At 62.0% G+C, this 98,953-nt stretch carries 83 protein-coding genes and 5 pseudogenes; 44 read left to right on the top strand and 44 right to left on the bottom strand.

Annotation, left to right across the window (positions count from 1 at the left end; genetic code table 11):
• The first annotated feature begins 436 nt into the window (after window positions 1–436).
• The 7 genes from QCE79_RS04675 (at window position 437) to QCE79_RS04645 (ending at window position 6,921) form a co-directional block, all read left to right on the top strand.
• Window positions 437–1,291, top strand: coding sequence for a hypothetical protein (locus tag QCE79_RS04675; protein ID WP_309842225.1), 855 nt, complete (start codon window positions 437–439; stop codon window positions 1,289–1,291).
• 47 nt (window positions 1,292–1,338) lie between these two features.
• Window positions 1,339–2,784, top strand: coding sequence for a hypothetical protein (locus tag QCE79_RS04670; RefSeq protein ID WP_309842222.1), 1,446 nt, complete (start codon window positions 1,339–1,341; stop codon window positions 2,782–2,784).
• Between the two features lie 100 nt (window positions 2,785–2,884).
• The gene (locus tag QCE79_RS04665) at window positions 2,885–3,043 is read left to right on the top strand and encodes a hypothetical protein (protein ID WP_309842218.1); all 159 of its coding nucleotides are present in this window, start codon (window positions 2,885–2,887) and stop codon (window positions 3,041–3,043) included.
• A gap of 170 nt (window positions 3,044–3,213) precedes the next feature.
• Entirely contained in the window at window positions 3,214–3,840 is a 627-nt protein-coding gene (locus QCE79_RS04660) for a hypothetical protein (protein ID WP_309842215.1), read from the top strand.
• Window positions 3,841–4,324: 484 nt separating this feature from the next.
• A complete protein-coding gene (locus QCE79_RS04655; protein WP_309842212.1) occupies window positions 4,325–4,852 on the top strand; it encodes a hypothetical protein in 528 nt (175 codons plus the stop codon).
• A gap of 181 nt (window positions 4,853–5,033) precedes the next feature.
• Window positions 5,034–5,573: a class I SAM-dependent methyltransferase gene (locus QCE79_RS04650; protein WP_309845187.1), complete on the top strand. Its 540-nt coding sequence runs from the start codon at window positions 5,034–5,036 to the stop codon at window positions 5,571–5,573.
• Window positions 5,574–5,859: 286 nt separating this feature from the next.
• Window positions 5,860–6,921 (top strand): site-specific integrase, encoded by a 1,062-nt coding sequence (locus QCE79_RS04645; protein WP_309842209.1) that lies wholly within the window; start codon window positions 5,860–5,862, stop codon window positions 6,919–6,921.
• 55 nt (window positions 6,922–6,976) lie between these two features.
• Here the strand turns inward: QCE79_RS04645 and msbA are convergent, their stop codons facing one another.
• Window positions 6,977–8,695: a lipid A export permease/ATP-binding protein MsbA gene (gene msbA, locus QCE79_RS04640; protein ID WP_370652127.1), complete on the bottom strand. Its 1,719-nt coding sequence runs from the start codon at window positions 8,693–8,695 to the stop codon at window positions 6,977–6,979.
• 172 nt (window positions 8,696–8,867) lie between these two features.
• Complete coding sequence (locus QCE79_RS04635) at window positions 8,868–10,145, bottom strand: O-antigen ligase (RefSeq protein ID WP_244827528.1); 1,278 nt, start codon at window positions 10,143–10,145, stop codon at window positions 8,868–8,870.
• Between the two features lie 159 nt (window positions 10,146–10,304).
• On the opposite strand from QCE79_RS04635, the gene QCE79_RS04630 reads away from it, so the two are divergent.
• Entirely contained in the window at window positions 10,305–11,300 is a 996-nt protein-coding gene (locus QCE79_RS04630) for a glycosyltransferase (protein WP_309842205.1), read from the top strand.
• A 54-nt stretch (window positions 11,301–11,354) separates the two neighbouring features.
• Window positions 11,355–12,116 carry a glycosyltransferase family 2 protein gene (locus QCE79_RS04625; RefSeq protein WP_309842203.1) on the top strand — a complete coding sequence of 254 codons (762 nt, stop codon included), beginning with the start codon at window positions 11,355–11,357 and terminating at the stop codon, window positions 12,114–12,116.
• A 24-nt stretch (window positions 12,117–12,140) separates the two neighbouring features.
• On the opposite strand, the gene QCE79_RS04620 is transcribed toward QCE79_RS04625, so the two are convergent.
• A complete protein-coding gene (locus QCE79_RS04620; protein WP_250492102.1) occupies window positions 12,141–13,202 on the bottom strand; it encodes a glycosyltransferase family 4 protein in 1,062 nt (353 codons plus the stop codon).
• Window positions 13,202–16,732 carry a DNA polymerase III subunit alpha gene (gene dnaE, locus QCE79_RS04615; RefSeq protein ID WP_404989029.1) on the bottom strand — a complete coding sequence of 1,177 codons (3,531 nt, stop codon included), beginning with the start codon at window positions 16,730–16,732 and terminating at the stop codon, window positions 13,202–13,204. The genes QCE79_RS04620 and dnaE overlap by 1 nt, the downstream gene beginning before the upstream one ends.
• A gap of 213 nt (window positions 16,733–16,945) precedes the next feature.
• Between dnaE and QCE79_RS04610 the strand changes: the two genes are divergently transcribed.
• Both QCE79_RS04610 and gluQRS read left to right on the top strand, forming a co-directional pair.
• The gene (locus tag QCE79_RS04610; protein ID WP_309842200.1) at window positions 16,946–17,800 is read left to right on the top strand and encodes a sulfurtransferase; all 855 of its coding nucleotides are present in this window, start codon (window positions 16,946–16,948) and stop codon (window positions 17,798–17,800) included.
• Window positions 17,801–17,819: 19 nt separating this feature from the next.
• A complete protein-coding gene (gene gluQRS / locus QCE79_RS04605; protein ID WP_309842198.1) occupies window positions 17,820–18,695 on the top strand; it encodes a tRNA glutamyl-Q(34) synthetase GluQRS in 876 nt (291 codons plus the stop codon).
• A gap of 241 nt (window positions 18,696–18,936) precedes the next feature.
• Here gluQRS and QCE79_RS04600 read toward each other — a convergent pair whose 3' ends face one another.
• From QCE79_RS04600 to purT, 4 genes are all read right to left on the bottom strand, one after another.
• Window positions 18,937–20,406, bottom strand: coding sequence for a DEAD/DEAH box helicase (locus QCE79_RS04600; protein WP_244827521.1), 1,470 nt, complete (start codon window positions 20,404–20,406; stop codon window positions 18,937–18,939).
• A 421-nt stretch (window positions 20,407–20,827) separates the two neighbouring features.
• Entirely contained in the window at window positions 20,828–21,160 is a 333-nt protein-coding gene (locus QCE79_RS04595; protein ID WP_404989027.1) for an MliC family protein, read from the bottom strand.
• A gap of 94 nt (window positions 21,161–21,254) precedes the next feature.
• Window positions 21,255–21,410 (bottom strand): DUF6726 family protein, encoded by a 156-nt coding sequence (locus QCE79_RS04590; RefSeq protein WP_309845184.1) that lies wholly within the window; start codon window positions 21,408–21,410, stop codon window positions 21,255–21,257.
• 45 nt (window positions 21,411–21,455) lie between these two features.
• A complete protein-coding gene (gene purT / locus QCE79_RS04585; protein ID WP_309842195.1) occupies window positions 21,456–22,724 on the bottom strand; it encodes a formate-dependent phosphoribosylglycinamide formyltransferase in 1,269 nt (422 codons plus the stop codon).
• 296 nt (window positions 22,725–23,020) lie between these two features.
• Here purT and QCE79_RS04580 point away from each other — a divergent pair, with 296 nt between their 5' ends.
• Both QCE79_RS04580 and QCE79_RS04575 read left to right on the top strand, forming a co-directional pair.
• Window positions 23,021–23,593 (top strand): META domain-containing protein, encoded by a 573-nt coding sequence (locus QCE79_RS04580; protein WP_250525611.1) that lies wholly within the window; start codon window positions 23,021–23,023, stop codon window positions 23,591–23,593.
• A 214-nt stretch (window positions 23,594–23,807) separates the two neighbouring features.
• A complete protein-coding gene (locus tag QCE79_RS04575) occupies window positions 23,808–27,410 on the top strand; it encodes a DNA translocase FtsK (protein ID WP_404989024.1) in 3,603 nt (1,200 codons plus the stop codon).
• 6 nt (window positions 27,411–27,416) lie between these two features.
• Here the strand turns inward: QCE79_RS04575 and QCE79_RS04570 are convergent, their stop codons facing one another.
• Window positions 27,417–28,484 (bottom strand): transporter, encoded by a 1,068-nt coding sequence (locus QCE79_RS04570; protein ID WP_244827518.1) that lies wholly within the window; start codon window positions 28,482–28,484, stop codon window positions 27,417–27,419.
• Between the two features lie 275 nt (window positions 28,485–28,759).
• On the bottom strand, window positions 28,760–30,103 hold the full coding sequence (locus tag QCE79_RS04565; protein ID WP_309842188.1) for a lactonase family protein: 1,344 nt from the start codon (window positions 30,101–30,103) through the stop codon (window positions 28,760–28,762).
• A 170-nt stretch (window positions 30,104–30,273) separates the two neighbouring features.
• Between QCE79_RS04565 and QCE79_RS04560 the strand changes: the two genes are divergently transcribed.
• A complete protein-coding gene (locus QCE79_RS04560; RefSeq protein ID WP_244827516.1) occupies window positions 30,274–30,426 on the top strand; it encodes a DUF3096 domain-containing protein in 153 nt (50 codons plus the stop codon).
• 65 nt (window positions 30,427–30,491) lie between these two features.
• Here QCE79_RS04560 and QCE79_RS04555 read toward each other — a convergent pair whose 3' ends face one another.
• Window positions 30,492–30,740 carry a hypothetical protein gene (locus tag QCE79_RS04555; RefSeq protein WP_309842186.1) on the bottom strand — a complete coding sequence of 83 codons (249 nt, stop codon included), beginning with the start codon at window positions 30,738–30,740 and terminating at the stop codon, window positions 30,492–30,494.
• A 396-nt stretch (window positions 30,741–31,136) separates the two neighbouring features.
• Between QCE79_RS04555 and QCE79_RS04550 the strand changes: the two genes are divergently transcribed.
• Complete coding sequence (locus tag QCE79_RS04550; protein ID WP_309842184.1) at window positions 31,137–33,011, top strand: glycoside hydrolase family 15 protein; 1,875 nt, start codon at window positions 31,137–31,139, stop codon at window positions 33,009–33,011.
• A gap of 347 nt (window positions 33,012–33,358) precedes the next feature.
• On the top strand, window positions 33,359–34,630 hold the full coding sequence (locus QCE79_RS04545) for a polyhydroxyalkanoate depolymerase (RefSeq protein ID WP_309842181.1): 1,272 nt from the start codon (window positions 33,359–33,361) through the stop codon (window positions 34,628–34,630).
• Window positions 34,631–34,742: 112 nt separating this feature from the next.
• Here the strand turns inward: QCE79_RS04545 and QCE79_RS04540 are convergent, their stop codons facing one another.
• On the bottom strand, window positions 34,743–35,375 hold the full coding sequence (locus QCE79_RS04540; RefSeq protein WP_244828000.1) for a TetR family transcriptional regulator: 633 nt from the start codon (window positions 35,373–35,375) through the stop codon (window positions 34,743–34,745).
• Window positions 35,376–35,636: 261 nt separating this feature from the next.
• Between QCE79_RS04540 and rsxB the strand changes: the two genes are divergently transcribed.
• From rsxB to QCE79_RS04525, 3 genes are all read left to right on the top strand, one after another.
• The gene (gene rsxB / locus QCE79_RS04535) at window positions 35,637–36,557 is read left to right on the top strand and encodes an electron transport complex subunit RsxB (RefSeq protein ID WP_404989022.1); all 921 of its coding nucleotides are present in this window, start codon (window positions 35,637–35,639) and stop codon (window positions 36,555–36,557) included.
• Entirely contained in the window at window positions 36,554–37,198 is a 645-nt protein-coding gene (gene nth / locus QCE79_RS04530; protein WP_244827511.1) for an endonuclease III, read from the top strand. The genes rsxB and nth overlap by 4 nt, the downstream gene beginning before the upstream one ends.
• Window positions 37,199–37,299: 101 nt before the next feature.
• Window positions 37,300–37,731 (top strand): DUF1841 family protein, encoded by a 432-nt coding sequence (locus tag QCE79_RS04525; RefSeq protein ID WP_250464171.1) that lies wholly within the window; start codon window positions 37,300–37,302, stop codon window positions 37,729–37,731.
• A 96-nt stretch (window positions 37,732–37,827) separates the two neighbouring features.
• Here QCE79_RS04525 and QCE79_RS04520 read toward each other — a convergent pair whose 3' ends face one another.
• Both QCE79_RS04520 and QCE79_RS04515 read right to left on the bottom strand, forming a co-directional pair.
• A complete protein-coding gene (locus QCE79_RS04520) occupies window positions 37,828–38,208 on the bottom strand; it encodes a c-type cytochrome (protein WP_244827509.1) in 381 nt (126 codons plus the stop codon).
• Between the two features lie 96 nt (window positions 38,209–38,304).
• Complete coding sequence (locus QCE79_RS04515; protein WP_061121774.1) at window positions 38,305–38,670, bottom strand: c-type cytochrome; 366 nt, start codon at window positions 38,668–38,670, stop codon at window positions 38,305–38,307.
• Between the two features lie 397 nt (window positions 38,671–39,067).
• Here QCE79_RS04515 and QCE79_RS04510 point away from each other — a divergent pair, with 397 nt between their 5' ends.
• The 7 genes from QCE79_RS04510 to QCE79_RS04480 all read left to right on the top strand — a co-directional run bounded on the left by QCE79_RS04510 (window position 39,068) and on the right by QCE79_RS04480 (window position 45,045).
• Window positions 39,068–39,910, top strand: a complete 843-nt coding sequence (locus tag QCE79_RS04510) for a MoxR family ATPase (protein WP_244827508.1) — start codon at window positions 39,068–39,070, stop codon at window positions 39,908–39,910.
• A gap of 22 nt (window positions 39,911–39,932) precedes the next feature.
• The gene (locus QCE79_RS04505) at window positions 39,933–40,523 is read left to right on the top strand and encodes a GNAT family protein (RefSeq protein WP_309842171.1); all 591 of its coding nucleotides are present in this window, start codon (window positions 39,933–39,935) and stop codon (window positions 40,521–40,523) included.
• Between the two features lie 25 nt (window positions 40,524–40,548).
• Entirely contained in the window at window positions 40,549–41,724 is a 1,176-nt protein-coding gene (locus QCE79_RS04500; RefSeq protein WP_244827506.1) for a VWA domain-containing protein, read from the top strand.
• Window positions 41,725–41,737: 13 nt separating this feature from the next.
• The gene (locus QCE79_RS04495; RefSeq protein ID WP_250508804.1) at window positions 41,738–42,940 is read left to right on the top strand and encodes a benzoate/H(+) symporter BenE family transporter; all 1,203 of its coding nucleotides are present in this window, start codon (window positions 41,738–41,740) and stop codon (window positions 42,938–42,940) included.
• Window position 42,941: 1 nt separating this feature from the next.
• A complete protein-coding gene (locus tag QCE79_RS04490; protein WP_250464169.1) occupies window positions 42,942–43,247 on the top strand; it encodes an energy transducer TonB in 306 nt (101 codons plus the stop codon).
• Between the two features lie 210 nt (window positions 43,248–43,457).
• A complete protein-coding gene (gene tal, locus QCE79_RS04485; RefSeq protein ID WP_244827503.1) occupies window positions 43,458–44,411 on the top strand; it encodes a transaldolase in 954 nt (317 codons plus the stop codon).
• A gap of 199 nt (window positions 44,412–44,610) precedes the next feature.
• Window positions 44,611–45,045 carry a VOC family protein gene (locus QCE79_RS04480; RefSeq protein ID WP_309842166.1) on the top strand — a complete coding sequence of 145 codons (435 nt, stop codon included), beginning with the start codon at window positions 44,611–44,613 and terminating at the stop codon, window positions 45,043–45,045.
• A gap of 34 nt (window positions 45,046–45,079) precedes the next feature.
• On the opposite strand, the gene QCE79_RS04475 is transcribed toward QCE79_RS04480, so the two are convergent.
• The 6 genes from QCE79_RS04475 to QCE79_RS04450 all read right to left on the bottom strand — a co-directional run bounded on the left by QCE79_RS04475 (window position 45,080) and on the right by QCE79_RS04450 (window position 50,350).
• On the bottom strand, window positions 45,080–46,168 hold the full coding sequence (locus QCE79_RS04475; RefSeq protein WP_250492088.1) for an FUSC family protein: 1,089 nt from the start codon (window positions 46,166–46,168) through the stop codon (window positions 45,080–45,082).
• Between the two features lie 89 nt (window positions 46,169–46,257).
• The gene (gene mctP / locus QCE79_RS04470) at window positions 46,258–47,808 is read right to left on the bottom strand and encodes a monocarboxylate uptake permease MctP (RefSeq protein WP_244827999.1); all 1,551 of its coding nucleotides are present in this window, start codon (window positions 47,806–47,808) and stop codon (window positions 46,258–46,260) included.
• A complete protein-coding gene (locus QCE79_RS04465; protein ID WP_244827500.1) occupies window positions 47,808–48,065 on the bottom strand; it encodes a DUF3311 domain-containing protein in 258 nt (85 codons plus the stop codon). The genes mctP and QCE79_RS04465 overlap by 1 nt, the downstream gene beginning before the upstream one ends.
• 259 nt (window positions 48,066–48,324) lie before the next feature.
• Window positions 48,325–49,227 (bottom strand): spermidine synthase, encoded by a 903-nt coding sequence (locus QCE79_RS04460; RefSeq protein ID WP_309842161.1) that lies wholly within the window; start codon window positions 49,225–49,227, stop codon window positions 48,325–48,327.
• Window positions 49,224–49,706 (bottom strand): DNA-deoxyinosine glycosylase, encoded by a 483-nt coding sequence (locus QCE79_RS04455; protein WP_309842158.1) that lies wholly within the window; start codon window positions 49,704–49,706, stop codon window positions 49,224–49,226. The genes QCE79_RS04460 and QCE79_RS04455 overlap by 4 nt, the downstream gene beginning before the upstream one ends.
• The gene (locus tag QCE79_RS04450) at window positions 49,703–50,350 is read right to left on the bottom strand and encodes a chorismate lyase (protein WP_309842154.1); all 648 of its coding nucleotides are present in this window, start codon (window positions 50,348–50,350) and stop codon (window positions 49,703–49,705) included. The genes QCE79_RS04455 and QCE79_RS04450 overlap by 4 nt, the downstream gene beginning before the upstream one ends.
• Before the next feature lie 124 nt (window positions 50,351–50,474).
• On the opposite strand from QCE79_RS04450, the gene QCE79_RS04445 reads away from it, so the two are divergent.
• Window positions 50,475–50,726 (top strand): hypothetical protein, encoded by a 252-nt coding sequence (locus QCE79_RS04445; protein WP_250492084.1) that lies wholly within the window; start codon window positions 50,475–50,477, stop codon window positions 50,724–50,726.
• Between the two features lie 180 nt (window positions 50,727–50,906).
• On the opposite strand, the gene htpG is transcribed toward QCE79_RS04445, so the two are convergent.
• The gene (gene htpG, locus QCE79_RS04440) at window positions 50,907–52,811 is read right to left on the bottom strand and encodes a molecular chaperone HtpG (protein WP_309842151.1); all 1,905 of its coding nucleotides are present in this window, start codon (window positions 52,809–52,811) and stop codon (window positions 50,907–50,909) included.
• A gap of 187 nt (window positions 52,812–52,998) precedes the next feature.
• Between htpG and QCE79_RS04435 the strand changes: the two genes are divergently transcribed.
• Window positions 52,999–53,571, top strand: a complete 573-nt coding sequence (locus tag QCE79_RS04435) for a Rhs element Vgr protein (protein ID WP_309842149.1) — start codon at window positions 52,999–53,001, stop codon at window positions 53,569–53,571.
• A 53-nt stretch (window positions 53,572–53,624) separates the two neighbouring features.
• Here QCE79_RS04435 and QCE79_RS04430 read toward each other — a convergent pair whose 3' ends face one another.
• Window positions 53,625–55,064, bottom strand: coding sequence for a PLP-dependent aminotransferase family protein (locus QCE79_RS04430; RefSeq protein WP_250464154.1), 1,440 nt, complete (start codon window positions 55,062–55,064; stop codon window positions 53,625–53,627).
• A 225-nt stretch (window positions 55,065–55,289) separates the two neighbouring features.
• On the opposite strand from QCE79_RS04430, the pseudogene QCE79_RS04425 reads away from it, so the two are divergent.
• The 5 genes and pseudogenes from QCE79_RS04425 to QCE79_RS04405 all read left to right on the top strand — a co-directional run.
• Window positions 55,290–55,952 (top strand): annotated as a pseudogene (locus QCE79_RS04425) (VOC family protein); the annotation flags it as partial.
• Between the two features lie 304 nt (window positions 55,953–56,256).
• Window positions 56,257–57,183, top strand: coding sequence for a DMT family transporter (locus tag QCE79_RS04420; protein WP_309842146.1), 927 nt, complete (start codon window positions 56,257–56,259; stop codon window positions 57,181–57,183).
• A 146-nt stretch (window positions 57,184–57,329) separates the two neighbouring features.
• A complete protein-coding gene (locus QCE79_RS04415; RefSeq protein WP_250464150.1) occupies window positions 57,330–58,526 on the top strand; it encodes a PLP-dependent aminotransferase family protein in 1,197 nt (398 codons plus the stop codon).
• 54 nt (window positions 58,527–58,580) lie between these two features.
• A complete protein-coding gene (locus tag QCE79_RS04410) occupies window positions 58,581–59,042 on the top strand; it encodes a RidA family protein (protein WP_244827491.1) in 462 nt (153 codons plus the stop codon).
• A gap of 659 nt (window positions 59,043–59,701) precedes the next feature.
• A complete protein-coding gene (locus tag QCE79_RS04405) occupies window positions 59,702–62,194 on the top strand; it encodes an EAL domain-containing protein (RefSeq protein WP_309842142.1) in 2,493 nt (830 codons plus the stop codon).
• Window positions 62,195–62,197: 3 nt separating this feature from the next.
• Here the strand turns inward: QCE79_RS04405 and QCE79_RS04400 are convergent, their stop codons facing one another.
• Window positions 62,198–62,656 (bottom strand): CopD family protein, encoded by a 459-nt coding sequence (locus QCE79_RS04400; RefSeq protein WP_244827489.1) that lies wholly within the window; start codon window positions 62,654–62,656, stop codon window positions 62,198–62,200.
• Between the two features lie 137 nt (window positions 62,657–62,793).
• Between QCE79_RS04400 and QCE79_RS04395 the strand changes: the two genes are divergently transcribed.
• Together QCE79_RS04395 and QCE79_RS04390 are read left to right on the top strand one after the other, a co-directional pair.
• Window positions 62,794–63,261 (top strand): helix-turn-helix domain-containing protein, encoded by a 468-nt coding sequence (locus QCE79_RS04395; protein WP_309845180.1) that lies wholly within the window; start codon window positions 62,794–62,796, stop codon window positions 63,259–63,261.
• Window positions 63,258–63,835 (top strand): annotated as a pseudogene (locus QCE79_RS04390) (PIN domain-containing protein). The gene QCE79_RS04395 and the pseudogene QCE79_RS04390 overlap by 4 nt, the downstream one beginning before the upstream one ends.
• A 49-nt stretch (window positions 63,836–63,884) precedes the next feature.
• Here QCE79_RS04390 and parC read toward each other — a convergent pair.
• The 11 genes from parC to QCE79_RS04335 all read right to left on the bottom strand — a co-directional run bounded on the left by parC (window position 63,885) and on the right by QCE79_RS04335 (window position 80,840).
• Window positions 63,885–66,203, bottom strand: a complete 2,319-nt coding sequence (gene parC / locus QCE79_RS04385; RefSeq protein WP_244827488.1) for a DNA topoisomerase IV subunit A — start codon at window positions 66,201–66,203, stop codon at window positions 63,885–63,887.
• Window positions 66,204–66,268: 65 nt separating this feature from the next.
• Window positions 66,269–68,248: a DNA topoisomerase IV subunit B gene (locus QCE79_RS04380; RefSeq protein ID WP_244827487.1), complete on the bottom strand. Its 1,980-nt coding sequence runs from the start codon at window positions 68,246–68,248 to the stop codon at window positions 66,269–66,271.
• A 335-nt stretch (window positions 68,249–68,583) separates the two neighbouring features.
• Complete coding sequence (locus tag QCE79_RS04375; RefSeq protein ID WP_250464141.1) at window positions 68,584–70,518, bottom strand: ATP-binding cassette domain-containing protein; 1,935 nt, start codon at window positions 70,516–70,518, stop codon at window positions 68,584–68,586.
• Window positions 70,519–70,830: 312 nt separating this feature from the next.
• A complete protein-coding gene (locus tag QCE79_RS04370) occupies window positions 70,831–71,190 on the bottom strand; it encodes a DUF4399 domain-containing protein (RefSeq protein ID WP_244827998.1) in 360 nt (119 codons plus the stop codon).
• Window positions 71,191–71,377: 187 nt separating this feature from the next.
• Window positions 71,378–72,112, bottom strand: coding sequence for a class I SAM-dependent methyltransferase (locus tag QCE79_RS04365; protein ID WP_309842136.1), 735 nt, complete (start codon window positions 72,110–72,112; stop codon window positions 71,378–71,380).
• Between the two features lie 116 nt (window positions 72,113–72,228).
• Window positions 72,229–73,029, bottom strand: a complete 801-nt coding sequence (locus QCE79_RS04360; RefSeq protein WP_309842132.1) for a hypothetical protein — start codon at window positions 73,027–73,029, stop codon at window positions 72,229–72,231.
• A 129-nt stretch (window positions 73,030–73,158) separates the two neighbouring features.
• Window positions 73,159–74,127 (bottom strand): transporter, encoded by a 969-nt coding sequence (locus QCE79_RS04355; protein ID WP_250525592.1) that lies wholly within the window; start codon window positions 74,125–74,127, stop codon window positions 73,159–73,161.
• Between the two features lie 79 nt (window positions 74,128–74,206).
• Entirely contained in the window at window positions 74,207–76,786 is a 2,580-nt protein-coding gene (locus tag QCE79_RS04350) for a fused MFS/spermidine synthase (protein ID WP_309842129.1), read from the bottom strand.
• 18 nt (window positions 76,787–76,804) lie between these two features.
• Entirely contained in the window at window positions 76,805–78,469 is a 1,665-nt protein-coding gene (locus QCE79_RS04345) for an arylsulfatase (protein WP_309842125.1), read from the bottom strand.
• Window positions 78,470–78,512: 43 nt separating this feature from the next.
• A complete protein-coding gene (locus QCE79_RS04340) occupies window positions 78,513–79,586 on the bottom strand; it encodes an HAD family hydrolase (RefSeq protein WP_309842123.1) in 1,074 nt (357 codons plus the stop codon).
• Window positions 79,587–79,631: 45 nt separating this feature from the next.
• Entirely contained in the window at window positions 79,632–80,840 is a 1,209-nt protein-coding gene (locus tag QCE79_RS04335) for a formylglycine-generating enzyme family protein (protein WP_370652093.1), read from the bottom strand.
• Between the two features lie 240 nt (window positions 80,841–81,080).
• Here QCE79_RS04335 and QCE79_RS04330 point away from each other — a divergent pair, with 240 nt between their 5' ends.
• The 6 genes from QCE79_RS04330 to QCE79_RS04305 are packed head-to-tail and all read left to right on the top strand — an operon-like array spanning window position 81,081 to window position 87,458.
• Window positions 81,081–82,040, top strand: a complete 960-nt coding sequence (locus QCE79_RS04330; RefSeq protein WP_250464128.1) for a MoxR family ATPase — start codon at window positions 81,081–81,083, stop codon at window positions 82,038–82,040.
• 18 nt (window positions 82,041–82,058) lie between these two features.
• Window positions 82,059–83,042, top strand: coding sequence for a DUF58 domain-containing protein (locus QCE79_RS04325; protein WP_250492068.1), 984 nt, complete (start codon window positions 82,059–82,061; stop codon window positions 83,040–83,042).
• Window positions 83,039–83,554: a DUF4381 domain-containing protein gene (locus QCE79_RS04320; protein ID WP_309842117.1), complete on the top strand. Its 516-nt coding sequence runs from the start codon at window positions 83,039–83,041 to the stop codon at window positions 83,552–83,554. The genes QCE79_RS04325 and QCE79_RS04320 overlap by 4 nt, the downstream gene beginning before the upstream one ends.
• Window positions 83,541–84,554 carry a VWA domain-containing protein gene (locus QCE79_RS04315; protein ID WP_309842114.1) on the top strand — a complete coding sequence of 338 codons (1,014 nt, stop codon included), beginning with the start codon at window positions 83,541–83,543 and terminating at the stop codon, window positions 84,552–84,554. The genes QCE79_RS04320 and QCE79_RS04315 overlap by 14 nt, the downstream gene beginning before the upstream one ends.
• Window position 84,555: 1 nt before the next feature.
• Window positions 84,556–86,136 carry a VWA domain-containing protein gene (locus QCE79_RS04310; RefSeq protein ID WP_309842112.1) on the top strand — a complete coding sequence of 527 codons (1,581 nt, stop codon included), beginning with the start codon at window positions 84,556–84,558 and terminating at the stop codon, window positions 86,134–86,136.
• On the top strand, window positions 86,136–87,458 hold the full coding sequence (locus QCE79_RS04305) for a hypothetical protein (RefSeq protein WP_309845175.1): 1,323 nt from the start codon (window positions 86,136–86,138) through the stop codon (window positions 87,456–87,458). The genes QCE79_RS04310 and QCE79_RS04305 overlap by 1 nt, the downstream gene beginning before the upstream one ends.
• 9 nt (window positions 87,459–87,467) lie before the next feature.
• On the opposite strand, the gene QCE79_RS04300 is transcribed toward QCE79_RS04305, so the two are convergent.
• Window positions 87,468–90,632, bottom strand: coding sequence for a PAS domain S-box protein (locus QCE79_RS04300; RefSeq protein ID WP_309842109.1), 3,165 nt, complete (start codon window positions 90,630–90,632; stop codon window positions 87,468–87,470).
• A 765-nt stretch (window positions 90,633–91,397) separates the two neighbouring features.
• Between QCE79_RS04300 and QCE79_RS04295 the strand changes: the two genes are divergently transcribed.
• Window positions 91,398–92,408 carry a site-specific integrase gene (locus QCE79_RS04295; protein WP_309842106.1) on the top strand — a complete coding sequence of 337 codons (1,011 nt, stop codon included), beginning with the start codon at window positions 91,398–91,400 and terminating at the stop codon, window positions 92,406–92,408.
• Between the two features lie 143 nt (window positions 92,409–92,551).
• Window positions 92,552–92,680 (top strand): hypothetical protein, encoded by a 129-nt coding sequence (locus QCE79_RS04290; RefSeq protein ID WP_309842102.1) that lies wholly within the window; start codon window positions 92,552–92,554, stop codon window positions 92,678–92,680.
• 33 nt (window positions 92,681–92,713) lie between these two features.
• Here QCE79_RS04290 and QCE79_RS04285 read toward each other — a convergent pair.
• Window positions 92,714–93,180: pseudogene (locus QCE79_RS04285) on the bottom strand (ABC transporter permease); the annotation flags it as partial.
• Window positions 93,181–93,468: 288 nt separating this feature from the next.
• Here QCE79_RS04285 and QCE79_RS04280 point away from each other — a divergent pair.
• On the top strand, window positions 93,469–93,699 hold the full coding sequence (locus QCE79_RS04280) for a hypothetical protein (protein WP_309842099.1): 231 nt from the start codon (window positions 93,469–93,471) through the stop codon (window positions 93,697–93,699).
• Between the two features lie 379 nt (window positions 93,700–94,078).
• On the opposite strand, the gene QCE79_RS04275 is transcribed toward QCE79_RS04280, so the two are convergent.
• From QCE79_RS04275 to QCE79_RS04245, 8 genes and pseudogenes are all read right to left on the bottom strand, one after another.
• Complete coding sequence (locus QCE79_RS04275; protein ID WP_309842097.1) at window positions 94,079–94,939, bottom strand: hypothetical protein; 861 nt, start codon at window positions 94,937–94,939, stop codon at window positions 94,079–94,081.
• Between the two features lie 30 nt (window positions 94,940–94,969).
• Window positions 94,970–95,179 (bottom strand): annotated as a pseudogene (locus tag QCE79_RS39295) (RHS repeat-associated core domain-containing protein); the annotation flags it as partial.
• Window positions 95,180–95,583: 404 nt separating this feature from the next.
• Window positions 95,584–96,444: a hypothetical protein gene (locus QCE79_RS04270; RefSeq protein ID WP_309845338.1), complete on the bottom strand. Its 861-nt coding sequence runs from the start codon at window positions 96,442–96,444 to the stop codon at window positions 95,584–95,586.
• Window positions 96,445–96,474: 30 nt separating this feature from the next.
• A pseudogene (locus QCE79_RS04265) lies at window positions 96,475–96,702 on the bottom strand (RHS repeat-associated core domain-containing protein); the annotation flags it as partial.
• A gap of 264 nt (window positions 96,703–96,966) precedes the next feature.
• Window positions 96,967–97,551 carry a lysis system i-spanin subunit Rz gene (locus QCE79_RS04260; RefSeq protein WP_309842095.1) on the bottom strand — a complete coding sequence of 195 codons (585 nt, stop codon included), beginning with the start codon at window positions 97,549–97,551 and terminating at the stop codon, window positions 96,967–96,969.
• Complete coding sequence (locus QCE79_RS04255; RefSeq protein ID WP_309842093.1) at window positions 97,548–98,045, bottom strand: lysozyme; 498 nt, start codon at window positions 98,043–98,045, stop codon at window positions 97,548–97,550. The genes QCE79_RS04260 and QCE79_RS04255 overlap by 4 nt, the downstream gene beginning before the upstream one ends.
• Before the next feature lie 71 nt (window positions 98,046–98,116).
• The gene (locus QCE79_RS04250; protein ID WP_309842091.1) at window positions 98,117–98,317 is read right to left on the bottom strand and encodes a hypothetical protein; all 201 of its coding nucleotides are present in this window, start codon (window positions 98,315–98,317) and stop codon (window positions 98,117–98,119) included.
• A gap of 308 nt (window positions 98,318–98,625) precedes the next feature.
• The coding region (locus QCE79_RS04245; protein WP_309842089.1) for a pentapeptide repeat-containing protein at window positions 98,626–98,953 on the bottom strand (328 nt) is incomplete at its 5' end.

Genomic DNA, 98,953 nt, shown 5'->3' with positions numbered 1-98,953 from the left:
ACCTCAGAGCACTTAATCCTGACTGGCCAACGCGGATTATCGAAGTGCATAACAACGCCACAATCTGTGGCGTCGTGAAGTCAAAAGTGGTCCGCTACTGAGAAAGCGCCCGCAGCGGAGCATTGCCCCCCTTCCTACTCGCCGCACACCCTCGGATCCCGCGCCCGCTCCTTACCGCGCAATGCGAAAGGCTATGCGCAAACTAAAATTTACCCTAGGGTATTGCGCCGATCAATTCCCTTGAGGTATTCTCTGGTCGTGTTAGCTTTCCTTTGTACGCAAAAACTTTTACGGCGCTGGCACGCACGCGTCGGAATGCAGGTTCGTCTGGCATCTCCGCGTGGCAGCGGCCGCTGGAGCACTCTTGAGGTCGAGGCGTGAATAACCTCTCGAACGCATCAAACTTCGAATTACGTTGTCCTAATCGGAGCAATTAATGATCGAAACACTCGTCCCTGCGCCGCAGTTTTTGAAGCGACCCAGCGCCCGCGTCGGACTTGCATTCAGACCGGTCCCGCCGCAGGAACGCCCCAAGGGCAAGTCGCTGGTTCTCCGCGCCTGCCGAGAAGACATGTCATCCGGAAATGGCTTCAAATGGCCGTGGGCAGGCGCGATGGTTGAAGCGCCCGATCGGCAACCGACGCATCGTTGTGGCTCAGGTCTGCACGGATGGCTTCATGGCCACGGAGATCATGCGATCGGCGGCTACATCGAACCGACAGCAAATTGGCTCGTCATCGAGGTGGCTACGGACGACATTATCGAGTTAGATGGCTTCTGCAAGTTTCCACGCGGCAAAGTCGTTTTCGTCGGCACGAGCAAGAGCGCTGCCGACTATCTGCTTGCTAATGATCCATGCGCCCGTGAGCTTCCTGTCATCGGCGCCCATCGCGCGGTCGGCGATCACCGTGCTGTATTTGTTGGCGCCTTGGGCTTCGCTATAGCAGGAAACTGCGGCACAGCCATGGCGGGATATCGAGGAGTTGCAACTGTGGGATTTGGCGGAATGGCGACAACGGGCTTTCGTGGCGAATCCACCGCAGGTGTTCGCGGGACAGCCATTGCGGGTGATGGCGGAACTGCACGAGCCGGCAATCATGGGACGGCTATGGTGGGATTCAGCGGAAAGGCAAGCGCTGGCGAGAAAGGACAGATCAGCATCTGGTACTGGGACTTCTATGAGATGCGATACCGAATGAAGGTTGGTTACATCGGCGGGGAGGGTTTGGAGCCATTCACGCTTTATACGCTCGACGATCTGCTGCGCTTCGTCAAAGTGCCGACGCAGTAAGCGAAGCGTATCGTTTTTTCTCAAAAATTTAACTTTGGAATCAAGTTATGTCGACGCGTAAAACATCTTTCGTATTGAGGACCTGCCATGAGGACATGTCTTCGAGTAAAGGTTTTGTATGGCCTGGTTTGTACGAGGTGGCGCAAGCTCCGGATTGGGATCCTAATCCACGCTGCGGCGGGGGGTTGCATGGCTGGCTTTATGGTCACGGCAATTATGAAATCGATCATGCAGAGTACCGACCACTCGCTCCAAGCGCGAAGTGGGTTGTTGTCGAAGTTGAAACAAACCAAATCGTCGATCTAAACGGAAAGTGCAAATTCCCGCGCGGCATGGTGTGTTTCGTGGGCAGCAAAGGGGACGCAACGGATTACCTTATCCTTCGCGAGCCCAGGGCGAGTAACGATGCGGTAATTGGCGCGCAGCTTGTAAAGGGTGATGAGGGCGATGCCAAAGTTGGCGCACTAGGCGTAGCCGTCGCGGGCATCCGCGGCAAGGCTACCTCGGGTGATTACGGCGTCTCTATCGCGGGCGCCGATGGAATTGCATCGGCCGGTCGAGAAGGATCTGCGACAGCCGGAGAGCGTGGCGAGGCTAAGACGGGAGATTTCGGCACGGCGGCCGCAGGCGGTCGTGGAAAGGCGTTCGCCGGAAGAGCGGGCATGGCGTCTGTGCGCTATGACGGAGTGGCTACGGCAGGTGAACTCGGTTTAGCTATTGCCGGTAACAACAGCACTGTCAATGCAGGCAATGCAGGTACGGCGGTGGCTGGCAGCTCAGGTAAGGCTAGCGTGGGAGAGCAAGGTACCGCGACAACGGGTTCTTATGGAAGGTCTAAAGCGGGCGTGGGCGGAACCGCTATAGCCGGCGATAAGGGAATTGCTATGGCTGGCCATGGCGGGACGGCCGTCAGTGGTCACGATGGTACGGCGACCACAGGTATGGACGGCATAGCGACCGCCCGGGAATCTGGACAAGCTTTTGCGGGTGCTTCTTCGACCGCAATAGCTGGAAGTGACGGCCTAGCAAATGCTGGTGATCGATCGATCGCCATAACTCGCGACGGAGGCAAAGCCAATGTGGGCGAACAAGGCATTGCAATTGCAGGCCATAGTGCGACGGCAGGAAACAGCGGTATCGCGATTGCGGACACCGAAGCGAGGTCAGGTACCAAAGGTATTGCTATAACCGGTGGCGGACGATGCATGGTCGGTGCCTTCGGAACCGCCCTAACGCGATCCGGCAAGGCGGAGGCTGGCGCGAACGGCTTGGCGGTTACCGTCACTGGTGGGATAGCCTCAGTTGGCGACAATGGCACCGCCTCAGTTGGTGTCGGGGGCGCTGCGAGTGCAGGCAATCACGGAGCAATTCTAATTCGTTACGAGGATCAGGAAAATCGAGTGCGCACGAAAGTTGGTTATATCGGCGAAGAGGGTCTGGAACCGAACACGCTGTACACCCTCGACGATAATCACCGCTTCATCAAGGTGTAATCACACATCACGGTTTGGTAGGGCCGCCGCTTTATTCCTTTTACGTCGCGTTGGCCTCTTCGCATGTAGTTGTACTTATTAGGAAGCCGAGGATGCGATCATGCCGCGCAAGGCGATGACAAGTGAGCAACGCACTGCAAAAAAGGCAGCAAAAGCTGAAGCCCTGAAAGCGAAGCGCGAAGCCCTGAAGTGCGAGGCTCGGGCCGAAATTCACTTTTTGGCAAGCCAAATCCCGGCTCATATCGCTCAGGGGGGGTGAATACAGTTCGCTGTTGGAAGGAGGCTTTGGATGCTGCTACGTCCTCCGCCCAGCGGCCACGGATATCTGTCGACAGACTTCGATGCTCGCTCAATGTGCTCCGCAGGCATGTTGAATTGGTCGATGCGCAGCCTTAACGAATAATGACGCCTGGTGATCTAGTGAGAACGATGAAAGAACGCCCGCTCGCATTCAGCGCGCCGATGGTGCACGCCATCCTTGACGGACGCAAGACGCAGACGCGGCGCGTCGTGAAGTTGCCGCATGCCAACTCGCTTGGACAGTGGGAGCCGACAACCATCGGCGGCCGGAATGGTGGCTGCACGAAGGACGGTCAGGCTATCCCCGAACAAGGGGCAATTTGGCATACGCGCACAGCCGACACCCTCGTGTGCCCCTACGGTCAGCCTGGCGACCGGCTGTGGGTGCGCGAGACGTGGGCACAGCCTGCCGCGCTCGACCCGGGTCCGACCGTGTACCGCGCCGACTATCCGGCGTGTGTTCCTTCGGGCTTCGAGAACGTGCCGCTTGACGATGAGATCACTTGGAAGCCGTCGATTCACATGCCCCGCGCGCTTTCCCGCATCACGCTTGAAATCACCGGCGTGCGGGTCGAGCGCTTGCAGGCTGTCTCTCGTGGTGATGCCATGGACGAAGGCTGCCCGTTCCCGAACATCGCGGATGGTGACGATCCGCGTAAGTGGTTCTTCGAACTGTGGTCCCAGATCAACGGTGACGAGTCGTGGGACGCTAATCCGTTCGTGTGGGTGATTGAGTTTCGACGGATACAACTGTGAAGATCTGCCCTACTTGCCGAACTGAAAAAGCGAGTGACGCTTTTTACTCAGATAAACGCACGCGCGACGGTCTCAAATCGCAATGCAAGACATGCCATATGGCTGGAAATTTGCGAACGCGTGATCTTGATAAAAAGCGATCGGCTAACGCTATACACATGGCTCGCGCACGGAGCCTAAATCCCGAAAGATTTTCTGAACGCGATCAAATAGCGAGTCGTAATCTAGTTCAAGATGAGCGCGTGACCGCACGGCAGATCCTGAACAACGCCGTAAAACGTGGCGAAATCGTGCGCCCTGACTATTGCGAAGCATGTGGAAGGAAAGACTCCCTGCACGGACACCACGACGATTGCACAAAGCCTCTTGATGTCAGGTGGCTCTGCCACGCCTGCCATGGCAAAGAGCCCCGTATCAAGGCAACCGGAGAGAAAGCATGAGCGAGAAGATCATTCCAATCGACGCGCCCGACCTGGCGCGCAGCGTGACGGTCACCGGTTTTGTTTCCACCGATGGCCGCTTCTACGGCGACGACGAGCACTTGGCGCGCTGGGCCAGTTGCACGCATGTGCGCTGCGCGTGCGGCGCTTTGGCCCGGAAGAGTTGGACGGCCTGTGACGAATGCCGGGAGCGCAACGACATCGCTCGCTATGCGGCGCTTCCGAAAGTCGAATGGGATGGCAAGTCGTTCATCTACTCGGACGCTGCCGATCGCTACTTCAGCGACTACGACGAAATGGTCGACTTCATCCGCGACCGGCTTGACGAAAACCACGCCCTGAAACCGGACGATCTGCGCCTGATGATATGTGAGCCGAACATGCCCGGCGAAATCGACCCTGACGACTACTTCGCAGACGACCTTCCGGAGGACGGCGAAGTGCCCGACGAGTTACGCGAGGCCGTCGAAGCGCTCAACGCAGTTATTCGCAAGTCGCCTCCGCTTTCATGGACTCCCGGCAAGAAGGCTGCGATCGTGACCATCGATCCCGCCGATCTTAGCAAAGCGTGATCCGCCACCTCCACCCCTTCCGCGCGCTGCTCGACTCCCTCGAAACCCTCGGCCGCGCGAAGGAACCGACGACCGCCCTGCTTCATCGAGCGTGCGCTGCGTTTGTTGCGATGGTGGCGCAGATAAGCGGAAAGCGATGCGCCATTGTTATTGCGCAGACTGTTATTGCACAAAGATCGAAATGAGCGATACAAAAACAATCCTAGACCCTTGTTGCGGCACGCGCATGTTCTGGTTTGATCCGAGCAACAAAGCAGTCTTGTTCGGCGATGCGCGATCCGAGACGGTAACAGTCGTCGATCGCTCTCACGGCAAGCAAGACGGTGAGCGAGTTCTCAATGTGTCTCCCGATATCGTCATGGACTTCCGCGCGATGGAATTCGCCGACGCCTCGTTCAAGCTTGTCGTGTTCGACCCGCCGCACCTCGTACGCGCGGGCAGCAAAAGCTGGCTCGCGGCGAAGTACGGGAAGTTGTCGTGCGACTGGCGCGATGACCTCCGGCGCGGTTTCGCCGAATGCTTCCGCGTGCTCGGACCCGAAGGCATTTTGATCTTCAAGTGGAACGAGGTTCAGATAAAAGTCGCGGAGATTTTGACGCTCACCGATCAGCGACCGCTGTTTGGTCATAAGTCCGGCAAGCGCGCAGACACGCATTGGATCTGCTTCATGAAGGCCGCCGCCTGTTCGCCAGTCACTGAAAAGGCATCGGGAATCAAATGAAACTACCACAAGAACCCGAGCAACCCGAACGCGCAAAGACTGACATTTGCCCGCTGCGGAAGTATGCAATTCAATGAATTAGATACGTAATGCCTGAAAAAGCCCTCACCCTCACGAAGGTGGCCGAGCTGCTCGACGTCTCCTATTCCACGGTCTACGCCCGAAAGGAAAAAATGGGATTTTTCCAGATCGGAAACCGGTGGCGCATCTGGCCCGACAAGTTGAAATCTGCAACCGAGTACAATCTGAACCGACCGGCGCGGACGGATCACTGGAGAAGTAAGAAATGTCCATCCGAAAACGCGGCGGAGTCTATTTCATTGACATCCGCACACCAGACGGCGCGAGAGTTAGACGCTCTGCTGGCACGGGCGACCGCAAGGAAGCCCAGGAGTATCACGACCGGTTGAAGTCCGAGTTCTGGCGATCTCAGAAACTCGGAGAACGCCCGGCAAAAACGTTCGAAGAAGCAGCTTTAAGATATTTGCAACAAGAAGCGGCGAAACGTGATTATGCGAATAAGGTGCGACATATACGGCACTTTCGCGAGAGGTTTTCGGGTCGGCGGATTGACTCTATAACAGCAGCGGAGATTATGGATGCGTTGCCACAAGTGCTGTATCGTGGAGATGGGAAAACGCCGTCATCAACCGCAACTCGCAATCGCTACCTTGCGACGATTCGAGGGATGCTCAATGACGCGGCTACTCGTTGGGAATGGATTGACAAAGCTCCGAAGTTCCGCCAAATGCGAGAAGTCAATAGGCGGGTAAGGTGGATAAGTCGAGAAGATGCTCAGCGATTGCTTGCGTCGTTCTCTAAAGACTGGTTGCGAGATGTCACCGCATTCGGATTTTCGACCGGGTTACGGCAAGGCAATATAACCGGATTAGAGTGGTCGCAAGTCGATCTGGTACGTAGGCGGGCGTGGATCCATCCAGATCAAGCGAAAGCAGGCAAGCCGATCGGTGTGCCTTTGAATAGTGAAGCAATCGAGGTGATTCGACGCCAAATTGGCAACCACACTCGATTTGTATTCACGCGGAACAACAAGCAAATTGTGTCTTGGGATCGAGAGCAATGGCTGTTCGCGTGCAAGCGAGCCGGGATCGAAAATTTCAGATTCCACGATGTAAGGCACACGTGGGCGAGTTGGCACGTTCAGAATGGCACGCCGCTGGAGCGACTCAAACAGATGGGCGGATGGTCCGACTACTCAATGGTCCTCAGGTATGCCCACCTTGCGCCCGATCATTTGGTCGAGCACGCGGAGTCAGTCACAATCTGGGCGCAGTCTACTGCTGATTCAAAGGCGCAGGAAGAGCTTGAAACGCTGCGAGGAGGCTGAGAAGCCTCATCGGCAATGCATTTGAGGTTTTTTGCCGAGTAAGTCTTAACGCGCCTCAAGCCGGCTGCTGCTGATACTGAATCCGGTGCAGATGCGCATACAGTCCTTCCTTGCGCAACAGTTCGGCATGGCTGCCCTGCTCCGCAATTCGCCCGCCTTCCATGACGAGGATGCGGTCCGCGCGCTCGATGGTCGACAAGCGATGCGCGATCACGAGCGTCGTGCGTCCCTTCATCAGCGTTTCGAGCGCGGCCTGCACGTAGCGTTCCGATTCGGAATCCAGCGCCGATGTCGCCTCGTCCAGGATCAGGATCGGCGCGTCCTTGTAGATCGCGCGGGCAATCGCCAAACGCTGCCGCTGTCCACCGGACAAGCGCATTCCGTTGCCGCCGATCAAGGTATCCATGCCATCAGGCAGCGCCTGCACCATATCGATGAGATTCGCCGCCATCAGCGCCGAGAACACGCGGTCGCGATCGGGCTTCTGCCCATAAGCAACGTTCGCCGCAATGGAGTCGTTGAACAGCACGACATCCTGGCTCACCATCGCCATCTGGCCGCGCAGGTCGTGCAGGTCGTAGTCGGTGATCGGCACGCCATCGACGAGCACCTGCCCGCCGCGTGGATCGAAGAAGCGCGGCAGCAGATTCACGAGCGTGGTCTTGCCACTGCCTGACGGCCCCGCGAGCGCGACCATCTCGCCGGGCGCAACCTTGAACGACACGCGGTCGAGAATCATGCGGTCCAGCGAACCGTAGCTGAAAGTGACATCGCGAAACTCGACTTCGCCTTGCGCGCGTTCCAGACGCCGCCCGCCGCCCTTCGGCTCCTCGGGTTCGTCGATCAGGCCGAAGATCAGCTCCGCCGCCGTCATGCCACGCTGCATCGGCTGATTGATGTCAATCAGATGCTTGAGCGGCGAGATAACGAGCAACATGGACGTGACGAAGGCAACGAAGCCGCCTACCGTGGTCTGATCGTTGGTGGACTGCACGACCGCAATCGTGATGACCACCGCGAGCGCGATCGACGCAAGAAACTGCGTGAGCGGCTGCGCGAGGCCGCCGGAAACCTGCATGCGCATCGAGTAGCCGCGCAGGCGCTGGCTCATCTCCGTGAAGCGGTCCATTTCGTACGGTTCGCCGTTATGCACCTTGACGACCTTGTAGCCCGCGACGGTTTCCTCGACGACATAGGACAACTCGTTGGTCAGCGTCTGATGTTCGCGATTGAGCCGCCGCAATCGTCGGTTGATCTTGCTCACGAGCCAGCCGATCACCGGCAGGATGACCGCGACGATCAGCGTGAGCCGCCAGTTGAGGATGAACAGATAGCCGAGCAGAAAGACGACCGTGAGCGAATCGCGCACAAGCGTGACGACGACGCTCGATAGCACGCTCAGAATCTGGTTGACCTCGAACACGACTGCATTGATGACCGTGCTGGCCGTCTCGCGCTGAAAGAAGCCGGCGCTCGTGTGGATCATGCGCTCGAACATCTGCAGGCGAAGTTGCAGCAGGATCTTGTTCGACACGTACGACAGAAAATAGCCCGACGCATACTGCGCCGCGCCGCGCACGAGCGCGAGTCCGATCACCGCGGCCGGCACGAGCCATTTCGCGTGATCGCTGCTTTTGGAGCCAAAACCGTGGTCGAGCAACGGTTTGAGCAGCATCGGGATGCCGGCTTCGGTTGCGGCGACGATACCCATCGTGCCGAGCCCGAGCAACACCATGCCCATGAGCGGGCGGATGTAGGGCCACAGGCGCCGCATGACCGCGGTCGGCGACGAACTTTCCGCGCCGCCAATCGGCTTGCGCAAACTACCTTCTCGTTTCAAGAGCGTATCTCCACTTCGCCCGGCGCTTTCCAGCTCTTCCCGCGGCGCTCGTTGGTTACTTTTGTGATTTCTCGTCAGCCGGAGAATGAAACCGGCCGGCCCGAATTCAGCCGATCGGTCCGCGCCCCGGCTTGCCAAGCGGCTCGCGCGCGTCGTGCGTGATGACCGCAAGCAGCACGGCCCAGAAGAGCGCGATGAGCGACGTGCTCATCACGACCGTGAATACATCGATACTCAGTCCGAAGATGATAACCGACCCCGAGACCGCGATCCCGCAATACGCCGCCGTCGACACATCGGGATGCGGCGACTTCCGGTAGCGCAGGAAATACACGAGCGGCCCGAAATACAGCAACGCAAGACAGACCACGCCCGACGCGCCCAATTCCGCGATCGTCGAGAAAAACTCGCTGTGCGCGCGTTGATTGACGACGAGCGGCGATACCTCGCCGGCATCGGCCATGCCCTTGAGCGAATTCTTCAGATGTCCCTTGCCGACGCCGAACACCGGATTCGCCTCGAACAGATGAATCGACGCGGTCCACAACTGCAGCCGCGCGCCGAGCGAACTGTCCGCCGCCGCGCCGTGCGACAGGCGCGCGATGTCGGAGCGCGTCGCCTGCACACGTTCGCGGCCGATCGGCGAGGCGAGCAAGAGCGCCATCGCCAGAACGGCGACGCCGAGCGCGGTCAGCCAGTGACGAGGGTGTTTGATCCAGCCGAAGTTGAGCAGGCACAGTACGAGAAAGAGCGGAATGGCAAGCCAGCCGCCGCGCGTGCCCGACAGATACGACGCGTAAATGCCGCCCACCAGTCCGAGCAGCTTCAGTGCAATGCCGAGGCGCTTCGCCAGCGCGTTCGGATAACGATCCCAGCGGATCGACATCACCGAAAGAAAGCCGAGCAGGAGCGCGGTATTTCCGTAGGGAATCGGATTGGTGAAATCGTTGCCGAGGCGATCGAGTTCCGTCACCGTCATGTGGATGGCGCTGTCCACGGCCCAGAAACCCGCGCCGATGGCACCGAGCGCGCAGCCCCAGCCGAGCGCCTTCAGTTGCCGAATCGGCACGTTGACGAGCAGCAGGAAAATCGGCAACGCGAGTGCGAAGCGCGACATGCCGTCGAATTCGCGCGGCAGATAATAACCTTCGATGGCTTGCTGCAACGGCAGATAAACCATGAAGCACAGCATGGCCACCGTATAGAGCGGGAACGCATTGACGAGCAGACCGAGCCTCAGACGAAACGGCTTGCTGAACCCCGCGAAGAGCGCGATGGCAAGCAACACGAAGAAGCAGTAGCCCGTCCCTCCTCGCACGACGAGTGTGCTCGCGGGCGCCAGCAAGACCATGCTGGCGATCATGTAGCGCAGAGTTTTTTCCAAATCGATGAACCTTAAGCGGGATTGACCGGCCGGCCCGGTCGCCTATCCCCAAATCGCGGGTTATTATAGCCGCTGCCGTCTGGCATGAGATTCGCTCTCCGCGAGCGCGCAACGCCGTGGCCAAGACGCGCCGGGCCTCCGAAGCACTCAGAATCGTACATGTCAGGAATATCACAGCCAGAGCAGAACACGCCGCGCGCGAGTCTCTTGCTCATTACCTTCAATCAGCAGGAAACCGTTGCCGACGCGATTGCCGGGGCGCTCGCGCAAACCTGGTCGCCGCTGGAAATCCTCATTTCCGACGATGCCTCCTCCGACGCCACTTACGCCGTCGCCGAGCGCTGCGTGCGCGAATATCGCGGGCCGCATACGGTGCGGCTGTATCGAAACGAGAAGAACACGGGTATCAGCGCGCATCTCAGTGCGCTCGCGGCGCGCGCATCGGGCGAGATGCTTTTTATCGCGGCGGGCGACGATATCTCGCGACCGGAACGCGTCACGCGCGTCATGGAAGTGTGGCTCGCAAGCGGCAAGCGCCACGACCTCATCGCGACCGACCTGCAAGACCTCGATGCCGAAGGCAATACGCACGACATCCTGCGCGTAACGGACCTCGACGACTATCGCAGCTTCGACGACTGGATGGAACGGCGGCCTCATCTGGTCGGCGCGGCGCATGCGTGGGCGCGGCGTCTCTTCGAGGAGTTCGGGCCGATCGCGCCCGGCATCTACGGCGAAGACCAGATCATGGCGTTTCGCGCGATCATGAGTCACGGCGCGCATACGCTGCACGAACCGCTCGTGCTGTACCGGCGCGGCGGGCTGTCGAGCAAGCGCAAATGGCGCACGCCGGCGGAATTCGTCGCGCGTATCAAGCTTGCGAATATCAACGGATCGGGCGAGACGCGTCAGTTCGAAAGCGACGCGGACAAGGTCGGCGTCGGCGCTAGGATGCGCGCAATGCTGGCGCGAAAGTCGGCGCGCGAGCGCTACGTGAGCGCCGTGTTCGGCGACGCGTCGTTGGCGCGCAAGGTCGCGTTGCTGGCTGGATCGAATGAAGTCAGTCCGGGATTTCGCATCAAGATGTTCGTGTATGCGACGTGCCCGTGGCTGCTTTCGCCGTTCTTCTTCGTGAAATGGCATTTGCGCGGCTAGGCTTTTCCAATCGAACGTGACCACGACAAGAATCAGAGGCCGGACTCGGGCAACATGAAATCGCCAACGCTTGGCATCGCCATCATCACCTACAACGCGGCCGCGCGGCTCGCGCAATGTCTCGACTCGGTTTCGTTCGCGGATGACATCGTCATCGTCGATGGCGGCAGCACCGACGCCACCGTGGGTATCGCCCAGGCGCATCGCGCGCGCGTGATCGAAGCGCGCGACTGGCCCGGCTTCGGGCCGCAGAAGAATCGCGCGCTGGATGCGCTCGCCACCGACTGGGTCTTGTCTATCGATGCCGACGAAGTCGTGACGCCCGAACTCGCCGCATCGATTCGAGCCGCCATCGCTCGCCCGCAAGCGGATGTCTATTCGGTCGACCGGTTATCGAGTTTTTGCGGAACGTGGGTGAGACACAGCGGCTGGTATCCGGACTGGATTCCCCGGCTGTTCAAGCGGGGCGCGGCGCGCTTCTCGTCGGATCTCGTGCACGAGCGTCTGGTGCTTTCCACGAACGAGCCCGCGATCAGGCTCAATGGCCGGCTGATGCACTACTCCTACGAAGACTTCGAGACCGTGCTGCGCAAGCTGGACGCTTATTCGACCGCGGGCGCCGTGCAGCGTCATGCGGCAGGCAAGCGCGGCGGTTTCGGGGTTGCGCTAACACGCGGCACGTGGGCTTTTTTGCGAACGTATTTTCTGCGCCGCGGTTTTCTGGATGGGCGCACGGGCTTCATGATCGCGCTTTTCAATGCGCAGACGGTGTATTACCGGTTCTTGAAGCTCGAGCATCTGAACGAGAGACGATAGGCGCCACGGCTTGGCTCAGCGGCTTCAACGACCGCCGCTGATTTCTTCCGCCAGCGCCAGCAGCGCATTCACATGCGACGCGACGCTCGCGTCATAACGAACGGCATTGCCGGATACGCGGCGTCGTGAAGCAATTGCCGCAGCGACGACGCGCCGCAGGTCGTCCGCATCGCCAGATTTGAAAACGTGCTTGGCGCTTTCGTCGATGGCATCGCCACAGCCGATGCAGGCCGGAAAGATCACCGGCGTGCCGCACATGACCGATTCGATGCCCACGAGCCCAAACGGCTCGTAGCTCGACGCGAGAATGGTGAAGTCCGCCGCGCGATAAGCGTCCTCGATATTTTTAGCGTAGCCGATATAGCGCACGTTCGGCGCGCTCTTCTCGGGCGCGCGCCCGGCGACGGCGATCACGATCGGCAAGCCCGCGCCGCCGAGCGCCTTCTCGATCAGCGGCAAACCCTTGCGCTCGTGACTGCTCGAAGGAAAGAGCAGCACGATTTCGTCTTCCTTGAAACCGAACCGTTCGCGCAGACGGGCGCGCGAGGTTTCATCGGCTAAGGCGAAACGCGCGCCATCCACGGGCGGATAAAGCACGCGAATCTTCCGTTCGTCGATGCCGTAAAGCCCGCGAAGCTCGTTGCGCATCATGTCCGAGTGCGCGACGATCACGCGCGCGTCCCGATACTGCCTGCGTTCGAGCGCGATCTGCCGCGTATCCGACCGCTTTTCGCGACGCCCGGTTGCGCGCAGAAAGCCGATATGCGTGCCTCCGCAGATGGCAATCTCCGAGCCTTCCACGCGATTGCAGCCGATCAGCACGTCGACCCTGGCCTTATTGCGCGCGCGCTTGAGCGCCCACGAAAAATACACGTCGCGCAGCTTGCCCGGCAGAAACGACACCTTGATGCGATGCGCCTCGACGAGCTTGCTCTCCGGCAACGACGAGTCGATCTTGCGGGCAAAGAACGCAGGCTTTTGGCGGCCCTCGAAGCCGGCGGCGGCAAGACCGCGCACCAGGTCCATGGCGTAGCGTTCGAGCCCGCCGCTCAGTTTGAGCGCGTTCGCCGAGATGCCGATGCGCATCAGTAGACGATTTCGATTGCGCTGCCCGCGAACTCGCCGCGCAGCGCGGTGATGAGTTCGTCGGTGGGCTTGACGCGCCAGGCATCGCCGAGCCGCACTTCGCCTTCCGCATGCTCGCTGCGATAAACGATGCTCACGTTCAAGCCGTTCGGGATGGGTGCGGACTGGCGCTGCCTGCCGTTTTCGCGCGCGGGCGGCGCCACGGCCGCCGGCGCTTCCGCACCCGCCGCATGCGCTTCGAGCACGCGGCGCAGACGCAAGGAATCCGCGTTGCCGTTCATCTCGACCTTTACCGACTGCGCGTAGCGGCTGCGCGCGCGTTCGAGGTCCATCGCGGTATCGACGGTAAAGCGAATGCCGCCGGTGAAGGCGTCGTTACGCGCCTGACCTTGCACCACGAGCAACTCGTCTTCCTTGAACAGCGCCTTGTTGGCTTCGAACTGCTCGTTGAACACGGTGACTTCGCACTGGCCGGTGCCGTCGTCGAGATTGACGATCAGCATCTTGCCGCGCTGGGTCATTTGCGTGCGCGTGGTCGAGATCACGCCCGCGACGAGCTTGTCGCGCCCTTCCTTCAGTTCGCCGATTTTTTGACGCACGAAGCGGCGCACTTCACCTTTGTAGGCGTCGAAAAGATGGCCCGACAGATAGAAACCGAGCGCGGTTTTCTCTTCCTGCAAGCGCTTCTTGTCGGACCACATGGGTTCATCGACGAGCTGATGCTTTTCGAGCGGCGCGTCGCCCATGTCGAAGAGACCGCCTTGCATGGCGTTGGCGGCGGCCTGATCGGCAGCTTCCATGGCGAGCGGCACGGAGGCCAGCAGTTGCGCGCGGTTCTCGTGCAGGCAGTCGAACGCGCCCGCGCGGATCAGCGCTTCGACCGTGCGGCGATTCACGACGCGCCGGTCGATCCGCTCGCAGAAGTCGAAGAGATCCGCAAACGGCCCGTCTTCACGCGCACGCAGGATTTCCTCGATTGCGTTCTGGCCGCTGCCCTTCACCGCGCCGAGACCGTAACGAATGGTCTTCGAGCGCTTGCCGTCCGCTTCGGCGACCGGTTCGAAGCGATACGCCGACTGGTTGATGTTCGGCGGCAGCACGGCCATGCCATTGCCGATGCAGTCCTCGAAGAGAATCTTGACCTTGTCGGTGTCGTCCATGGCGAGCGACATATTGGCCGCCATGAATTCCGCCGGATGGTGCGCCTTCAGCCACGCCGTGTGATAAGCGAGCAACGCGTAAGCCGCCGCGTGCGACTTGTTGAAGCCGTAGCCCGCGAATTTCTCCATGAGGTCGAAGGTGTCGTCCGCCTTCTGCGCGGTGAGACCGTTCTTCGCCGCGCCTTCGCGGAACAACTCGCGATGCACGGCCATCTCTTCGGGCTTCTTCTTGCCCATCGCGCGACGCAGCAAGTCCGCGCCGCCGAGCGAATAGCCGCCGATGATCTGCGCCATCTGCATCACCTGCTCCTGATAGACCATGATGCCGTAGGTCTCCTTCAGGACGGGCTCGACGCGCGGGTCCGGATACTCGACGATCTCGCGCCCGTGCTTACGCGCGCAGAAGCTCGGAATCAGGTCCATCGGGCCCGGACGATACAGCGCCACCAGCGCGATGATGTCCTCGAAGCGGTCCGGCTGCGCGTCCTTCAGCATGCCCTGCATGCCGCGGCTTTCCAGCTGGAACACGGCGACGGTATTCGCTTTCTTGAGGATCGAAAACGAAGCAGGGTCGTCGAGCGGAACCTGCGAGAGATTCCAGTCTTTCTTCGAGGGATCGAGCCGGCGAATATAGCGCTCGGCCCAGTCCAGGATGGTGAGCGTGGTCAGGCCCAAAAAGTCGAACTTGACCAGACCGACGGCTTCCACGTCGTCCTTGTCGTACTGACTGACCACGCCGCCGTCTTCGCCCTGCGTGTAGAGCGGACAGAAATCGGTGAGCTTGCCCGGCGCGATCAGCACGCCGCCCGCGTGCATGCCGACGTTACGCGTGAGCCCTTCCACGCGCTGCGCGAGTTCGAGCAATTGATGCACTTCGTCTTCGTTGTCGAAGCGCTCCTGCAGGGTCGGCTCTTCCTTCATCGCGTCCGCGATGGTCACGTGCTTGCCCGGCTTGAACGGGATGAGCTTGGCGACGCCGTCGGTGAACATGTAGCCGAGATCGAGTACGCGGCCGATGTCGCGCACCGCCGCCTTCGCCGCCATGGTGCCGAAGGTGGCGATCTGCGAAACCGCGTCCGCGCCATATTTCTGCTTCACGTACTGAATGACGCGGTCGCGCCCTTCCTGACAGAAGTCGATGTCGAAGTCGGGCATCGACACGCGTTCGGGATTCAGGAAGCGTTCGAACAGCAGGTTGTAGCGCAGCGGGTCGAGATCGGTAATGCCGAGCGCATAAGCGACGAGCGAGCCCGCGCCCGAACCGCGGCCGGGACCCACCGGCACGCCATTGTTCTTCGCCCACATGATGAAGTCGGCGACGATCAGGAAGTAGCCCGGAAAGCCCATCTTGATGATCGTGCCGCACTCGAATTCGAGCCGCGCGTAATAAGTCTCGCGCTGTGCCTCGCGTTCGGCTTCATCGGGATAGAGCTGCGCGAGCCGCACCTCGAGGCCTTCCTTTGACAACTGCACGAGGTAGTCGTCGAGCGTAAGGCCATCCGGCGTGGGGAAAAGCGGCAGTTTGGGCTTGCCGAGTTCGAGCGTGAGATTACAGCGCTTCGCAATTTGGACCGTATTGGCGAGCGCGGAAGGAATATCCGCGAAAAGCGCGCACATTTCGTCTTGCGTGCGGAAATACTGCTCGGTCGTGAAGCGCTTCTGACGACGCGGATTGGCGAGGATATCGCCTTCCGAAATGCACACGCGCGCTTCGTGCGCGGTGTAGTCGTCGGGCGTCATGAATTGCAGCGGATGCGTGGCGACCACAGGCAACCCGAGCTTTGCGGCGAGCGCGACGGCCTCCTGAAAATAAGCCTGTTCGCCCGGCTGACCGGCGCGCTGCAGTTCGATGTAGAACGCGTTCGGAAAGAGCGCCGACCAGCGTTCGGCGTTGCGTTGCGCGCTTGCCGCGTTGCCCGCCGCGAACGCCATGCCGATGTCGCCCTGCTGCGCGCCGGAAATGGCGAGCAGACCTTCAGCCAGCCCTTCTTCGAGCCATTCGACGAGCACTTCCGCGCGCCCGCGATATTGATTCGTCAGCCACGCGCGGCTCAACAGTTCGCACAGGTTGAGATAGCCGGTCTTGTCGCGCACGAGCAGGATCAGCCGCGAAGGCTTGTCGCGATCGGCGGGATTGGTGATCCAGACATCGCAGCCGGCAATGGGTTTGATGCCCTTGCTGCGCGCTTCCTTGTAGAAGCGCACGAGGCCGAACGCGTTGGCGAGATCGGTCAGCGCGAGTGCGCCCTGACCGTCTTTCGCGGCGGATTTGACGACGTCGTCCAGCCGCACGATGCCGTCGGCAATCGAGAACTCGGAGTGGACGCGAAGATGAACGAAGCGGGGATCTGACATGACGATATTGTACATGCGGCCCATCGCGAAAACGGCTAAGGGGCGCGCGTTAGCCGAACGGACAAGCCCTCGGCGATTCTCGAAATTGCGCTGGCGCAAACGGCGCGAACGCGGCGGCCCGCGCCTGCGAAAAGACCTGCGCCATTTGCGGGATAATACGGAGTTGCGCGGCGTCCCAGCATCCGCTTTTTGCCGCCCTTTTTACCGGCTTTGCCCCGTTATCCGATCATGAGCATTCTGAACCTCTCCGCCTACAAATTCGTTTCCATCGACGACAGCGCCGCGTGGCGCCCGCTCGTCACCGAACGCTGCAACGCGCTTGGCCTGAAGGGAACGATTCTGCTCGCGCCGGAGGGCATCAACCTCTTCATCGCGGGGCCGGTGGCGGAGGTGCGCGAGTTCATCGATTACATTCGGGGCGACGCGGTCTTCGGCGACCGCTTCGCCGATCTGCAATTCAAGGAAAGCCTCTCCGCAAAGCAACCGTTTCGCCGCATGCTGGTGAAACTCAAGCGCGAGATCATCACCATGAAGAAGCCCGCGATCAAGCCCGAACTCGGCCGCGCGCCCGCCGTCGATCCGGTGACGCTCAAGGCCTGGCTCGACCGTGGTAATGACGACGAAGGCCGTCCGGTCGTCATGCTCGACACGCGCAATGCCTTCGAAGTGGACGTCGGCACGTTCGACCACGCGCTCGACTACCGCATCACGAAATTCAGCGAGTTTCCCGAGGTGATCGAGCAAAACCGTGCCGATCTGGAAGGCAAGACGGTGGTGTCGTTCTGCACGGGCGGAATTCGTTGCGAGAAAGCTGCGATTCACATGAAGGAAGTGGGCATCGATCACGTCTATCAACTCGAAGGCGGCATCCTCAAGTATTTCGAGGAAGTGGGCGGCGCGCATTACTCGGGCGAATGTTTCGTGTTCGACTACCGCACGGCGCTCGATCCAAACCTGCAGCAGACCTCCACTTCGCAATGCTTCGGCTGCCGCGCGGTGGTCAGCGTGGAAGATCAGCAGTCGCCGTTGTACGTGCCGGGCGCCACGTGCCCGGCGTGTCATCCGGATGCGAAGGCCGCCTGAACCTTGAACGAGCCCTGAGATGACTTACCGTGGCCGCTTCGCGCCCTCGCCCACCGGGCCGCTGCACGCGGGGTCGCTCGTCAGCGCGCTTGCTAGTCTTCTCGATGCGCGGGCGCATCGCGGTAGCTGGATCGTGCGAATAGAAGATGTCGATGCACCGCGTACGGTGGCTGGCGCGGCCGACGAGATTCTCGCAACGCTCGCGCATTTCGGCATGCATTCGGACGAACCGCCGGTCTGGCAAAGTCAACGCGACGCGGCTTATCAAGATGCATTCGAGCGCTTGCTTGCCGCCGGCTTCGTTTATCCCTGCGGCTGCACGCGACGCGAGATCGCCGACTCGCTCGTTCATGCGCATGCTCGTTACGCGACGCTCGCTTATCCCGGTACTTGTCGAAGCGGCTTGCATGGCCGTCCCGCGCGCGCGTGGCGACTGCGCGTGCCGGACGGCGACGCGGCGCGCGTCGGTTTCGTGGATCGCTGGCAGGGAATACAAACGCAAGATCTTGCGGCCGAAGTCGGCGATTTTGCCTTGAAGCGTGCGGATGGGCTGTGGGCGTATCAACTGGCTGTCGTCGTCGACGACGCTTCAGCCGGCATTACGCATGTCGTGCGCGGCGCAGACCTGCTGGATTCGACCGCGCGGCAGATTTATCTGCAGCAATGTCTCGATGTGCCGACGCCGTCGTATCTGCATGTGCCTGTCGTCAGCAACGATGCGGGCGAGAAACTCAGCAAGCAGACGGGCGCGGCGCCGCTTGGTCGTGACGCGCCGCTGGATGCGTTGGTGCAGGCGGCGCGGCATTTGAGTATCGAAGTGGCCGCCGCCGGTTCGCTCGAGTCGTTTTATGCGGATGCGACCGCGCAGTGGGCGCGTCGGTTCGGGATTATCTAGTGGCGTGCGTTCGCTTTTGAGGGGCTAATCGCTCGCGCCGCGTAAGCGTTCGACTGACGAGTGCGATACGAGATTGGGTCTGTTGGCGCGCCAGGACGTTGGCTGCGGCCTTTAAGTGGTCAAAGAGCGGCACATAAAAAAAGCAACCTGACCGGTTGCCCTTTTCATCCCACACGTACCGTTCCCAACGGTTCAACGGCAGTCGCAGAGACCACCGTTTCTAAAAGCTTCACGCACCAACTCAAGTCGACTTACGCAACGCACCCAACCCGCCAAGCAACGCGGCCAACGGCTGCTTCGGCGCGCTCTTGCGCTCCGGCTCGACGCTTTCCTCATGCCGCTTCACCGCCGAGGGCGAGGGCTCGTAAGGCTTGAGGAAGAATTCGTCCACCGGCTGCTGACGCCCGCGCGGCCGATCATACGACGACCCCGACGTGCGCCGGCGCGGACCCGCTTCTTCCCGCGCGCCATGCCGATGTTCGCTGCGCTCCGGGCGGACCGGCCGCTCGTCGCGCCGCGCGCCTTCACGACGCACCGGCGTCGTTACTTCGAGCGTCATCACTTCGAGCGGACGCTTGATCAGCTTTTCGATGTCGGCAAGCTGCTTGCGTTCGTTCGCGCTGCACAGCGACAACGCGTCGCCCGACGCACCCGCGCGCCCCGTGCGACCGATACGGTGCACGTAATCTTCCGCGCTGAACGGCAAGTCGAAGTTGATGACCGCCGGCAATTCGGCGATGTCGAGCCCGCGCGCGGCCACGTCGGTTGCGACGAGTGCTTCGATCTCGCCGCGCTTGAACGCGTCGAGCGCCTGCATGCGCTCGCCTTGCGTACGGTCGCCGTGAATCGCGGTGGCGACGATGCCATCACGTTCCAGCACGCGCGCCAACCGGCTCGCACCGATCTTGCTGTTGCAGAACACGATGACCTGCTTTAATCCGCGCTGGCGGATCAGTTGCGCGACGGCGCCCGACTTGTCGCTCTCGTGCACTTCGAAGACGATCTGCCGCACGTTGGTCGCGGTGGAGTTGCTGCGCGCGACTTCGATGGTCTGCGGGTTGCGCAAGTAAGTTGCCGCGAGCTTCTTGATTTCAGGCGAGAACGTCGCCGAAAACAGCAGCGTCTGACGCTCCTTAGGCAGCAGATTCAGAATGCGCTGCAGGTCCGGCAGAAAGCCCATGTCGAGCATGCGGTCGGCTTCGTCGAGGACGAGCATCTGCACCTGGCCGAGATTGAGCGTCTTCTGCTGAACGTGATCGAGCAGACGTCCCGGCGTCGCGATGAGAATCTCCACGCCACGGCGCAGTGCATCCGACTGCGGATTCATGTCGACGCCGCCGAACACCACCGTGCTGCGCAATGCAGTGTGCTTCGAGTAGGTCTGCACGTTGGCGGCAACCTGATCGGCGAGTTCGCGCGTGGGCGTAAGCATCAGCGCGCGCACGGGATGGCGGGCGGGCGAGGCGCTCGTATTGGCCATCGGCAAAAGACGCTGGATGATCGGCAGCGAAAAACTCGCGGTCTTGCCCGTGCCGGTCTGCGCCGCGCCCATCACATCGCGGCCCGCGAGCACGACGGGAATGGCCTGCTCCTGGATCGGCGTGGGCGTGGTATAGCCGGACTCGCTCACTGCCTTGAGGATGTCGGCGGCCAGGCCGAACTGATCGAACGTAGGCGCGGTGGACGGGTTCGTGGCGACGGAATCTGACATGGTGACTATTGGGCTTTCGCTAAAAATCCGCTTGAAGCGGTGCGTAAGCGGGCGTTCGGTCGATTACGCGTGAGTATTTCGGTGACGCGGAGGGTTGTCCGCGCAAGCATTTGTGCGCGGCGCTTGCCATGCACTTGAAGCGCGCCGGGCAGGAAAACGAGCGCCTGACGCAGATTCGGCCGATGGTCGCGGCCTGCGGAACGCCGCAGGTTCGGGCACAAGGCCCGCTGCGATGGAACACGGCTTCGATGACGCCTTCAAGGCGGCCGACGCACGCTCAAGTGGAAGGCCACGCGAGCCGATGCGAACCACGACGCTGCAGGGCAAAAATCTTAGCCGGAAAGCCGCACATTGTAGCATCCGGCGTCGATCCGCCCCTTTCCGCGCTTCATGCGACAGAGGCGCACGACGTAGGCCGCGCTTACTTGTTGTGCGCCTCGCAATCGGCCAGTAGCGGCGGCGAGTCCTTGGCCGCCATCTCGTCATAGAGATTGGCCTGCGGTCCCTTGGTCCACCACGTATATTGATCCGCGACGTATTTGGCCCCGGAACCCGCGATCACGTTGACGAACAGCAGTTTGCGGCCATCCACCGTCAATGCCGCGAAGCTCTGGTGATTGCGTGCGTTGGTGTATTGCACCGACACGCTCTTGCCATCCTTGCAGTCGTAGCGCGTGGTCTGCGTCGAGGCGGTCTGGATTTGCGGCACGGTGAGCGGCATCGCGCGCGCGGTCGTGGCAATCGTGGACGCCATAAGAAGCGCGGCCGAAAGTACGAGAGATCGTTTCATCATCGGGTCCGGAAATCGTGGGAAGCGGCTCGGCGAGCCTTGATGGATGGCCCGAAGATCATGGATCGATCACGTCCGCGCAGGCGTCCGTGGGCGCGGCCGCGACATGGCCGACCACCGGCACGATCTTCAAACCCGCTGACGCGATCCGGCACGGAGCCGCGGCCAGCCCGCAGCCCGAAAGTCCCGCGCACGCCACGATCAACGCGGCCATGATGATTCGCTTCACTATCTTCTCCCTGCCATTTGCAGGCGATGGTCAGCCCGGTCGACTCGATACGGGCTTTACTTTCGACGCCGCCAGCTTCGCGCGCTCACGCGCTTCGCCGGTATCGACGCCAGTAGCGAGCGCGACGCCCATGCGCCGTTTCGCGAAGCTCTCGGGCTTGCCGAAGAGGCGCAGATCCGCGCCCGGCACCGCAAGCGCTTCGGCCACGCCTTCGAAGGCGATACCCGCTTCGTCGAGGCCGCCGTAGATCACCGCCGATGCGCCCGGCGTTTGCAGCGCGGTATCGACGGGCAAGCCGAGAATGGCGCGCGCGTGCAGTTCGAACTCGGAGAAACGCTGCGTGGCGAGCGTCACGAGACCCGTGTCGTGTGGACGCGGACTGACTTCCGAAAACCATACGTCATCGCCGCGCACGAAGAGTTCCACGCCGAAGAGGCCGCGTCCGCCGAGCGCGGTCGTCACCTTTGCCGCGACATCGCGCGAGCGGGCGAGCGCGACGGCGCTCATCGCCTGCGGCTGCCAGGATTCGACGTAATCACCCGCCACCTGCACGTGGCCGATAGGCTCGCAGAAAAAGGTCGCCGTCTCGCCTGTCGCGGGGTCGGCCGCGCGCACGGTGAGTTGCGTGATTTCGTACTCGAAGTCGATGAACCCTTCCACGATCACGCGCCCGTGGTTCACGCGCCCGCCCGCCATCGCGTAGTTCCAGGCGGGCTCGACATCCGCGTCGCTTCCGAGCACGGTTTGTCCCTTGCCCGAGGACGACATGACGGGCTTCACCACGCACGGAAAACCGATCTTCGCGATCGCCTCCTTCATCTCTTCGAGCGACTGCGCGAACGCGTACGGCGAGGTCGGCAAGCCAAGCGTCTCGGCGGCCAGGCGGCGAATGCCTTCGCGATTCATCGTCAATTGCGTGGCGCGCGCGGTCGGAATCACGGTGGCAATGCCAGCGGCTTCGATGTCGGCGAGCGCGTCGGTGGCGATTGCTTCGATCTCGGGCACGATCAGATGCGGCGACTCTTGCTCGACGAGCGCGCGCAGCGCCACGGCATCGGTCATGTCGATGACATGCGCCCGGTGCGCGACCTGATGCCCCGGCGCGTTCGCATAGCGATCCACCGCGATCACCTCGACGCCGAGCCGCTGCAACGCGATGATCACTTCCTTGCCGAGCTCGCCCGCGCCGAGCAACATCACGCGCGTGGCATGCGCCGAAAGCGGCGTGCCGATGCGGCGCTCGACGTCGGTCGCGGCATTCGTGCCGGTAGCGGGGTCGCGTTGCGAGTCGGTGTGCATGAGTGCTCCAGAAATCGGATTCGGTGGCGCCTGTTGCTCGAACATTCGATGAGGCGAGAATGGCCCGGATGTTAACACGCACCGCTTAGTGCAACAGCTCTGCCATTCGGTCTATTGACAGGCGCCAAGAGCAGTATGACAAGCGGTATCGCTGCTCAGTTGCAAGGCATTCGCGTGCTTTTCGAAGATCGTCGACGGGAGGAATGCGCTGCCGATCATTTTGTTGCATCGAGCGCTGGACAAATCGTAGGACGAGTGCGATACCCTTACGGTTTCGCCAGTTTCAGGACTCCCCGATGCCCACGCACTTCATCCGCACACCGTCTTCGTCGCCGCTTTTTCGGGGAGCGCCGGCGTGGCTCACACGTGCATCGCGGCGCGCCGGTGTGCTGCTGCTCGCCACGGGTTTCATCGCCGGCTGCGCGCTCCCCAAGCATCCCGACACGAGCGCGCCGCCCACCGATCCCTACAATCCCGCCGCCACGCAATTGCTCGACGACACGCAATGGCAGCTCACGCGGTGGACCGATGCAAGTGGCAAGCCGCGTGCGCTTCCTCAGGACGCGGGCGGCGCGCAGCCCATCACGCTCGACTTTTCGACGGCGAGCGGCCATCGGCGCGCGAGCGGCTTTTCCGGTTGCAACCGCTTCGCGGGCGCCTATGACCTGAAAGACGGCAAGCTCACGTTCGGCCCGCTCGCCGGTACGCGCATGGCCTGCGTCTCCGGCACGGGCGGTGCGTTGGAGCAGCCGTATCTGGATGGACTCGCACATGTCGCCAGAAGCGGCGTTCAGATGAACCCGCCGCCAGCGTTGCAACTGACGCTCGCCGATGGACAGGTGCTCACGTTCGCGCCGCGGCCAAAGTAAGCGCGAGGTGTTGCGTGCTCGCGCCATACCTATCGGCGCACGCCGCAACCGTTAAACTGCCTGGTTGAACGCGCATGCGTCCGAAGCGGGCAGCGAGTCTGGTCCTGTCTTATACGTCTCACCCAACATTGGTTCTATCTCTAGCATGCAAATGGTAGTTCTCGGCTGGTTCGGTGCATCAGTCGTCTGGATCCTTCCACTCCTCTGGCGCATCGTGAAATCGGTGCTCCCGAGCGGCAGCGGACTGCGCGGCCCCGGCACGATCCGGCTGTGGGTCGGCTTCATCTGCGTATTGCTGTCGAGCAGCGTGCTCGAAGGCCTGCTTGCAAGTGGCGTCGAAACGCAGGCGAATATCAATCGCGGTGGTCGGGCGCTTGCCTTGCTTCTCGTCAATCTGGCTTATCCGGCTGGCGCGATTGCCGTTGCGGCCCTCGTGCTGGCAATGTTCGCGCCGTGGCTCGTCGAGTTCTCGTGGCGCTCCGTGCTGATCTGGTTCGATGAAGCGTTCGGCTTCGATTTACCGAAGAGCTGGCTGACACCACCCGAAAAAAACGAGCGCGAACCGCAGCCGAAGAAGGAACGCCGTGGGCGACGCGATGCATCCGGCTGGTTCGAGCGTCGTGCGCGCGACAAGACCAAGACGACGCGCGAGATCCCCGTGCGCGGCATCGGCGCAGATCGTTTCGATGCCTCGTCCGTGCGCGTGCCGCAGGATGAGCCCACGCTCGGTTTGCCGACCGGCAAGCAACGCGGACGCTATCGGCGGCCTACCGCGTGGCGTCCGCCTTCGATCGGCAAGAGCGGCGCGAATCGCGATCAGGCGTCGGCGAGAAATACCGCGTCGACCAACTATGCCGCCGTGCGTCTCAGCCGATCCTCGTTCGAAGCGGAAAGCGCGTCCGGTCGGCCGATGCCTATCGAGCCGGTCGCGCCCGGTGGATGGTTGAATCCGTCCACGCAGCCGCGCGCCTCGGTGTCGCCAGGCGCGCGGCCGGCACAAGGCGCGAATGGCACGACAGCGTCGGCGCGAACTTCCGCGGGAATGGCTGCGGCTTCTGCGTCGCGCAGTACTGCCTCATCGGTTGCGGTCGAGCCGCGCGGGAATGTTTCTCGGGCGGGTGCGGCTCCGGCTGCATCGGCTGCACTGGCCCGGGGTGGCACCGCTTCAGTATCGGCAGGAGGCAATGCACGCGGTCCGATGCCCGCACAAAGTCGTGCGGGGCAGACTTCGCCCGGGCTCGTGCGGCGCGCGCCGCCCGCTCGTCCGACGGCAACACCGGCCACGCGTGACTTTGCTGGGCGTTCGCTGCCAACGCCCGCCGACGCGCTGGCGCGTTCGGCACTTCCGCCGCTCGAACCACCTCCACCGCCCGAGTCCGTTCAGGCGACGCTGCGGTCTATCGAGGAGAACGCCGCGTTATGGACGTCGCTCGCCGGAACGGGGCTCGCGCGTGAACCCGAAGCGATGGTGGCGGATATGGCCGCAGCGTCTGGCTCGCAAGTCGCATCGCAATCTGCGAGTGACGCCGTGACGCGAGCGCCAACGAGTACGGAACCTGTCGACTTCTCTCCGAAGCCAGCGGACACGTTGATCGACGGCGGTCTGAACGCGAACGGCGCCATTTCAGACGATGCCACCTCCGTTGGGGCAAGCACGCTCGTTTTCTCACGCATGGGAGCCAACGTTGCGTCGCAAGCACCGGCAGCGGTTTCGTTGGAAGCGCCCGCAATGTCCGCTACGCCAACGAGTAAGCGCGAGTCTACGCCGGAGCGCATCGAGCCTGACTTGGTCGAGCCAACGCGTCACACCGAAACGCCTACACCGCCGTGGCTGGACGAGCCGTCATCGTCGCCGAGATACGAGCCACCTCCGCTGCCGTCGTTCCTGCCGATGGACGAGCCGCCGCCGCTCGCGGACGCATTCGACGATGCTCGCGATCAGCCCGCCCCGTCTGGTGCGGATCCCGTGCGAAACGCGACGGCATTGCCTCCCGACGAAACATTCCGAAGCGCATCCACGTTGCCTGGCGACGAAACCGGCCAAAGCGCACCCGCGTTGCCGCGCGACGGCACCGTGCGGCACGCGCCCGCGTCGCTTCGAGATGACTCGATCCAAAGCGCTTCGACGTCTCCCGTCCGCGAGACCGCGCGCGAGGAAGCCCTCGACGCGCCGGAAAAGCCATCGAACATCGTGCGCTTCCCCGTCGCCGTCCCGTTGCAAGAGGCCGAAGCCGAAGCGCCACCCGCCGCAACAACGTCGCCAGCAAGCGCCCCGCGCCCGCCGGTACGCGGCTTCGCGCCCACCGAATTCGAATTCCACGCGCCGCACGCATCCGCAGTTGAATTGCCTACGCTCGATCTGCTCGAACCCGCATCCGAAGACGCCGAACCCGTCTCCGAACAGCAACTCGCCGAAACCGGCCAGCTAATCGAACAACGGCTGCAGGAATTCAAGGTGCCCGTCACGGTCGTCGGCGCATCCGCTGGCCCCGTCATCACGCGCTTCGAAGTGGACCCGGCGCTCGGCGTGCGCGGCAGTCAGATCGTCGGCCTCATGAAGGATCTATCGCGAGGCCTCGGTCTCACGTCGATCCGCGTCGTCGAAACGATTCCCGGCAAAACCTGCATGGGCCTCGAACTGCCGAACGCGAAACGCCAGATGATCCGTCTGTCCGAGATTCTCGAACAGGACGTGTACCGCGCGTCGAAGTCGAATCTCACCATCGCGATGGGCAAGGACATCGTCGGCAATCCGGTCGTCACCGACCTCGCCAAGGCGCCGCACATGCTGGTCGCGGGCACGACGGGCTCCGGCAAGTCGGTCGCGATCAACGCAATGATCCTTTCGCTGCTCTACAAGGCGACGCCTGAGGACGTGCGCCTCATCATGATCGACCCGAAGATGCTGGAACTGTCCGTCTACGAAGGCATTCCGCATCTGCTCGCACCCGTCGTCACCGACATGAAGCTCGCGTCGAACGCGCTCAACTGGTGTGTCGGCGAAATGGAAAAGCGCTACCGGCTGATGTCGGCGGTGGGCGTGCGCAATCTGCAGGGCTTCAATCAAAAAATCCGCGCCACCGAAGCGGCCGGCAAGAAGCTCACGAATCCATTTTCGCTGACGCCCGATGCACCCGAGCCGCTATCGACGCTGCCGCTCATCGTCGTGATCATCGACGAACTGGCCGACCTCATGATGGTCGCGGGCAAGCAAATCGAACAATTGATCGCGCGTCTTGCGCAGAAGGCGCGCGCGGCCGGCATCCACCTGATTCTCGCGACGCAGCGGCCTTCGGTCGATGTCATCACGGGTCTCATCAAGGCCAACATTCCGACGCGCGTGGCGTTTCAGGTGTCGTCCAAGATCGATTCGCGCACGATTCTCGATCAGATGGGCGCGGAATCGCTGCTCGGCGCAGGCGACATGCTGTTCCTGCCACCCGGCACCGGCTACCCGCAACGCATACACGGCGCGTTCGTCGCGGACGACGAAGTGCATCGCGTGGTCGAATATTTGAAGCAGTTTGGCGAGCCGGAATACGAGGAAGGCATTCTGTCCGGGCCGACGTCCGAAGGCGCGTCGCCAGACCTGTTCGGCGAAACGCCCGAGGCCGAAGCCGACCCGCTCTACGACGAAGCCGTCGCGTTCGTGTTGCGCACACGGCGCGCCTCGATTTCGTCGGTGCAGCGGCAACTGCGTATTGGCTATAACCGCGCGGCGCGGCTCGTCGAGCAGATGGAAACGGCCGGGCTCGTCTCCTCGATGGGCAGCAACGGCAATCGCGAAGTGCTCGCACCGCCTGGCCCGGCCGACTAAGCGTATTTACCAGAGCCGCAAGCGGCGCAACAGGAAGATCGTGATGGCGGCGCAGCCCGCCATCACGCCGACCACCACCCAGAACGAAGCGGGATTGTGCGTGCCCGGCAAGCCCGCGACGTTCATGCCGAAGATGCCCGTCACGAGCGTGGCGGGCAATAACAACGCGGACATGATCGCGAGCCACAAGAGCTTGCGGTTGATGTCCTCGGAAAGCAGCGCGGCGATTTCGTCCTGCAAGAGTTTGGCGCGTTCGTAAAGTCCTTCGAGCCCGCCGCCCAATCCGTTGAGCACCTGAATGGCTTGCACGAGCGCTTCCATCGAGCGCGGTTCGGCCCATTCAAGCCGGCGTGTCACGAGTTGCGTAAGCGCGTTACGCTCGGGGTCGATAAAGCGCTTGACCTCCACCAGCCGCCGCCGCACCACGCCGAGTTCGACGCGCCAGTTCGAATGGCCGCCTTCGAGCACGCCCTCTTCGACATCGTCGAGACGGTCGCCGATTTCATCGATACGGTCCGCGAAGGTCTCGTTGAGCGCGCGGATCAGACCCGCGAAAAGATCGACGGTATCGCGGAACATCGCGCCTTCGAGCACGGCATGACGCAGCCGGTCGGTCGACTGCAAGGGACGCGCGCGCACCGTAATCATGCGGTTGCGGTCGACGTAAAAGCGCAACGCGCCGGTCGCGCGAATCGCCTCGCGTGCGCCCGGCTCCGCGCCCGCGGGCGTCGCCGCGACGAGCTCCAAGTCGGCGACGACGCCGTACATGAAATTCGGTCCCATGTGCACGCGCGGACGTTTGTCCTCGCCGTTCAGAAATTCGCGCGCGACATCGGGCATGGAACTCACGCCTTCGAGCCAGCCTTCGACGGTATCGTCGTTGGCCGAGAGATGGAGCCACGTCGGTCCGTCGCCCGTGATTGCATCGCGCGCTTCGTCCCACGAAAGCCGCAGCGCCTGGCCGCCCGCAAAGCGAAACGCGCTGATGAAGCCGGGCGGCGCCGCTTCGTTCTTGTCAGGCTGCGGGCCCGGTTCGGGACGCCCGGCGCGGCCGGAAGTGTAAGTCGTGTTCAATCTTGCTTTCCCTGCAATTTCCGTTGTCTTTCGATTTCATCAGGATACCTTTCGGTTCCAAATGCCAGGCTGCGCGAGCCGACGCAGCATCGTACTAGAACTCGTGGCGGCCCCGGAAGAACACAACGCCGCCGTGGCCATCGGTTGCACGGGCCGCATGAGAAGCGCGAAGACCGTGCACAGAGATGAAACCGTCACGGCTTCGCGTCGCGGTCACGTGACGAAAGTCTGGAACGGACCATTGCCGCGATCGACAACGACACCGCGCAAACTTCTCAAGACGGCGAGACGAACTTGAAATCGACCGGCGAGCCGATAGAAAGCCGCTTCGGGTCCGATGCCAGTTCGCCCGATGCCGGATCGCGCCGGAAGAAGAACGCGCTGTCGCTGTCCTGATTTCCGACGATGAGCCAGCGCCCGCTCGGGTCGATCGCGAACTCACGCGGCGTCTTGCCGAGCGTCGGATATCGTTTCAAGAGCTTGAGATGGCCGTTGTTCGGATCGACCGCGAACGCGACGAGCTCGTTCGCGTCGCCACGATTGGTCGCATACAGAAAGCGTCCATCGGGCGACAGATGCACCGCGCCGCCGCCGATCTTGCCTTTGAAGCCGGGCGCGGTCATCGGCACGCTCTGCGTTTCGCTGAGTTTGCCGTCGCGATAGTTAAAGACGAGCACCGACGCGTTCATTTCGGTCGTGAGATAAGCATGCTTGCCGCTGGCATCGAAAATCAGATGCCGTGGGCCCGAACCAGCCTTGATCGGCGTGTAACGCGCATCGGTCGGACCGAACAGGCCGCGGCTGCCATCGGGCGTGTAGCGGTACGCGAACACCTTGTCGACGCCCAGGTCTTGCGTGAAGAGATATTTGCCATCGGGCGAGAACACGGTCGAGTGAACGTGCGAGTTGTCCTGCCGCCCTTTCACGGGCCCGTTGCCTTCGTGATGCACCGTCAGCACGGAGGTGCCGACGTGACCATCGGCGTTGATCGGAAACACCGCGAAGCTGCCGCCGGGATTGGCCGCCACCGAGTAATTGGCTGTCAGCAAATATTTGCCATCCGGCGAGAGCGCGAGGTAACACGGGTCGTTGCCATCCGCCGACACGCGGTTCAAAAAGCTCAACTGGCCGGTTGCGCGGTCGAAGCGAAACGCGCTGATGCCGCCGCGTTGCGAAGCCGGGCCGTTGTCGCCGGGCAGTTCGTTTACGGCATACACGTAATTGTGATCGCGACTCACGACGAGATACGACGGGTTCACCGTCTGCGCCGACGCGACGCGCGTCAGCTCGCCATTGCCGGTATCGAAGCGATAAACATAGATGCCTTCGCTCTTGCCGCCGCCCGTGTAAGTGCCGATGAGCAGATCGAGCACCTCGCCGCCCGATGAAACCGCAGCGCCACTGGCGCCCGCGGCCGGCGTCGCGCTTGCGGGCGTCTGCGCCACGGCATGCGTGGCCGCGATCGACAGGATCAACGCGAAACCCCGGGCCCACCTACGCGGCTCGAATGAAGCCAAGAGCGAACTCGTGAGCGTATTCTGTAGCGGGCGCGGCACTTGCGACGTGCGTCTCGCCGCGACGGCGGACAACCGTTCCGGCAACGGATGGCTCGGGTGCATGAAAGCTCCTCATCGTCTTCTGATGCTTGTTATCGAGGGCGATGCGCGAACGGCTGCGGCATCGTCTGGCTGGCGTGGCGCGAGCAAGTTTTGCTCCCACCGTGCCACCGGGCAAACCGCAACAGGCTAAACCCAACCATTCGAACCAACAACAAAAAGGAGTTGCTGCGATGAACATTCACGTAAGCCTTGGGCCGCTGGTGTCGCTGATCGCCGGGATTCTCATCCTCGTGATGCCGCGACTGCTGAACTTCATCGTCGCGATCTATCTGATCGTGATTGGACTGATCGGGCTATTCGGCATGGGCTCGGCGCATTTCTGACGAACGCATGCGCGCGGCTTGAACCGCGCGCATGTCCTAGGACTGGACGCGAAAGTCTTCGCGTTTCAACCGTTGGCGAGTTGATCCAGCCGCAAGCGGCCTTGCAGGGACAGCGCGCCTACCGCGACGCCCGCCGCGTCGAAGGAATAGCCGCTGAAGCAGCCGCGCTCGGTGAGAAAGACAGCGGCGGTTTCCATCGCGTTGCGCGACAAACCGAGATGCCCGGGATCGAGCGCGAGCAAAGTGTCGGGCTCGCTCAACCGGCTTGCTGCGGAAAGAATGGCGATGCAGTCAGCTTTCGACGGATTGTGCATGGTGTCCTGTTCCCCGAAATCACGAAGTGATGAACCGGTATGCGACGTGCGAAGCGTGAGACCGTGGTGCGAAAGAAGGTTCGATGACAGCGCGACATGGCCCCGACGCGCAGTTGAACGACGCGACCTGAAGGCCGTTCGTAAGACTTCATTTAAACATTGGCCGATCGTTCCGGCAAGCTTTCATCGGCGAGTCACGCGGGCGTTTCCGCCAGCCCTGCGGGACGCGCCGTTGCCGCCGCGATAGAGGAGCGTTCGCCCGGTTTCCTGCTCACCGTGAACGAATGCGGCAGAATGCGGCCAGACCAAGGGTTTGCGTTTTGCGTCTTACATGTCTGTGTCGTTCTCATTCCAACCCTCGGCGCTCTTGGGCGCCGCCAGCAGGAAGATGTCCGCATGCCAGCATTGATCGAAGATTACGCCATGGTCGGCGACGGCCACACCGCAGCACTTATTTCCCGTGACGGTTCCGTAGACTGGCTCTGCTGGCCGCGCTTCGACTCAGCCTCGTGTTTTTCGGCGTTGCTCGGCACACCCGAACATGGCCGATGGCTGCTCGCGCCGGAAATGCCCGACGGTAAAGCGCCGGTCATCCGGCGTCGTTATCGCGAAGACACGCTGATCCTCGAAACCGACTTCGAGACGCCCGATGGCGCGGTGACGATCGTCGACTTCATGCCTTCGCGCAACGGTCATTCGGAACTGGTGCGCATCGTCGTGGGCAAACGCGGCTCGGTGCGCATGAAGATGGAACTGGTGCTGCGCTTCGACTACGGCTCGGCGATTCCGTGGGTCAGCCGCCTGCCCGACGCAAGCGGCATTCGCGCGATTGCCGGTCCCGACCTCGCCGTGCTGCGCACGCCCGTGGATCTCGTCGGCGAGAACATGCGCACGACCGCGTACTTCGACGTTGGCGCGGGCGAACGCGTGCCCTTTTCGCTGTGCTATTCGCAATCGCATTTGCGGCTGCCGCCCGCGCACGATCCGCACACGCAACTCGCACGCACCGAAAATTACTGGCGCGAATGGTCTAGCCAAAGTGAACTCAAGGGTAAGTGGGCCAGCGCCATACGCCGTTCGCTCATTACGCTCAAGGCGCTGGCGTATGAGCCGACCGGTGGCATCGTTGCCGCGCCGACAACGTCGCTACCCGAACAGCTCGGTGGCACGCGCAACTGGGATTATCGCTATTGCTGGCTGCGCGACGCGACCATCACGCTGCTCGCGATGATGCGCGGCGGCTACTACGACGAAGCCCGCGCCTGGCGCGCGTGGCTGGGCCGCGTGATGGCGGGTTCGCCCGATCAGGTGCAGATCATGTACGGCATCGCGGGCGAGCGGCGTCTGCCCGAATACGAGATTCCCTGGCTGCCGGGCTACGAAGGCGCACAACCGGTGCGCATCGGCAATGGCGCGGTCAATCAGTTGCAGCTCGACGTCTATGGCGAAGTGATGAACGCGTTGCATCTCGCGCGCGTCGGTGGCCTGCAAAGCGACGAAACCGCATGGTCGATCCAGTGCGCCATGCTTCAGCACCTGGACACCGTCTGGGAGATGCCCGACGAAGGCATCTGGGAAGTGCGCGGCGGCCGCAAGCACTTCACGTTCTCCAAGGTGATGGCGTGGGTGGCCTACGACCGCGCTATTCAATCGGCGGAAAAGTTCGATCTGGAAGGTCCGGTGGATCATTGGCGCGAGATGCGCGCGCGCGTGCATGCCGCCGTCTGCGCGAGAAGCTGGAATCCGCAAATCAATTCGTTCACGCAGACGTATGACGGCGATGCGCTCGATGCGAGCCTTCTTTTGATCCCATTGCTCGGCTTTTTGCCGCCCGATGATCCGCGAGTGGCCGGAACCGTACATGCAATCGAAACCACTCTGACGCACGATGGGCTGGTCAAGCGCTATCACACGACCGAAGTCGCCGATGGTCTGCCGCCTGGAGAAGGCACGTTTCTGGCTTGTAGCTTTTGGCTGGTCGACAACCTCGCGCTGCAAGGACGGCTCGATGAGGCGCATCAGATGTTCGAGCGTCTCGCCAGCCTCGCCAACGACGTAGGCCTTCTGGCCGAGGAGTACGACACGATAGCGAAGCGCATGGTTGGCAACTTTCCGCAGGCGTTCACGCACGTGGCGCTGGTGCACACCGGCATGAATCTGATGCGGCACGAAGAAGAGATGGCCGAAGCGACGGGTCAACCTGCTGGTGACTCGAAAGACGGGAATCTCAAGGCAAATCCAGCACTGGAAGCCGCGATGGCCAAGAAATAGGCAAAGTCGTGTTTGGAATACGAATGCCATGCAGTTAAGATTGGTGCAACGCACAAAATTTAACTGTTGCGCGTAGCGAAGCAAAAGCTGGTATTTTTAACCGTTTAGTGGAATCGTGCGTTTGTTGCGCAGAAAATTCTGCTTCGGCTCAAGCTCCGAACCGGGCGTGTCGTTAAATGCCCAGAAGTTGCCCAGTATCAAGCATCAGACGTTAGTAGTAAGGGAAGAGACAGTGCCTCGCGTGCGGCGACAGCCCGCCGCACGCGGGGATTATCGAGCGTCGTTGAGCCTGATCGCCGGAAGTCTTGCCGGGATCGACACGCAGACCGGTTTTTCACGGGGCAACCATGCTCTACCAAATCCACGAAGTTCAGCGGGCCATGTTGTCGCCCCTCACCGCCTGGGCCCAGGCCGCATCGAAGTCGTTTGTGAATCCGGCGAGCCCGCTTTCCTATGTTCCCGGCGCGAGCCGTTTTGCCGCCGGCTACGAATTGCTGTACCGGCTCGGCAAAGACTACGAAAAGCCGCAGTTCGACATTCACCAGATCGTGAAGGACGGCCATAACATCCCGATCGTCGAGCAGACGGTTGTTGAAAAGCCGTTTTGCCGTCTGCTGCGCTTCAAGCGCTTCGCCGACGACAGCGCCACCGTCACCAAGCTGAAGGACGAGCCTATCGTGCTGGTGTGCGCGCCGCTTTCCGGGCACCATTCAACGCTCTTGCGCGACACCGTGAACACGCTTTTGCAAGACCATAAGGTGTACATCACCGACTGGTTGGACGCGCGCATGGTGCCGGTCGAAAATGGCGCGTTCCATCTGGACGATTACGTCGAATACATTCAGGAGTTCATCCGCCATATCGGTGCGAAGGACCTGCATGTCATTTCGGTGTGTCAGCCGACCGTGCCGGTGCTTGCCGCCATTTCGCTGATGGCGAGCCGCGGCGAGGACACGCCGCGCACCATGACCATGATGGGCGGCCCGATCGACGCGCGCCGCAGCCCGACATCGGTCAATTCGCTCGCCAACGAGCACTCTTACGAGTGGTTCGAGAACAACGTCATCTATACGGTGCCGGCGAATTATCCGGGCGTGGGCCGCAAGGTGTATCCGGGCTTTTTGCAGCATGCGGGATTCGTCGCGATGAATCCGGAGCGCCACCTTACCGCGCACTGGGACTTCTATCAGAACCTCCTTCGCGGGGACGACGACGACGCCGAGCAGCATCGCCGTTTCTACGACGAGTACAACGCCGTGCTCGACATGGCCGCCGAGTATTACCTGGAGACCATCCGTATCGTGTTCCAGGAGTTCCGTCTTGCCGATGGCACGTGGGACGTGAACGGCGAGCGCGTGCGCCCGCAAGACATCACGGCGACGGCCCTGTTCACCATTGAAGGCGAACTGGACGACATCTCCGGCAGCGGTCAGACACGCGCCGCGCACGATCTCTGCACGGGCATTCCCGCGCAGAATCAGCGGCACTTCACGGCGGAAAAAGCTGGTCACTACGGCATCTTCTCCGGACGCCGCTGGCGCACGATGGTGTATCCGCAACTGCGCGAGTTCATTCTCGAACACGACAAGGCGCCGAAGAAGGAAGCCGTGCCGGCCTGAGATTCAGTGACCGAGTTCGACTACGCGCCGGTTCATAGAACCGGTTCCGTAAAAGACGAAAAGTCGCGCCTGTTTCCAGGCGCGACTTTTTTATTGCCCGCGTGTCAGACGATTAACGACGCGTCAAAAACGCCAGCAGCAATTCCGTATTCATCCGCACCATTTGTTCGCGCTGCGACGTTTCGCTAAAGTCGAGTCCAAATGTGGCTTCGAGCGTAAATCGATTCGATACGATGTAGTAGCCGAGCCCCGACAGCGTGATATAGAACTTCAACGGGTCGACATCGTTTCGAAAAAGCCCCGCTTTCTGGCCGCGATCCAGAATTGCGGTGACCGTTTCGAGCATGGGCGAGATCAGTTCGCGCGTGCGATTCGAGCTCTTGATGTATTTCGCCTCGTGCAGGTTTTCATTGTTGATCAGCCTCAGCAATTCCGGATGATCGCGGTAGTAATCCCAGACAAAATGGGCAAGGCGCGTGATGGCCTCGATGGGCGCCACGCCGTCGAGGTCGAGCGTGCGCTCGGCTTCCACCAGCGAGCCGAGGGCGTGCTCCAGCACTGCCGTGAAAAGCTGCTCTTTACTGCCGAAGTAGTAATAGAGCATGCGTTCATTGGTTTCGGCCCGGCGCGCGATCTGATCGACGCGCGCGCCGAACAGTCCTCCCGCTGCAAACTCTTCTGCAGCAGCCAGCAGGATACGGCGACGGGTGCCTTCAGGATCTCTTTTGATTTTCGGCTGATTCATGGTGGCATGATTCAGGAGCCGCGTTGTCCGGATGAGCGTCACGCGGCCCGCGTTTGGGTACATGACGTGAACGGGCGCTGCCCATGGTTATTGGGGAACACCGTCCTGCGGTCAAACGGTAAAGCGCTTTGATTATGCGCACATCGCCACGTCATTGGCAATTGGGATTAAGCGTTCGCAGCACGACTATTTGCGACTTCGGCGATAATGACGCCTAAACCCGAGCGCGTACCGTCGTCAAAAGCGGAATAAGCGCGCCGAATGCAGGCAGCGAGCAACCGTCATACGTGTTTGATTGTGGTCGAGCCGTTCTTGCGCTCCTCCCTGCCTCGACTCCCCAAGCCATATCGCGACCCCTTCGTGACCGTTATCGTTTCAAAGACGCTCGCCGAGCGCATTGAAGATTTGCTGCCGCAGACCCAGTGCACCAAGTGCGGCTATCCCGCCTGCCGGCCTTATGCGGAAGCCATCGCCGCGGGCGATGCAAACTACAACCAGTGCCCGCCAGGCGGCGCACAAGGCATCGCGCGGCTCGCTCGATTGCTCGACAAGCCCGTGATTGCGCTCGACACCACGCATGGCGTTGAACGTCCGCGTCCCGTTGCCGTGATCGACGAGAACGTGTGCATCGGTTGCACGCTTTGCATGCAGGCGTGCCCTGTCGATGCAATCGTCGGTGCGGCGAAACAGATGCATACGGTCATTCCCGAACTGTGCACGGGTTGCGATCTATGCGTGCCGCCCTGCCCCGTCGATTGCATCACGATGATTCCCGTGACCGGCGACGCCACCGGCTGGAATGCGTGGTCTCAACCGGAAGCCGACGCGGCGCGCGAGCGTCACGACCGGCGCGTGGCGCGCGACGAACGTGAGCGCGCGGCGGCCGAAGCGCGTGCATCGGCACGTCGGGCGCAAGCGGCGGCATCTTCCGCACAGCCTGAAGCAGCCGCAAGCGCCGCCGCGCAAGCCGACGACCCCGAAGCCAGGAAACGCGCGATCATTCAGGCCGCGCTCGACCGCGCACGCAAGAAGAAGGAAGAGATGGCGCACGCAGGCACCGGCCCGAAGAACACGGACAACGTGAGCCCCGCCGTGCAAGCGCAGATCGATGCCGCCGAGGAGCGCCGCCGGCGGCTCGCCATGCAGGAAGACGCGAACAACGATCCCCCTAACTCACGATGAACGCCAAAAAGCGCCGCGCCATCTTCGAAACGTTGCAAAGCATCGACCCGGAACCGAAGACGGAGCTCGAATACACGACGCCATTCGAACTGTTGATCGCCGTGATGCTTTCGGCGCAAGCCACCGATGTCTCCGTCAACAAGGCGATGCGCAAGATGTTCCCCGTCGCCAACACGCCTGGGAAAGTGCTTGCGCTCGGCGAGGAAGGCGTGACGGACTATATCCGCACGATCGGGCTGTATCGGACCAAGGCGAAGAACGTGATCGCGACGTGCCGGATGTTGATCGAGCAACACGGCGGCGAAGTGCCCGACAATCGCGAGGCGCTCGAAGCGCTGCCAGGCGTCGGACGCAAGACAGCGAATGTCGTGCTGAATATTGCGTTCGGGCAAGCGACCATTGCCGTCGACACGCATATCTTTCGCGTCGCCAATCGGACGGGACTGGCGCCGGGCAAAGACGTGCGCGCGGTCGAAACCGCGCTGGAGAAGTATGTCCCGGTTGAATTTTTGCAGCACGCGCATCACTGGCTGATCCTGCATGGGCGATACGTCTGCAAGGCGCGCGTGCCGGAGTGCTGGCATTGCGCGATCGAGCCGCTTTGCGAATATCGGCCGAAGACGCCGGCGCCGGTGGTTTGAATCGCCGGGCAGCCAAGCGCCAATTGCCCCAGCGCTCAAGCAGAACTCCTGCCCCTAGCTCTACAATAGCGGTCTGAATCCCGCAATCGAATCAATACCTTATGTTCAACCCTAGCCGCGACGAAGTTCGTCAGTTCTTCACCGAAACCTGGCGCAAGGAGCGCGCGAGCGAGATTCTCACGCCGCTCGAAAGCATGGCCGCCGACTGGATGCGCGAGCATCCGGAATATCACGACGCGCTCATCGATCCTGAAGCACAAGGCGCGGACTATTCACCCGATCGCGGCCAGAGCAACCCGTTTCTGCATCTGTCGATGCATCTTGCGATCACCGAACAGTTGTCGATCGATCAGCCGCCTGGCATTCGTCGAGCGCACGAGCGACTGGCCGCGCGGCTCGGTTCCACGCACGAGGCGCAGCACGCCATCATGGAATGCCTCGGGCAGGTGATCTGGGAAGCGCAGCGCAGCAACACGCCGCCAGATACTGACGCATATCTCGCGCTCATCGAGCGTCGAGCTTCAAAGGACTAACTTCGCCGGACTAAACATCTTCGAAGCCGCGCGACAAAGCAAAACACCCCGCTCAATGCGGGGTGTTTCGTTTGATGCGAACGAACCGAAGCGCGCTTACTTCTTCAGCACGAGGTTGCCATCGAGCGATTCGATATAAGCCGCGAGATCCTTCAGGTCGCTCTGCGACAGGTTCTGCACCTGCGCCGCCATGATGGCGTTGTTGCGGCCGAAATTCGGATTTCCGCCGCCAATCTGATACTGCCGTAGCGCCCAGTAGATATAGCTCGCGTGCTGACCCGCGAGACGCGGATACTCGCCGCTCACTGGTTTGTTGAGGTTGGGGCCGTGGCAGGCCGAGCAATTGTGGCTCTCGGACAGTGCCTTGCCGTTGCCGACGTCCGCCGCGTGCGCAACATTCAACGCCGCCATGCCGATGAGCGCCGCTGCCGCGCATGCCGCCTTGAAGCTTGTGTGGAGTGCCTGAGAGGGCATCATGAATTCTCCTGTGTCCATGCAATACCGGATTGCCGTATCAACGTCGGCGCATGAGTGCGCGCGCGTCGCATCGAGTCAAACGCTAAAAAGCACGGATCACTTGTCGGGATTGTTCTTCGATTGGGGAGTTTGCGCGGCGTAGTACGCGGCAATATCGGCGATGTCCTGATCGGACAAGGTAGTCGCGATGGCGCGCATGGTGTCGAAGTGGCGGTCGCCCTTCTTGTAGGCATGCAGCGCATTGGCGATGTACTGCGCGTTCTGACCGCCGAGCATGGGCACTTCATAAACTTCGGGATACGCCGTGCGATAGCCGGGTATGCCGTGGCAGCCGATGCACATCGCGACCTTGCCCTCAGCGGCCTTTGCGTTGCCCACGACGTCGGCCGACGCCTGGGTCGCGAAGCCGGCAAGACCCGACAGCGCTGCAATCACGGCACATTTGCCGACAAAATTGTTCATAGCTTCTAACCTAGCATGAGGGGAAATCCGGCGCGCTTCTACCGCCTGGGGCCAAGGCCGCGCCGAGCGCATCACAACCTTCTCGGGACTGTTTTCGCTATTTAGCCACGCAGGCCAAAAAAATCGGGCTAATTGTACCGCGCGACCTCCCCACCGTCCACAAGGGGAGATCGCGCGAAAGCCCTGCTGACAAGGGGAATCGGCTGAAAAGCAGCCCACCCGCCTGCGACAATTGGTCCCTGCACAAACATTCCGATTGACTTCGCCCGACTTCGGATGCAGGTCCGGCGCGCGTGCTCCGGCGTGCCTGAAGCGGCTCACACGATACCCCGGCAAGCCCCGATGCCAAAAGGTCTTCTGACTTATACTGGGATTTTTTTCCTCACCGGACTTCGTCATGCGTTTCGAAGGCTCATCGCAATACGTCGCGACCGACGACCTCAAACTCGCGGTGAACGCCGCGGTGACGCTGCAACGCCCGCTCCTCATCAAGGGTGAACCCGGCACCGGCAAGACCATGCTTGCCGAGGAAGTGGCAAGCGCGCTCGGCATGCCGCTCCTGCAATGGCATATCAAGTCGACCACCAAGGCCCAGCAAGGCCTCTACGAATACGACGCCGTCTCGCGCCTGCGCGACTCGCAACTCGGCGACGAGCGCGTGAAAGACATCCGCAACTACATCGTCAAGGGCGTGCTGTGGCAGGCCTTCGAAGCGGATCGACAGACGGTGCTCCTGATCGATGAGATCGACAAGGCCGATATCGAGTTTCCGAACGACCTGCTGCGCGAACTCGACCGCATGGAGTTCTATGTCTACGAGACGCGGGAACTCGTGAAGGCGCGGCATCGCCCGCTCGTCATCATCACGTCGAACAATGAGAAGGAACTGCCCGACGCGTTCCTGCGCCGCTGCTTCTTCCACTACATCAAGTTCCCGGATGCGCAGACGATGAAAGAAATCGTCGAAGTGCATTACCCAGACATCAAGCAGGAGTTGCTCGCCGCCGCGATGCAGAGCTTCTTCGAACTGCGCAACGTGTCGGGCCTGAAGAAAAAGCCGTCCACCTCCGAACTGCTCGACTGGCTGAAGCTGCTTCTCGCCGACGACATCCCGCCTGAAGCGCTGCGCTCGACTGATCAAAAGCAGATCGTGCCGCCGCTGCACGGCGCGCTTCTGAAGAACGAACAGGACGTCGCGCTATTCGAGCGGCTTCTGTTCATGAACCGCAACAACCGCTAACCAAGCCCTGGAAAAAGCACGCATGAGCCGCTGGATCGAACCCGTCACGCTCGAAGGCGAGCACGTCAAGCTCGTGCCGCTCACCGTCGAACACGAAGCCGCGCTCACGGCCGCTGCTTCCGACGGCGAGTTGTGGAAACTCTGGTACACCTTCGTGCCGTCGCCCGACAAGACGCGCGCATATATCGATACGGCGCTCGACATGCGCGACCGTCTTGGCGCGCATCCCTTCGCGGTGATCGATGCGAAGACTGGCGATGTCGTCGGTTCCACGCGCTATTTCGCGGTCGACGAAACGCATCGGCGGCTGGAAATCGGCCATACGTGGTATGCAAAGCGCATGCAGCGCACCGCGCTCAACACCGAAGCCAAGCTGCTCTTGCTCACGCATGCCTTCGAAAGGCTCGATGCCATCGCCGTCGAGTTCCGCACGCATTTCATGAATCACCGCTCGCGTGCAGCCATTGCGGGGCTTGGCGCGAAGCAGGACGGCATTCTGCGCAACCATCAGATAGGACGCGACGGCGTGTTGCGCGATACCGTCGTGTTCTCGATCATTCAGTCGGAATGGCCCGCGGTGCGCGCGCATCTGAAGCATCGGCTCGACCGCTGATTCACCTCGCTATGGAGAGCGCGCCATGCTGATCGACTTTTTCTACTCGCTGCGCGACGCGAAGCTGCCCGTCTCGGTCAAGGAATACCTGACCTTGCTCGAAGCGCTGAAGGCCCAGGTCATCTCGCCCTCGCTCGACGAGTTCTATTTCCTCGCGCGCATGGCGCTCGTCAAGGACGAGAAGTACTTCGACAAGTTCGACCGCGCGTTCGGCGCGTACTTTCATGGCATCACCGAGTTGCCCGACGAAGCCTTCGAGGTTCCGCTCGACTGGCTCAAGAAGCGGCTCGAACGCGATTTCACGCCGGAAGAGAAAAAGCGCATCGAGGCAATGGGCGGCATCGATAAACTGATGGAGCGCCTGAAGGAACTGCTCGACGAGCAAAAGGACCGCCACGAAGGCGGCAACAAGTGGATCGGCACGGGCGGCACGTCGCCATTCGGACATGGCGGATACAACCCGGAAGGCATCCGCATTGGCGGCGATTCGCCCGGCGAGCGCAGCGCGGTCAAGGTGTGGAACGAGCGCGCCTATGCCGATTACGACGATCAGGTGGAAATCGGCACGCGCAACATCAAGGTCGCCTTGCGACGCTTGCGCCGCTTCGCGCGCGAAGGCGCCGCGGACGAACTCGATTTGCCCGACACCATTCGCAGCACGGCAGCCAACGCCGGCTGGCTCGATCTGAAGATGGTGCCGGAGCGCCACAACAAAGTGAAAGTGCTGATGCTGCTCGATGTCGGCGGCTCCATGGACGATCACATCAAGCGCGTCGAAGAGCTTTTTTCGGCGGCGAAGGCCGAGTTCAAGCATCTCGAGTTCTTTTACTTCCACAACTGTGTGTACGACTATCTGTGGAAAAACAATCGGCGCCGGCATGCCGAACGCACGCCGACCTTCGACGTGCTGCATAAATTCACGCCGGACTACAAGCTGATCTTCGTCGGCGACGCCACCATGAGTCCCTACGAAGTGCTGCAACCGGGCGGCTCGGTCGAATACAACAACGCCGAAGCCGGCGCGGTGTGGCTGCGGCGTCTTGCCGATCAGTTCCCGCATCATGCGTGGCTGAACCCGGAGCCCGAGCGGCTGTGGGAATATCGCCAGTCCGTTTCCGCGATCCGCCATGTCCTCGGCAACCGCATGTACGCGCTCACCATGGCAGGCCTCGAAAGCGCGATGCGCGCGCTGTCCAAATAACCATCCACCACGCATGAACGTCTCTTCCTCCACGCCCGCCCCGCTTCGTCCGCTTGCCGATACCTCCCTTTCCGCCATCGTCGCCGGCTTCGTCGCGATGATGACCGGCTACACCAGTTCGCTCGTGCTGATGTTCCAGGCGGGCCAGGCCGCGCATCTGTCGGACGCGCAAATTTCGTCGTGGATCTGGGCGCTTTCCATCGGCATGGCGCTGTGCACGATCGGCTTGTCGCTGCGCTATCGCGCGCCTATCGTCGTCGCGTGGTCGACGCCGGGCGCGGCCTTGCTCATCTCGTCGCTGCCGAACGTGGCGTATGGCGAGGCGATCGGGGCGTTCATCGTGTGCGCGGTGCTCCTGACCGCGGTCGGCGTGACGGGCTGGTTCGACACGCTCATGAAGCGCATTCCGTCGGGCATCGCCGCAGCCTTGCTTGCGGGCATTCTGTTCGAAATCGGCATCGAGATTTTTCGAGCGGCGCAAATGCAGACGGCGCTCGTGCTAGTGATGTTCTTCACGTACCTCATCGCCAAGCGCCTGGCGCCGCGTTACGCCATTCCGGCGACGCTCATCGCCGGAATCGCCGTCGCGGGTTCGCTCGGACTGCTCGACTTTTCGCGCTTCCATGTGGCGCTCGCACACCCCGTTTTCACGATGCCGTCGTTCTCCGTCTCGGCAATCGTGAGCATCGGCATTCCGCTCTTCATCGTGGCGATGGCCTCGCAAAACGTGCCAGGCATCGCCGTCTTGCGCGCCGACGGCTACGACACGCCTTCCGCGCCGCTCATTTCGACTACCGGCATCGCTTCCTTGCTGCTCGCGCCGTTCGGCTCGCACGGCGTCAATCTCGCGGCGATCACGGCCGCCATCTGCACCGGCCGCGAAGCGCATGAAAATCGCGACAAGCGTTATACGGCGGCGGTCTGGTGCGGCGTCTTCTATCTCGTCGCGGGCACGTTCGGTGCGACCATTGCGGCGCTGTTCGCGGCGTTCCCGAAAGCGCTGGTCGTTTCGGTCGCGGCGCTCGCGCTTTTCGGTTCGATCATGAGCGGACTCGCCAACGCCATGCACGACGTGCGCCAGCGCGAGCCGGCGCTCGTCACGTTCATGGTGACGGCTTCCGGGCTGACCCTGCTGTCGATCGGCTCCGCATTCTGGGGTTTAATCGCGGGCGTCGTGACGCATCTGATCCTTAATGCGCGCCGGCCGAGCGCCTAAAATGACGGTATCGGCCGGCATTATCTGGCCGAGACATTGCAACTACTTCTGCATCACCGTCATGTCTCTGATCGACAAATTACTGGCGCGCGGCATCTCCGCCGGCGCGACAAAGCGCAAGACGATCGTTCGCGTCCTGCTCGACGACACCGGCACCGTCCAGGATGTCGTGCTCAAAAAAAGTTGCGGCGATACGGCCAAGGACGCGCGCGCCCTCAAGGAAGTACGCGCCATGCGCTTTCCACGCGGGCAGATCGGTTCAGGCACGGTGCGGCGCTGGCACGAGCTGGCGTACAGCATCGAGTGACCGCGCTGTAAGGAACCGTGCCGTGCAGCTCCGGTCGAAGCCGGGCATGCCGCGTGCGCGCTTTCAAGCGTGAAACCCGTGCGCGGGACTAGAATGATGAAGTGAGAAATCAGGGGCGCGCCGCAGCCGAAGCATCGCATGCGGCGTCGCGTTCAAGGGCAAACCGCGGGCCACCGCAATTGACAAGGCGCATTGCGCCGACAACTCGACATGACATCCGCTCTCGACCAGCTCAAGCAATACACCACCGTCGTCGCCGATACCGGCGACTTCCAGCAATTCGTCGCGTTCAAGCCGCAGGACGCCACGACCAATCCGTCGCTGATCCTGAAGGCCGTGCAGAAGGACGACTACAAGCCGCTGCTCGAGAAGACCGTCAAGGAGCACAAGGACAAGCCGATGGGTCAGATCATCGACAATCTGCTCGTCGCGTTCGGCACCGAGATTCTGAAGATCATTCCGGGCCGCGTATCGACCGAAGTCGACGCACGCCTTTCGTTCGACACCAAAGGCTCAATCGACAAGGCACACGAAATCATCAAGCTGTACGACGCAGCGGGCATCTCGAAGGACCGCGTGCTGATCAAGCTGGCGTCCACGTGGGAAGGAATCCGCGCGGCCGAGGTGCTGCAAAAGGAAGGCATCCACTGCAACATGACGCTCTTGTTCTCGCTGGCGCAAGCCGTCGCGTGCGCGGAAGCCGGTGCGCAACTGATCTCGCCGTTCGTCGGCCGCATCTACGACTGGTACAAGAAGTCGGCGGGCGCCGAATGGGACGAAGCGAAAATGGGCGGCGCGAACGATCCGGGCGTGCAGTCGGTGCGCCGCATCTACGCGTACTACAAGAAGTTTGGCTACAAGACGGAAGTCATGGGCGCGAGTTTCCGCACGGTGAGCCAGATCACGGAACTCGCGGGTTGCGATCTCTTGACCATCAGCCCCGATCTCCTGAAGAAACTCGCCGACAGCGACGAGAAGGTGGAGCGCAAGCTCTCCGCGGATTCGGTCAAGAACGAGAACGTCGAGAAGATCAGCGTCGATGAGCCGACCTTCCGCTTCCTCGTCAACGACGACGCCATGGCCACCGAAAAACTCGCGGAAGGTATCCGCGCGTTCGCTGCCGATGCAATAAAGCTCGAAAAGCTGATTACCGCGCTTCAATAAGCCGGGCGCTTCCCCGCATGCAGTACAACAAAATGGCGCACTCACACTGCGCCATTTTGTTGTCATGGGTCAGTGTTTCTGTAAACGCACTATTCCCGTTTATTTTGACCTAAATTGACCTTTTCCCAGTTTCCATAAACGCGCGTTGCAATAGACTGCGAGGCTCTGAGGCAAAACGTAAGAGCTTAAAAAGTCAGTCATGCAACTCGATACTTATGTGTTCTTCAACGGCGACTGCGCGGACGCGCTCGCTCTCTACCAAACCGCACTCGGCGCGGAGATTCATGCGCTGATCCGCTTTCGCGACACGCCCGACAGCGCGAGCGTTCCGCGCGAATGGCAGGACAAGGTCATGCACGCGCTCTTCAGCGTGGGACCTAACGCCATCATGGTGTCGGACGGCCAGTTCGGTCAGCCGTCGAAGGCTTATCAGGGCTTCACGCTGTCCATCGCCGCCGACGACGCGGCTTCCGGCGAACGCATGTTCAACCAGCTCGTCGAAGGCGGCGAAGTGCTGACCCCGTGGCAGGCCACGTTCTTCACGGCAGGCTTCGGCATGCTGAAGGATCGTTTTGGCGTGCCCTGGCTCATCAACGTGGTCAATACCACCGAGGAAGCACCCGCGCAGGCGTGACAGCCCGCTCACTGAAGGCGCGAGACGAGCACAGTCAATCGTTGAGCGGCCGTGCGCCTTCTATGTTCCACTGCCGCTCGATCTCACTCAGTCGCAAGCGCAGGCGTTCCACCTGCTCCGCAAAACGCATGGCGAGCCAGTGCATGCCCTGCGTCGATAAATCCCTTTCGTTCGCTTCTCCTGGCATCGGCGTGAATACGGTCAGGTCCACGCTTCGGTGCAAAAGACCCACGCGCCCGAAACGCAGCGCGCGCGACATGCGCAGCAGCTTGTGCCGCGCCTCCTGCTCACGCGGCGTGCAGTCGATGCCGAAATTCTCCACCGCCGACGAAGCCAGCATTTCCAGTGCCGCCAGGATCGAACGATGCAGGCGCTGAATCTCCTCTAGCCGCGCAATTGGCACATGTGTTTCCTTTGCGACCGATTCCATCAAGCCGCGCGCCTGCACGAGACGCTGGCTCATCGCGAGAAAGCGCCGCGTGGTTTCCTCGGGCAACAGCGGCTTGCCATCGAGCAATGCGCCGTAAAGCCGCGCGCATTCGCGCAGGTTGTCCGCCAGCCGATAGCGCCACGAATACGTTGCGTACTGCGGCAGCACGAACGAGAACGCCAGCGCGATGGCAATGCCGATCATCACATTGGCCGTGCGCCACAGCCCGACATCGAAGGAAAGATCGCCATGACCGGAGACGATGACCATTGTGATCGCGGTCAGCAGCGCGACATAGCCCGCCTTGCCAATTGCGTAGTAGGCGCACGCGCCCGCGAACAGGGACATTAGAAAGAAAAACAGCAGGAGCGAGCCGAACAGCGCATGCACGAGGATCAGAAAGAGGCCGATGCCCGCGCCGAGCGCCGTACCCAGTGCCCGTTCGACGGCTTTCTTGCGGATATTGCCGTAGTGCTGCAAGCCGCCGATCACGACCAGCAGCGACACCGACGCCCACACGCCATGCGGCACGTTGATGCCGGTCGTCACCAGAAACGAGGTTGCCATGCCGAGCGCGACGCGCACCGCGTGGATCACGTTCGCATGCCGGTATCGAAAATACGGCGAAGCGAGCCCGTGCATGAGCCGCCTTGCCTGCATGCGCCGGGGTGACACGGAAGTCTGTAAGGGCATGGTCGCTCGTGGTCCGAAGTCGAAACGCCCGCAACAGCCGGAAGGCGGTTACGGGCGTTCAGGGTATCAAACGCGGAGAAATCGCGCGATCAACCTTCCACGATGTCCAGATAATCTTCCGGACGCGTACGGTCATCCGAACGTTTGAGGCCGAGCGCGCGTACCAGCAGGCTCACGACGATGGACACCACGAGATTGACGATCAACGCCCACACCGCCGCATAGCCCGGCACGGCGTAGCCGAACATATGCACCGTGAAGATCGAGCCCTTGAGCTGCAGCGACACGGCCATCCACGTACCCGTGCCGATACCCACCGCCCAGCCGATCAGCAGACCGCGATGATCCAGCACGCGCGTATAGAGACCGAGCACGAGCGCGGGAAGCGTCTGGATGATCCAGATGCCGCCGAGCAGTTGCAACTGGATGGCATAAGTGAGCGGCAGCGCGAGAATGAACACCACCGCGCCCACTTTCACGATCAGCGAGACGAGCTTGGCGACGTTGGTTTCTTGCTCGGGCGTCATCGACCGGTTGACGAACTCGCGATGCACATTGCGCGTGTAGAGGTTGGCCGCCGCGATCGACATGATCGCCGCGGGCACCAGCGCGCCGATGCCGATGGCCGCGAACGCCACGCCTACGAACCACGACGGGAAGTAATGCAGAAAGAGCGCCGGCACGGCGAAGTTCGCGCCATAGGCCTTGAAGTACGACGCGTATTCCGGCATGTCCTTCACGCCCGAGGCAAGCGCCATGTAGCCGAGCAGCGCGAGCAGCCCGAGCACGAGCGAGTACGCGGGCAACAGTGCCATGTTGCGGCGAATGGTGTTGCCCGAGTTCGACGAAAGAATCGCCGTCACCGAGTGCGGATACAGGAACAGCGCGAGCGCCGAACCCACCGCGAGCGTCGCGTACGCGCTGTAGCCGTTGAGGCTCGCGGTATCGGGCGCCTTCAAGAGCAGCTTGGCGGGCGGCACGACCCCGAAGATGTGCCCGAAGCCGCCGAGCTGCGCGGGAATGATGATCATCGCGGCGATGATGGTGATGTAGATCAGGACGTCCTTCACCACGGCGATCATGGCGGGCGCGCGCAGGCCCGAGGTGTACGTGTAGGCCGCGAGAATCGCGAACGCGATGATGAGCGGCATGTCGCCGAGCAACCCTTGCGTCGAAAAGCCGAGCGCGCCGATCACCACTTCGATGCCCACGAGTTGCAACGCGATATACGGCATGGTCGCGACGATACCCGTCACGGCGATCGCCAGCGCGAGCATGCGGCTGTTGTATCGTGCATGCACGAAGTCGGCGGCGGTTACGTAGCCGTGCCGCTTCGCGATACTCCACAGCTTCGGAAACACGACGAAGGCGAACGGATAGATCAGGATGGTGTAAGGCAGCGCGAAGAAGCCCGTCGCGCCCGCGCCGAACACGAGCGCCGGCACGGCCACGAAGGTGTACGCGGTGTAGAGATCGCCGCCGAGCAGGAACCACGTGACGACGGTTCCGAAGCGCCGGCCGCCCAAGCCCCATTCGTCGAGCTGGCCGAGATCGCCCTTGCGCCAGTGCGCGGCGATGAAGCCGAGAATCGTCACGCCGACGAAGAACAGGACGAAGACGAAAGTCGCGGTGAGATTCATCATCGCGGGGCTCCTTGTCGGGGCGTGGCACGACCCGAGGACAGCGCCTTGGTCTTCTTATAGACGACGGCCGTGATGACCGCGCTGATCAGCACCCACAGCAACTGATACCAGTAAAAAAACGGAAAGCCCCACAGAACCGGCTCGATCTTGTTGTAAAACGGCACCCAAACCACGCCGATCCACGGAAGGATCAGAAGCCAGAGCCAATGCTTGTTGCGTGGTTGTCCTGTGCCGGTCGCAGCTTCGTGAGCCATGACGGTCTCCCTATTGTTTTGAGCATTCGCTTTGGACGCGGCCAGGCGAGGACGGTCGGTCGCTCGCTCGAAAGGCCGGTTGCCATCTTGCATGGCACGCCGCTGAAAGCGCCCCGAAATAACAGGAGGAGTATATGGACCGAAAAACGCGGGTCAAGCAGGGGGAATCCCGACTAATCCCCTGATAAGAAATGAGATCGTAAAAATCGCCGGGATGGCCTGCCTGGATTGGCTGGATTGGCTGGAGCGGATCCGAGGATCAGATGGTGAACGAACCGGTCATCGGCAGCTTCGCGATTTCGGCCAGGCCTTTTACCCACTTGCGCGCGGGCAGGCCGAGTTGCGCTTCGATCAGCCTGGCGCGGGCTTCGAGCGCGGCGAACGGCACGTCTAGCGCGGGACCGGCGAAGGCGAGCGCGATACGGTTGCCGTCGTGTACTTCCGGCAGCGCGATCACGCGATGGGCGAATGCCTCGTTCAGATGCCGCATGTTGCGCACGAAGCTCGGGTGATCGCCGAACAGGTTGATCGTGACGACGCCCGCATCCGGTGTGAGACACGCCCGGCACGCGCGATAGAACGACACGCTGTCGAGCACGGGACCGCGCGCGCTGGCGTCGTAGATATCGATCTGCAGCGCGCCGATGGTGCCGTGGTTCGCGCGGTCGTTGACGAACTCCCACGCGTCGCGTTCGGTGACGGTGAGGCGCGCGTCGTCGTACGGAAGCTCGAACATGGCGCGCGCGGCGATCACGACCGCCGGATTCAACTCGACCGCTTCGACTTGCGCGCGTTTCAGGAAGCGATAGCAGAACTTGGTGAGCGCGGCCGAGCCGAGCCCGAGTTGCACGATGCGCGCCGGCGTCTCGATGAAAAGCAGCCACGCCATCATCTGCTGCGCGTATTCGAGTTCGAGGTGATCGGGCTTTTTGATGCGCATCGCGCCCTGGATCCATTCAGTGCCGAAGTGCAGATAACGCACGCCGCCCTCTTCCGAGAACGTCACGGGCGCGAAGCGCGGCTTACGCGGCGCGTCGATGCGCGGCGCGTTGGCGAGATCGTCGTCATCGCCCTTGATGCGGCGGCGGTCTTGTTTCGCCGCGTCCTTGTTGCGGCCGAACGCGCGTGCTTCGGCGGATGCGCGCTTGATCAGATTCTTCATTGTGTGCTGAGAATGTCGCGCCAGACGCGCAGTTTTTGGTCGAACGAGAGCATAGCATTGGCCGCGCTCGACGAAGGCAGCACGAGCGTCGCGTAACCCGCGGCGCTCGCCTGCGCCTCGAAGCGGCCCGAAGTCTTGCCGTTGAAGCAGACTTTCCCGAGCGCGGGAAAGCGCGTGTGAAATGCGTGGAAGTCGTTCGCGGCGGCGTTGCGGATTGCGCTGTCGAGGCTGCCCTGGCGCTCGCATGCGGCGAGCACGTCCCATAAGCCGATCCGATGAGCAAGCAGGCGTTGCAGACGATTCTCGTAGCTGAATTCATGCAGCGGTTCGCCGATCACCGCGCCCACGAGCCGCCAGAATTGATTGCGCGGATGCGCGTAGTACTGCGTCGCCGTCAGCGATGCGACGCCCGGGAAGCTGCCGAGAATCAGCGTATGCGTGGCGCGGTCGGCCACGGGCGCGAATCCGGTCAGCGTCATCGGGCTTTCTCGTCCGCGACGCGCTTCGCATGCGAACTCAGGTGCTCGAACGCCCGCGCATGCTCACGATGATGAACACCCCGCGGTCTTGCCGATTCCGCGAGCCGGGCCCAGAGCGCATCGAGCATGCATTCGGTGACCATGAGCGGCGCGCCGTGGCGCAGGAATACCGAGCGGCGCGCGTGCAGAGCATGTCCGGGCGGCGTTTCGCGCAAGGCCAGCGCATGGAGCGGATGCCGTGCGGTGACGACGCGGCTTGCGAGTACGGAACGGGACACGCTGCTGTCGCTGTAGAGAAGTTCGGCGAGCGGGCGGGTGCGCAGGCGGCGCATCGATTGCCAGATGCCCGTGCTGTGCGACAGCGCGACGATGCTGTGCGCAACTACAACTGCGACGCCATCGACCTTCAACGCGACTTCGCGCGTCCACACCGGCGTGCGCGGCGTGACGCCGAGCGCTTGCCATTCGTCAAGCCACGGCGCGGCGACGCATTCGCGCGTCACTTCCACAGTGACTTGTCCTAGCGCGCGCAAGTGCGCGGTCAGGGAGCCGCCGCGTGTGAGCCAGTCTTTTTGATGCCCCGTAAGCGATGCGAGCGGCGCGCTGCGCCAATGGCGGTCGACGGGATCGGTGCAGGTCAGCATGGCGTTGATTATAAAACCGTGCTTGCCCTTCGGACAAATCGTATGGAATGGCGGCGCGCAACGCAGCACACTGAATTGCAGACCGTGGATTTCACGATCAGCGCATTTATAAAAGGATATCTAAATGTCTAAAAACACAAAGCAGACGTCGAACAAGGTGGCGCATCTGGCATCCGAGACGCTTCATGATCCGAAAGCATCGGAGATCAAAAAGAGTCTTGCCGCGTCGGCTCTATCACAGGCCCATAGCGCGAAGCAAACAAGCGGCGCGATGGAGCACAAGGCAAGCGAAGTGCTGAAAAGCCCGAAGTATTCGAAGGAAACGAAGACGCTAGCTGCTTCCGTGCTCGCCCAGTCCAACAAGGAGCGCAAGTAAAAATACGCGCTGCCGGTCCGTTCCGGCAGCGCGCATCCAAAGGTCGAGACTTCAAGCGCACCAACGACAACGCTTTAGTCCGCTTCCGTGCCCGAGCGGGCCAAGAAGCCGTAGCCGCATAAAAACGCGCCGCCGAAACCCCAACGGCGCGTCCTTCACCTCAACAACCAACCCTCGACCTCAACGCGCCAACAACAACGCATTCGTCCGCTTCACGAAACTCGCCGGATCTTCCAGCGATCCGCCTTCGGCCAGCAACGCCTGATCGAACAGCAGATAACACCAATCCGCGAAATTCGCGCCATCGGTCTGCAGCGCCTTCACCAGCGGATGTTCCGGGTTCACTTCGAGAATCGGCTCCATCTTCGGTGCGTTCTGCCCCGCTGCCTTCAGCATGCGTTGCAGGTAGCCGCTCATGTCGCCTTCGTCGGCCACGAGACAGCTCGGCGAATCGGTCAGGCGGAAGGTCAGGCGCACGTCCTTGGCCTTGCCTTCGAGCGCTTCCTTCATCTTCTCGACGAGCGGCTTGAATTCCTCGCCGACCTTTTCCTGCTGCTGCTTTTCCTCGTCGTTCAGCGCGCCCAGATCGAGGTCGCCACGCGCGACGCTCGCCAGCGGCTTGCCGTCGAATTCGTTGAGGAAGGAGAGCATCCATTCGTCGACGCGATCCGTCAGCAACAGCACTTCCACGCCCTTCTTGCGAAACACTTCCAGATGCGGACTGTTCTTCGCGGCCTGCCAGCTGTCCGCGGTGACGTAGTAGATCTTCGTCTGCTCGGGCTTCATGCGCGAGACGTAATCGGCGAGCGAGACGTTTTGCACGTCGGAGTCGTTATGCGTCGATGCAAAACGCACCAGCTTCGCGATGCGATCCCGGTTGCTGAAATCCTCGCCAATGCCTTCCTTCAGCACCTGACCGAATTCCTTCCAAAAATTCGTGTACTTTTCTCGGTTGGCGTCGTCGGTTGCTTCGGCCGAGGACGATGCGATTTCTTCCAGCATCGACAGCACCCGCTTGCTCACGCCTTCGCGAATTGCCTTAACGTCGCGGCTTTCCTGCAGGATCTCGCGCGAGACGTTGAGCGGCAGATCGGCCGAATCGACCACGCCCTTCACGAAGCGCAAATACGCGGGCAGCAATTGCTCGGCATCGTCCATGATGAAGACGCGCTTCACGTAGAGCTTGAGGCCGCCGCGATGCTCACGGTTCCACAGATCGAACGGCGCGTGCTTCGGCACATACAGCAGTTGCGTGTATTCGCTGCGGCCTTCCACGCGGTTGTGCGTCCACGCGAGCGGGTCGTCGTGATCGTGCGAAATATGCTGGTAGAACTGCTTGTATTGCTCGTCGGTGATGTCGCTCTTGTTACGCGTCCACAGCGCGCTCGCCTGATTGACGGTCTCGTCTTCGTCCTTCTCGACCATCTCGCTCTTCTCGGCGTCCCATTCTTCCTTCTTCATGAGAATGGGCAGCGCGACGTGATCCGAATACTTCTGGATGATCGACTTGAGCTTGTGACTCGAAAGCAGTTCGTCCTCTTCCGGACGAAGATGCAGCGTGATGGTCGTGCCGCGTTGCGCGCGCTCGATATTCTCGACTTCGAACTCGCCTTCGCCCGCGCTCGTCCAGCGCACGCCTTCCGATGCCGGCAGACCGGCGCGGCGCGATTCCACTGTGATCTTGTCGGCGACGATGAAGCCCGAGTAAAAGCCCACGCCGAATTGTCCGATGAGCGCGGCGTCCTTTTGCTGGTCGCCGGAGAGCTTCGAGAAGAACTCTTTCGTGCCCGAGCGCGCGATCGTGCCCAGATGCGAGATGGCTTCTTCGCGGCTCATGCCAATGCCGTTGTCGTCGATGGTGACGGTGCGCGCCGCCTTGTCGAACGACACGCGGATACGCAAGTCCGGATCGTTCTCGTAGAGCGCGCTGTTTTCGATTGCCTCGAAGCGCAGCTTGTCTGCCGCGTCCGATGCGTTCGAGATCAGCTCGCGCAGGAAGATTTTCTTGTTGCTGTAGAGCGAATGAATCATCAGTTGCAGAAGCTGCTTCACTTCCGCCTGAAAGCTCATGGTTTCTTGCGCCATGGTCGAGTCCTCTGGTTGAGTTTTATAGATGCGGTTCGGAATGCGCGGCGTGCGATCTTAAGCCACTTGCATGGCATGCGCCGCGTACACGCGCAGAATTCGTCCGATATATGGGCGGGACGGGCTATTTCAAGGGCCGGTGAAAAGCCGGTTAGGATGACGCTTTAGCACGACCGATCGCCCGACCATGCTTCACACGCCGAAGCCCTTGATGCGTGCACGGCCGCTCACGCCCGGTGAGATCGCGCTGGCGCGGTGCGTGTTCGGCGCTTCGATCGATTATTCGACGGTCCGCGTCCACGCTCGCGGCTATCTGCCGTTCGGACTGCAACCGCGACACACCGCGATGGCGCCGAACGGCAACCTCTATTTTCCACGCGCATGCTACCAGCACGACTTCTCCGCCTGCGACCTCGGTGAGCGCATGTGGTTCATCCACGAGATGACGCATGTGTGGCAGTTCCAGCTCGGCTATTGGGTGAGGCTGCGCGGGGCGATTCGTATCGGCCTGCCTTATCGCTATGCGCTTGCGGCCGACAAAGGTCTCGCGGACTACAACATGGAAGCGCAAGGCAACCTGCTTGCCGACTATTACGCGCTTAAGTTTTGCGGCGGACAGGCGCGGCTCTATGAGCGTCGGTATCGGTTGATGCCGGGTGCGCTTGCGCTCTTCGAGCACGTGCTGGCGGGGTTTTTGAATGCGCCATCGGACCGGCGGCATTTGCCTCGTCTTCGGAATCGGCCGCGTCGGGAGAGTTGACGTGCGGCCGGGGTGCGCGGTTTTCCACGACACCATTCAGCCGAGCCGCTCGCCTAGGAACCCCGCCGCGCCGCCTTTTCCCGATGACTCGCCAGCAACTCCGGCAACGCCGGATCGCCGCAGTTGGCGATGTTGAAGCGCATCCACGTAGTGGGCGACTGATTCGGCGAAAACAGGCTGCCCGGCGTCAATAAAAAGCCGGCTTCGTGCCCCGCCGCCGCGAGACTTTCCGAATCGACACCCGTGTCGGCCCAAAGAAACATGCCGGCCGATGGCGTCGTGAACAGCTTCAGACCGGTCTTTTCCAGCATGCGAGCGGTCTTGTCACGCACGGCGTCGAGCCGCCCGCGCAGCCGTTCGACGTGCCGCCGGTAATGCCCTTCGGTCAACACCTTGTAAAGCACGCGTTCGTTGAGTTCGGGCGTCGTCATGCCGACGAGCATCTTCTGATCGGCGAGCGCCTTCGCCACTTCCGCCGATGCCGCGACATAACCCACGCGCAGATTCGCGGCGAGCGTCTTCGAAAAGCTGCCGAGAAAGATCACGCGCTTGAGTTGATCGAGCGATGCAAGCCGCGTTGCCGGATACGAAGGCGCACACAGATCGCCGTAGATATCGTCCTCGATGACCATGAAGTCGTACTGCTGCGCGAGTTGCAGGATGCGGAACGCCTGCGCCGCCGTGAGCGACGTGCCGGTCGGGTTCTGCAGCACCGAGTTGATGATCAGCATCTTCGGCCGCCAGGTCGCGACGAGCGATTCGAGCGCGTCGAGATCGGGCCCATCCGGCGTGTACGGCATGCCGACGAGCCGCGCGCCCTGCGATGCGAAGCGGCCGAACATCTGGAACCACGCGGGATCGCCGACGATCACCGCATCGCCCGGCTTGACGTAAAGGCGCGAAATCAGGTCGATGGCCTGTGTGATGCCCGACACCATTACGATCTGCTGCTCGGTCGCGCCGATCTCCAGTTCCGCGAGACGCGTCTGCAACTGCAGCCGCAGCGGCAGAAAACCATGCGGCGTGCCCATGCCGAGCATCTGCGCGCCGGACATGCGGCTCATCGAGCGCAGCGCGTTGGTGATGAGCTCGCCGTCGAGCCACCGGTTCGGCAGATAGCCGAGCCCCGGCCCTTTCTCGGGACTCGAACTGTGCAGCATGTTGCGCAGAAGCCAGACCACGTCGATTGCGTTCTGCACGGGCGCCTGCTCCGGCGCCGGGCTCGCGGCGGCCACGATACGGTCGCGCACGTAGAAGCCCGACCCGCGCCGCGAATCGAGATAGCCGTGCGCGACAAGCCGCTCATAAGCCTCGACCACGGTGAAGCGCGACACGCCTTTATCGACCGCCAACTTGCGGATGGACGGCATGCGCATGCCCGGCCGGAACACCCGTTCGTCGATGCGGCGGCGTCCCCACTGCACGAGCTGATCGACGAGCGTTAGCTGCGCGGCGTCGTGCGGAGCGGGAATCTGATCGAGCGGGACGGACATGCGGGCCTCCGTGGCGGATGTGCGGTTCAGGCGAAGTGTTCAATATGCTCAAAACTGTACAGAACAGTATCCCGCCGATTGTACCGTTACTGTTCTGGTGGCAGCAGCTACATTCTGCATTCGGGCTGCACTGGATGGCGCATCCTTTCCGTGACCGTGCGCTTCGGGCGGCGCGGGCGAGCGGTTATGCTATCGGCCCCTGTATTGACGCTTCGGGCTTGTGCCATGACCGCTCATCCGCTGAAACTCGACCATCTCGTGATCGCCGCGCGCACGCTTGCCGAGGGCGCGCAATTTATCGCCGCGAAGTTCGGCGTGGAGACCGCGCCCGGTGGCGCGCATCCGCTCATGCGCACGCACAACCGGCTCTTGAGCCTGTGGGGCGGCGCTTATATCGAAGTGATCGCAATCGATCCGGACGCGCCTTCGCCCGCCACATCGCGCCCGCGCCTCTTCGCGCTCGACGACCCGGCGTTGCAGCGTCGCCTCGAAGACGGTCCGCAGCTCGTGCACTGGGTGCTTCGGGTGGATCGGCCGAAGTCGCTCGTGCGCTGGCAGGAGCAGTATCCGGAACGCATCGCGCCCGTGGTGGCAATGTCGCGCTCCGGCAATACGTGGGGGCTGACGGTGCCGGACGACGGCGCGTTCCCCGCGTGGCAAGGCGTGGGCGATGGCGTGTTGCCCGCGCTGATCCAATGGGATACGCCGCGTCATCCGAGCGATACGTTGCCGCAAACGGGCATTGCGCTGGCATCGCTCACGGGGTTTCATCCGAACGCGGATGCGGTGGCGCAGCAGCTCGAATGGCTCGGCGCGGCGCATCTGATGCAAGTCGAGCCAACGCGTGGCGCGCCCGCTCTCGTCGCGCGTTTCGAGCTGCCAGATGGCTCGATGGTGACGCTCGGCGAATCGGCGGAATCGGTGGAGGCGGCGCGGCTTGCGAACGAGCAGGCGCGGCAGGCGGCAGGCAAGCGAAGGCGTGTGCGAGACAAGGCTGCGGCGGTTGCGTCGGATGGCGATTCGTCTGCCGAAGAAGGCGGTGCATCCAGCATGCAAAGCGATCCGCGCGAACTGCCAGCCGAGACGAATGAGCAAGCCACGGTCGATGCCGACGCCGCACCTACCGACGGCAACGACGACAACGACGACTAACAGCGAACCCAAGAGCCCGCCCCAAAGGAGACATGGAACGATGAGAACCCGCGAAACCGAAGGCATGTTGCTCGGCCTGATCGGCGTCGTCATCTTCAGCCTCACGCTGCCGATGACGCGCATCGTCGTGCAGGAAGTGCATCCGCTTCTGAACGGGCTCGGGCGCGCGCTCGTCGCCGCGCTGCCCGCCGCCTTGCTGCTTGCATGGTGCCGCGAAAAGCGGCCGTCCTGGCCGCAGATCAAGAGCCTCGCGGTCGTGTCTCTTGGCGTGATCGTCGCGTTTCCGGTGTTTTCCGCCTGGGCGATGAAAACCGTCCCTGCGTCGCACGGCGCCGTGGTCAATGGCTTGCAGCCGCTGTGCGTCGCGATCTACGCCGCGTGGCTCTCGCACGAGCGGCCATCGAAACTCTTCTGGGTGAGCGCTATCGCGGGCAGCGCGATCGTCATCGCGTTCGCCTTGCAGACGGGCGGCGGCGGCTTGCAGGCAGGCGACCTTCTGATGCTCGTCGCGGTCGGCATCGGCGCGCTCGGCTATGCGGAAGGCGCGCGGCTCGCCAGACAGATGGGCGGATGGCAGGTGATCTGCTGGGCGCTCGTGCTATCGGCGCCCTTCCTCGTGCTGCCGGTCGGCTGGCTCGCGTGGGCGCATCACGCGGCTCATCCCGAGCCGCTCGCTTTACGCACGTGGCTCGCGTTCGGTTACGTGACGCTCTTCTCGCAGTTCATCGGCTTCTTCGCGTGGTACACGGGCCTCGCGATGGGCGGCATCGCGCGCGTCGGACAAGTGCAATTACTGCAGATTTTCTTCACGATGGCATTCTCCGCGCTCTTCTTCGGCGAACAGGTAAGCGCGACGACGTGGCTCTACGCGACCGCTGTCATCGTGACAGTCGTGCTCGGGCGCAAGACGGCGGTGCGCGCGGCGCCGCTGCCCGTTGCGGCGGCAAGCCCGAACAGCGCAAGATAAGCACCCAGGCCGAAAGCCCGAGACCGTGCACGCAAGTTCGCTTGGGCGATAATCGACATTTCAGGCGGCCGTGCACTTTGCCGCCGGATTCAGGATCAGCTTCAGCCAGTTGTAGTCAACCCCGGAAACCCCAAGCGAGACATTCCATGAATCAAGCCGATCTGCGCGCCACGCCGTGGCAACTTTCCGAACGCGCCCGCAAGCTCACCAGCTCGGCGATTCGTGAAATTCTCAAAGTCACGGAGCGGCCCGAAGTCATTTCCTTCGCGGGCGGCCTGCCCTCGCCGCAGACGTTTCCCGTCGAGGAAATGCGCGTCGCGTCCGAACGCATCTTGCGCGATCAGCCCGCCGCCGCGCTTCAGTACAGCGCGACCGAAGGCTACATGCCGCTGCGCGAATGGATCGCGGCGCGTTATTCGAAAGACGGCGTGACCATTCGTCCGACGCAGGTGCTCGTCACGACGGGCTCGCAGCAAGCGCTCGATCTGCTTGGCAAGACGCTCGTCGATCCCGGCAGCCGCGTGCTCGTCGAAACGCCGACTTATCTCGGCGCGCTGCAGTCCTTTTCGATGTTCGAGCCGCATTACGTGCAGATGCCGACGGACGAAGCCGGCCTCATCCCCGAAGGACTGAGCGCCGCGCTCACCGCCGATGCACGCCTGCTCTACGCACAGCCGAACTTCCAGAATCCGACGGGTCGCCGTCTGCCGCTGGAGCGCCGCCGCGCGCTCGCCGCGTTCGCGCAAAGCGCCGCGTTTCCGATCATCGAGGACGACCCCTACGGCGCGCTCGATTACGCCGGCGCTCCGCTGCCCACGCTGCTCTCGATGGCGCCCGATCACATCGTCCATCTGGGCTCGTTCTCGAAAGTGCTGGCGCCGGGTCTGCGTGTGGGCTACATCATCGCGCCCGAGGAGCTGCACTTCAAACTCGTGCAAGCCAAGCAGGCAACCGATCTGCATACGCCGAGTCTCACGCAACGTATCGTTCATGAAGTCATCAAGGACGGCTTTCTCGATCGACATGTGCCGACCATCCGCGCGCTGTATCGCGACCAGTGTCAGGCCATGCTCGACGCGCTCGAACGTCACATGCCCGCCGGTGTCGAATGGAACCGGCCCGAAGGCGGCATGTTCGTGTGGGTGAAACTGCCGAAGCACATCGATTCGATGAAGCTGCTCGAACAGTCCATCGCGGAGAACGTGGCGTTCGTGCCGGGCGGTCCGTTCTTCGCCAACGACGCCGAGCACAACACGCTGCGTCTTTCGTTCGTGACGGTGCCGCCCGCGAAGATCGACGAAGGCGTCGCCAGGCTCGGCGCACTGCTGCGCGCGAGCGTCTGATCCACGCGCGGCGCTTTATTGGCGTCGCGCTTCAATTCACTCCAGGAGTCATCGATGGCATCCAACGTTTACGACAAGCTGAAGGAACTCGGTATCGACCTGCCCACCGCAGGCGCGCCCGCCGCCGCCTACGTGATGAGCGCGCAGAGCGGCAACACGGTTTATCTGTCGGGGCACATCGCCAAGAAAGACGGCAAGGTTTATACGGGCAAGCTCGGCGACACGCTTTCCACCGAAGAAGGCAAGGCCGCCGCGCGCAACGTGGCCATCGACCTGATCGCGACGCTGCACGCGCATGTGGGCGACCTGAACCGCGTGCGCCGTATCGTCAAGGTGATGAGCCTCGTCAATTCGACGCCAGACTTCACCGAGCAGCATCTCGTCACCAACGGCGCGTCCGAACTCATCGCGGATATTTTCGGCGATGCCGGCAAGCACGCGCGTTCGGCCTTCGGCGTGGCGCAGATTCCGCTTGGCGCATGTGTGGAAATCGAACTGATCGCCGAAGTAGCCTGACGCTTTCGCCTTCGCACCGCACGGTCGCAAGAACCCGGCGTCATCAGGCGCCGGGTTTTTTGTTTGCACACTTGCCAAGAACGGCTGAAGACGCATGCGCGGCGAAAGCGCCTCGACGATGCATTCGCGCCTGCCGAAACGATTCGTCGGCAGGCATCGGCAGCCACTTCGTTACGATATTCGATGGCACATTTTGCTTGCGGGACGTCGGTTCATCGGCAAGTCGTGCCACGCGTATACCCCTTGGCCACGCCCCTTTCCGAACTCCGGTCTGTTCGCTAATATCTGAACAATCGGGGACCACAAAAGCTCGAGCGCGATTCGTGTCGTATTCAGCCGCTTGCGCTTCGGCGCAAACGTATGCTGTCAGATAAGTCGCACCCTCATCGTCAAATCCGTGTTGTAGTTGCTTCAGTTGCCGCACGGCTTCAAGTAACCGCCGGGCGCCGAACGCTTCTCACGCGAAGCGCATGGCGCCAGATTCGCCATGCATCGTCGTTCGAAGCGTGGTCGCCCAACTCGCGCGGTATAGTGGCTCGTTTCGCCTCAACGCAAGAAGACATGGTCCGCTTCATACACATCGCGCGCTCGGCAGCTTGCAACCTCTCGTGCTCTTCGTCAGCCGAAGCGTTGCATGCCCTCGCGGGCCCACGCCTTCCATGAAGCGCTCGCGCATCAAGGCCAGCGACGCGCGCTCCGTGACACCGGGCGCGCGGCGGCGGCGCGCACTGCTGCTCATTCCCGTGCTCGGCACACTGGTGCTGGTGTCGTTGTGGGCCGTGATCTTCACGCGGCTCTCGGTGGAACGTGAATCCACCACGCACGAATCCATGGCGTCCGCCGCCATCCTCTCCTCCGCGCTCGAACAGCACACGATCAAGGCGATCCATCAGGTCGATCAGATCACGCGCTTTGTCAAGTACGAATACGAGAAGTCGCCCAGCGAGTTCGATCTCATCGCTACCGTGGACAAAGGCGTCGTGCAGAGCGACACGCTCGTGCAAGTCTCGCTCATCGACGAACACGGCGCGCTCATCGCCACGACGGCCGATCCGCATCCGAAGCCCATCGACTTGTCGGATCGCGAGCACTTCAAGGTTCACGTCCACTCCAACGACGACCTGCTCTATATCAGCCGGCCCGTGCGCGGACGCGTCTCCGGCATCTGGACGCTGCAAATCACGCGGCGGTTGAATCATTCCGATGGCTCGTTCGCGGGCGTGGTCGTCGTTTCGGAAGACCCGGCGTACTTCACGAGCGATTTCTATAACGTCGCCTCCATCGGGCATGAAGGCGTGATCGCGGTCGTGTCAGACAACGGCTCGGTGCTCGCGCGCAGTACGGGCGGCGGCGCGGGCACTTCTGGCGTAGCTGGCGTATCCGGCGCCTCTGGCGCTTCGTCTGCGGCCTCCGATGCACGCGCGCCGAACGCCGTAGCCAAGGGCAGCGGCGCGCGCAACGCGAGCGGCCCCGTCCACGGCGAGTTCAGTGCGAGCGGCGTGTATCCGACCTCGGAGCACGCGTCGGGCATCTATGTCGATCCGATCGACGGCGTGAGGCGCATCGTGTCTTACCGGCATATCGACGGCTATCCGCTCGGCGTCCTCGTCGGCCTTTCGGAGCGCGAGGAACTCGTCGACTTCAATCACACGCGCAACGTGTATCTGCTGATGGCGGGCTTCATCTCGCTCGCGATGCTGGGCTTCTTCGCGGTCGCCACGGGTCTCATCGGCAAGCTGCTCGGGCGCGAGCGCGAGATGACGCATCTCGTCGAATACGATCTGCTGACAGGCTTGCGTAATCGCTATTCGACTCTGCGCGGGCTGCGGCAGGACGTGGCGCACACCGAGAACATCGGGCGGCTTGCGCTGCTCTTCATCGACCTCGACAACTTCAAGACCGTCAACGACACGCTCGGCCACAACGCGGGCGATATCGTCCTGCAGATGACGGCGTCGCGTCTCGCCGAAACCGTCGGACAAAGCGGCACGCTGTCGCGTATCGGCGGCGACGAGTTCGTGGTGGTCGTCAAGGGCGAGGAAGTGGAGCAGCGCGCGATCACGCTCGCCGACGACATCTCGACCATGTTCGCCACGCCGTTCGATGTGCGCGGCAGTGCGTTCGTGCTGCACGCGAGCATCGGCATTGCGCTCTTTTCGGTATCGAACGAAAGCGAGATCGATCTGCTGAAGAAGGCCGATCTCGCGATGTACAGCGCGAAGGACGCGGGCAAGAACTGCTATCAGTTCTATTCGCCGCAGTTGTCGCATCGCGCGGATCATCTGATGAAGTGGGAGCAGCAGTTGCGCGTCGCGTTGACGGAGCAGCAGCTCTTTCTCGTGTATCAGCCGAAGATCGATCTGGCGCGGCGCTGCATTACCGGGTTCGAGGCGCTCGTGCGCTGGAATCATCCGCAGCATGGGCTGATTCCCGCCAACGAATTCATTCCGGTTGCGGAGTCGACCGGCTTGATCGTCGCGGTGGGCGACTTCGTGGTTCACACGGCCTGCATGCAGCTCGCGCAATGGCAGCGCGAGGGCTACACCGGCTTGTCGCTCGCGGTGAACATATCGGCCGTGCAATTCTGGCGGGGAGACTTGCTTGAGACGGTGGCGCGATCCATCGAGGCGAGCGGCATTCCGTCGGACAAGCTCGAACTCGAGATCACCGAAACCGTGATGGTTGAATATCCCGAGCTCGTGCAGGAAAAGATCATGGCGTTGAAGCGTCTTGGCGTGCGTATCGCGCTGGACGACTTCGGCACGGGCTATTCGTCGCTGTCGTATCTGAACCGTTTTTCGGTGGATACCTTGAAGGTTGATCGCTCCTTCATCCAGGCGATTCCCGAAGACCGCAGCGTGTGCGTGATGGTGTCGGCCATCGTGAATCTCGCGCGTTCGCTCGGCCTGACGGTGGTCGTGGAAGGCACGGAACGCGAAGAGCAGATCGTGTGGCTCGCGGCGCTCGGTCCGGTGGAAGCGCAAGGCTTCCTGTTTTCGCGGCCCGTACCCGCGGATGGCGTGCAGGCCTTGCTCGACCGCTTTGGCGTATGCGGCTTGACACGAGGGGTCATGCCACGCTCGGAGAAAGATGCGGGCCATGCGGGTCAAGAGCCGCCGAGTCCCGCGCTGAGCGACGAACGCGGCGTTTGAGACTCAAAAGCCGCGCGACAAGACGGCAGTACCGATCGTCACCACGCCCAATACCAGGTTGATCACGACGAGGCGCCGCACCGTGCCCACGGCGCGCGCGCCATCGGGCCAGTTCTGCGCCTGCACCGCGCGACGGATGCGCGGAAACACGCCAAAGCGGATGTGCCCGAAGATCAGCATCATCACGATGCCGAGCCCTGCCATGGCGTGCAGCGGCCACGCCGCGTGACCACCGCCGAACTGCCACAGCAGGAAGCCGCCCGTGAGCAGAATCACGAGCACCGACCCCGCGACCCAGTTGAAGAAGCGTGCGAACACGGCTTCCCAGAGCGGCAGGCGCAATTGCGGCGTGAGATCGCCGAGCGCCGGGCGCAGGCAGAAATGCGCGAAGACCATCCCGCCTATCCATATGGCGACACCGAGCAGGTGCAGGAAAAGGGCGGCTTCGATGGCGTGGGTCATGGATCTTTTGATTATCGGTTGATTAGGTTCGGGAGGAAGGTGCCGCGGGTGACGCGATGTGTAGCCGTTTTGTTTGCTGCGATTTTCGTTTATTTCGAATAAAATGGAAAGCCTGCCGAACGTACATGAGAACAGCCATGACCCATCCAGCCATATCCGAGACGACGCTGCCGGTCGAACGCGAAGTACAGGTTGCGGGCGAAGGACAGCGCACACTTGCCGCCTATCTCTCGACCGGATTTCAGACTCAACGCATTCAAATTTACGATGACCATGAAAAGGCGCATCAAGTTGAATTGCCAACTTCGGCGCTTCGACTGCTCGTCGATATCCTCGCCGAACTTGCGGACGGCAACGCTGTAAGAGTGGTCCCGGTTCACGCCGAGCTGACCACGCAGGAGGCCGCCGATCTGCTCAACGTTTCCAGACCGCATCTCGTCAAATTGCTCGAATCCAATGCGTTGCCGTTTCGCAAGACCGGGAAGCATCGCCGCGTGCGCTTCACGGACCTCATGCGCTACAAAGCCGAGCGCGATCAAGAAAGCGAGCGGGCCATGGAAGCATTAACCCGACAGGCACAAGAACTAGGAATGGGTTACGAATGAGGAGTTCCCGCTTTACGGTTATTTATAATGCGTGCGTGTTGTACCCGGCGCCGTTGCGAGACTTTCTGATGTGGCTGGGTTTGTCCGGGCTTTTTTCAGAGCGCGATGGAGCGCGCGAATACACGACGAATGGAAGCGCAATCTCTTGCGTAACCGTCCCGACTTGTCGGCACGACAAGTGGACCGCACGGCCGCCCTGATGGATGCCGCCATTCCAGACGCACTCGTCAGCCACTATGACGAACTCATCGACGCGCTCGACCTTCCCGATCCCAACGACCGCCATGTGCTGGCGGCGGCAATTCGCTGCGGCGCGAGCGTTATCGTCACGTTCAACAAGCGCGATTTTCCAGACGAAGTCTTGTCGACCTACGACGTCGAGGCGCAGCACCCCGATGTGTTCGTCGACAATCTTTTCGATCTCGACGAAGCCGCCGTGGTGCTCGCGGCCCAACGTCAACGCAGACAGCTAAGGAACCCTTTGCTCGACGTGGACCGTTATCTCGACATCCTGTCGAAGCAGGGGCTCGTCACTACTTGTAAATCTCTCGCGAGATTCCGGTCGGTCTTGTAGAGCGCGATGCCGGAAGCAAACCGGCATCGCGACGGACTCACAATCGCCCTCACTCAAACACCGGCCTCAACTCCGCGACCTTCAACGTCCCATCCGGCGTCCTGCCCTTTCTCGCCCGCTTGCCCAGATGCAATTGCAACTGCGAGCCCGACAGCTTCTCGTCCTTCGGCTTGCCGCCGCGTCCGGTGCCGATCATCACCACGCCGCGTGCATCGATGGCAAGCGCCTGACGCAAGGTTTCCTTCGGATCGAGCGCCATCAGAATCACGCCGCGTCCGCCGCCCGAGAGCGTCTTCATCTCGTCCATGCCGAACACGAGCAGTCGCCCCGTGCTAGATAAACACGCGACATAGTTCGCGCCCGGCACGACCGGCATCGGCGCAAGCGGCAATGCGCCCTCGTCGATCGTCATGAACGCCTTGCCCGCCTTGTTGCGGCTCACCATGTCGCCGAGCTTCGCCATGAAGCCAAAGCCATTGCTCGATGCCAGCAGCAACGGCTGCTCCGCCGTCGCCGCGAAGTAATGCAGCAAGTGCGAGCCCGACTCCAGTTCGATCAGCGACGTGACTGGCACGCCGTCGCCACGGCCGCCCGGCAGCAAGGCGACCGCCACGGAATACACGCGCCCGTTGCTGCCCCAAGCGATGAGCGTGTCCGGCGTGCGCGCCTGGAACACCGCGTAAAGACTGTCGCCCGCCTTGAAAGTAAAGCCCGCCGGATCGAGTCCGTGGCCTTTCAGCGCGCGCACCCAGCCACGCTGCGAGACGACTACCGTCACCGGTTCGTCGACCACGCGCACTTCGAAGGTCGCGCGCTTTTCCTGCTGAATCAGCGTGCGGCGATCGTCGCCATATTGCTTCGCGTCCGACTCGATTTCCTTGATGAGCAGACGCTTCATCGCGGCATCGCTATTGAGCAACTCTTCGAGCTTCGTCTTCTCGGTGCCGAGGTCGGCCAGCTCCTGCTCGATCTTGATCGCTTCGAGCCGCGCCAACTGACGCAAGCGGATTTCGAGGATGTCTTCCGCCTGCCGGTCCGACAGGTTGAAGCGCTGGATCAGCGCCTGCTTCGGCTCGTCCGCCTCGCGGATGATGCGAATGACCTCGTCGATATTCAGGAAGACGATCATCCGCCCTTCGAGAATATGGATGCGGTCGTTCACCTTGTTCAGCCGATGCTGCGTGCGGCGCGTCACCGTCACGAAGCGGAAGCCGACCCACTCGTGCAAGATTTCGACGATGCCCTTTTGCCGCGGCCGGCCATCCGCGCCGACCATCACCAGGTTGATCGCCGCGTTCGATTCGAGGCTCGTATGCGCGAGCAGCGAATGCACGAATTCGGTCTGGTCGATACGGCTTGACTTCGGCTCGAACACGAGCCGCACGGGCGCGTCCTTGCCGGACTCGTCGCGAACGGTGTCGAGCAAGCCGAGCAGTGTCTGCTTGGTCTGCAACTGGTCGGGCGTGAGCGTCTTCTTGCCGAGCTTGATCTTCGGGTTGGTGAGTTCCTCGATTTCTTCGAGAACCTTCTGTCCGGACGTGCTCGGCGGCAATTCGGTAATGACGAGTTGCCACTGACCGCGCGCGAGTTCCTCGATCTTCCAGCGGGCGCGCACTTTCAGGCTGCCGCGTCCGGTCTCGTAGGCCGTCGAGATTTCCGCGTGACTCGAGATGATCTGCCCGCCGCCCGGAAAGTCCGGGCCGTTCAGCTTTTCCATCACGCCGGCATGGCCGAGTTTCGGGTCGCGGATCATCGCGACGGCGGCCTGCGCCACTTCGCGCAGATTGTGCGAGGGAATCTCGGTTGCGAGACCCACCGCAATGCCCGATGCGCCATTGAGCAACAAGAACGGCAGACGCGCGGGCAAGAGCTTCGGCTCTTCGAACGAACCGTCGTAGTTCGGCATGAAATCGACGGTGCCCTGATCGATTTCATCGAGCAAAAGGCGCGCAATGGGCGTGAGACGCGCTTCGGTGTAGCGCATGGCTGCCGCGCCATCGCCGTCGCGCGAGCCGAAATTGCCCTGACCGTCGATGAGCGGATAGCGCATCGAAAAGTCCTGCGCGAGACGCACGAGCGCGTCGTAGGCGGACTGGTCGCCGTGCGGGTGATACTTGCCGAGCACGTCGCCGACCACGCGCGCCGACTTCACCGGCTTCGCGCCCGAGGCGAGCCCCATCTCGCTCATCGCGTAGAGGATGCGGCGCTGCACGGGCTTTTGCCCGTCGCACACGTCGGGCAGCGCGCGGCCCTTGACCACGCTCACCGCGTAGTCGAGATAAGCGCGTTCGGCGTAATCGCCGAGTGTGAGTTGTTCGCCTTCCGGTGCTGCTTGCTGATCGGCGAAGAGATCGTCTGTGATTCCCATCGAATATCCGTTGTTATGCGTTCAGGGCGCGTTGCATGCGGGCGCTATGGGCCAGATTGCGAGGCTCAGATGTCCGCTTCCACTTCGTTGCCCTTCTCTTCGAGCCAGCTTCTGCGCGACGCGGCTTCGCCCTTGCCCATCAGCATGGTCATGCGCGAGACGGTGAGATCGAAGCCGAGATCGCCCAGGCCGACCGGCAGCAAACGGCGCGTGTCGGGGTTCATGGTCGTGTCCCAGAGTTGTTCCGCGCTCATTTCGCCGAGGCCCTTGAAGCGGCTGATGGTCCATGCGGTTTCGCGCACGCCGTCCTTGCGCAGCTTGTCTAAAATGGCTTCGAGTTCGCCTTCGTCGAGCGCATAGAGTTTCTGCGCGGGCTTCTTGCCGCGCGCGGGGGCATCGACACGAAAGAGCGGCGGACGCGCCACATGCACGTGACCGCGTTCGATCAATTGCGGGAAGTGCTTGAAGAAAAGCGTGAGCAAGAGCACCTGAATGTGCGAGCCGTCGACGTCCGCGTCCGAGAGAATGCAGATCTTGCCGTAGCGCAGATTCGACAGGTCGATCTTGTCGTCCGGACTATGCGGATCGACGCCGATCGCCACGGCGATGTCATGCACTTCGTTGTTCGCGAAAAGCCGGTCGCGTTCCGTTTCCCACGTGTTCAACACCTTGCCACGCAAGGGCAGGATGGCCTGGAACTCCTTGTCGCGGCCCATTTTCGCGGAGCCGCCCGCCGAATCGCCCTCGACGAGAAAGAGTTCGTTACGCGCGATGTCCGTCGATTCGCAATCCGTCAGCTTGCCCGGCAGCACCGCGACGCCCGAACTCTTGCGCTTCTCGACCTTCTGCCCGGCACGTGTACGCGCCTGCGCCTGGCGAATCACCAGTTCCGCGAGCTTCTTGCCGTATTCCACGTGCTGGTTGAGCCACAATTCGAGCGCCGGACGCGAGAACGACGAAACGAGTTTTACGGCATCGCGACTGTTCAGGCGTTCCTTGATCTGGCCTTGGAACTGCGGATCGAGCACTTTCGCGGAGAGCACGAACGAGACGCGCGCGAACACGTCCTCGGCGAGAAGTTTCACGCCCTTCGGCTGAAGGTTATGAAGCTCGACGAAACTTTTAACCGCCTGAAAGAGCCCGTCGCGCAGGCCGGATTCGTGCGTGCCGCCCGCGGGCGTCGGTATCAGATTGACGTAAGACTCGCGCAGAAGCGGCCCTTCCTCGCTCCACGCGACGACCCACGACGCGCCCTCGCCTTCGGCGAAGGTTTCCTCGCTGGAACGCGAGCTTTCCGCGAAACGTTCGCCTTCGAAAAGCGGGATCAGCAAGTCGCTGCCGCCCATGCCTTCGAGCAGATAGCCGCGCAAACCGTCTTCGTATCGCCACGACTGCCGTTCGCCCGTTTTCTCGATGACGAGCGCCACTTCCACGCCCGGCAGCAAGACGGCTTTAGAACGCAACAGGCGCTGCAATTCGCCGAGCGGGAAATTCGGGGAGTCGAAGTACTTGGGATTGGGCCAGGCGCGCACGCGCGTGCCCGTCTTTTTCGCGCCCCGGTCGCCGGGGCGCGTGACGAGTTGCTCGATGACGTCGCCATTGGCGAACGCCAGTTGCGCGATCTTGTTGTCGCGCCAGACCGTGACTTCGAGGCGCGTGGCAAGCGCGTTCGTGACCGAAACGCCCACGCCGTGCAGCCCGCCGGAAAACGTATAGGCGCCGCCCGCGGCCTTGTCGAACTTGCCGCCCGCGTGCAAGCGCGTGAACACGATTTCGACCACCGGCACGCCTTCTTCCGGATGCAAGCCGAACGGAATGCCACGGCCGTCGTCTTCGACGGACACGGAGTTGTCCGTATGAAGCGTGACGGTGATCTGCTTGCCGTAGCCGCCGAGCGCCTCGTCGGACGCGTTGTCGATGACTTCCTGAATGATATGCAGCGGGTTCTCGGTGCGCGTGTACATGCCGGGCCGCTGCTTGACCGGCTCGAGCCCCTTGAGAACCTTGATCGATGCTTCGCTGTAGCCGGCCGCTTTCGCGCTCATCGCGCGCTCTCGTTGCGCTGCGCGGTGTTGCGTGCCTGCCTCGGCCGCGCTGGATTTTTTCGTGGTCATAGTTGAACGTTGACCCGGCATCGTGCGTGCTCGCGGGAATGCCACGACATGCGCCCGAAGTGCCGGCGAATGCTTGATCGATTGCTCGAAACGTTATCTGCCTGGCCGGATGTGCTCGTGCGGAGCGCTCGCCCCGCCCGCCGATCCTTGGCCGCGCTAGGAGAATAGCGGTTTTCGTCCGCGCCGCCCACATCGGACGAATAAAAGGCCAGCCCTGACCGCGCCGATTCCGCGCGGTCGCGGCCAGGCATGCTGAAATGCGTGTGTTACTTGCGCTTGGCTTCGAGCTCTTCCCAGCGCTCGAGCGCAACCATGAGTTCCTCGTCGATCGCTGCGTGCCGCTCCGAAAGACGCGCGCCTTCCTTGGCGTCCTTCGCGAAGATCGAACCGTCTTCCAGCTGCGCGCCGATGCGCTTTTGCTCCTCTTCCAGTTCCGCGATGCGCACCGGCAGCGCTTCCAGCTCGCGCTGTTCCTTGAACGACATCTTGACGCTGCGTTGCGCGTTGCGGCCGGCCGCGCTTTCCTTCGGCGCGTCGTCCTTCGTCGCTTCCTTCGCGCTCTGACGCGCGGCTTCCTCGGCGATACGCTCCGAACGTTCGCGCTGAATCTGCCAGTCCGAGAAGCCGCCGACATACTCGCGCCACTTGCCGCCGCCTTCCGCAGCGAACACGGACGTCACCACGTTGTCGAGAAAAGCGCGGTCGTGACTCACGAGCAGCACGGTGCCGTCGTATTCCGCGAGCAGTTCTTCGAGCAGTTCGAGCGTGGGAATGTCGAGGTCGTTGGTCGGCTCATCCAGCACGAGCACGTTGGCGGGCCGCGCAAAGAGCCGCGCAAGCAGCAGCCGATTGCGCTCGCCGCCCGACAGCGAGCGCACCGGCGAGCGCGCGCGTTCCGGTGCGAACAGGAAGTCGCCGAGATAGCTCATCACGTGCTTCTTCACGCCGTTCACTTCGACCCATTCGCTGCCGGGGCTGATGGTGTCGGCGAGCGATTTGTCGAGATCGAGCTGTGCGCGCATCTGATCGAAATACGCCGCCTGAATGTTCGTGCCGGTACGCACGCGCCCTTCGTCGGGCTGCAATTCGCCGAGAATCAGCTTGAGCAGCGTCGTCTTGCCCGCGCCGTTCGGCCCGACGAACCCGATCTTGTCGCCGCGCATGACGGTGGCCGTGAAGGCATCGACGACGGTGCGCCCGCCAAAGCGTTTGGTTACATCGGTCAGTTCGGAGACGATCTTGCCGGATTTCTCGCCCTGCCCGACATCCAGTTTGACGTTGCCTTGCACGTTGCGGCGTTCGGCGCGCTCGTTGCGCATCTCGACGAGCCGCGCAATGCGTCCGACACTGCGCGTGCGGCGTGCTTCCACGCCCTTGCGAATCCACACTTCTTCCTGCGCGAGCAGTTTGTCGAACTTCGCCGCTTCCACCTGTTCGACTTCGAGTTGCTGCGCCTTTCTCGTCTGGTACGCGCTGAAGTTGCCGGGATACGACAAGAGCCGCCCGCGATCCAGTTCGACGATGCGTGTAGCCACGCGATCCAGAAACGCGCGATCGTGCGTGATGAACAGCAGCCCCGTGCGCAGTGTCACGAGCAGGTCTTCCAGCCAGCGGATGCCGTCGAAGTCGAGATGGTTGGTCGGTTCGTCGAGCAAGAGCACGTCGGGCTGCACGACGAGCGCGCGGGCCAGGGCGACACGCTTTTTCATGCCGCCGGACAGCGCGCCCGAACGCGCGTCGCCGTTGAGACCGATCTGCGCGAGCGTGGTCGCGACGCGATTGCGCCAGTTCCAGGCATCGCGCAAATCGAGCGCCGATTGCAGCGCGTTCATGCGCGAGAGCAAGGCGTCGTGCTGCGCGCCTTCGGGGGTATCCGCGAGTTCGTGGGCGACGGCGTCGTATTCGTCGAGGAGCGCGCGTGCTTCGGTCAGGCCGGAGGCGACGACATCGAACACGGTGGCGTCGAGATCGAATTCGGGTTCTTGCGGCACATAGACCGTGGAGAGTTCGTTCTGACGCGTGACGAGACCGTCGTCGGGCGCGGCGAGCCCCGCCACGATCTTGAGTAGCGACGACTTGCCCGCGCCGTTGCGGCCGATCAGACCGACGCGTTCACCCGCTTCGAGCGAAAAATCCGCGTGATCGAGCAATGCGACGTGACCGAACGCGAGCTGCGCGTCCGTAATGGAATAAAGCGACATGGGGATGGATGCGAACAGTGCGATACCGGGGAAGCGGCCATTGTACCGATGTTAGGCCCGAGGGTTGGGGCGCTGGCTGAATGGACGAGGATGGCGAGTCGGAAACGCGGCGTGCGCGCGCGGTCGTCGGCGAAGGCCCTGGCCGTATGGATGAGGGCGGCGGCGTGGCTGGTCCGAAACGCATGGGACGTCGATGCGGCCGATGCAATCGTCGGCTGGATGCGGATGCGGCGTGCCGGTAGGTACGAAAGAATCGCGACGGCAGCCTCGGCCATTCCGCAAGGAATCGCCGCTGCCCCCGCCGCCCTCACGTTACTTCACATGAACCTTGATGGTGGAACTCATTTCCGGCCCATACGACTTGTGCTGGCCGTCGCCGAACTGCATGGTGAGCGTGTGATCGCCCGGCGGCAGCTTCACATCGGCTTCCGTCTGGCCTTTACCGAAGTGCAGCGAGGTATCGTTCGCGGGAATCACGGTGCCCTTGGGCAAGGGACCGCTGTCGATGAGCAGATGGTGATGTCCGGTGCCTTCCGTCATCGTGCCGGCTGGCGCGATCTTCATGCCGTCCACGCCGAACTTCACATGCACGGGGCTCGTGACGGTGGCGCCGTCCTTCGGCTCCACGAAGTAGACGCGCGACGATTGCGCATGTGCCGCGCCAGCGAGCATCGAGAGCGCGAATGCGCCGGGCAACAGCGCTTTCGAGAGCGTTTTCTTAAGCATCGTGTTCTCCTTGTCGATAAACCGGCCGATTGCGCGAGCCTTCGCGCCGAGGCCGCGACCAAGGATACACCGCGTGTCGTGAAGTTGTCGTGGCTACTCGCCACGCCAACGTGGCGCGCTCGCGTCCGAGCGTTCACGACGCCACGGCGATCAACTCGGGACTCTCGTCCGTCACCGGCGCACGATCCCAGTTTCCATACCAATCGATCTGCGCAAAACCCGCGTCATCGAGCAGGCGCGCCAACTCATCGCGCGAGCGAAAGCGCAACTCGCTCTTTGTGGATAGCGTCTCGCCATCGTCGAAACGATAGTGCGTCGTGAAGGCCGCGCGTGCGCTGATTAGCGGATCGGGGGTCGCGTGGAGTTCCTGCCACACTTCGACGCCGCGGCCATCCTGCCCGCTCACGCGACGTCGCGAATGCTCCGGCGTCCATCGCTCCCACGCGCGCGCAATGGGATTGCGGCTTTCGAAGGCGATGCGTCCGCCACGACGCACCGCCCGGCGCGCGGCCACGAGCGTGGCGAGAAAGGTGGCGTCGTCGAGAAAGACTTGCGCGACGTGACCCGTCATCAACAAGAGATCGGCAGGGGCGACGAACGGCAAGGCGGAGGCGTCGCCTTCGATCCACGTCACGCGCTCGCCATGCGCACGCGCGCGCGCAACGCGCAACATGGGCGCGGAAGGATCGATGCCCGTGACCTTGTAGCCACGCATCGCCAATTCGCAGGCGAGCAAGCCCGTGCCGCAGCCCAGATCGACGATATGTCCCGCCGATTCGGCTAGCGCGAGATAAAAAGCGGTATCGGCGGCGGCGGGATTGAGCGCGTCGTAGAGCGCGACGATGCGTGGATCAGCGTAACTGGACATGAGCGGCTCTGTAGGCGAACGAGTGATGGAGCGCGACGAAGCGCCGCTCAGCGTAACAGGAGATTAGCGCTTCTCGTCGGCGAGCGCGACGAAGCACGCATCAGCGTAACCGGAGATTAGCGGCTCTGATAAGCCAGCGCGTCGCGCATCGGTTGGCTGTGCACCATGATCGGACCGGAGAACGGCGTGTCGAGATCGAGGATCACGAGCACCGCCGAGGCGATCGACAGCGCGCCCAGCGTGATCGTCACGAGCGACAGCGCGTTGCGCGGCGCGATCAGCCCGAAGCACAGAAAGATGATGAGCAGCCAGCCGACGAGAATCCGGTCGAACGGATAGGAGATCGACCCATGCGCTTCCTCGACGAGCTTCCAGCGCAGCGCAATGAGGTCTTCGAAGCGCGTCGCGCATTCGTCGGCGAGGCGCTGGTGGTAGGCATCGCCCGGTGCGAGCATGCGCACTTCATGCTGGCCACGATTGAGCAATTCGCCGAGTGTGCGGCTCGCGAGATTGTCGGCTCCGCCAAGCGATGTGCCGACCGCCGGATAATCCCCCACGGGCGGCGCTTCGTCGGGCCAGGTGCTGGCGATCGCCGCCGCGGTGTACGAGCGCAAGAGCGCACGTGCGCGCTCAAGGCCGGCGCCGTAATCGCGCATGGTGTGATCGAGTTCGATGATCGATGTCGCGTAGCTGCGCAAGTCGGTGTTGGTGGTATCGAAGACCGTTTTCGCGGATGCCGTCAGCAAGCCGAGCACGAGCGCCGCGAAGGTCACCAGCATGCCGACCAGCAGTTGCACGAGTTGCACGGTCTCCTGCGCCTTGTGCTCCTCGGGCAGCAACGGCCGGACGATCGCGCCCAAGCCGGTGCTTGCGAGCAGCAACGCGAAAACGAGGACGGCGGATTCGACTTCAGTCATGAGCGCATGGGTCGTGGGCGCGGCGGCGCAACGGTTCGCCGCATTATCGACCAGAAAGCAGGCGCGGTGCAGTTGAAAAAACGCCGGGGACGCAGCGTTTCGACTCGTCGATCGAAGGGCGGCCGCGGCCTAGAAAGCGACGGACATGGTCGCCATCACGCTCGCCGTGCTCTTCAACCGGTTCGTGCTTGCAATCGACGGCACCCATCGCAAGCTTGCCGACAACGGGCGCTTGCCGTCGATCTTGGTGTCGTAGGTGAGGATCGGACCCATCGAAAAGTCGTGCCCCCGAAAGCCGTTCAGCCTGTCCGCGAGCGGTCCCGAGTCGTTGCCCAACTGCTGAACCGTTCCGAGCACGAGGCCAACCCCCAGTCCGTTCGAGAACTTCTTCAGTCCCATTGCATCCAGCGTGAACAATGGCGCGTTCTGATAATCGGTTGCGGTGTTTCGCGTATAAAACTGGAGACCGGCCACGACGTCGAATTCGAGCCCGTATTTCGGCATCAACTGGGTGAACGCGACCTGCGGGACGAAGGTCCAGTTATTCAGGCTGGGATTGGCGAGCGCGTTCGCATCGTAGTGGCCGGTGGGCGCCCAGAAATTGAAGCTGAGCGCGATATGCGCCGTCTGGGAAAAGTGATACCCGGCCACGATAGGCGTGAAGTAGAGGTCGAACAGATTCGACGCGCGGTCGCTGCTCGTCGTTCCGAAACGCCCCGCCGAAAACGATGCCGTCACTTCGGTCCATACGTACGGAACCGTGATTCCCGATGCGAAGTCCCATCCCGCAAAGCCGCCCCATACCTTGAGCACCGTCGCGAGCGTGAAGGCGACTTGCCCGTCGATCCCGAGCGAGGTCTTGCCGGCAATCGGGACCTGACGATTGCCGCTGATGGAACCATCGATATAAATTTGCTGCAGACTCACCAGCGTCAGCGGCTCCGGCGGAACAATGCCGATCCCGGACAGCACGCTCATGCCCGCAACGGGCCGTCCCAACGCGCCCTCGGTCGCACGCGAGGATAAAGGCAGCAGGCAGACGCCGACCACGAAAAGCGCCACGGCGAGGCGATGCCAATGGACTCGGAGAGCATGCATGAGGTGGTGTGTCGGTAACGTCATGCCGGTTCATCGCCTTTAGAAAAAACAACGATTTCACGCAAGCAAGATGCGGCGCTCAGTCGTGCGCGCCGAGCACCCAGCGGTAATACGGGTTCGCCTGGTCGGCGCTCAGCACCGCGCGAATTTCCCCCGCCCATGCGTTGCGGTCGCCACGATACGCATCGAGTCCCGCCCGGTAAAACGCATGCAGTGTGTCGCGCTCGCTGTGCAGCGCTTCGGTGAATCCGGCGTCGCCGTTTGCGAGCGGCGGTTCGCTCTGCAACGCCAGCAAGCGCGTCAGCGTCGCCGGAAAATCCGTCGGCTCGACCCACGGCGCGTATTCGATGCGCGGATCGTCGTCGGTGACGGGGCGGGCATCGGCGGCATAGTAGGCAAGTGCGGGGCCGTCCGCGACATAAGTTGCAAGAAGCGCTTCCGCCGAGCCGATGCCCACCTCGTTCAACGCGCGCGCTACGTCGGGCTGTGCCAAGCGCTCGCGAATGCGCGGCACGTCGAGCGTCAACGGCTCCCTGGAGCCGATCAGCATCATCTCGTGGAACTCGGTGGTGAAGAGCGCGGCATGCGGAAACACCTGCATGAAGCTGCGGATGAGCGAGCGCGTTTCCTGCTCGTTTTGCGTCGCGATTGGCAACCATTGCGCGACGATACCGCGCTCGTTCAATCGCGCCGCCGCGAGCCGGTAGAACTGAGTCGAATACAGGTTCACCACGCCCGCCGCCGATGGCGGCGGCGGTTCGAGCGTCACGAGGTCGTAGCGTTCATCGCGCGACAGCAGTTCGCGCCTGCCATCTCCGGCTCGAAGTTCGATGCGCGGATCGGCGCTCACGTCGTAATTGCCCGCGAACGCCGGCGACGCGCGCACGACCGCCGGCAACAATTCGGCGACCACCCGTTTTTCGAGGCCCGGCCACGCGAGCAGCGCGCCCGCCGTGATACCCGTGCCGAGTCCGATGACGAGCGCGGAACGCGGCGCACCGGCATGCACGATGAGCGGCAGCAGCGCTTGCAGACGCATGTAGCGCAGCGACGTCATGGCGTCGCCCGAGTTCGAGACACCTTGAATGTAGAGACGGCGGAACCGTTGCGCCTCAGGGCCTTGTTCGAGCACGGCGACCGTCCCGCCCGAGCTTTCCTCGTAATAGGCAAGGCTGCCGTGATGCGCCTTGGCGAGCAGCACGCCAAGCCGGTCGGACGGCACGACGATCGAGACGGCAACCGAGATCGCCGCAATGCCGGCGCTTGCCCAGATGCCGGCCTTTTGTGCGGAGCGCGCGCTCAGTGCCGCCGACAAGCCGATCAGACTCGCCGCGACCGCAAGCAAGCCGAGCGAGCGGATTAGACCGAGCGACGGAATCAGCACGAAACCCGCAAACAGCGTCCCGCCGATGCCGCCCGCCGTATTCATCGCGACGACGCGCCCTACCCGGCTTGCGATGCCGCTTCCGTGCGCCGTGTCCCCATCGGCGGCCATGGCGAGCGCGAAAGGGAACGCCGCGCCGAGCAAGATCGTCGGCACGAGCACGATCACGCATGCGGCGACGGCAAAGCCCGCGCTCATCGACGCGAGCATGTTGCCCGTCACGCTCAGGCCGAAGTCGGCTGCGTGACGCTGGGCGAGCGAAAGCCAGTCGCCCACGCATGCGACGCCCGCGAACGCGGCCAGACCCGCCAACGCGATCAGCACGCCGAATGCGCTCCACGGGTCGCGTATCCGTTGGGCATGGCGCGCCGCGATCGCGCTGCCGAGCGCAAGACCGAGCAAATACGTGGCGAGCACGATAGAAAAAGCGAAGCTGCGCGTGCTGACGAATTGCCCGATGGCCTGCGACCAGATCACCTCGTAGCCGAGCGCGATGCCACCCGCGACGGCATAGAGCGCAATGGCGATGCGCGAGCCGGAGGAAGCGGCGCTGGCGCGCGCGGCGGGGTCATCGAGCGAACCGTTCTGCACGGCGGCGCGGCGCATGAGCAACATTGCACCGATCGCGGCGCAGGCGTTGAGAAGCGCGGCCGCATAGGCGCTGCCCTGCACGCCTAGCAAAGGAATCAGCACGAACACCGGCAGCAACGCGCCAGCGATGGCGCCCGCGGTATTGGCCGCGTACAACCGCCCGCCCGCGCCACCGATGTCTTGCCGCGACGCGCCGGTTGCACGCATGAGGACGGGCAAAGTGCCGCCCATCGCGATGGCAGGCGCGCCGACCAGCGCGAACGGCAAGAACCACGCAAGCGGCCCGGCGCGCTCTTGCAGCGTCGCGAAGAGCGCGGCCGAGTGCGCCAGCGCGTGCGTCGCGCCCGGACCGAGGCCAAGCACGGCGAGTTCCAGTCCCGCGTACAGCAACCAAGGCCGCATGCTCCGGTCGGCGAGCTTGCCGAAGATCCATCCGCCGAGCGCGAGTCCCGCAAAGAACGCACTGATCGCAACGGTCACGGCCTGCACTTCGATGCCGACCACGAGCGTGAGTTGCCGCACCCACAACACCTGGTAGATCAGCGCCGCGCCGCCCGATGCAAACAACAGCAACGCAGGCCACGCGAGACGCATGGTGCTCGCGTGATGCGCATCGGCGCTGGCCGGTGCGCGGCGGCTTGCCTTGGTCCGGGCGGATTTGATCGCGGCGCTCAGATCTGTCATCGTCTCTCGGCTCCCGGATCACTTGCCCGCGCTTTCGATGCTCTTCATCAAGTTGTCGGTCATCTGGTCGATACTGAAGCTGCTGGGCCGTTGAGCGGGCGGATATTGCTTGAACGTCGCGAGGAACGGCGCGACCTTCGAGACGGCGTATTGCGCGATATACACGTTCTTCGTGGTCCAGTCGTAATACTGGTCGGAGACGATATCGGCGCGCTCGTAAGGGTCCATGCGCAGATTGAAGATTTTCGGCACGCGCAGACACGTGAACGGGTTCGCCCACACTTCATAGCCGCCCGGCTGGCGCTGCTCGCAGAAGACCACCTTCCAGTCGTCCTGGCGCATCGCGACGAGCAGGCCATCGTCGTTGAAGTAAAAGAACTCGTGACGTGGCGCGTCCTTCGTCTGGCCAGTGAGATACGGCACGAAGTTATAGCCGTCCAGATGCACCTTGAAGTTCTTGCCGCCGATCGCCGCGCCCTTGAGCAAGCGGTCGGCAATGCCGTTGTCGCCCGCGGCGGCGACCAGCGTCGGGAACCAGTCGAGGCCCGAGATCATCTGCCGCGAAACCGTCCCCGGCTTGATCTTGCCGGGCCAGCGGATGATCGCGGGCACCCGGAACGCGCCTTCCCAGTTGGTGTTTTTCTCGCTGCGGAAAGGCGTGGTGGCGGCATCCGGCCATGAGAACTGGTTCGGCCCGTTGTCCGTCGTATAGACGACGATGGTGTTGTCCGCGATCTTCATGTCGTCGAGCGCCTTGAGCAGCTTGCCGACGTCGTTGTCATGCTCGATCATGCCGTCGGCGTATTCGTTGCCCGGCATGCCGCTTTGACCGAGCATGGATGGCCGCACGTGCGTGAACAAATGCATGCGCGTCGTGTTCATCCACACGAAGAAAGGTTTGTTGGCCTTGTTCTGGCGCTGCATGAAGTCGATGGCGGCGCTCGTCGTTTCGTCGTCGATCGTCTCCATGCGTTTGGTGTTGAGCGGACCCGTGTCCTGCCCGCGGCCATCCGCGAACGAATGGATCACGCCGCGCGGCGCGTTCGCCTTGACCCACGCCGTGTCGTTCTTCGGATAATAAGGACGCTCCGGTTCTTCCTCGGCGTTCAGGTGATACAGGTTGCCGAAGAACTCGTCGAAGCCGTGCTTGGTGGGCAAGTACTGATCGCGGTCGCCGAGATGGTTCTTGCCGAACTGGCCGGTCGCATAGCCGAGCGGCTTGAGCGCCTCGGCAATGGTGATGTTCTGCGCCTGCAGGCCAACGTCCGCGCCGGGAATGCCCACTTTCGACAGCCCCGTGCGCAAGGTGACTTCGCCCGTGATGAAGGTCGAACGGCCCGCCGTGCAGCTGTTCTCCGCGTAGTAGTCGGTGAAGAGCATGCCCTCGTTGGCTATGCGATCGATGTTCGGCGTTTCGTAGCCAACCACGCCTTTGCTATATGCGCTGATATTGGTCTGCCCGATATCGTCGCCGAAGATCACGAGAATGTTGGGCTTCTTCCCATTCTGATTATTGTTCTGCGCGGCGGCGGGCGCGGGAGCCGGCGCGGGTTTCGCGGGCTTCGCCGCGTTCGGCGTCTGCGCGGTCGAGACGATCGGCGGGACGATCAGCACGCAGATCGCCGCGAGCGCGGCGAGCGCGCCGGTGATATAGCGGAAGCGTCGGAGTTGCGGCTTGGTCATTGTGATTCTCCTTGAGCGCCCTACGTCTTTCGCGCGTCGCCCGTCATGGCGCGCTTGCCGGATAAACCGCCTTCCAGTCGTTCTTCATGCTCACGACGATCCACCCGCGCGCGAGCGCCTCGTCCCATGCGCGGTCGAGCTTGCCGATCTTCGACTGGCGGTCGTAGGCGAATTCGCGCGCCGCGTCGTCGTGATGCACGATCAGTTCGAGATGCGGCCCTTCCTGCGCGGCCGTGTATTGCAGCATCTGCAAGTCGCCGTCCGAGTTGCCGAATGCGAGCACGGGCTTTCTGCCGATGTTCCGGTAGATGCCGACGGGCTTGCCGGGACCGTCGTCGACGAAATCGAGCTTCGGTTCGCGCACGAGCGCGGGCTTGCCGTCGCGCACGACGTACTTCACGAGCTGGCTCGACCCGATCACCTGTTCGGGCGGAATGCCGTAGACCTGTTCGGCGAACACGCGCATGAATTCGATCGTTCCTCCGGACACGATGAAAGTCTTGAAGCCATTCGCCCGCAAATAGTCGAGCAGTTCGAGTTGCGGCTGATAGACGAGCGCGGTGTACGGACGCCCGAGCGTCGGATGCTTCGATGTTGCGAGCCACGCGCGAATGGCGCTGTCGTATTCATCGACCGTCATGCCGCTGTTCGCCACCGCGAGCAGTTTCAGCAATGCTTTTTGCTGGCCCGCGAGCGCGGCCTTGTCGCCCGATGCCAACGCCTTGAACGCCGGGTCGCCGCGCCACTCCGGATGGTTCGGCGCGGCCGCCTTCACTTCATCGAGCATGAAGGCAAACTGAAAATAGATAGGCTGTTCGCTCCACAACGTACCGTCGTTATCGAACACGGCGATACGTCGCGCGGGCGGCAAATAGGTTGGCGATCCTTCGCGCGTGACGGTTTGCACGAAGTCGATGAGCGCTTGCCGAGCGCGGCCGCCGCGCCACGACGGCAGAACGCCTTGCGCCGTCTGCGCGGTGCTGGCGCTCACGCCGGCGCTGGCCTGCGCGGACGCGTCGTTGCCGGAGCGCGCGCAGCCCGCCAGGAGCACCGCGAACGCGGCAGTCAGCAGCGCGGCCCGCACGCCAGCAAGAATGTGTCGAAGTCCCCGCCGCACTCGACTCTCCTTTCGCGAAAGCAATGTGTTGCCGCGCCGATGCGTTCAGCGAGCGGCGGTCCGGGTCGGATTCGCCGGCGATGCGCCATGCGCCGCTTGCCAGACGTCCTTATCCACCACGAGTCTGAAACCGAGGTGCGACATGCTGTTGTAGGGGTCGGTGCCGCGCCGCGCGCTTGGCCGATAGCTCAGGCAGTAGTCTTCGTTGCACAGAAACGAACCGCCGCGCGTAACGCGTTTGGGCGCTTCCACGGGAACGCCGGGATCGGCCGGGTCCCATGAACTGGCCGGGCCCGCGGGCTCGTTGACCACCCCGCCTATCGATGCCTCGCGCCTGAACTGATCGGCCCGGTACCAGTCGGCTACCCATTGCCACGCGTTGCCGGTCATGTCGGAGAGTCCGTAGCCGTTGGCCGGAAAACTCCCCACGCGGCTCGTCCCGGCCGCGCCGCCCGCTTTCGCGTTGACGACGGGGAACGGCTGCTTTTCCTGGCCTTGCCAGACGTTGGCCATTTGCTTGCCGTCGGGTGCGAACTGGTTGCCCCAGGAATAGGTCGCCTGATCGAGCCCGCCGCGCGCGGCAAATTCCCATTCGGCTTCGGTGGGCAGGCGCTTGCCCGCCCATTTGGCATAGGCCTCGGCGTCTTCGTAGGAGACCTGCACGACGGGATGATCGTCCTTGCCATCGATATTGCTCGACGGCCCCGAGGGATGCCGCCAGTCCGCGCCCGGCACGAAGCGCCACCAGCGCGAATAGTCTTGCAGAGACACCTGTTCCCGTGTGCCGACGAACACCATTGCGCCCGGCGTGAGCGCACTGTCCGGCGGACGCGCCGTGCCGGGTGGCAACTGCACCCGGAGCGTCTCCCAGTCGGGTTTCTTTTCAGCGGTGGTGATGTAGTGCGTGGCCGCCACGAACGCGCCGAATTCGGCGTTCGTCACGTGATGCTCGTCCATCCAGAAACCGTGAACGCGCACCGTATGCGCCGGACGTTCGTTGGCTTGCGCGAGCTTGCTGTCGCTGCCCATCTGGAATTCGCCGCCGGGTATCCACGCCATGCCTTTCGGGCCGCTCACGCCGTCGCCGAGGACGGCATGGACCATCGGCCTGGCGGGCTCGCGCAGCGCGCGGCTCACCGCGAATCCGACGAGCGCCGGACATAGCAGCACGAGCACGGCCCACAGCGCCATGCGCCTTGCGTTGAATTCCGAGCTTCGCCCGGCCGCGTTGTGATTCACCGGTATGTTCGCCATTGCCGTCACCCCGACCGTGTCGCATGGGAGCCAACACAATGGAGCCACCAATATACGAACGAATAAATGTTAGCAATCTTTTTTTCGAGCGATGCCGCAAACGGTAGGCATCCTTGCGAAAGGGCCGACACGGCTTTGACGAAACCGCCTTGCTTTAGTAACTTGTGCAGCACGTGTTCAGACAGCTTCGGGATCATCGCATCAGCAACGCGTGCGCGTTGCACTCTTAGCGAGCGAGCCATGCAAGACCTCATCCGGCGATTCGAGACGAGCATCGGGCAAGCGGTGATCGGCCAGGAGGCCGTCGTGCGCCAGATTCTCATTGCGCTTTTCGCGGATGGGCACGTGCTGCTCGAGAGCCTTCCGGGTCTCGCAAAGACACGTACCGTCAAGGCCATCGCGGCGCGTCTGGCCGCCACGATGAAGCGCATCCAGTTCACGCCCGATCTGCTGCCCTCGGATATCACGGGCGGCGAGACGCTTCTGCAATCGGGCAACGAACGCACGCTCTCGTTCCAGCCGGGTCCCATCTTCGGCAATCTGATTCTCGCGGACGAAATCAACCGCGCGCCCGCCAAGGTTCAATCCGCGCTGCTCGAAGCCATGGAAGAGCGGCAAATTTCAATCTCCGGCAAGACGTACCCGCTGCCCGAACTCTTCCTCGTGATGGCGACGCAGAATCCCATCGAACAGGAAGGCACTTATCCCCTGCCGGAAGCGCAGATGGACCGTTTTCTCATGAAGGTGCTGATCGGTTATGCGTCGCCCCGGAGCGAGGCGGACATGCTGCGCTTGCTGCGTCGCGAAAGCGAGGGCGCGCCGGCCGCCATGGAAACGCTGACGCAGGAAGATGTGTTCGCCGCGCGCGAGGCCGTCCGGCGCGTCGCGGTGGCGCCGGCCATCGACGAATACATCGTATCGATTGTCAACGCGACGCGTCATGGCGGCGCGCTCGATGCCGACCTCGGCAAATGGATCGAAGTCGGAGCGAGCCCGCGCGGCGCGATCGGACTGGATCGGGCGAGCCGCGTGCATGCATGGCTCGACGAGCGCGATTTCGTCACGCCAGACGACGTGCGCGCGGTCATCCATCCGGTGCTGCGGCATCGTTTGCTGCTGTCCTACGATGCGACCGCCGACAAGGTCGGCGCCGACCAAGTGATAGACCGGCTAGTGGAGAAAGTGGCCGTGCCAGCTTGAGCCTGGAGGAAACCCGCGATGCCGCACGACGCAGCAGACGTTCATGGCCCGCCCGCTTCGGCCATCGGCAGCGTTTATGTCGATGCCGCGCATCTTGCCGGGCTCGAAGGCCGCGCGCGGGGTTTGAGCTTCGTCGCGCCCGCGCCCGTAACGAGCATCTTGTCGGGACGGCAAGCGTCGCGCATGCGCGGACGCGGCCTGAATTTCGAGGAACTGCGCGGCTATTTGCCCGGCGACGACATACGCCATCTCGACTGGCGCGTGAGCCTGCGCACGGGCAAGCCGCATGTGCGGGTCTATACCGAGGAGCGCGATCGGCCGCTTCTGGTCATCGTCGATCAGCGCATGAACATGTTCTTCGGATCGAGCCGTGCGCTCAAGTCCGTGGTCGCGGCCGAAGCGGCGGCGCTCGCCGTGTGGATGGCGTTTGCCGCTGGGGATCGCGTGGGCGGCGTCGTGTTCGGCGACGAAGAAGTGGTCCGCGTGCGTCCGTTGCGAAGTCGCGCGCGCATCGACTTGCTGTTCGGCGCCATCGCGCGGATGAACGCGTCGTTGCATGCCGAGAGTCTCGCGCGAACGAATTACGCGCAACTTAATGCTGCGCTCGAAGGCGTGTTGCAGATCGCATCGCACGACTTTCTGGTGTGCATCATGAGCGACTTTGCAGGCGCCGATGAACGCACGCGCCGGCTGCTCCGGCAGATTGCGGCGCATAACGACGTGATCGCGGCGCTCGTCTTCGATCCGCTCTGGCAAGGCATGCCCGAGCATCGCGCGCTGGTGGTGAGCGAAGGACGCTTGCAAGTGGAACTGCGCATGGAAAACGAACGCGTGCGTGCGCCGCTCGCCAGCCTCTTCAAGGGCCGCGCGGCAGCGATTGCGGAGCTATTGCGCACGAGCGGCGTGCCGTTGATGGCGTTATCGACCGCCGAACCGGTCGTCGATCAGGTGCGGCGCTTATTCGGCGAGCGCGTGCGTCGCGCGGCGCAAGGCGGCCTATGACCACGCCGCTCATGCCCGCCGACACGCCCGCCGCGTTGCAGGCGCTGCGCGAGTTACCGTTGCCCGAGCCCGTGTCGTATATGCCGCGGACCATCGGCTGGCTTTTCGTGCTTGTCTCGCTCGCGGCGTTGGCGGCGCTCGCCGGATGGTTCGCCTGGCGTCGGCATGAAAGGAGCCGCTACCGGCGCGAGGCGCTTGCCGAACTGGCGCGCATCGAAGCGAAGCTTGCCGACGAAGCAAGCCGTGCGGCCGCGCTTGCCGAGATCGCGCCGCTCATCAAACGTACCGCGCTTGCCGCCGCGCCGCGCGGGCAAGTGGCCGCGCTCACCGGCGCAACCTGGCTTGCATTTCTGCGCGCCACGCACGGTCACTTCGACGATGCGAGCGGCGCGCTGCTTTTCACCGCGACATATGCGCCGCAAGCGCGACTCGCCGCCATCACGCGACAGGACGCCGACCGTCTCGTTCTGGCGGCGCGCGACTGGATCGAGCATCATCATGTGGAAGTTTGAGTACGTGTGGATGTTCGCGCTGCTGCCCTTGCCCCTCTTCGTGTGGTGGCTGGCGCCCGCGTATCGCACGACATCGACGGCCGTGCGCATGCCGTTCTTTCAGGAAATGGCCCATGCTGCCGGCGAGAAACCCGCGCCTGGCGGCGTGCGTCTGCGCCGCAACTGGCTGCAGCGCTTGCTCATGCCCGTGCTCTGGATTTTGCTGCTGATTGCGGCGGCGCGGCCGGTGTTCCTCGAACCGCCCGTCACGCACGAGTTACCCGCGCGTGACTTGCTGCTTGCGATCGACCTGTCGCAATCGATGAGCGAGCGCGATTTCATCGATGGCGCGACCGACGAACGGCTCGATCGCCTGAGCGCGGTCAAGCGCGTAGTCGCCGATTTCATTGCGAAGCGCAAGGGCGACCGCATCGGCCTGATCGTGTTCGGCGACGGTGCTTATCCGCAAGCGCCGCTCACACTCGATCACGACAGCGTGCTGATGCTGCTCGACGCCATGCGCATTGGCATGGCGGGACCGCGCACGGCTATCGGCGACGCGATCGGGCTGGCGGTCAGACTCATGGAAAACACGCCCGCGCAGGAAAAGGTGCTGATTCTGCTCACCGATGGCAACGACACCGCAAGCGCCATCGCGCCCACGCAGGCCGCGCAGATTGCGAAGCATCACGGCATCGTGGTGCACACCATCGGTATCGGCGATCCGCAGACCGAAGGCGAGGACAAGGTCGATCTCGACGCACTGACGCGCATTGCCCGGACGACTGGCGGGACGTCGTTCCATGCGATGGGCCGCGCGGAAGACATCGCGTCCGTGTACGCGCAGATCGACAAGATGACACCGGAAAAGATCACGCGCGAGGTGTACAGGCCGCGCCGGGAGTTCTACTGGCTGGCGCTCGCGCTCGCGGTGTCGCTCTTCACGCTGTATCACGGCATTGCCTGTCTCGTTGCGCTCTTGCGCGCGCCGCGTCGCGTGCCCGGGGAGATCGGAGCTTGATATGGCTATCGATCTGACGGCTTTTCACTTCCTGCGCCCGTTATGGCTCTTGCTGTTCATCCCAGCCGTGCTATTACCGTTTGCGTGGTTGCGTCGTAACGATGTGCGTTCACGCTGGCGCAACATCATCGCGCCGCATTTGCTGGAGCATCTGATCGTCGGCGAGCGTGCGAAGCGTGGTTTGCAGCCGATCCATTCGTTGGCCGCGCTGATCGCCTTATCCGCCATTGCCGTGGCGGGGCCGACGTGGCAACAGGAACGTCCGCCCTTCGATCGGGACAAGGCGCCGCTCATGATCGTCCTCGAACTCGCGCGTTCGATGGATGCAACCGATGTCGCGCCAAGCCGTATCGAACGGGCAAGGCAAAAGGTGCTCGATCTCGCGGCAGCGCGCAAAGGCGCGCGCACCGGGCTGCTGGTGTTCGCAGCGAGCGCGCATCTCGTCGTGCCGCCCACGGAAGATCCCGCCTTGCTCGGGCTTTATGTGCCTGCGCTCGCGCCCGAATTGATGCCGCATGACGGCAAGAACGCCGCTGCCGGCCTGGCGCTTGCGGAGCGTGTCTTGCAGAAGGCCGACGACGCAGCGGGCACGATCGTCTTCATGAGCGACGGTTTCGATGAAAGTCATACGGATGATTTCGTTCGGATGGCGAAGGAATCGCGCCACCAGTTGCTTTGGCTCGCGGTCGGCACGGAACGCGGCGGCGCGATCCGTGGAGCGCACGGCGAAATCGCGACTGACGGAGCGGGCCGCCCTGTCACCGGCACGTTCGATGCAGCCGCCATCCGCAAAATCACGCAAGCGGCTTCGATTCCGCTTGCAAGCATGCGCGCGGACGATGACGACGTGCAATGGGTGCAGCACCGTGCGCAGGTGTATCTCGAAGCGGCGCAGGATTCGAAGATCGTGCCGCGCTGGAGGGAATCGGGCTACTGGCTGCTCGCGCCGATTCTCGTCATCTCCTTGTACTGCTTCAGGCGCGGCTGGACGGTGAAGTGGCTGCCGATCATACTAGTTGCGCTTTCAATGGCTTACTTTCCCAGGCAGGCGCAGGCCGCGTCGTTCGAGTGGCTCGATCTCTTCGCAACGCATGATCAGCAGGGTCGCTACAGCTTCGAACATGGCGACTACAAGCGTGCCGCCGCGCGTTTCGACGATCCCATGTGGAAAGGCCGCGCACAGTATCTTGCCGGCGACTTTGCCGGCGCACTCGATACGTTCACCCGACTCGACACGCCGGACGCGTTGTTCTATGTCGGCAACACGCTCGCGCGGATGAAAGATTACGCGGGCGCGATGAAGGCTTACGACGCCGCGATTGCGCATCGCGCGGGGTTCGCGGAGGCGCGTGCAAATCGGAAGCTGGTACAGATGCTCATCGAGGACGACGAGCAGAGTGACGAATCGACCACGCAGAAGCCCGATCAGGTCGAGACGGACAAGAAGAAGATCAAAGGCGGCCAGCGCATGCTGGTCGAGCAACAGCGTCCATCGGAGGAAACGTGGATGCGTAATCTGAATACATCGCCCGCGGCGTTTTTGCATCAGCGCTTCGAACAGGAAGCAGGAGCGAGCCCGTGATGCGATTGCTCCTCGCGATAGGGTTCGTCATTCTCTCGAACGTGTTTTCGATCGCTCACGCGGACGATGCGCCCCGAACCATGTTGCGCGCGCATCTCGAACCGGCTGGCAAGGTGGTGGCGGGCAGCGCGGCGCAACTCGTCGTCGATGCGCTCACGACCACATGGTTCACGGCCGCGCCGGACTGGCCGCTGTTCGACGTGCACGATGCGTTCGTCACGTTGCCTGACGAGAGTGCGCAGAATCTTTCGGAGATCATGGACGGTGTGCGCTGGTTCGGGGTCCGGCGCGTCTATCGAATCGTGCCGCGCGCGGCGGGCACTTTCGATGTGCCGCCGTTCGCCATCACGCTGCATCCCGGCGGCGCCGACGGACCGGTCACGCTTACGACGCCCCGGCTGGAGTTGGTCGCAAGCGTGCCGGCGGGGGCCGAAGACATGGCGTCGTTTTTCCCCACGCCAAAGCTTACCGTGACGCAAAGAATCGAACCTTCGGACGGCAAGCTGGAAGTCGGCGGCACCTTGACGCGTGCCGTCACGGAGCGCGCGGAAGGCACCGAGTCGATGCTGATTCCACCGCTCGCTTTTGCGGACATCGCCGGATTGCGCCGTTATTCGAAGCCGCCGGTAACCCGCAATATCACGCAGGACCGTTCGGGATTCGTCGCGGGCGAGCGCACGGATACGGTCGCGTATCTCGTCGAGCGTCCGGGAACGTACACGCTGCCAGCAATCGATATCGAATGGTGGAACACGACCACTCGCGCGCGCGAAAAGATTCATCTTCCGGCGCTCAGCTTTCGCGCGCATGCAGCGAGCGAACGGCCGCTTTGGGACATTCCGGGCGGCCTGGCGCGGCATACGGTGATCTACCTCGATGAGAGAGATGTCATGTATGCGTGTGTCGCCCTGGCGGCGATGGCGCTCGCGATCTGGTTTTATCCGCGCATGCGTGTACTGATCGAGCGCGGCTGGCGCCGGTGGTCGGCGTGGCGCAAAGCACGCGCGGAAGGCGAGTTCGCCGCCTGGCGGGCGCTTCGAAAGGCCGCGAGCGCGGGCAGCATGTCGCGCATCGTTCCGGCGCTCTACCGATGGATGGACGTCAATCCGCGTTATCCGCGTCCGGCGCGGCTTCGCAATATCGGCGAGTTCGAACCGAGCGACTTGAAGCGACTAGCGGATTCGGCCATCGTCCATTATCGGGGCACGGGTCGCGCCGATGAAGCGCCACCCACACGTCTACGCCGTCACACGAAGTTTTGGCGAAGTTGGAGAACGAAGCGCCCGGCGCTGGCTCCGCTCAACGACAACGAAGATCGGTAGAACCGACTCTCACGCGACGTTCTCTTTGTTCGCGATCATCCCGTCGTCTTCGGCCTGCGCATCCTCCGCGCTCTTACTCGTCTCGCGAAGCGCGGCCGTGAGCTCGGCCGGTTTGATCGTATCGAGCACCACGAAGCTGTGTAGCGCCGCCTTGGCGTCGATCTCGAAGCAACGTTTGCCGGAAATTTTCGCCTTGGCGTCGCGAGCTTCGATCTCGGCAATCTCGGTTGCGAGCGGATGAGCCTGTCTCTTGAGAATGGCGCCGAGGCGCGCGTCGACCATCACCCGGTCCATGCTCCAGTAGGCGCGATTCGAAAGCGCGTTTTCGCCGGCGAGCACGCTATCGGCGACGACTTCGAGACCCATCGCCCTGAGCTTTGCGACATCGGAGCGAAGGCTTTCCGTGTTGACGCGCGCCGTGCCGCGTTCGAGCCGCAGTTCGAGGCGGCTCGCGTCCACGCCGCTCTCTCGCAGCGCCAGCGTCAGCGTCTGGGCGAAGTCGCTGGTCAGGAGCTGCTTCGGATAGACCGGCACGCAAACGGTAATCTCGGGCAAGTCCGTGGCGAGCTTGCAGGCCTCGCGCAAGATCCAGTCGCCGAGAGGAACGACGAGACCGCTTTGTTCGGCGACGCGCAGGTAGGTTTCGGTGCCGAGGCGGCCGAGCGTCGGGTGGTTCCACCACGGCTGAATCTCGACGGCGATTGCGTCGTTTGCGGAAACACGCACGCTGCAGGCAAGATCGAACTCACGCGCCTTGATCGCGATCAGCATGTCGTGCGCCAGATGCCGCTCGGTCTCGGCGGAGGTTTCCGCATCCTCGGCGTAGAAGGTGAAGGTGCCACGCTGCTTGCCCTTGGAACGATAGAGCGCAACGTCGGCGAAGCGGAAAAGCTCGTCTTCCTCCAGCGTGTCTTGCGGCGTCAGCGCGATACCGATCGAAAGACCGACCTCCAGCCACCGCTCGCCATGAGCGATCGGCTGCGACACGGACTCGATGAGGCGCTCCGCGAGTTCGACGATCTGCGGCCGCGTGAGATTCGTGGCCGCGACGACGAACTCGTCTCCTCCGATCCGCGCCACGAGCTGCCCTTCCGTCAACTCGCCCGTCAGACGGGCGGCAACGGTGCGCAGGACGAGATCGCCGACTTCATGGCCGAACGTGTCGTTGATCGGCTTGAAGTGATCGAGATCGAGATAGAAGAGCGCGAGCTCGCTGTCGGTCGCCGAAAGCACCTGACGCATGAACTTGCGCAGGCCGAGCCGGTTCGGAAGGCCCGTCGCCGGATCGTGCTGGACTTCTTTCTGGGCGCGCGAGAGATCGGCGGCGAGCGAGACGTCGGCGGTGATGTCGGCGGCGATCTTGACGATCTTGAAGGGCTTGCCGTTCAGGTCGTAGATCGGATTGTAGGACGCCTGAATCCACACTTCCGCCCCGTTCGCGGCAATGCGTTTGAACTTCGAGGACAGGAACTTGCCCGCGCGCAGATCGCTCCAGAAGCGTGCGTAATCGGCATGCGCGACGGTTTCCTTGTCGACGAACATGCGATGGTGCCGGCCGACGACTTCCGGGAGCGCGTAGCCCATCAGGGTAAGGAAGTTGTCGTTCGCCTCGAGCACATTGCCGTCCATGTCGAACGAGACGACGCTTTGCGACTTGTTGATCGCGGCGATCTGTCCTTCGTAATCACCTTGCCGCAGCTTTTGCCCGGTGACGTCGACGGCGTTCTTGACGACCTTGAAGGTGCGCCCGTTCATGTCGAGGATCGGATTGTAGGAAGCCTGCAGCCAGATCTCGCGGCCATCGCGGCCGAGCCGCTTGAACTCGCCTGCCTGATACTCACCCGCGGCGAGCGTCTGCCAGAACTTCCCATAAGCTTCGCTTTCTCGCTCCTCGGCCGAGACGAACATCGAATGATGGCGACCGATGACCTGGGACAGCCGATAGCCCGTCAGGTCCAGGAAGTTGTCGTTGGCGTCGAGGATCGTGCCGTCGACATTGAAGGCGACGACACTCTGCGACTTGTGGATCGCGGCGATCTGACCTTGGTGGTCCGCCTGGCGAAGCTTTTCACGCGTGACCACCGTCGCGTATTTGACGATCTTGAAGGGCCGCCCGTCCTGGTCGAGCACCGGGCTGTAGATTGCCTGCAGCCAGATTTCGCGCTTGTCGCGGCCGATCCGCCGGAACTCGCCGCTGCGATGACGGCCGGCGGCCAGATCGCTCCAGAAGATCTCGTAGTCGAGACTGTGCGCGTATGCGGGATCGACGAACATGCGGTGATGACGGCCTTCGAGCTCCTCCATCGTGTAGCCGACCGCTTCCAGGAAGTTGCGGTTGGCGTCGAGAATGGTGCCGTCGGGCGAAAAGGTCACCATGCACTGCGACTTGTCGATCGCGGCGATCTGGCCTTCGAAATCGGCGTTCTGCTTCTTCTCCGACGTGACGTCGACCGCATACTTGACGATTTTGAACGGACGTCCTTCGAGGTCGAGGATCGGATTGTAGGTTGCCCGAAGCCAGACGGCCTTTTCGTCCTTGCGGAATCGCCGATATTCGCCGGAAGCGTGCAAACCCTGCCGCAACCGTTCCCAGAAGGCGGCATAGGACGGGTCCCTGGCCTCGTCGGCGGCGACGAACATTCGATGATGCTTGCCGACGAGTTCGTCGAGCCGGTAGCCGGTGGCTTCCAGAAACTTCTCGTTGGCATGAAGGATGGTGCCGTCCATCGCGAAATGGATGACGGCCTGCGAAGTGTTGATGGCGGCGATCTGGCCAGCGACGTCGGCGGCCGACATCATGCGGTCAGTGACGTCGCGCACCAGCATGACGGTCTCGCCGACTGCGCCGTCTTCGGTTGCGACCGGTATGCAGGAAACCTCGGTCCAGAAGGACGTGCCATCGCGCTTCAATTGCTGCATCTCGCCGAAGAAGGCTTTGGCGGTCGCGAAGACCGTATCGATCTCGTCCGGCGTGGTGGCGCCTGTCGCGAGCGGCCTGAAGATGCTGCGATTGCGTCCGACGAGCTCCCAGCCCTTGTAGTCGAAGAGCTCCAGGAAGCGCTCGTTGACCCGAAGGATGCTGCCGTCGGGCGCGAAGGCGATCCGCCCGAGGCTTCTCTCCAGCGCTTCCTGATCGGCTGGAGTAAAGGAGAATTTCACCGGATTGTTATGCATTGTCACCCGCCAGTAGAAGTTGCGGCGATATGCGCTGATGGCAGGTTGGAACGAAGTTGTCTCATGGATCGAATTCGACGATCACTTAACCTTTTCCCTAAGCGCGAACTTTCTGGATTAACGGCACTGGAAGGAAAAAATTAAACAGGCGGTGAAGATCGATTTGATTGAGACACGCGTAGTCGACGGGCGCATCTCATGGCGGACAACGCTCAGGGGCAATGTTGGATATGCGTGCTGGCTACAGCGTCGGCTTGAACTCGATCCCAGGCGCTTGCAACGATTCCGGCGTCGTTGCGAACGCGCTTTGGGGTTCGTCATAGGTGCCGCAGCGTCTCGGCAGACTTGATCGACTCAAGCCGTAGTGGACACATCAAATGGGTGCGTCAACCAATGGCTGACGTCCCGCACACGAGGACTGGGGAATCCATGAGGTGGCCGAGCTTTGCGACAGGATGCAAGATCCCGAGCCGAGGCGTATCCATTAGACGGGCGCTTGCCGCTCATGAGCGCGCCCTGCCGATTGGCGTTTTTGAGACGGCGATGGGGTTTTCTTAGGTGATGTCGGCACCTAGGATGGTCCCCCCGGCAGGAATCTCCCGGCAAACAGCAAACTTTTAGGCAACACTATCAAATGCCTTCAAACTCAATGCTGGCGGGCGTTCGGCGCGTTCGGTAGCCGACATTTCCGACATCGAAATCCATCAGAATTCCCCGCATTTCGGATATGCTTTACGCCAAATTTACGCCAACTGATGGGGAAGCATGGCAACGTACAGGAAGCGCGGCACGAGTTGGCGCGCAGAGGTGGCAAAGGGCGGCGTCCGAGAGTCGGCCACATTCGATACCAAGGCCCAGGCTGTCGAATGGGCCACGAAGCTCGAAGCTGAGATTGCGGGTGGCCGGCGGCGGGCATACGCGAAGGTCCAGAAGACGCTGTCCGACGCGATGGACGAATACCTCAATAAGATCTCGCCGAATTTGGGCAAGCACGACTGGAATGTGACCCGCATCGCTTTTTTGAAAGCCGAACTGGACTTCTGCGGCGAGCTGATCCGCAATGTAAGGCCCGAGTCGATCGCTGACTGGCGAGACAAGCGCCTAAAGAATGTGAAGTCATCGACCGTTAACAGAGACATGAACCTGCTTTCTGCCGTGTTCGAGGCAGCGAAAACGGAATGGAAGTGGATTCACGATAATCCCTGTCACGAGGTGAAGCGTCCAAAAGACCCGCCACCTCGCCGCCGGCGCGTTCCGGACTCAGACACATCGCTCATGACCCATGCTCTTGGACTTGAAGATGGAACGATAATTGCGACGACGCAGCAGTACGCTGCGGTGGCCTTTCTTATCGCGATTGAGACGGGAATGCGGCAAAGAGAATTGCTAAACACTATTCGACCGAACGTCCATTTATTGCAGCGGTACGTGCATATCCCGAAATCGAAAAACGGTGATGCGCGTGATGTTCCGCTAACAACTAAGGCGGTTGAGTTGTGGAAGCGCCTTCCGGAGATTCAGGGTGATCAAAGGTGTTTCCCTATAGCGCAGAGTAGTGTCGATGCATTGTGGCGCAAGGTACGAAACAAACTTGCTCAGAAACATCCGCATATGGCTGATCTGCATTTTCACGACTCACGGCATGAAGCGACCACAAGACTTTCGCGGAAGCTTAATGTGCTGGCGCTCGCCAAGATGATCGGGCATCGCGATATTCAATCGTTGATGATTTACTATGACGAGACGCCAGCGGAACTCGCTGCGCGCCTAGACTAGGCCGCAGACAGAGAACAACCATGAAAATCAAGATTTTGATTGTGGCAGGAGTAGTGAGCGTTTTCGAGAGCGCAAACGCCGCGCAATAAGCCGAATGTGCGAACAGGGTTGACCCTCCGTCCTGTGATCGCGTGATTGACGCTATGCGCTTCGCAGACGAACATCAGGCGCAGTTTCAGGCACAGCAGGCCGCCATGCCCAAAGGCGGCGGCGCGCAAACGCCCTACCCCCTGCCCGCCAACATGCCGACCATCATCATTCAATCGCAGTAACGCTTAACTGCCGTGATAGATCTCACCCTGCGCGCCGGACATCATGAAAAGTTTGAGTTTGGTGCCCGCGACTTCAATGCCGAAAACTGCGCGGCGGTCGAGTTCGCGCCGAATGAGTAGAGACTGCGGACGACCGGCGTCGCCTGAAGCAGGACCGCAAAAACGATCGCGCCCGCGATCACCAGAACGAAGGGCGTCGGCAGGAATGAATCGCAAACCGTACTGATGCCGAACGCCATGTACGCCGCCTGAAAATCCGCAATTGCCTGATCGCCCAGCAGCACGTACGCAAGGCCACGAAACAGCGCCAGCGTGCCGATGGTCACGGCCAGCGAAGGCAAACCGAAGCGCACGATCACGAGCCCGTTCATTAGCCCCGCAAGCACGCCGGACAACAGCACGAGGACGATGACGAGCGGCATCGGCAAACCCATGTGCCAGAGCACGCCCATCAGCGCGCTCGATGCGCCGAGCACCGACGCCACCGAAAGATCGATATGCCGCATCAGCACATCAACCCATTAGCCGGAGAGACATACGCGCGCTCGGACCGGATTTTCCCATCACTAATCGATGCATCATTCGCACAACTACGCACGATATAGATCAACGTTTCAGGAAGCTGTTTTGGATTTCAGTGAGGCCGACAAAGATGTGCCGAAGTCCATCAGTAACGCTGCGCGTTCACCTTGTTATGATCCGAGGCAATGCGAAATAGGCGCACATAGGCGTCATTCGGCGTGAGGACTTGAAGTATAGGGATGTGTTCTCGACGACTCGGGTCGGTCTTGGCAGAGCTGCTTGCCCTGAATCGAGATATCGGCACCGGGATCGTGGAAGAGCCTGGAGATCACGCAAGCAACGTGCTCGTCGAGACGTGCCCAGAATTTTTCCGCCATGGTTTATCCTGCTTCCGGTTGGTGCAGCGCTTCCGCGTTTGCGTCTACTGCTTCCTCGGTGCGAGGCTTTCTTTCGATATCTTTGGTTTCCCTTGCCGGGCCTACGCCTTTATCGAATAAGTGACTTGCGATAACGCCCTGCGCTTGAAGGGTAAAGACCTCACGCTGGGACGTTTAGCACTACCCCATGCGTCGGCGTCAGCATTATCGGCCATCCCAGAAGAAGCTTCTGCAACCACTAGTGACAGCCCGACATAGCGGCGTGTCTATCGCCCATGCCTACAGCGGTGCTGGATTTGCGGTACGTCACTGGTTGCTTAGAGTTTCATCGCGACGGACTCCTGACTCATACCACCGGAGTTTAAATCGATGTACCAGTCGATCGCGGTGGCACCTTTCAAAACACGATTGAATGAGAAATGCGCCTATTCCAAGTGGTGCGCCGAGGCATCCCCGCCGTGCGCTCATGTGCATTGATCATTCTAGTCAACACCGGTCTTTATAAGCACCGACGGCGCCTTTTTTGGCCGCCTAGCAATCGCTCAAAGGTGGGATGTCGCCGAGGAAGAAAATACTGTGGCGAATATCCCGGCACTTCTTTCTCGATAGCGAAAGGCCCGGCGTCAGCGTTGTAGAAATCAAATCTTTCTACAATATTCGTGCCAGGCCAACGTGCTCGGGCAATATCTCCATTCACCGTCTGATGTACATATCGCGGATCAAGACTCTCCATGATACTTATTTCTCCCTGATAAGCTTTAACGGGAGTAAAAGTTTCAATTGAAAGCTTTGCGGCAAAGGAGCGAGGCCCGCCATCCGCCCCATTGCAAGTTACAAGTCGCAAGTAATTATAGTCCTCGAGGGAATAATAACAACGCAGAAGCCGACTCACCTGGCTCGCCGATGCGTTCATTTCACCAATATGCAGTTCGCCGTTCACGAAACGTGAATGAGCAACAAGGTTGAGACGCTTGGCGTTCTTATAAATGTCGTCAAACAAATAAAAGCCAGGTTCTGACGCTACAAGCTCCATTGCACCTCCCAGAGTAATGCGTGATGCGTAAGACAACTTACTCCGTCGGGCGAAACGTTGCGAGACCTGCCGCACACCGCCAGCGAACCCGCATATGCCGACGGCGAGCGATACCCATCCGAGTACAGCCGACGCCTTCGGATCGCTATCCTCAACAGCGCCGCTCGCGATCGCCGTAACGTCAGCGACTACGCCCGCCGTTCCAACAGCCAGTCCTACTGCGGACGCGCTCTCGATTGCGGCTATAACGCCGCCTGCTGCGGCGATGGAAGCGCCTGCGGTGAATGCTGCAAGCCCTAGCCCCACTACCCCCAGGCCGATACCCATCCAGGCTTGCCAACTGAGATGTCCGGAGGGATCCAGCCTATTAATGGGGTCGCCCGCGCAATATGCGTAAGGGTTAATGCCGCCCGCCCCAAACGGGCTCAGACTGTCTGGGCATGTGAAGCGCATCAAGCTAGGACTGTAGGCTCTGTACCCGTTACCAAGATGGTAGGCACCGCTCACGGCGTCTCGCCGTTCTCCGCCATAAGCCGGGAGGCCCGGTGCCTCACTTCTTTTCACCATACGGGCCATATACCTACTCCACATGTTAAGTTCTATTAAACGCAGCAACGACTTCATGGCCATCGCTAGTACCAGTGAGCCACGTCGTCTGCTGCGCACCGTCGTTAACCTGCGCCAAGGTGGCCGGACCCAAACGCAGTAGGTGCTGCTCCCGACCCGCAGTAGAGTCTGAGATCCAATTTGAAAGTTGCTCCGCCCGGTAATTGTGTTTAAGCTGAGAGCGCGACCCGGTCAAAGCCCTGAAATATAGCTTGCCTCGCGAGACCAAACGAGCCGCAGCATCATCAACCTAATGGCCTGTGTGTATAAACCGAAGGGAAACTAAAGTACCTATCTCATAGTGAGTTCAGCATACTTGTTTGGATTGATTGCGTCGATTCTGCTCAGGAGCAGAGCTGCTTTCCTCATGGGCTTAGCGGCGGAGTCAGCGGCGGACGTTGCGGCACAAAGTGGACTGGTTGATAATTCAGTCGAGACTTGTCAACACGGAACCGATGACCGTTTGCGTTGAAAGCCCGAAATTGATAGCGAAGCACCTCAGAAGGGTTTGTGATGTGGGGAGGTGCTGGATAAAGCGCATGCATCTCACGAAAAAGGCCCTCAGGCCAAAACCTCGGCGATGTCGCATACACGCGTCCAGCATAAGCTTTCACCGGTTTGTTAATCATGGTGGCAAACCTCTGAGCGTAAGAATTCGCTCCTCCATAGCCAGCAAAACAAGATACAAGTCGAACGTAGCGATAGGCATCTATGTCGATAAATGACTGTTCTAAGACATACGCAAGTTGGCCAGCCGTGAGTAAGTCGGTCGGGTGCCTCTGCAAGAAAGTAATTCCATGCTGATGTGTTGAATGCGCTACTATATTCAGGCGCCTCAGGCCTTTATAATTGTCACCGAAATAGAAGGCAGATTGATAAGGGAAAACCAAAAGCCTGATATTGCCTCCCATTGCGACAAATTCGGGAGCCCCCTCGTTCGCTGTGCGAGCAATACCGCGCAACCCAAATGGCCGTGCGAAAGCCACTCCAAGAGCACCCGCGCCCAGCGACATCCACCCTAGGATGGCTGATGCTTTCGAATCGCTATCCTCAACAGCGCCGCTCGCGATCGCCGTAACGTCAGCGACTACGCCCGCCGTTCCAACAGCCAGTCCCACGGCGGAAGCGCTTTCGATTGCGGCTATGACACCGCCTGCAGCGGCGATGGAAGTGCCCGCGGTGAATGCCGCGAGCCCTAGTCCCACTAACCCCAAACCGATACCCATCCACGCCTGCCAACTAAGATGTCCGGAGGGATCCAGCCTGTTAATGGGGTCGCCCGCGCAATATGCGTAGGGATTAATGCCGCCCGCTCCAAACGGGCTCAAGCTATCCGGGCATCGGAAGCGCATTAATGCGGGACTGTACGCTCTGTACCCGTTACCCAGATGGTAGGCGTTGCTAAATGCATCGTGCCGCTCCCCGCCGAATGCCGGGAGTTTTCTGTCTGCATTCCGTGTGCTGCTTGATGCCGTTTGATCCATATGAAATCTCGAATGTCTGCGCTTCGTCTGACGTGACAACAACGTCGTGTAGGTCGTTCAAAAGCAAAGCCGTGTTGTCATCTTCCGTGACGTTCATTTTTTGCACGAACAGTGTCGTCAGGCAAGCGTCCCACCGGAACGACCGAACACCACATTCGCGAATACAACTCGGATTGGTTAGTTATTCGCTAGAATCTGAACCGTCGTTCAGCGCGCGGCGGATCGACGCATTATTGATGGAGGAATACCGAGTATCCCGCTTCGCTAATCAAATTCTTTGGCCGCGTTACTCGACGGCTCGTCTCCGGTGATCAGACCTCGCCGTTGCAGCATGAGCACGTAGTGCTGCAAGTATGTTGCTCTCATTCGGGCGTCGCCATCAGCATCGTCAACTATTGCAAAAAGAGCTGCTCCAACCGTTGGTGATAACTCGGCGTAGCGACGGGCTCCATCGCCCATGCCGCCGGCGGTGGTGCCTGTACCTGGGGCATTGACACCGCTGGTTTTTTTGGTAATTGCGATGCGCAGCCGACGAGTGCCGTGAGCAATAGCGGTGCGATTTTTCGCATTGTCTGCTTCATGGGACGTTTTCTCACGGTGGAATTGTTGATCGAGCGCGGCAATACGAGCGGCCGCTGCGTTGTGAGCCGCGATCGCAACGCTCGCTTCCTTCGCTGCGTGCTCCGACAGGGTCGCGAGCTTCCGTACGTTCGCCTCGTTGTCGCGCGCGTGAGCGGCCTGCTCCGTAGCGAGCTGGCTGTTGTCGAACACGTGAACAGCGCCGCCGCCGATTGCGACGCCAACAGCGCATGCTGTCAGCCCGGCGATGAGGTATGGTGCGTAACTCATAAGTCTCGCTCACAAAGCGCTCGCTCTTCGGCGCGACGCTTCACTAGGCCGGGAAGCACTTTCCCTCGCGAGCTCACCCACTGCGCGCGACCATCGTCCGATTCGTTGATCGCCCGGCATGCGCCCCTCCAATCGTGCTCATTGAATCGCTTTGCGGTCGTGCTCGCACAATAGTTGCGGCCGCCTATGTTGTAGGCGAAACTCACCGCGGCCGCGAGTTGGCTCGGATGATCCTTGAGGCCCGGGGTACATCGAAGCACATCATCGGCATGCGTCATGAGTTGGCGGTTCAACGACTGCCAGCACTCGTCCGGACTGTACGACTGGCCGACAACGACGTCATGCGTGTCGCCGTTGCATTTCGTCGCAACGCCCACAGGATCGAGGTAACCGCGATGCACAACCCCTTCGAAGCGAGGCACGATGCAATACAGCGTGGTTGCAGCTACGGTGCCGACTATGCCCGCGAGCGCTGCTTTCCCAAGGTTTGCCATTCAATGATCTCCAGAAACAACAAAGCCCCGGCTGCCGATGGCAAGCGGGGTTTCATTAATATTGAGCAGAACTACGCGCGAGACGACTCGCGTTCGCGCGCGCGTTGGTCGCGCCGGTCTTTTCTCCAGGCGAACACGAAACTCGCGCTAATATAGGCAAGCGTCGCCACCGCCACCCACCAGTTGATATCGTGCTTGCCTAACCACAGCCACATGTTCCCGCCTGCCACGGGCGCGCACTTCGCCGCGCTCGCAACAAATTCATCGTTCATCGCTTCTCCCACATTCATCCTGGTGAGCGATCGCGCATGCCGTTGCGTTTGCAATGGTTAAAAAAAGCCGCCCGGAGGCGGCTTAAAGACCATCACCATGCTTCGAGAGACCTCACCGTGCGCCGCAGTCCCGACACCGGCGAACGCACTGCTGCGAGGCAAGGCCGATTTTTACAACACAGCCTTTCCGATGCAAGCGGCTTGTGCGCATGCTTCAGGTGCAAACGGTGTGAATCTTCGGATGTACGTGATCGCTTGTTCCTATTCAGGCTCATCGCCTTTCACAGTTGCTTAATACGGCGTTTCTGCTACCGCTCCATTCCCGCGGTCCCGGCCCCGCGCAGATTCGTACCTGCCAAGTCCGCGCCGCGAAGCTTCGCTTTTTCCAGACGCGCGCCATCCAGGTCCGCGCCGCTTAGGTCGGCTCCGCGCAAGTCAGCTTCGGACAGGTCCGCGCTGCGCAGACATGCTCCGCTCAGATTCGCGCCCTCAAGCGACGCTTTCACAAGAACCGCGCCCCGCAAATCAGCGCCACGCAGGTCCGCGCATGTGAGCTTTGCTCCAGTGAAGTCGACATCGCAAAGCGAGGCGTTCGCGAGCTTCACATTCACGAGCGGCGCACTGCCCCGATGCTCG

Source organism: Caballeronia sp. LZ003 (genome assembly GCF_031451465.1).
Taxonomy (GTDB): domain Bacteria; phylum Pseudomonadota; class Gammaproteobacteria; order Burkholderiales; family Burkholderiaceae; genus Caballeronia.
This window is presented reverse-complemented; position numbering and strand designations above follow the sequence as displayed.

What these genes read in the sequence shown, in the direction of transcription:
- QCE79_RS04480 (WP_309842166.1), top strand. Translation starts at nt 44,611, where the DNA reads ATGCAACTCGATACTTATGTGTTCTTCAACGGCGACTGCGCGGACGCG.
- msbA (WP_370652127.1), bottom strand. Translation starts at nt 8,695, where the DNA reads ATGCGGCGCCTGTGGCCCTACATCCGCCCGCTCATGGGCATGGTGTTG.
- dnaE (WP_404989029.1), bottom strand. Translation starts at nt 16,732, where the DNA reads ATGTACAATATCGTCATGTCAGATCCCCGCTTCGTTCATCTTCGCGTC.
- QCE79_RS04595 (WP_404989027.1), bottom strand. Translation starts at nt 21,160, where the DNA reads ATGGCGTCCACGATTGCCACGACCGCGCGCGCGATGCCGCTCACCGTG.
- QCE79_RS04315 (WP_309842114.1), top strand. Translation starts at nt 83,541, where the DNA reads ATGTGGAAGTTTGAGTACGTGTGGATGTTCGCGCTGCTGCCCTTGCCC.
- purT (WP_309842195.1), bottom strand. Translation starts at nt 22,724, where the DNA reads ATGCACACCGACTCGCAACGCGACCCCGCTACCGGCACGAATGCCGCG.
- QCE79_RS04395 (WP_309845180.1), top strand. Translation starts at nt 62,794, where the DNA reads ATGACCCATCCAGCCATATCCGAGACGACGCTGCCGGTCGAACGCGAA.
- QCE79_RS04590 (WP_309845184.1), bottom strand. Translation starts at nt 21,410, where the DNA reads ATGGCCGCGTTGATCGTGGCGTGCGCGGGACTTTCGGGCTGCGGGCTG.
- QCE79_RS04400 (WP_244827489.1), bottom strand. Translation starts at nt 62,656, where the DNA reads ATGACCCACGCCATCGAAGCCGCCCTTTTCCTGCACCTGCTCGGTGTC.
- QCE79_RS04335 (WP_370652093.1), bottom strand. Translation starts at nt 80,840, where the DNA reads ATGGCGAACATACCGGTGAATCACAACGCGGCCGGGCGAAGCTCGGAA.
- QCE79_RS04360 (WP_309842132.1), bottom strand. Translation starts at nt 73,029, where the DNA reads ATGACTGAAGTCGAATCCGCCGTCCTCGTTTTCGCGTTGCTGCTCGCA.
- QCE79_RS04430 (WP_250464154.1), bottom strand. Translation starts at nt 55,064, where the DNA reads ATGTCCGTCCCGCTCGATCAGATTCCCGCTCCGCACGACGCCGCGCAG.
- mctP (WP_244827999.1), bottom strand. Translation starts at nt 47,808, where the DNA reads ATGAATCTCACCGCGACTTTCGTCTTCGTCCTGTTCTTCGTCGGCGTG.
- QCE79_RS04620 (WP_250492102.1), bottom strand. Translation starts at nt 13,202, where the DNA reads ATGCGCATCGGCATCTCGGCGAACGCGCTCAAACTGAGCGGCGGGCTC.
- QCE79_RS04380 (WP_244827487.1), bottom strand. Translation starts at nt 68,248, where the DNA reads ATGAGCGCGAAAGCGGCCGGCTACAGCGAAGCATCGATCAAGGTTCTC.
- QCE79_RS04295 (WP_309842106.1), top strand. Translation starts at nt 91,398, where the DNA reads ATGGCAACGTACAGGAAGCGCGGCACGAGTTGGCGCGCAGAGGTGGCA.
- QCE79_RS04515 (WP_061121774.1), bottom strand. Translation starts at nt 38,670, where the DNA reads ATGAACAATTTTGTCGGCAAATGTGCCGTGATTGCAGCGCTGTCGGGT.
- nth (WP_244827511.1), top strand. Translation starts at nt 36,554, where the DNA reads ATGAACGCCAAAAAGCGCCGCGCCATCTTCGAAACGTTGCAAAGCATC.
- QCE79_RS04255 (WP_309842093.1), bottom strand. Translation starts at nt 98,045, where the DNA reads ATGGCAAACCTTGGGAAAGCAGCGCTCGCGGGCATAGTCGGCACCGTA.
- QCE79_RS04310 (WP_309842112.1), top strand. Translation starts at nt 84,556, where the DNA reads ATGGCTATCGATCTGACGGCTTTTCACTTCCTGCGCCCGTTATGGCTC.
- QCE79_RS04420 (WP_309842146.1), top strand. Translation starts at nt 56,257, where the DNA reads ATGAGAACCCGCGAAACCGAAGGCATGTTGCTCGGCCTGATCGGCGTC.
- rsxB (WP_404989022.1), top strand. Translation starts at nt 35,637, where the DNA reads ATGCAGGCAGCGAGCAACCGTCATACGTGTTTGATTGTGGTCGAGCCG.
- QCE79_RS04625 (WP_309842203.1), top strand. Translation starts at nt 11,355, where the DNA reads ATGAAATCGCCAACGCTTGGCATCGCCATCATCACCTACAACGCGGCC.
- QCE79_RS04370 (WP_244827998.1), bottom strand. Translation starts at nt 71,190, where the DNA reads ATGCTCGCTGGCGCGGCACATGCGCAATCGTCGCGCGTCTACTTCGTG.
- QCE79_RS04540 (WP_244828000.1), bottom strand. Translation starts at nt 35,375, where the DNA reads ATGAATCAGCCGAAAATCAAAAGAGATCCTGAAGGCACCCGTCGCCGT.
- tal (WP_244827503.1), top strand. Translation starts at nt 43,458, where the DNA reads ATGACATCCGCTCTCGACCAGCTCAAGCAATACACCACCGTCGTCGCC.
- QCE79_RS04365 (WP_309842136.1), bottom strand. Translation starts at nt 72,112, where the DNA reads ATGTCCAGTTACGCTGATCCACGCATCGTCGCGCTCTACGACGCGCTC.
- QCE79_RS04670 (WP_309842222.1), top strand. Translation starts at nt 1,339, where the DNA reads ATGTCGACGCGTAAAACATCTTTCGTATTGAGGACCTGCCATGAGGAC.
- QCE79_RS04305 (WP_309845175.1), top strand. Translation starts at nt 86,136, where the DNA reads ATGCGATTGCTCCTCGCGATAGGGTTCGTCATTCTCTCGAACGTGTTT.
- QCE79_RS04675 (WP_309842225.1), top strand. Translation starts at nt 437, where the DNA reads ATGATCGAAACACTCGTCCCTGCGCCGCAGTTTTTGAAGCGACCCAGC.
- QCE79_RS04465 (WP_244827500.1), bottom strand. Translation starts at nt 48,065, where the DNA reads ATGGCTCACGAAGCTGCGACCGGCACAGGACAACCACGCAACAAGCAT.
- QCE79_RS04375 (WP_250464141.1), bottom strand. Translation starts at nt 70,518, where the DNA reads ATGTCGCTTTATTCCATTACGGACGCGCAGCTCGCGTTCGGTCACGTC.
- QCE79_RS04320 (WP_309842117.1), top strand. Translation starts at nt 83,039, where the DNA reads ATGACCACGCCGCTCATGCCCGCCGACACGCCCGCCGCGTTGCAGGCG.
- QCE79_RS04520 (WP_244827509.1), bottom strand. Translation starts at nt 38,208, where the DNA reads ATGATGCCCTCTCAGGCACTCCACACAAGCTTCAAGGCGGCATGCGCG.
- htpG (WP_309842151.1), bottom strand. Translation starts at nt 52,811, where the DNA reads ATGGCGCAAGAAACCATGAGCTTTCAGGCGGAAGTGAAGCAGCTTCTG.
- QCE79_RS04290 (WP_309842102.1), top strand. Translation starts at nt 92,552, where the DNA reads ATGCGCTTCGCAGACGAACATCAGGCGCAGTTTCAGGCACAGCAGGCC.
- QCE79_RS04660 (WP_309842215.1), top strand. Translation starts at nt 3,214, where the DNA reads ATGAAAGAACGCCCGCTCGCATTCAGCGCGCCGATGGTGCACGCCATC.
- QCE79_RS04325 (WP_250492068.1), top strand. Translation starts at nt 82,059, where the DNA reads ATGCCGCACGACGCAGCAGACGTTCATGGCCCGCCCGCTTCGGCCATC.
- QCE79_RS04410 (WP_244827491.1), top strand. Translation starts at nt 58,581, where the DNA reads ATGGCATCCAACGTTTACGACAAGCTGAAGGAACTCGGTATCGACCTG.
- QCE79_RS04525 (WP_250464171.1), top strand. Translation starts at nt 37,300, where the DNA reads ATGTTCAACCCTAGCCGCGACGAAGTTCGTCAGTTCTTCACCGAAACC.
- QCE79_RS04355 (WP_250525592.1), bottom strand. Translation starts at nt 74,127, where the DNA reads ATGCATGCTCTCCGAGTCCATTGGCATCGCCTCGCCGTGGCGCTTTTC.
- QCE79_RS04600 (WP_244827521.1), bottom strand. Translation starts at nt 20,406, where the DNA reads ATGTCAGATTCCGTCGCCACGAACCCGTCCACCGCGCCTACGTTCGAT.
- QCE79_RS04445 (WP_250492084.1), top strand. Translation starts at nt 50,475, where the DNA reads ATGTCTAAAAACACAAAGCAGACGTCGAACAAGGTGGCGCATCTGGCA.
- QCE79_RS04460 (WP_309842161.1), bottom strand. Translation starts at nt 49,227, where the DNA reads ATGAAGAATCTGATCAAGCGCGCATCCGCCGAAGCACGCGCGTTCGGC.
- QCE79_RS04610 (WP_309842200.1), top strand. Translation starts at nt 16,946, where the DNA reads ATGAGCATTCTGAACCTCTCCGCCTACAAATTCGTTTCCATCGACGAC.
- QCE79_RS04330 (WP_250464128.1), top strand. Translation starts at nt 81,081, where the DNA reads ATGCAAGACCTCATCCGGCGATTCGAGACGAGCATCGGGCAAGCGGTG.
- QCE79_RS04550 (WP_309842184.1), top strand. Translation starts at nt 31,137, where the DNA reads ATGCCAGCATTGATCGAAGATTACGCCATGGTCGGCGACGGCCACACC.
- QCE79_RS04665 (WP_309842218.1), top strand. Translation starts at nt 2,885, where the DNA reads ATGCCGCGCAAGGCGATGACAAGTGAGCAACGCACTGCAAAAAAGGCA.
- QCE79_RS04250 (WP_309842091.1), bottom strand. Translation starts at nt 98,317, where the DNA reads ATGAACGATGAATTTGTTGCGAGCGCGGCGAAGTGCGCGCCCGTGGCA.
- QCE79_RS04350 (WP_309842129.1), bottom strand. Translation starts at nt 76,786, where the DNA reads ATGACAGATCTGAGCGCCGCGATCAAATCCGCCCGGACCAAGGCAAGC.
- QCE79_RS04545 (WP_309842181.1), top strand. Translation starts at nt 33,359, where the DNA reads ATGCTCTACCAAATCCACGAAGTTCAGCGGGCCATGTTGTCGCCCCTC.
- QCE79_RS04560 (WP_244827516.1), top strand. Translation starts at nt 30,274, where the DNA reads ATGAACATTCACGTAAGCCTTGGGCCGCTGGTGTCGCTGATCGCCGGG.
- QCE79_RS04435 (WP_309842149.1), top strand. Translation starts at nt 52,999, where the DNA reads ATGCTTCACACGCCGAAGCCCTTGATGCGTGCACGGCCGCTCACGCCC.
- QCE79_RS04475 (WP_250492088.1), bottom strand. Translation starts at nt 46,168, where the DNA reads ATGCCCTTACAGACTTCCGTGTCACCCCGGCGCATGCAGGCAAGGCGG.
- QCE79_RS04345 (WP_309842125.1), bottom strand. Translation starts at nt 78,469, where the DNA reads ATGACCAAGCCGCAACTCCGACGCTTCCGCTATATCACCGGCGCGCTC.
- QCE79_RS04510 (WP_244827508.1), top strand. Translation starts at nt 39,068, where the DNA reads ATGCGTTTCGAAGGCTCATCGCAATACGTCGCGACCGACGACCTCAAA.
- QCE79_RS04645 (WP_309842209.1), top strand. Translation starts at nt 5,860, where the DNA reads ATGTCCATCCGAAAACGCGGCGGAGTCTATTTCATTGACATCCGCACA.
- QCE79_RS04555 (WP_309842186.1), bottom strand. Translation starts at nt 30,740, where the DNA reads ATGCACAATCCGTCGAAAGCTGACTGCATCGCCATTCTTTCCGCAGCA.
- QCE79_RS04490 (WP_250464169.1), top strand. Translation starts at nt 42,942, where the DNA reads ATGACGGTATCGGCCGGCATTATCTGGCCGAGACATTGCAACTACTTC.
- QCE79_RS04505 (WP_309842171.1), top strand. Translation starts at nt 39,933, where the DNA reads ATGAGCCGCTGGATCGAACCCGTCACGCTCGAAGGCGAGCACGTCAAG.
- QCE79_RS04630 (WP_309842205.1), top strand. Translation starts at nt 10,305, where the DNA reads ATGTCAGGAATATCACAGCCAGAGCAGAACACGCCGCGCGCGAGTCTC.
- QCE79_RS04650 (WP_309845187.1), top strand. Translation starts at nt 5,034, where the DNA reads ATGAGCGATACAAAAACAATCCTAGACCCTTGTTGCGGCACGCGCATG.
- QCE79_RS04275 (WP_309842097.1), bottom strand. Translation starts at nt 94,939, where the DNA reads ATGGGTATCGGCCTGGGGGTAGTGGGGCTAGGGCTTGCAGCATTCACC.
- QCE79_RS04500 (WP_244827506.1), top strand. Translation starts at nt 40,549, where the DNA reads ATGCTGATCGACTTTTTCTACTCGCTGCGCGACGCGAAGCTGCCCGTC.
- gluQRS (WP_309842198.1), top strand. Translation starts at nt 17,820, where the DNA reads ATGACTTACCGTGGCCGCTTCGCGCCCTCGCCCACCGGGCCGCTGCAC.
- QCE79_RS04455 (WP_309842158.1), bottom strand. Translation starts at nt 49,706, where the DNA reads ATGACGCTGACCGGATTCGCGCCCGTGGCCGACCGCGCCACGCATACG.
- QCE79_RS04565 (WP_309842188.1), bottom strand. Translation starts at nt 30,103, where the DNA reads ATGCACCCGAGCCATCCGTTGCCGGAACGGTTGTCCGCCGTCGCGGCG.
- QCE79_RS04495 (WP_250508804.1), top strand. Translation starts at nt 41,738, where the DNA reads ATGAACGTCTCTTCCTCCACGCCCGCCCCGCTTCGTCCGCTTGCCGAT.
- QCE79_RS04260 (WP_309842095.1), bottom strand. Translation starts at nt 97,551, where the DNA reads ATGAGTTACGCACCATACCTCATCGCCGGGCTGACAGCATGCGCTGTT.
- QCE79_RS04450 (WP_309842154.1), bottom strand. Translation starts at nt 50,350, where the DNA reads ATGCTGACCTGCACCGATCCCGTCGACCGCCATTGGCGCAGCGCGCCG.
- QCE79_RS04405 (WP_309842142.1), top strand. Translation starts at nt 59,702, where the DNA reads ATGAAGCGCTCGCGCATCAAGGCCAGCGACGCGCGCTCCGTGACACCG.
- parC (WP_244827488.1), bottom strand. Translation starts at nt 66,203, where the DNA reads ATGGGAATCACAGACGATCTCTTCGCCGATCAGCAAGCAGCACCGGAA.
- QCE79_RS04300 (WP_309842109.1), bottom strand. Translation starts at nt 90,632, where the DNA reads ATGCATAACAATCCGGTGAAATTCTCCTTTACTCCAGCCGATCAGGAA.
- QCE79_RS04270 (WP_309845338.1), bottom strand. Translation starts at nt 96,444, where the DNA reads ATGGGTATCGGTTTGGGGTTAGTGGGACTAGGGCTCGCGGCATTCACC.
- QCE79_RS04580 (WP_250525611.1), top strand. Translation starts at nt 23,021, where the DNA reads ATGCCCACGCACTTCATCCGCACACCGTCTTCGTCGCCGCTTTTTCGG.
- QCE79_RS04415 (WP_250464150.1), top strand. Translation starts at nt 57,330, where the DNA reads ATGAATCAAGCCGATCTGCGCGCCACGCCGTGGCAACTTTCCGAACGC.